109 protein-coding genes, 1 tRNA gene and 1 riboswitch (2 of these 111 cut by a window edge) are annotated in these 115,343 nt (G+C 36.6%); of the genes, 34 read left to right on the forward strand and 76 right to left on the reverse strand.

Annotated features, from left to right (window positions below; all coding sequences use genetic code 11):
• On the forward strand, positions 1-614 hold the 3' portion of the coding sequence (locus tag AC3QLY_RS15960) for a porin family protein (protein WP_288072238.1). Its footprint begins 607 nt before the window's first position; 614 of the gene's 1,221 nt are visible here — the last part of the coding sequence; its start codon lies beyond the left edge, outside the window; it ends in the stop codon at positions 612-614.
• Between the two features lie 11 nt (positions 615-625).
• Complete coding sequence (locus AC3QLY_RS15965; protein ID WP_218836664.1) at positions 626-910, forward strand: c-type cytochrome; 285 nt, start codon at positions 626-628, stop codon at positions 908-910.
• A gap of 75 nt (positions 911-985) precedes the next feature.
• Here AC3QLY_RS15965 and AC3QLY_RS15970 read toward each other — a convergent pair whose 3' ends face one another.
• From AC3QLY_RS15970 to AC3QLY_RS15980, 3 genes are all read right to left on the reverse strand, one after another.
• Positions 986-1,696: a thioredoxin domain-containing protein gene (locus AC3QLY_RS15970; RefSeq protein ID WP_492990099.1), complete on the reverse strand. Its 711-nt coding sequence runs from the start codon at positions 1,694-1,696 to the stop codon at positions 986-988.
• A 2-nt stretch (positions 1,697-1,698) separates the two neighbouring features.
• The gene (gene pepT / locus AC3QLY_RS15975; protein WP_492990101.1) at positions 1,699-2,958 is read right to left on the reverse strand and encodes a peptidase T; all 1,260 of its coding nucleotides are present in this window, start codon (positions 2,956-2,958) and stop codon (positions 1,699-1,701) included.
• 142 nt (positions 2,959-3,100) lie between these two features.
• A complete protein-coding gene (locus tag AC3QLY_RS15980; protein WP_074418992.1) occupies positions 3,101-3,556 on the reverse strand; it encodes an FKBP-type peptidyl-prolyl cis-trans isomerase in 456 nt (151 codons plus the stop codon).
• A 242-nt stretch (positions 3,557-3,798) separates the two neighbouring features.
• Between AC3QLY_RS15980 and AC3QLY_RS15985 the strand changes: the two genes are divergently transcribed.
• The gene (locus AC3QLY_RS15985) at positions 3,799-5,085 is read left to right on the forward strand and encodes an exo-beta-N-acetylmuramidase NamZ family protein (protein WP_074418991.1); all 1,287 of its coding nucleotides are present in this window, start codon (positions 3,799-3,801) and stop codon (positions 5,083-5,085) included.
• On the opposite strand, the gene AC3QLY_RS15990 is transcribed toward AC3QLY_RS15985, so the two are convergent.
• A tRNA-Gly gene (locus tag AC3QLY_RS15990) sits at positions 5,085-5,157 on the reverse strand. The genes AC3QLY_RS15985 and AC3QLY_RS15990 overlap by 1 nt on opposite strands.
• 47 nt (positions 5,158-5,204) lie before the next feature.
• Here AC3QLY_RS15990 and fmt point away from each other — a divergent pair.
• Complete coding sequence (fmt, locus tag AC3QLY_RS15995) at positions 5,205-6,158, forward strand: methionyl-tRNA formyltransferase (protein ID WP_074418990.1); 954 nt, start codon at positions 5,205-5,207, stop codon at positions 6,156-6,158.
• A 3-nt stretch (positions 6,159-6,161) separates the two neighbouring features.
• Here fmt and AC3QLY_RS16000 read toward each other — a convergent pair whose 3' ends face one another.
• From AC3QLY_RS16000 to AC3QLY_RS16035, 8 genes are all read right to left on the reverse strand, one after another.
• On the reverse strand, positions 6,162-7,127 hold the full coding sequence (locus AC3QLY_RS16000) for a LysM peptidoglycan-binding domain-containing protein (RefSeq protein ID WP_074418989.1): 966 nt from the start codon (positions 7,125-7,127) through the stop codon (positions 6,162-6,164).
• A 26-nt stretch (positions 7,128-7,153) separates the two neighbouring features.
• Positions 7,154-8,518 (reverse strand): RsmB/NOP family class I SAM-dependent RNA methyltransferase, encoded by a 1,365-nt coding sequence (locus AC3QLY_RS16005; protein ID WP_143439092.1) that lies wholly within the window; start codon positions 8,516-8,518, stop codon positions 7,154-7,156.
• Between the two features lie 109 nt (positions 8,519-8,627).
• The gene (locus AC3QLY_RS16010) at positions 8,628-10,064 is read right to left on the reverse strand and encodes an NAD(P)(+) transhydrogenase (Re/Si-specific) subunit beta (protein ID WP_074418987.1); all 1,437 of its coding nucleotides are present in this window, start codon (positions 10,062-10,064) and stop codon (positions 8,628-8,630) included.
• A 21-nt stretch (positions 10,065-10,085) separates the two neighbouring features.
• Entirely contained in the window at positions 10,086-10,394 is a 309-nt protein-coding gene (locus tag AC3QLY_RS16015) for an NAD(P) transhydrogenase subunit alpha part 2 (protein WP_074418986.1), read from the reverse strand.
• A 21-nt stretch (positions 10,395-10,415) separates the two neighbouring features.
• Positions 10,416-11,543 (reverse strand): Re/Si-specific NAD(P)(+) transhydrogenase subunit alpha, encoded by a 1,128-nt coding sequence (locus AC3QLY_RS16020; RefSeq protein ID WP_074418985.1) that lies wholly within the window; start codon positions 11,541-11,543, stop codon positions 10,416-10,418.
• 234 nt (positions 11,544-11,777) lie between these two features.
• On the reverse strand, positions 11,778-12,578 hold the full coding sequence (locus AC3QLY_RS16025; RefSeq protein ID WP_074418984.1) for an O-methyltransferase: 801 nt from the start codon (positions 12,576-12,578) through the stop codon (positions 11,778-11,780).
• A 63-nt stretch (positions 12,579-12,641) separates the two neighbouring features.
• On the reverse strand, positions 12,642-13,172 hold the full coding sequence (locus AC3QLY_RS16030) for a dihydrofolate reductase (RefSeq protein WP_228733251.1): 531 nt from the start codon (positions 13,170-13,172) through the stop codon (positions 12,642-12,644).
• Positions 13,173-13,196: 24 nt separating this feature from the next.
• Positions 13,197-13,991, reverse strand: coding sequence for a thymidylate synthase (locus AC3QLY_RS16035; protein ID WP_074419009.1), 795 nt, complete (start codon positions 13,989-13,991; stop codon positions 13,197-13,199).
• Positions 13,992-14,267: 276 nt separating this feature from the next.
• Here AC3QLY_RS16035 and AC3QLY_RS16040 point away from each other — a divergent pair, with 276 nt between their 5' ends.
• Positions 14,268-16,832 carry a PAS domain-containing sensor histidine kinase gene (locus tag AC3QLY_RS16040; RefSeq protein ID WP_287100820.1) on the forward strand — a complete coding sequence of 855 codons (2,565 nt, stop codon included), beginning with the start codon at positions 14,268-14,270 and terminating at the stop codon, positions 16,830-16,832.
• Positions 16,833-17,136: 304 nt separating this feature from the next.
• The gene (locus AC3QLY_RS16045; RefSeq protein ID WP_074418982.1) at positions 17,137-17,565 is read left to right on the forward strand and encodes a response regulator transcription factor; all 429 of its coding nucleotides are present in this window, start codon (positions 17,137-17,139) and stop codon (positions 17,563-17,565) included.
• A 19-nt stretch (positions 17,566-17,584) separates the two neighbouring features.
• Here the strand turns inward: AC3QLY_RS16045 and AC3QLY_RS16050 are convergent, their stop codons facing one another.
• The 3 genes from AC3QLY_RS16050 to rpiA all read right to left on the reverse strand — a co-directional run bounded on the left by AC3QLY_RS16050 (position 17,585) and on the right by rpiA (position 20,569).
• Positions 17,585-18,787: a proline dehydrogenase family protein gene (locus tag AC3QLY_RS16050; protein ID WP_074418981.1), complete on the reverse strand. Its 1,203-nt coding sequence runs from the start codon at positions 18,785-18,787 to the stop codon at positions 17,585-17,587.
• A gap of 119 nt (positions 18,788-18,906) precedes the next feature.
• On the reverse strand, positions 18,907-19,623 hold the full coding sequence (locus AC3QLY_RS16055; protein WP_074418980.1) for an SDR family oxidoreductase: 717 nt from the start codon (positions 19,621-19,623) through the stop codon (positions 18,907-18,909).
• Positions 19,624-19,894: 271 nt separating this feature from the next.
• Positions 19,895-20,569, reverse strand: a complete 675-nt coding sequence (rpiA, locus tag AC3QLY_RS16060; protein ID WP_245634876.1) for a ribose-5-phosphate isomerase RpiA — start codon at positions 20,567-20,569, stop codon at positions 19,895-19,897.
• Between the two features lie 199 nt (positions 20,570-20,768).
• Between rpiA and AC3QLY_RS16065 the strand changes: the two genes are divergently transcribed.
• The 4 genes from AC3QLY_RS16065 to AC3QLY_RS16080 all read left to right on the forward strand — a co-directional run bounded on the left by AC3QLY_RS16065 (position 20,769) and on the right by AC3QLY_RS16080 (position 25,873).
• Complete coding sequence (locus AC3QLY_RS16065) at positions 20,769-21,824, forward strand: mandelate racemase/muconate lactonizing enzyme family protein (protein ID WP_245634875.1); 1,056 nt, start codon at positions 20,769-20,771, stop codon at positions 21,822-21,824.
• Between the two features lie 59 nt (positions 21,825-21,883).
• Complete coding sequence (locus tag AC3QLY_RS16070) at positions 21,884-22,396, forward strand: acyl-CoA thioesterase (RefSeq protein ID WP_068242537.1); 513 nt, start codon at positions 21,884-21,886, stop codon at positions 22,394-22,396.
• Between the two features lie 897 nt (positions 22,397-23,293).
• Complete coding sequence (hxpB, locus tag AC3QLY_RS16075) at positions 23,294-23,956, forward strand: hexitol phosphatase HxpB (RefSeq protein WP_074418978.1); 663 nt, start codon at positions 23,294-23,296, stop codon at positions 23,954-23,956.
• A gap of 357 nt (positions 23,957-24,313) precedes the next feature.
• Positions 24,314-25,873, forward strand: coding sequence for a hypothetical protein (locus tag AC3QLY_RS16080; RefSeq protein ID WP_317196307.1), 1,560 nt, complete (start codon positions 24,314-24,316; stop codon positions 25,871-25,873).
• Positions 25,874-26,018: 145 nt separating this feature from the next.
• Here AC3QLY_RS16080 and rpsA read toward each other — a convergent pair whose 3' ends face one another.
• A complete protein-coding gene (gene rpsA, locus AC3QLY_RS16085; protein ID WP_287100819.1) occupies positions 26,019-27,989 on the reverse strand; it encodes a 30S ribosomal protein S1 in 1,971 nt (656 codons plus the stop codon).
• A 195-nt stretch (positions 27,990-28,184) separates the two neighbouring features.
• Between rpsA and AC3QLY_RS16090 the strand changes: the two genes are divergently transcribed.
• Entirely contained in the window at positions 28,185-28,448 is a 264-nt protein-coding gene (locus tag AC3QLY_RS16090) for a hypothetical protein (RefSeq protein ID WP_068242822.1), read from the forward strand.
• 51 nt (positions 28,449-28,499) lie between these two features.
• Here the strand turns inward: AC3QLY_RS16090 and AC3QLY_RS16095 are convergent, their stop codons facing one another.
• The 29 genes from AC3QLY_RS16095 to AC3QLY_RS16235 form a co-directional block, all read right to left on the reverse strand.
• Positions 28,500-29,744 (reverse strand): BaiN/RdsA family NAD(P)/FAD-dependent oxidoreductase, encoded by a 1,245-nt coding sequence (locus tag AC3QLY_RS16095; RefSeq protein ID WP_075051472.1) that lies wholly within the window; start codon positions 29,742-29,744, stop codon positions 28,500-28,502.
• Positions 29,745-31,283 (reverse strand): M20/M25/M40 family metallo-hydrolase, encoded by a 1,539-nt coding sequence (locus AC3QLY_RS16100; protein WP_492990112.1) that lies wholly within the window; start codon positions 31,281-31,283, stop codon positions 29,745-29,747. It lies immediately after the preceding gene.
• 127 nt (positions 31,284-31,410) lie between these two features.
• Entirely contained in the window at positions 31,411-32,217 is an 807-nt protein-coding gene (gene map / locus AC3QLY_RS16105; protein ID WP_068242554.1) for a type I methionyl aminopeptidase, read from the reverse strand.
• A 154-nt stretch (positions 32,218-32,371) separates the two neighbouring features.
• Positions 32,372-33,724: a preprotein translocase subunit SecY gene (secY, locus tag AC3QLY_RS16110; protein ID WP_068242557.1), complete on the reverse strand. Its 1,353-nt coding sequence runs from the start codon at positions 33,722-33,724 to the stop codon at positions 32,372-32,374.
• Between the two features lie 74 nt (positions 33,725-33,798).
• Positions 33,799-34,248, reverse strand: coding sequence for a 50S ribosomal protein L15 (gene rplO, locus AC3QLY_RS16115; RefSeq protein WP_074418252.1), 450 nt, complete (start codon positions 34,246-34,248; stop codon positions 33,799-33,801).
• Positions 34,249-34,360: 112 nt separating this feature from the next.
• Positions 34,361-34,543, reverse strand: coding sequence for a 50S ribosomal protein L30 (gene rpmD / locus AC3QLY_RS16120; RefSeq protein WP_074419557.1), 183 nt, complete (start codon positions 34,541-34,543; stop codon positions 34,361-34,363).
• Between the two features lie 39 nt (positions 34,544-34,582).
• Entirely contained in the window at positions 34,583-35,104 is a 522-nt protein-coding gene (rpsE, locus tag AC3QLY_RS16125; protein WP_068242564.1) for a 30S ribosomal protein S5, read from the reverse strand.
• Between the two features lie 29 nt (positions 35,105-35,133).
• Positions 35,134-35,487: a 50S ribosomal protein L18 gene (gene rplR / locus AC3QLY_RS16130; protein WP_074418247.1), complete on the reverse strand. Its 354-nt coding sequence runs from the start codon at positions 35,485-35,487 to the stop codon at positions 35,134-35,136.
• 49 nt (positions 35,488-35,536) lie between these two features.
• A complete protein-coding gene (gene rplF, locus AC3QLY_RS16135; protein ID WP_074419558.1) occupies positions 35,537-36,091 on the reverse strand; it encodes a 50S ribosomal protein L6 in 555 nt (184 codons plus the stop codon).
• 85 nt (positions 36,092-36,176) lie between these two features.
• Complete coding sequence (rpsH, locus tag AC3QLY_RS16140; RefSeq protein ID WP_068242573.1) at positions 36,177-36,575, reverse strand: 30S ribosomal protein S8; 399 nt, start codon at positions 36,573-36,575, stop codon at positions 36,177-36,179.
• Between the two features lie 51 nt (positions 36,576-36,626).
• The gene (rpsN, locus tag AC3QLY_RS16145; RefSeq protein ID WP_288095424.1) at positions 36,627-36,896 is read right to left on the reverse strand and encodes a 30S ribosomal protein S14; all 270 of its coding nucleotides are present in this window, start codon (positions 36,894-36,896) and stop codon (positions 36,627-36,629) included.
• A gap of 44 nt (positions 36,897-36,940) precedes the next feature.
• Positions 36,941-37,516 carry a 50S ribosomal protein L5 gene (rplE, locus tag AC3QLY_RS16150; protein WP_068242580.1) on the reverse strand — a complete coding sequence of 192 codons (576 nt, stop codon included), beginning with the start codon at positions 37,514-37,516 and terminating at the stop codon, positions 36,941-36,943.
• On the reverse strand, positions 37,516-37,854 hold the full coding sequence (gene rplX / locus AC3QLY_RS16155) for a 50S ribosomal protein L24 (RefSeq protein WP_074418249.1): 339 nt from the start codon (positions 37,852-37,854) through the stop codon (positions 37,516-37,518). Before rplX ends, rplE begins: the two co-directional genes overlap by 1 nt.
• Before the next feature lie 129 nt (positions 37,855-37,983).
• The gene (gene rplN, locus AC3QLY_RS16160) at positions 37,984-38,352 is read right to left on the reverse strand and encodes a 50S ribosomal protein L14 (RefSeq protein ID WP_068242586.1); all 369 of its coding nucleotides are present in this window, start codon (positions 38,350-38,352) and stop codon (positions 37,984-37,986) included.
• Positions 38,353-38,407: 55 nt separating this feature from the next.
• Positions 38,408-38,665 (reverse strand): 30S ribosomal protein S17, encoded by a 258-nt coding sequence (gene rpsQ, locus AC3QLY_RS16165; RefSeq protein WP_068242590.1) that lies wholly within the window; start codon positions 38,663-38,665, stop codon positions 38,408-38,410.
• A 20-nt stretch (positions 38,666-38,685) separates the two neighbouring features.
• Positions 38,686-38,892, reverse strand: coding sequence for a 50S ribosomal protein L29 (gene rpmC, locus AC3QLY_RS16170; RefSeq protein WP_068242592.1), 207 nt, complete (start codon positions 38,890-38,892; stop codon positions 38,686-38,688).
• Positions 38,893-38,917: 25 nt separating this feature from the next.
• Positions 38,918-39,337: a 50S ribosomal protein L16 gene (gene rplP, locus AC3QLY_RS16175; RefSeq protein WP_068242597.1), complete on the reverse strand. Its 420-nt coding sequence runs from the start codon at positions 39,335-39,337 to the stop codon at positions 38,918-38,920.
• A 72-nt stretch (positions 39,338-39,409) separates the two neighbouring features.
• Complete coding sequence (rpsC, locus tag AC3QLY_RS16180) at positions 39,410-40,201, reverse strand: 30S ribosomal protein S3 (RefSeq protein WP_074419559.1); 792 nt, start codon at positions 40,199-40,201, stop codon at positions 39,410-39,412.
• A 13-nt stretch (positions 40,202-40,214) separates the two neighbouring features.
• The gene (gene rplV / locus AC3QLY_RS16185; protein ID WP_074419560.1) at positions 40,215-40,559 is read right to left on the reverse strand and encodes a 50S ribosomal protein L22; all 345 of its coding nucleotides are present in this window, start codon (positions 40,557-40,559) and stop codon (positions 40,215-40,217) included.
• Between the two features lie 55 nt (positions 40,560-40,614).
• A complete protein-coding gene (gene rpsS / locus AC3QLY_RS16190) occupies positions 40,615-40,884 on the reverse strand; it encodes a 30S ribosomal protein S19 (protein ID WP_075051470.1) in 270 nt (89 codons plus the stop codon).
• 36 nt (positions 40,885-40,920) lie between these two features.
• Complete coding sequence (gene rplB, locus AC3QLY_RS16195; RefSeq protein WP_068242609.1) at positions 40,921-41,760, reverse strand: 50S ribosomal protein L2; 840 nt, start codon at positions 41,758-41,760, stop codon at positions 40,921-40,923.
• A gap of 45 nt (positions 41,761-41,805) precedes the next feature.
• Positions 41,806-42,105, reverse strand: coding sequence for a 50S ribosomal protein L23 (rplW, locus tag AC3QLY_RS16200; RefSeq protein WP_075051469.1), 300 nt, complete (start codon positions 42,103-42,105; stop codon positions 41,806-41,808).
• A gap of 26 nt (positions 42,106-42,131) precedes the next feature.
• Positions 42,132-42,767, reverse strand: coding sequence for a 50S ribosomal protein L4 (rplD, locus tag AC3QLY_RS16205; RefSeq protein WP_218331438.1), 636 nt, complete (start codon positions 42,765-42,767; stop codon positions 42,132-42,134).
• A gap of 22 nt (positions 42,768-42,789) precedes the next feature.
• On the reverse strand, positions 42,790-43,407 hold the full coding sequence (gene rplC / locus AC3QLY_RS16210) for a 50S ribosomal protein L3 (protein ID WP_075051467.1): 618 nt from the start codon (positions 43,405-43,407) through the stop codon (positions 42,790-42,792).
• A 263-nt stretch (positions 43,408-43,670) separates the two neighbouring features.
• Positions 43,671-43,976, reverse strand: a complete 306-nt coding sequence (rpsJ, locus tag AC3QLY_RS16215) for a 30S ribosomal protein S10 (protein WP_068242832.1) — start codon at positions 43,974-43,976, stop codon at positions 43,671-43,673.
• 193 nt (positions 43,977-44,169) lie between these two features.
• Complete coding sequence (fusA, locus tag AC3QLY_RS16220) at positions 44,170-46,320, reverse strand: elongation factor G (protein WP_075051465.1); 2,151 nt, start codon at positions 46,318-46,320, stop codon at positions 44,170-44,172.
• Positions 46,321-46,583: 263 nt separating this feature from the next.
• Positions 46,584-47,051: a 30S ribosomal protein S7 gene (gene rpsG / locus AC3QLY_RS16225; protein WP_068242621.1), complete on the reverse strand. Its 468-nt coding sequence runs from the start codon at positions 47,049-47,051 to the stop codon at positions 46,584-46,586.
• 29 nt (positions 47,052-47,080) lie between these two features.
• Positions 47,081-47,461 carry a 30S ribosomal protein S12 gene (gene rpsL / locus AC3QLY_RS16230; RefSeq protein ID WP_068242627.1) on the reverse strand — a complete coding sequence of 127 codons (381 nt, stop codon included), beginning with the start codon at positions 47,459-47,461 and terminating at the stop codon, positions 47,081-47,083.
• Between the two features lie 115 nt (positions 47,462-47,576).
• On the reverse strand, positions 47,577-48,641 hold the full coding sequence (locus AC3QLY_RS16235) for a branched-chain amino acid aminotransferase (protein WP_075051464.1): 1,065 nt from the start codon (positions 48,639-48,641) through the stop codon (positions 47,577-47,579).
• 63 nt (positions 48,642-48,704) lie between these two features.
• On the opposite strand from AC3QLY_RS16235, the gene AC3QLY_RS16240 reads away from it, so the two are divergent.
• From AC3QLY_RS16240 to AC3QLY_RS16250, 3 genes are read left to right on the forward strand one after another with little or no spacing between them, the layout of a single operon-like run.
• Positions 48,705-49,313, forward strand: coding sequence for a hypothetical protein (locus AC3QLY_RS16240; RefSeq protein ID WP_287100818.1), 609 nt, complete (start codon positions 48,705-48,707; stop codon positions 49,311-49,313).
• A 13-nt stretch (positions 49,314-49,326) separates the two neighbouring features.
• Positions 49,327-49,920: an RdgB/HAM1 family non-canonical purine NTP pyrophosphatase gene (rdgB, locus tag AC3QLY_RS16245; protein ID WP_075051462.1), complete on the forward strand. Its 594-nt coding sequence runs from the start codon at positions 49,327-49,329 to the stop codon at positions 49,918-49,920.
• Entirely contained in the window at positions 49,907-50,338 is a 432-nt protein-coding gene (locus AC3QLY_RS16250) for an acyl-CoA thioesterase (RefSeq protein WP_287100817.1), read from the forward strand. The genes rdgB and AC3QLY_RS16250 overlap by 14 nt, the downstream gene beginning before the upstream one ends.
• Here AC3QLY_RS16250 and AC3QLY_RS16255 read toward each other — a convergent pair.
• The 3 genes from AC3QLY_RS16255 to AC3QLY_RS16265 all read right to left on the reverse strand — a co-directional run bounded on the left by AC3QLY_RS16255 (position 50,335) and on the right by AC3QLY_RS16265 (position 53,368).
• The gene (locus AC3QLY_RS16255; RefSeq protein WP_218331440.1) at positions 50,335-51,072 is read right to left on the reverse strand and encodes a shikimate dehydrogenase family protein; all 738 of its coding nucleotides are present in this window, start codon (positions 51,070-51,072) and stop codon (positions 50,335-50,337) included. The genes AC3QLY_RS16250 and AC3QLY_RS16255 overlap by 4 nt on opposite strands.
• A gap of 27 nt (positions 51,073-51,099) precedes the next feature.
• Positions 51,100-51,861 (reverse strand): phosphosulfolactate synthase, encoded by a 762-nt coding sequence (locus tag AC3QLY_RS16260; protein ID WP_218331441.1) that lies wholly within the window; start codon positions 51,859-51,861, stop codon positions 51,100-51,102.
• An 82-nt stretch (positions 51,862-51,943) separates the two neighbouring features.
• A complete protein-coding gene (locus tag AC3QLY_RS16265; RefSeq protein ID WP_288072018.1) occupies positions 51,944-53,368 on the reverse strand; it encodes a tetratricopeptide repeat protein in 1,425 nt (474 codons plus the stop codon).
• A gap of 132 nt (positions 53,369-53,500) precedes the next feature.
• Between AC3QLY_RS16265 and AC3QLY_RS16270 the strand changes: the two genes are divergently transcribed.
• Positions 53,501-53,857, forward strand: coding sequence for a hypothetical protein (locus AC3QLY_RS16270; protein WP_288095420.1), 357 nt, complete (start codon positions 53,501-53,503; stop codon positions 53,855-53,857).
• On the opposite strand, the gene AC3QLY_RS16275 is transcribed toward AC3QLY_RS16270, so the two are convergent.
• The 4 genes from AC3QLY_RS16275 to pyrG form a co-directional block, all read right to left on the reverse strand.
• Complete coding sequence (locus AC3QLY_RS16275) at positions 53,854-54,483, reverse strand: hypothetical protein (protein WP_218331444.1); 630 nt, start codon at positions 54,481-54,483, stop codon at positions 53,854-53,856. The genes AC3QLY_RS16270 and AC3QLY_RS16275 overlap by 4 nt on opposite strands.
• Positions 54,484-54,730: 247 nt before the next feature.
• Entirely contained in the window at positions 54,731-56,584 is a 1,854-nt protein-coding gene (gene yidC / locus AC3QLY_RS16280) for a membrane protein insertase YidC (protein ID WP_492990126.1), read from the reverse strand.
• A gap of 143 nt (positions 56,585-56,727) precedes the next feature.
• Positions 56,728-58,911: a S9 family peptidase gene (locus tag AC3QLY_RS16285; protein WP_492990128.1), complete on the reverse strand. Its 2,184-nt coding sequence runs from the start codon at positions 58,909-58,911 to the stop codon at positions 56,728-56,730.
• 158 nt (positions 58,912-59,069) lie between these two features.
• Positions 59,070-60,725 carry a CTP synthase gene (gene pyrG, locus AC3QLY_RS16290; protein ID WP_218331447.1) on the reverse strand — a complete coding sequence of 552 codons (1,656 nt, stop codon included), beginning with the start codon at positions 60,723-60,725 and terminating at the stop codon, positions 59,070-59,072.
• A 356-nt stretch (positions 60,726-61,081) separates the two neighbouring features.
• On the opposite strand from pyrG, the gene AC3QLY_RS16295 reads away from it, so the two are divergent.
• Positions 61,082-61,957, forward strand: coding sequence for a dienelactone hydrolase family protein (locus AC3QLY_RS16295; protein WP_492990130.1), 876 nt, complete (start codon positions 61,082-61,084; stop codon positions 61,955-61,957).
• Positions 61,958-62,036: 79 nt separating this feature from the next.
• Here AC3QLY_RS16295 and AC3QLY_RS16300 read toward each other — a convergent pair whose 3' ends face one another.
• The 7 genes from AC3QLY_RS16300 to AC3QLY_RS16330 form a co-directional block, all read right to left on the reverse strand.
• Positions 62,037-63,830, reverse strand: coding sequence for a glycoside hydrolase family 13 protein (locus AC3QLY_RS16300; RefSeq protein WP_228733225.1), 1,794 nt, complete (start codon positions 63,828-63,830; stop codon positions 62,037-62,039).
• 119 nt (positions 63,831-63,949) lie between these two features.
• Positions 63,950-65,188 carry a BamA/TamA family outer membrane protein gene (locus AC3QLY_RS16305; RefSeq protein ID WP_143439236.1) on the reverse strand — a complete coding sequence of 413 codons (1,239 nt, stop codon included), beginning with the start codon at positions 65,186-65,188 and terminating at the stop codon, positions 63,950-63,952.
• 99 nt (positions 65,189-65,287) lie between these two features.
• Positions 65,288-66,094: a pyrroline-5-carboxylate reductase gene (proC, locus tag AC3QLY_RS16310; protein ID WP_075051547.1), complete on the reverse strand. Its 807-nt coding sequence runs from the start codon at positions 66,092-66,094 to the stop codon at positions 65,288-65,290.
• A gap of 59 nt (positions 66,095-66,153) precedes the next feature.
• Entirely contained in the window at positions 66,154-67,185 is a 1,032-nt protein-coding gene (gene rfaD / locus AC3QLY_RS16315; protein ID WP_288072315.1) for an ADP-glyceromanno-heptose 6-epimerase, read from the reverse strand.
• Positions 67,185-69,395 (reverse strand): phosphoribosylformylglycinamidine synthase subunit PurL, encoded by a 2,211-nt coding sequence (purL, locus tag AC3QLY_RS16320; protein WP_218331450.1) that lies wholly within the window; start codon positions 69,393-69,395, stop codon positions 67,185-67,187. The genes rfaD and purL overlap by 1 nt, the downstream gene beginning before the upstream one ends.
• A gap of 129 nt (positions 69,396-69,524) precedes the next feature.
• A complete protein-coding gene (locus AC3QLY_RS16325; RefSeq protein WP_143439235.1) occupies positions 69,525-69,863 on the reverse strand; it encodes a hypothetical protein in 339 nt (112 codons plus the stop codon).
• 178 nt (positions 69,864-70,041) lie between these two features.
• Positions 70,042-70,365, reverse strand: a complete 324-nt coding sequence (locus AC3QLY_RS16330) for a hypothetical protein (protein ID WP_075051544.1) — start codon at positions 70,363-70,365, stop codon at positions 70,042-70,044.
• A 407-nt stretch (positions 70,366-70,772) separates the two neighbouring features.
• Here AC3QLY_RS16330 and AC3QLY_RS16335 point away from each other — a divergent pair, with 407 nt between their 5' ends.
• The 3 genes from AC3QLY_RS16335 (at position 70,773) to AC3QLY_RS16345 (ending at position 73,932) form a co-directional block, all read left to right on the forward strand.
• A complete protein-coding gene (locus tag AC3QLY_RS16335) occupies positions 70,773-70,991 on the forward strand; it encodes a DUF3820 family protein (RefSeq protein ID WP_218331378.1) in 219 nt (72 codons plus the stop codon).
• Positions 70,992-71,190: 199 nt separating this feature from the next.
• Positions 71,191-73,380, forward strand: coding sequence for a glutamine synthetase III family protein (locus AC3QLY_RS16340; RefSeq protein WP_075051542.1), 2,190 nt, complete (start codon positions 71,191-71,193; stop codon positions 73,378-73,380).
• Between the two features lie 174 nt (positions 73,381-73,554).
• Complete coding sequence (locus AC3QLY_RS16345; RefSeq protein WP_075051541.1) at positions 73,555-73,932, forward strand: hypothetical protein; 378 nt, start codon at positions 73,555-73,557, stop codon at positions 73,930-73,932.
• A gap of 117 nt (positions 73,933-74,049) precedes the next feature.
• Here the strand turns inward: AC3QLY_RS16345 and accC are convergent, their stop codons facing one another.
• The 3 genes from accC to efp form a co-directional block, all read right to left on the reverse strand.
• The gene (gene accC, locus AC3QLY_RS16350) at positions 74,050-75,387 is read right to left on the reverse strand and encodes an acetyl-CoA carboxylase biotin carboxylase subunit (protein WP_075051540.1); all 1,338 of its coding nucleotides are present in this window, start codon (positions 75,385-75,387) and stop codon (positions 74,050-74,052) included.
• 171 nt (positions 75,388-75,558) lie between these two features.
• Complete coding sequence (accB, locus tag AC3QLY_RS16355; protein WP_075051539.1) at positions 75,559-76,047, reverse strand: acetyl-CoA carboxylase biotin carboxyl carrier protein; 489 nt, start codon at positions 76,045-76,047, stop codon at positions 75,559-75,561.
• Between the two features lie 177 nt (positions 76,048-76,224).
• The gene (efp, locus tag AC3QLY_RS16360) at positions 76,225-76,791 is read right to left on the reverse strand and encodes an elongation factor P (protein ID WP_068242686.1); all 567 of its coding nucleotides are present in this window, start codon (positions 76,789-76,791) and stop codon (positions 76,225-76,227) included.
• Between the two features lie 195 nt (positions 76,792-76,986).
• On the opposite strand from efp, the gene sucD reads away from it, so the two are divergent.
• From sucD to AC3QLY_RS16410, 10 genes are all read left to right on the forward strand, one after another.
• Entirely contained in the window at positions 76,987-77,859 is an 873-nt protein-coding gene (gene sucD / locus AC3QLY_RS16365) for a succinate--CoA ligase subunit alpha (RefSeq protein ID WP_287100813.1), read from the forward strand.
• A gap of 116 nt (positions 77,860-77,975) precedes the next feature.
• A complete protein-coding gene (locus tag AC3QLY_RS16370; RefSeq protein WP_492990137.1) occupies positions 77,976-80,228 on the forward strand; it encodes a hypothetical protein in 2,253 nt (750 codons plus the stop codon).
• Positions 80,134-81,189 carry an NAD(P)/FAD-dependent oxidoreductase gene (locus AC3QLY_RS16375; RefSeq protein ID WP_075051536.1) on the forward strand — a complete coding sequence of 352 codons (1,056 nt, stop codon included), beginning with the start codon at positions 80,134-80,136 and terminating at the stop codon, positions 81,187-81,189. The genes AC3QLY_RS16370 and AC3QLY_RS16375 overlap by 95 nt, the downstream gene beginning before the upstream one ends.
• Before the next feature lie 57 nt (positions 81,190-81,246).
• Entirely contained in the window at positions 81,247-81,714 is a 468-nt protein-coding gene (locus AC3QLY_RS16380; RefSeq protein ID WP_492990139.1) for a hypothetical protein, read from the forward strand.
• A 277-nt stretch (positions 81,715-81,991) separates the two neighbouring features.
• Positions 81,992-83,818 (forward strand): aspartate--tRNA ligase, encoded by a 1,827-nt coding sequence (aspS, locus tag AC3QLY_RS16385; RefSeq protein WP_218331374.1) that lies wholly within the window; start codon positions 81,992-81,994, stop codon positions 83,816-83,818.
• A gap of 57 nt (positions 83,819-83,875) precedes the next feature.
• Entirely contained in the window at positions 83,876-84,388 is a 513-nt protein-coding gene (locus AC3QLY_RS16390; RefSeq protein ID WP_075051534.1) for a hypothetical protein, read from the forward strand.
• 45 nt (positions 84,389-84,433) lie between these two features.
• Positions 84,434-85,699: a replication-associated recombination protein A gene (locus AC3QLY_RS16395; RefSeq protein ID WP_288096592.1), complete on the forward strand. Its 1,266-nt coding sequence runs from the start codon at positions 84,434-84,436 to the stop codon at positions 85,697-85,699.
• Positions 85,700-85,746: 47 nt separating this feature from the next.
• The gene (locus AC3QLY_RS16400; RefSeq protein WP_218331373.1) at positions 85,747-87,102 is read left to right on the forward strand and encodes a M20/M25/M40 family metallo-hydrolase; all 1,356 of its coding nucleotides are present in this window, start codon (positions 85,747-85,749) and stop codon (positions 87,100-87,102) included.
• Positions 87,103-87,324: 222 nt separating this feature from the next.
• On the forward strand, positions 87,325-88,143 hold the full coding sequence (locus AC3QLY_RS16405; protein WP_179853193.1) for an alpha/beta hydrolase: 819 nt from the start codon (positions 87,325-87,327) through the stop codon (positions 88,141-88,143).
• Between the two features lie 22 nt (positions 88,144-88,165).
• Positions 88,166-88,633: a GNAT family N-acetyltransferase gene (locus AC3QLY_RS16410; RefSeq protein WP_074419153.1), complete on the forward strand. Its 468-nt coding sequence runs from the start codon at positions 88,166-88,168 to the stop codon at positions 88,631-88,633.
• 350 nt (positions 88,634-88,983) lie between these two features.
• Here AC3QLY_RS16410 and AC3QLY_RS16415 read toward each other — a convergent pair whose 3' ends face one another.
• The 5 genes from AC3QLY_RS16415 to uvrA all read right to left on the reverse strand — a co-directional run bounded on the left by AC3QLY_RS16415 (position 88,984) and on the right by uvrA (position 98,287).
• On the reverse strand, positions 88,984-90,066 hold the full coding sequence (locus tag AC3QLY_RS16415; protein WP_074419152.1) for an efflux RND transporter periplasmic adaptor subunit: 1,083 nt from the start codon (positions 90,064-90,066) through the stop codon (positions 88,984-88,986).
• A 63-nt stretch (positions 90,067-90,129) separates the two neighbouring features.
• Positions 90,130-93,369: an efflux RND transporter permease subunit gene (locus tag AC3QLY_RS16420; RefSeq protein ID WP_081298643.1), complete on the reverse strand. Its 3,240-nt coding sequence runs from the start codon at positions 93,367-93,369 to the stop codon at positions 90,130-90,132.
• A gap of 5 nt (positions 93,370-93,374) precedes the next feature.
• The gene (locus AC3QLY_RS16425) at positions 93,375-94,745 is read right to left on the reverse strand and encodes a TolC family protein (protein WP_179852345.1); all 1,371 of its coding nucleotides are present in this window, start codon (positions 94,743-94,745) and stop codon (positions 93,375-93,377) included.
• Between the two features lie 79 nt (positions 94,746-94,824).
• The gene (locus tag AC3QLY_RS16430; RefSeq protein ID WP_074419149.1) at positions 94,825-95,211 is read right to left on the reverse strand and encodes a hypothetical protein; all 387 of its coding nucleotides are present in this window, start codon (positions 95,209-95,211) and stop codon (positions 94,825-94,827) included.
• Between the two features lie 157 nt (positions 95,212-95,368).
• Entirely contained in the window at positions 95,369-98,287 is a 2,919-nt protein-coding gene (gene uvrA, locus AC3QLY_RS16435; RefSeq protein ID WP_074419157.1) for an excinuclease ABC subunit UvrA, read from the reverse strand.
• Between the two features lie 156 nt (positions 98,288-98,443).
• A riboswitch (SAM riboswitch) is annotated at positions 98,444-98,551 on the forward strand.
• Between the two features lie 134 nt (positions 98,552-98,685).
• Between uvrA and AC3QLY_RS16440 the strand changes: the two genes are divergently transcribed.
• Complete coding sequence (locus AC3QLY_RS16440) at positions 98,686-99,942, forward strand: homoserine dehydrogenase (RefSeq protein ID WP_081298641.1); 1,257 nt, start codon at positions 98,686-98,688, stop codon at positions 99,940-99,942.
• A gap of 71 nt (positions 99,943-100,013) precedes the next feature.
• On the opposite strand, the gene AC3QLY_RS16445 is transcribed toward AC3QLY_RS16440, so the two are convergent.
• Both AC3QLY_RS16445 and AC3QLY_RS16450 read right to left on the reverse strand, forming a co-directional pair.
• Positions 100,014-100,841 (reverse strand): hypothetical protein, encoded by an 828-nt coding sequence (locus AC3QLY_RS16445; RefSeq protein ID WP_074419147.1) that lies wholly within the window; start codon positions 100,839-100,841, stop codon positions 100,014-100,016.
• A gap of 1 nt (position 100,842) precedes the next feature.
• Positions 100,843-101,262, reverse strand: a complete 420-nt coding sequence (locus AC3QLY_RS16450) for a hypothetical protein (protein ID WP_074419146.1) — start codon at positions 101,260-101,262, stop codon at positions 100,843-100,845.
• Positions 101,263-101,583: 321 nt separating this feature from the next.
• Between AC3QLY_RS16450 and AC3QLY_RS16455 the strand changes: the two genes are divergently transcribed.
• Together AC3QLY_RS16455 and AC3QLY_RS16460 are read left to right on the forward strand one after the other, a co-directional pair.
• Complete coding sequence (locus tag AC3QLY_RS16455) at positions 101,584-102,327, forward strand: hypothetical protein (protein ID WP_074419145.1); 744 nt, start codon at positions 101,584-101,586, stop codon at positions 102,325-102,327.
• 149 nt (positions 102,328-102,476) lie between these two features.
• Positions 102,477-103,301: a hypothetical protein gene (locus AC3QLY_RS16460; RefSeq protein WP_081298640.1), complete on the forward strand. Its 825-nt coding sequence runs from the start codon at positions 102,477-102,479 to the stop codon at positions 103,299-103,301.
• Between the two features lie 100 nt (positions 103,302-103,401).
• Here the strand turns inward: AC3QLY_RS16460 and AC3QLY_RS16465 are convergent, their stop codons facing one another.
• The 4 genes from AC3QLY_RS16465 to glyA all read right to left on the reverse strand — a co-directional run bounded on the left by AC3QLY_RS16465 (position 103,402) and on the right by glyA (position 109,482).
• Positions 103,402-105,480 (reverse strand): T9SS type B sorting domain-containing protein, encoded by a 2,079-nt coding sequence (locus AC3QLY_RS16465; RefSeq protein ID WP_179853192.1) that lies wholly within the window; start codon positions 105,478-105,480, stop codon positions 103,402-103,404.
• A 666-nt stretch (positions 105,481-106,146) separates the two neighbouring features.
• On the reverse strand, positions 106,147-107,145 hold the full coding sequence (locus AC3QLY_RS16470) for a PorP/SprF family type IX secretion system membrane protein (RefSeq protein WP_179853191.1): 999 nt from the start codon (positions 107,143-107,145) through the stop codon (positions 106,147-106,149).
• Between the two features lie 596 nt (positions 107,146-107,741).
• Positions 107,742-108,158: a DUF4293 family protein gene (locus AC3QLY_RS16475; RefSeq protein WP_068242746.1), complete on the reverse strand. Its 417-nt coding sequence runs from the start codon at positions 108,156-108,158 to the stop codon at positions 107,742-107,744.
• Positions 108,159-108,201: 43 nt separating this feature from the next.
• Positions 108,202-109,482: a serine hydroxymethyltransferase gene (gene glyA, locus AC3QLY_RS16480; protein ID WP_007743935.1), complete on the reverse strand. Its 1,281-nt coding sequence runs from the start codon at positions 109,480-109,482 to the stop codon at positions 108,202-108,204.
• Positions 109,483-109,786: 304 nt separating this feature from the next.
• Between glyA and AC3QLY_RS16485 the strand changes: the two genes are divergently transcribed.
• Positions 109,787-110,779: a sugar phosphate nucleotidyltransferase gene (locus AC3QLY_RS16485; protein ID WP_074419141.1), complete on the forward strand. Its 993-nt coding sequence runs from the start codon at positions 109,787-109,789 to the stop codon at positions 110,777-110,779.
• Between the two features lie 57 nt (positions 110,780-110,836).
• Positions 110,837-111,796, forward strand: a complete 960-nt coding sequence (locus tag AC3QLY_RS16490) for an NAD(P)H-dependent flavin oxidoreductase (RefSeq protein WP_074419140.1) — start codon at positions 110,837-110,839, stop codon at positions 111,794-111,796.
• 47 nt (positions 111,797-111,843) lie between these two features.
• Here AC3QLY_RS16490 and AC3QLY_RS16495 read toward each other — a convergent pair whose 3' ends face one another.
• The 3 genes from AC3QLY_RS16495 to AC3QLY_RS16505 form a co-directional block, all read right to left on the reverse strand.
• Positions 111,844-113,175: an ABC transporter permease gene (locus AC3QLY_RS16495; RefSeq protein ID WP_074419139.1), complete on the reverse strand. Its 1,332-nt coding sequence runs from the start codon at positions 113,173-113,175 to the stop codon at positions 111,844-111,846.
• 101 nt (positions 113,176-113,276) lie between these two features.
• On the reverse strand, positions 113,277-114,212 hold the full coding sequence (locus AC3QLY_RS16500) for an ABC transporter ATP-binding protein (protein WP_074419156.1): 936 nt from the start codon (positions 114,210-114,212) through the stop codon (positions 113,277-113,279).
• A gap of 137 nt (positions 114,213-114,349) precedes the next feature.
• A protein-coding gene (locus tag AC3QLY_RS16505) for an NAD(P)/FAD-dependent oxidoreductase (protein WP_074419138.1) crosses the window boundary here: on the reverse strand, positions 114,350-115,343 show its 3' portion. Its footprint extends 665 nt past the window's final position; only the last 994 of its 1,659 coding nucleotides appear in the window; its start codon lies off the right edge, out of view — the gene reads right to left on this strand; the stop codon is at positions 114,350-114,352.

Genomic DNA, 115,343 nt, shown 5'->3' on the forward strand with positions numbered 1-115,343 from the left:
TATTGGGTAATGGTACATTAACCAGTGGCAATATTGTAGATAATAACAATAATAAAACCATTACTGCAAGAATTGGCTGGTTACCGTTTTCTAATTCATCATTAGAAATTGGAGTATCGGGAATGTTTGGTAAAGTAGGAGATCTGGGTTCGCCCTACCAAAATGCAACGGGCAATATGTATGCATTTGATTTAAACTATGTCAAAACCTTCAGCCCCGTCTTAGTAAACATTAAGGCTCAGTATGATATACAAAATATCAGCAATGAGAATTATTTAAATCCGAATGACAGCACTCAAAGTTACTCATTCAATAACCATACCACAGCCGGGTTTGTGCAATGCTCTATCCGACCAACTGAAGCCAATAATTTTTTGAAAAATTTTGAAATTGCAGGCAGATATACCAGTTATAATTTACCGGGTAACTCTACCTTTGGTGCAGACCAACACGCTGTTACAGTAGGTTTAGATTATTGGTTAACCTGGAGAACTGTTGTAAAAGCCACTTACGAAACTTATACCGGCAACAGTACTGCCAGTAAATTATTAAGTGCATACAACGGCACCACCAATACCAATACATTTTATCTGCAATTCTCTATTCAACTTTAAAAATTAAAAAGATGAAAAATCGTAAACCACTCTATACTATCACGCTGGCACTCGTTATTGTTTTTGCAATAACAGGTATATTATCCATCAATGGTTGTGCGCCTACCAAGGCAGTTGCAGCCAAATCGGGAGCACAATTATGGGCAGAAAATTGTCAGCGTTGCCATAACACCCCATCTCCTGTATCATTTTCGGCAGAACAATGGGAAACCATAGGCATGCACATGCAAACAAGAGCATTAATTACACAGGCAGAAAGAGAAAAAATTGTAGCGTTTTTAAAAAGCAGCCGTTAATTACCCAATACCCTTGATTAAAAAAGCCGGATTGTTGCAAAACATCCCCGGCTTTTATGTTGCATAACTATTCAATTATAACAAGGATTTAATGGCAGTATCAAAATCACTTTGTGCTACTATCCCATTTTTTCTAAAAACTTCCTGTCCGTTTTTATAAATAATAAATACAGGAATAGCGGGCAAATTCATTTGTTTCATGATATTAGACTGTTTGCCGGCATCAATTTTTACAATATTGAGTTTTGAACCGTAGGTATTTTTCAAAGCCTCTAACACAGGCTGCATTTTTCTGCAGGGCGGGCACCAGTCGGCACCAAAATCAACTAAGGTAACGGTATTACCTTGCTGTATCATTTGCTTGTATTGTTCCATGTTTATTTGCGGCTCATTTGATTCACCCACTAAAGGTTTATCCGCTTGTTTCCAAGCCTGTATACCGCCGGCTAAATGATATACTGTTTTATATTGATGGGAACGCAACCAATCGGCGGCGGCAGCACTTCTAACACCAGATAAACAGTACACATACACCGGTTTATCTTTGTCTATACTCTTTACTCTTTCCTGAAACTGATCAGGTATGAGCCAGTCGGCCTGCAGTGCATGATCAATATGCCCACTTGCAAATTCTTCTGCTGTCCTAACATCCAGAATTTGTACACCGGGTTGTTGTATTTGTTGCTGAAATACATCCGGTGTTAATGCTTCATTTTTAGTGTTTTGCGCCTGACAGGACAATAAAATTCCTGTTAAAGTCACGGTTAACCATGTTTTCATTTTCATATTTATTGTGTAATTGTTTTTTCTTCCCAAATTTGTGCAAGATGTACCAAAATTTCAACAGCCAACTCCATATCTTTTATACCCACCCATTCTTTTTTACTGTGAATACCCTGCATACCGGTAAATAAATTCGGACAGGGCAAACCCATAAAACTTAAACGGCTGCCATCGGTACCACCCCTAATTGGTTCTTTTCTTACAACAAGGCCAGTACGTTGGTAAGCTTCTTCCGCATATTCAATTACTTGCGGATGATGCTGTAAAATCTCATACATATTTCTGTACTGCTCTTTAACCTGCATTTCAAAATAGGCACCGGGATGGCATCCTACCACTGTTTCAGTAAAATGTTTTAATCTTTCTTCATACTTCAACAAAGTAGCAGTATCAAAATCACGAATAATAAATTCGATAGTAGCTTTTTCTGCAATACCCTCCATACGTACGGGATGAACAAAACCCTGTTTTTTATCAGTGGTTTCGGGGCTCCATTCTTCCTTTGGTAAAACGGTTAACAGTTCACCTGCCAGTTTTAATGCATTCACCAATTTATTTTTTGCATAACCCGGATGCGCACTTACCCCATAAATGGTAATAGTTACACTATCTGCACTAAAAGTTTCTACTTCCAAATGGCCCGCTTCACCCCCATCTAAAGTATATCCGTAATCAGCCCCTAAATATTGCAGATTTACTTTCTCTGTGCCACGGCCTACTTCTTCATCCGGCGTAAACAAAATTTTTATATCGCCATGTTTTATTTCAGGATACTGCATTAAATAATTGGCAGTATCCATAATAATAGCAACGCCGGCCTTATCATCGGCACCTAATAAAGTATTTCCGGAAGCAGTAATAATATCTTTTCCGATATGTTCTTTTAAGTATGGATAATTATCGACTGTTAGTACCTGTGTATCATCATCCGGTAACACAATTGGGGCGCCGTTGTATTGCTGATGCAAAATTGGTTTAACATTTGTACCACTGCAATCGGAACTGGTATCCATATGGGCACAAAAACAAATAACAGGTATATTTTTTTGTGGGCTGTTAGAGGGAATTGTACCATAAACGTAACCATATTCATCCATTTTTGCATCGTCAATACCCATCTGCTTCAATTCAGCTGCCAACAACTGTGCTAACTGTTTTTGTTTTTCTGTGGAAGGGAAATTAGTTATAGCGGGATCACTTTGTGTATCAATTTGCACATACCGCATGAATCTTTCTACTACTGAATAGGAATAATCTTTTAACATATCCCGAAAAATTTTGAAGGCAATTTAATACAATTCTTGTGCAGTATGCCTAAATATACAGTTTAGCAAGATAATCTTAACGATTCATGCATAAAAAACCCGGAACAATATATCCGGGCTTATCAACTAATTCAATAATAGGTTATGGCATGATAATTAACGGGCTTCCGCCAGCAATGGCAACCAATTCCAAATCAAAAATCAAATCTTTTCCAGCCAAAGGATGGTTGGCATCAAGAATAACTACTGTATCTTTTACATCAACAATCACCACAGGAAAATTCTGGCCCTGGCCATTGCTCATGTTTAATTGCATTCCTACTTCCGGTGTCATATCGGCAGGAAAACGATCGCGTGGAAATTCCATAATCATTTCTTCCTGAACAGGTCCATATGCTTCATCAGCAGGAATATGTATGGTTTTTTTTTCACCTACCTGCATTCCGGTTACGCCATCATCAAAACCGGCAATTACCATACCACTGCCTACTTCAAACTCAAGTGGTTCACGGCCTTCAGATGAATCGAAGGTAGTACCATCTTCTAACTTTCCGTGATAATGTACTTTTACAGTATCACCCTTTTTAACTTGTTGCATTGTTTGCTTTTTTATTGTTTAAGAAGTCAGCTCCTATTTCACCTCTCCACTGTGGTTGCATCGCAAACTTCTACGGAAGCATTCAACATCAACTATCAGAAAGAATTGAAAACCGGCTTCGCCTGCAAAATACGCCGAACTGCTATAACAGACAATTATTTTTCGTTAACTTTCAACTCCCATATTCAAAAGAAAGAATAGACCATATGCAAAAATGTATTCTAAATAATTTAAATTTAACAATGAATCGTACAGCAGTTCAAAAAATAATTTCAATTCAATCCTACCTTTTATTGGCAGTTTACCTGCTTATTTTCAATTCAAATTTTGCACAAGCAACGGTTCCTATATTGCCGGGTGCTTATCAAACCCAGACCTATTTCAAATGGCTGCAACACAAAAATGTGGCACTATTTGCCAATCATACCGCTACGATTGATGATACGCATTTGGCAGATACATTATTAAAAGCGGGTATACATATTGTAAAAGCTTTCGGCCCCGAACATGGTTTCAGAGGAAAAGCAGATGATGGTAAAGTAATTCAAGATGATATAGACCTCCTTACAGGCATACCCATTATTTCGCTATATGGCAAGAAAAGAAAACCAACACCGGATGACTTAAAAAATGTTGATGTGATTATCATTGATATTCAGGATGTTGGAACACGATTTTATACCTTCATTTCTTCGGTACAGGAGATGCTGGAAGCGGCATTTGAAAACAATAAATCGGTTATACTTTTAGACAGACCCAATCCAAACGGCTTTTATGTTGATGGGCCTGTTTTAGATACTGCATATAAAAGTTTTGTAGGCATGCAACCTATACCAACGGTGTATGGCATGACGATAGGGGAATATGCTAACATGCTGATTGGAGAACACTGGCTTTCGAAAGAAGCAGACAGCCATTTTTATCAATACTATGCACAGCATGGCTTTTCCAGGTATCTGCCTTCGTTTTTAATTGTACGTTGTAAAAATTATGATCACAACAGCAAATACAGGCTGCCCATTCCCCCATCGCCCAATTTACCAGACATGGCCAGTGTTTACTGGTATGCAGGCAATTGTTTGTTTGAGGGTACTGTTCTGAGTGAAGGTAGAGGAACACCACACCCATTTTGTTATATCGGGCACCCGGATTTACCCAAAAACCTGTTTGCATTTACACCAACACCCGGGCCTGGTGCAGCAAATCCAAAATTAAACGGTGTAACTTGTTATGGATGGAATTTGTATCAACCCGAAAAAGAGGTATTACAAGCCATTAACAACCACTTGCCCATACAATATATTTTAAAAGCTTATGCATTATTTCCCGACAAAGCACATTTTTTTATTTTACCCAAAAAGGGGAATGAAAAATTTAATGCATTTAACCGATTGGCAGGTTCCAATCAGCTAATGAAACAAATACAAGCCGGATTAACAGAAGATGAAATAAGAGCAAGCTGGCAGCCCCAATTAGAGGTATTCAAAAAAATCAGAAAAAAATATTTGTTGTATAAAGATTTTAATTGAGCGGAAAACGGGACTCGAACCCGCCACCTTCAGTTTGGGAAACTGATGCTCTACCGGATGAGCTATTTCCGCTAATGCTTTGCAATGTACAAAAGAAATTCATCCCCTACATTTGCAGCATGCAAGTTTCTGATATCAGAATCATTTTTATGGGCACCCCCGATTTTGCGGTAGCCGCTCTCGATTCGCTGGTGCAGGCCGGCTGCAATATTGTAGCAGTAGTTACAGCACCCGATAAACCTGCAGGCAGGGGCATGCAGTTACAACAAAGTGCAGTAAAACAATATGCCGTGACGCATGGTTTATCTGTACTTCAACCAGAAAAATTGAAACATCCCGATTTTATTGCAACATTGCAATCGCTTCAACCACAGTTGCAGGTGGTGGTAGCTTTTAGAATGTTGCCCGAAGTGGTTTGGAGCCTACCCCCAATGGGTACCATTAATTTACACGGATCATTGTTACCACAATACAGAGGAGCAGCTCCCATTAACTGGGCTATTATAAATGGGGAAAAAGAAACAGGTGTTACCACTTTTAAATTGCAACATGCTATTGATACTGGCAATATATTATTGCAACAATCCATGCCCATTTTCCCGGAAGAAACAGCAGGCGAATTACACGACCGTATGAAAATAATTGGGGCCGAATTATTGGTTACAACCTTACAACAGCTGGCTGCAGGAACGCTAACAGAACAACCGCAGATAGTGTCAGCGAACGATACAACACTTAGCATAAAACACGCACCTAAAATTTTTACAGAAACTTGTCAAGTAGATTGGCATAAGCCGGCTGATAACATCCATAATTTAATCAGAGGACTTTCACCTTACCCAGGAGCATTTACATTTTTGAAAGGAAAAAAATTAAAAATTTATCGTTGCACTGTTGAACCTATGCAAACTGCTGCAATACCGGGCAGTATTTATACCGATGGGAAAACATTTTTAAAGATGGCCGCCCTGGATGGATGGGTTCTGCTATCTGACCTGCAATTAGAAGGCAAAAAGAGAATGGATACAGCAACTTTTTTGAGAGGATATCATCATCTGCTGCACATGGAATAGCCACTAATATTGCACTGTAACCGGAAATCGTTTATCAGCCATACCCAATACTGCTGCTGCAGCATTACTAATACGCAGCAACAAACCATCATCTTCTTTAATATTGGGCAGTGCACCCAATACTTTAGCATACACCACTTTTTGATTGCTTTCTATTTTTACAACGGTACCTTCAGGAATATTATTGATTAATATATAATATTTTTTATCCATCCAACCGCTGGCAGTTTTAAAAATAGAAGCATCACCTGAAATTGACTGCCCGGTCTGTTTATAAAAATCGGTGAAAAAACCGCCGGTAGGAATGTCATCTGTATTTGAATTACTGCTATTGTTAACAGGAATTACCTGATTTTTTGTTGTATTATTCTCAACAGATGTATTTGCATTTTGAACAACAGGTGCAACAGCAGATGTATTTGCAGCCGCAGGTTTTGCAGGTGTAGTGGTTGGTACATTTTCATTGTGGGTAACAGGTTCTGAAACTTTTGCAACAACAGGCTCACTTGCCTCAGTACCAATTGTTAAATGCTGACCGGTATGAATATTGCTAGAAGTTAAATGATTCCATTGCTGAATTTGTGCCACAGTTACTTTATATTTTCTGCTGATGGCATACAAGGTTTCTTTCGGTTCAACAATGTGAATGATTGTTTTACCTTCATTTTGAGAAGTTGTTGCAACTGTTTTGGTTTGTTTGAGAACGGGTGCTTCAGCGTGTGCAACCTTAGTTCCTTTAACAGGTATTTTTACTTTTTCCCCAATGCGCAGAACACTTTTACTGTTCATGCCATTCAAACGCATAATATCGCCAACAGTAGTATGATATTGGTGCGCCAATGCCGATAAAGTTTCACCCTTCTTGATAACATGTTCAATTGCAGAACCATTTGTTTGCGCATGCAGTGCGCTAAACAGAAAAATTACACAACAGCATAAAATTGCTTTTAAAATAGAAGATACATTCATTTCAATAAATTTTCAACTTCGTAAAATTAATCTTTTAAAATTCTCCATTCAGCCGGATAATAATTATTGATTCGATTGGGTAAAACTTTTATCCAACCCAATCTTAATCCACAATAGCTAATGGTACACCATCCTTTGGCCCCCTGAATAGCCGGCACCTGTTTACGTAAATAATGTAAAGCAGTTTCCAAATCTACTTCAACATTGTTCATTTGTGTTAAAGGCAGCAAACTTAGCGCTAATTCATGCGAAGGAACAAAATCTTTTCCTTTCAGGCTACCCAGTTCTATCCCGGCTTTTTTTATGTAGAGTTGTTGAGCCAGTTGTTGTAAAGGTTGCCAATAATGGTTTTGAATGGCCCTAAATTCATTCTCCTGCATAAATACCCTGTAATTTTCTGGCAATTGTATATGTTCAGAAAGTAACGCTAATTCTTTGCCTGGAGGTTGTGTTAAATTATTTTCCAATCGAAATACAGGTTGTATTCCTGCCGATTTTTTTCGAAAAGCAGCAACAAAAAAGCCTTCTCCTTTTACCTGATCAGGGAAAAAACGATAGCCCCATGCCTCCTGTTGAGTGGTTCGTACTTCTACAATACCCCAATTGGGTTGCAATTGTATACGAAGTGGTTCAAATGCATATTCCTGAACCATCCAGTCAAGTATTGCTTCATCTTCGGCAGTTGAATAAGAACAGGTGCTGTAAATAAACAAACCATCGTGTTTTAAAACACTCATTGTATCCCGAATAATCCTTTGCTGCCTTAAACTACAGGTATGTACATTTTCAAGACTCCAGCCGGCAATGGCACCTGCATCTTTTCTAAAAAGTCCGCTGCCGCTACAAGGCGCATCAAGCAAAACCACATCAAAAAATGCAGGAAGGCGGTGAAAATGTACAGGATCATTATTGGTAACGATGATATTATCTGCACCCCATTTTATCACATTCTCCGTTAAAATTGCAGCCCTTGACTTAATTACTTCATTCGCTACAACTAAACCATTTTTAAAATAACCGGATAATAAAGTTGTTTTACCGCCAGGTGCAGCACTTATATCCAATACAATTTCCTGCTCTGGTTGTGGTATTGCTTGTTGTAAAATTTGTTCAATAAACATACTGCTGGCTTCCTGAACATAGTAGGCGCCACCATGCAAAAAGGGATCAAACGTAAACGAGGGGCGCTCTTTTAAATACCATGCATCTGAAGTCCAGGGTACCTTTTCATCTAATTGATGGGCAAGGGGTAATTGTTTTAATAATTTTTTTTTGAAAGGATTAAAACGGATAGAAGTAACAGGAATATCATGCACATGCGCAGCCAGAAAAGCTTCTTTTTGAAAGCCTTTTACACCCTGCATAGATTCAATAAAAGAAATAGGTAGCACTGAACGAAGTTAAGCGAGTAATGAACGACTATTAAAAAAACGACAATATTTTAACCAAAATTACAAGGCTGTTATTCCATTCATATTGATATTAAAATACAAGAATGCCTTACAATGTTTTTATTTCATTGATTAAATCCTGCAGCACTTTTTTGCCATCACCAAACAGCATGGATGTTTTGGGCTGATAAAATAAATCATTATCAATCCCTGCATAGCCTGGCTTCATGCTGCGTTTATTAACAATAACGTTTTTAGCCTGTTCTACATCTAAAATAGGCATACCATAAATGGGAGATGCAGGATTGTTTTTTGCAGCCGGATTCACCACATCATTGGCACCTAATACCAGTACCACATCGGTTGATTTTAAAGTATTATTGGCTTGTTCCAATTCCAACAATTTATCGTAACTAACATCGGCTTCAGCCAGCAAAACATTCATGTGGCCTGGCATTCTGCCTGCTACAGGATGAATGGCATATTGCACTTCTACTCCTTTATCTTCAAGTAATTTTTCAAGCTCATGACAGGTATGTTGTGCCTGAGCAACCGCTAATCCATAGCCTGGTACAATCATCACTTTGTTGGCATAACGCATTACCATTGCCGCATCGCTAGTAGAAATTTCCTTGTAAGAACCACTGTTTGTTGTAGCTGAACCCGATGTTGTATTTTCTTTTGATCCGAATGAGCCAATTAATACATTGGTTAAACTTCTGTTCATGGCTTTACACATTAATATGGTAAGCAGTGTTCCGGCTGCACCTACTAAAATTCCACCTGTCAGCATGGCTTTGTTATTATACAAAAAACCACCACAGGCTGCAGCCACGCCAGTAAACGAATTCAATAAAGAAATTACAACCGGCATATCTGCACCACCTATGGGCAACACAAACAATACACCGTAAATTAAGGCCAACAATACAGTTGCAATAAAAAAGTAGTCGGCATATTGATTTGATGCGAAATAGGTAACAAATGCCAAAACAATTACCAGCGCAAAAACCAATAAATTTAAGCTATGTTGTGCTTTAAAAACAACATCTTTAAAACTGCCATTCAACTTACCCCAGGCTACCATACTTCCGGCAAATGAAATACTACCAATAATAGCCCCGGCAGCAATGGCTAAAAAATGTCCGGTTGCCACTGAGTCGGCAAAATGCAGAGTTTGCACTTTTTCTGCAGTCCGAAACACATAATCAAATTCAATAACTGAAATGAGTGCTGCACAGGCACCGCCCATTCCGTTAAAAAAGCTTACCATTTCGGGCATAGCAGTCATTTTTACTTTTTTTGCTGCTACTACCCCAATTATAGCCCCAATAATAAGAGCGGCAAAAATCCAGCTGTAATTGTGTAATGAATTACCATTTTCATCTTTATACAAAAAGATGGTACCGATAATGGCCACTAACATACCGGCTGCAGCCACTAAATTACCGCGCCTTGCTGTAGCAGGAGAGGATAACATTTTTAAACCCATGATAAAAGTAACGGAGGCGGCTATGTAACAAATGGTCAAAATATCCAACTGCATATACAATACTTTAATAAATAATTATTTTTTCTTCCTAAACATTTCCAGCATACGGTCGGTTACCACAAATCCGCCTACTACATTTAATGTGCCCAGTATTACAGCCAAAAATCCTAAAATGAGCGCCAGATAATTGGTTTCAGCAGCACGGCCCATTACAATAATAGCTCCGATAATAACTACACCGTGTATGGCATTAGCCCCGCTCATTAATGGTGTATGTAATACACTGGGTACTCTGCCAATAATTTCAATACCCAGAAATATCATCAAAATAACAATGTAAATCATTTGCTGATTTTCAGAAACCCATTTTAAAGCTGCTTCCATAAAATAAATTTTAATCGCGAATTATTGAATCAAAGCCAATACTCTTTCATTTACAATTTTACCATTGTGTGTAATGCAACAACCCTGCACAATATCATCTTCAAATGGTATATAAATATTCCCTTCAGATGTTACAATTAATTGAAGAAAATTCAATAAATTTTTGCCATATAATTTACTGGCATCGAATGGCATGGTAGCGGGTAAATTACTGTTTCCAATAATGGTAACACCGTTCCCTGTTACAATAGTTGCATTGTTTTGAGTGAGAGGTGTATTACCACCCGTAGCAGCAGCCAAATCAACAACAATACTACCATTGCGCATTTGTGTAATCATGGCTTCGGTTAACAATTTTGGTGCAGGTTTTCCCGGTATTTGAGCAGTAGTAACAATAATATCAGCCTTTGCAGCAGCTTCAGCGATAAGTTGTTGCTGCTTTTGTTGATAAGCCGCAGATTGTTCCACTGCGTAACCGCCTGCATTGGAAGCATCCGCAGCACCTTCAACTTCCACAAACTTTGCTCCAAGGCTCATTACTTCTTCTTTTACGGCAGGCCTTGTATCAAAAACCTCAATTACAGCACCTAGCCTTTTTGCAGTAGCAATAGCCTGCAAGCCTGCCACACCTGCGCCCAAAACCAGAACTTTAGCAGGAGGAATACTTCCGGCAGCAGTAATAAACATGGGGAAAAATCTGCCATAATTAGCGGCAGCTATTATAACGGCTTTATAACCGGCTATGTTAGCCTGACTGCTTAGTACATCCATGCTTTGTGCACGGGTAGTCCGGGGAATTGCATCTAAGCTAAATGTGGTGATGGATTTTGAAGCCCAATCCTGCATGGTTTTATATGCATACAAGGGTTGAAAAACACCCACTACAATTGTTCCGGGCTTAATCAGTTGTATATCATCATTGGTAAGGGGATGAATAGAAAACAGAACATCAGCCTGCTGCAAAATTTCCGTTCGGTCATTTATATTTGCGCCTGCTTGTGTATAAGCTGCATCAGTTGCATAAGCTGCAATGCCGGCCTGTTGCTGCACCCAAACCTGTATGTTTTTTTTAAAAAGTAACGGTAATTGTTCGGGTAAAAGTGACACCCGATTTTCTCCTGACGGTTCTTTTAATACCCCTGCTATCATGTGCATTACATTATAAAACAAATGTAGGCGATTTGAAGTTGTTCAAGAGATTTTTTACATGAAATACAATGTCAAAATTTAAGAACCAAGATTTTGCAGATTCTGAATGTATTTTTTCATGTGCTCTTTTATATTGATTTTGACCACATGGAATTCGACTATGCTCATTCCTGTTGGTATTTAACCTAATGATGGCTCATTGCATGCTAAAAAAAGGTATTACAACAGTAACAATCAAAATCGTATGGTAAAATGCTGTTTCGATTTAAACGATTTTCGAAACAATACAATGCCAATAAAAAACAAATCTATTGTGGCGGTAACGGCGGGATTATTTTGAATTTCATGCCAGGCTTGTTCCATTTCTTTACTCCAGTGAATATCATCAAATATCATAATAGTATCTTCATTGGAATGCTTTAATAACCAATGGAAATATTGTAAGGTTGGTTGTAACCGATGATTCCCGTCAATAAATACAAAATCGGTTACCTTATTAATTTGTTGCAACAATTCGGGTAATACAATATCGAAATTTCCTACATAAGAGTGAATATTCTTCAATCCCAAAATTTCAAAATTTTTATTGGCAACTGCAGCCACCACTTGTGCGCCTTCAATAGTATAAACCGTTGCGTTGGGATTGGCTGCAGCCATATAGGCAGCAGTAATTCCTAAAGAAGTACCCAATTCAATAATGGAAGCGGGTTGATAAAATGCCACCATTCTGGCCAATAAACTGCTGTATTTTCGGGGCTTTAATGAAGACCGGGCAATGGTAGCAATACTTCTTTTACTCTGCTTCACCACTCTGGATCCGGCTCCAAAATCATCTAACAGTATTTCCTGTTGGCTTATTTTTAGTTGTTGACGCATTCGCTCAATATCAGAAGCAGCTGCTATATGAATTTTAGGGACCAATACCTGCTGAACAAATTCAAATACAAACGGAGAGTGAATACCATGCCCCTTACCGTTAGAGGCTTTTATCCAGTACTGTATATATTTTGAAGCCAGTTTAGTTTTTGAATACATAATATTTTGAGGCTGTATAGCGAAAAAATTTTGTTGCTACATCTGTGGAAATCTTATCCAATTTTATACTTTTCGTTCCCAGCACTGAAAAGCGTAAGCGTACGCATGTTTCGCATCGGCATTATACTTTATTTCCGATGTTAAGCGCCATTCCGTTGTACTGAATGCAGGAAAAAATGCATCAGCATCTTCAAACACATGATGCACTCTTGTAATATACATTTTGTGCGCCAATGCTATGGTTTGCGCATAAATTTCACTCCCACCTAAAACCATCAATTCTTTATAACCCAATTGAAGTGCTTTTTGCTGGGCTTCCTCAAATTCGTGCACTACTGTAATACCCGGTGATTGAAACAATTGATTACGGGTTAATACCATATTATAACGCCCGTTTAAAGGCTGATTATTCAATGCGTTAAAAGTTTTTCGGCCATATACAACCGGCATTGCCCATGTTTTATTTTTAAAAAACTTTAAATCGTTGGGTAAGTGCCAAAGCAATGCATTGTTTTTTCCAATGGCATTATTTTCGGAAGCAGCTACTATCAAAGTAATAACCGGTTTGTTTAGATTAGTTGGTATTGATAACAAAAGCTACATTATTTAATTTGAATACTAAACAGCTACCGGCGCTTTAATGGCCGGATGGCATTGATAATTTTCTAATATAAAATCATCATAATTAAAATCAAATATATTGGTTATCTGTTTATTTAAGTGCATTTGTGGCAGCGGAAATGGTTTTCTGTTCAATTGCAAAGTTGCCTGTTCCATGTGATTGTTATATAAATGCACATCGCCAAAAGTATGAATAAACTCACCGGGCTTTAAATTACAAACCTGCGCTATCATTAAAGTTAACAAAGCATATGATGCAATATTGAAGGGCACACCTAAAAACACATCAGCACTACGCTGGTATAACTGGCAACTTAATTTGCCATTGGCAACATAAAACTGAAATAAGGCATGGCAGGGCATTAGGGCCATTTTAGGCAAATCTGCTACATTCCATGCACTGACAATCAGCCTCCTGCTATCCGGATTGGTTTTAATTTGTTGAATTACTTCTGTTATCTGGTCAATGCTTGTACCACCAGCACCCTGCCAGCTTCTCCATTGATGGCCATATACCGGGCCCAGTTCTCCATTTGCATCTGCCCATTCATCCCAAATAGTAACACCATGATCATTGAGGTATTGAATATTGGTGCTTCCCTTTAAAAACCACAGTAATTCATAAATAATACTTTTTACATGCATTTTCTTGGTAGTAACCAAAGGGAACCCTTTTTCCAGGTCAAAACGCATCTGATACCCGAAACAACTACGGGTACCGGTGCCGGTGCGGTCATGCTTTTGCTGACCATTTTCAATAACATGCTTTAATAACTGTTGGTATTGCTCCATACTGCAAAATACAAACTGGTACTTAAACCTGCCTGAAAATAAATTTAAAATGTTTAAAAGCTGTGGATATTTGGGATAATGTATTGAAGGAGTGATATTTATCACTTTTTCTACGCGGCAATTGCTTATATTTATTTTCTTATTAGCCTGAAACAATTACGAATATTTTACAAAATTATTCCTATTGAAGTAAGGTTACCGATGCACATCAAATACCGCATTCAAACGAATAATGATTGCTATATGCAAAAGCATCAAAAGCCAATTTTAACCAGTATGAAAAATAATTTCCTTAGCTGCTTTGCAACAACGCTGGTATTGGCAACCAATGCCCGGGTAGTCATCGAAAATATTTGGCCTGAGGAAACCTTGCATTTTAAAAACAACAACCAATGGTTGAAGAAAAAATTTCAAAACCTTATTGTTGCAAAAGAGCGCTCTGCTTTTAATGCAGCATTTAAAAATTTTGCTGCTGCATCATTAAAAAAAATAACAATTAAAACTTTTTTACAAAATGAAAAAGGCAAAAAATTTTCGGCTGAAATAACCATCCAAAAAATTAAAAAATTAAATGTTTTCCTGCAATATGTTTTTACCATTCAAAACATTCAACCCGTTCAAAACAAAACAAAATCATTTCCGGTTGAACTTTTGTTAAGAGAAAAAATGATAGATAATGTACATGCCATTATTGTTATTTTAGATTCAAATGGAATGGTTACTTATCTCAACAAAGCCGGCGAAAAAATTTGCGGTTACACATTAAAATCAATATTACATCAAGACTGGTTCAGCATTTTTATTCCTGAAATTGAAAGGGAAAAAGCGAGACAAATATTTAAAAAATTAAAAACAAATAAGCAGGCAATTGATTTTGAGAATAGCATACTAACCAGGAAAAATCAACTCAAAACCATACAATGGAAGAACACACCCATATTTTCCGATAATATTTTTAAAGGCTCATTAAGTATTGGAATTGATATTTCGGATTTAAAAAAAACAACCATTGCCTTACAGCAGAGTGAACATAAATTTAAATCATTAACAGAAGCCATACCCGTTGGTATTTCTTTTTGCAATACACAAGGCGATATAATTTACATCAACAAAGCATTTACAAAAATTTTTGGTCATACCGGTAAAAATTTAAAAACAATTCAGGATTGGTTTAACAAAGCTTACCCCGATAAAATGTCAGCACAACAAGCTAAAAATCGTTGGGCCAATCATGTACAACAAGTGCAACATGAAAATATGAGCACTACACATGAGTTAGTATTGTTAGCTAAAAATGGCACCAAAAAAATTATTGAAATAAAAACTGCTTATAGCAACGGAAATATATACAATATTTTTATTGATTTAACTGAAAAAAGAAGTATTGAAGCCGAGGCAAAAGAAACTGCTTCAAAGTTCAAACGTATTATCGAAAACTTTCCTGTTCCTATGGCCAGTTGCAATTTGAATTATAATTTATTGTTTACCAATAAAAAATTCAAAGAAATATTTGGTTATGAAATGGAAGAAATTAAAATGTACCCTGCCTGGTTTAAAAAAATACAATTCGATTCTCCTGAAGCAGAAGCTGAACACGATGCTGAATTTTATGGTTATTTAAAAGAAGTACAAATCAATCCCAAAAAAATAGCACCTGTATTATACAGACAGATATACAATAAAAAAAGAGAACTAAGAGATATAAATATCATTTTTAATTTATTTGACAACGAATTGTTTGCCATTTTAGAAGATGTTACCGAACAAAACAATTACATCAAATTATTACAGGAAAGTGAAGAACGGTTTAAAGCATTGGCACAAAATATGCCCATTGCCATTGGCAGTTATAATACGGATGGAACTGTAAACTTTATCAATAACTATTTTACCAAAACCATTGGGTATGTGGCAGAAGATTTACCCACCATTGAAGACTGGTATTACCGTACACAACCCGACCCGGTAAAAAGAAAACAATATTATGAACACTGGGTAGCATTGATTGATGCTTTCAGTAAAAATCCACAACAGGAAATTCCTTATTTAGAAAGCGATATTACCTGTAAAGATGGCAGCATTAAAACATTCAGCTATTTATTTAGCATTTACAAAAAAACAGTTTACATTATTTTTGTAGATGTTACAGAAAGAAAAAAAGCTGAAAAAGAGTTGATAGCTTCACATATACAATTGCAACGTTTATCGGCTCACCAACACCGAACCAAAGAGCAAGAACGCAAATTTATTGCCGAGCACATACATGATGCCATTGGACAACAGGTTACAGGTATAAAAATAGATTTAACCGTTCTTAAAAATAAAATTCAAAAAACAGATCCGGGTTTTGCTGAAAAAATTAACCATGATATTGAAATTGCCAATAGTGTTATTTTGGCTATTCGTAAAATGGCCGCTGATTTAAGACCCAGTATTTTAGATGATTTTGGATTGGCTGCTGCCATTGAATGGGAATGCAGGGAATTTGAAAAAAGAACAGGAATTCATTGTTTTTTTGAATATGATAATAGCCTCAAAAATGAATCGGCTGAGTTACAATCCAATTTATACCGAATTGTACAAGAAGCACTTTCAAACATCGATAAGCATGCAAAAGCCACTAAAATAACCATCAGCCTGCAAAAAATAGATAATGAAATTATACTATCGGTAAAAGATAACGGGAAAGGATACCACTTAGAAGAAAAAAACAAAAGCCTTATTATTATAGGGATTAAAGACAGAGCCAGAAACTTAAAAGGAACCTGTATGCTAATAAGCAACAAAGAAGGGGAAGGTGGCCATTTGTTGATTAAAATACCCGGAAAACCGAATACATAAAATAAAAAACTACATTTAAATTAACCGAAATCTATCTGAATTGTAGAAAACACACTACAAATAAATGATACGTTTGGCTACTGAATAGCCCGTATTATGAGTGTTACTTTGTTCTACCAAAATACGAATACCTATTGAGAGCCAATTTTACTCCGATCCGTCTTTAATACCCAATATCCCCTAATCTTATTCCTTTGAAAAGTAGAAACATCCATCTCCCAACAAAAGGGAGAATGGTGTTTTTCTAATACGGGGTATCAATTAAAAAATACTCGTATTTAACTCGTATTTAAAATGTAGCACTATGATCATTTATAAAAGTGAAAAATTGGCTATGGCTAAAAATTTGAAAGTATTATTAATAGATGATTCAACCATCATACTTACAGTAATGTCGGAAGTACTGGCCACTATTCCCTGTGTAGCAACTATTAAAACCAGTTCAGCACCAGTGCAGGCATTACAAACCATTGAAGAATTTAAACCGGATGTATTATTGTTAGACATTAATATGCCCGAAAAAAATGGCATAGAGGTTTTAAAAGAAGTAAAAGAACATTATCCTGCTGTAAAAGTAATTATGCTCACCAACCACTCAACTGAATATTATAGAAATACCTGCTACAACATTGGTGCTTATCATTTTATAGATAAAGCCAATGAATTTGATCAGATAGCTCCTCTGATGGAAAAAATCAGTACTGAGTCAGATGAAATTTTAAAAGCTATGTAATAAAAGGTTAACCCTGCTTTTAAGCTTTGATGGTGTCAGCCAATTTTCTACGTTTCAATTCTTTCTTAATTAAACTCAGCTCCCTATTGGTTTGTCCACTTACACTCGAGTTTTCCTGAGCCCTTCGCATTAAATAAGGAATTACATCCCGAATTGGACCAAATGGCACATACTTACTTACATTAAAACCGGCTTTGGCCAAATTAAAGGTGATATGATCGCCCATACCATACAATTGAGAAAAATGAACATGTGCATGAGCCGGTGAAACACCTGATGCATTCAAAAGTTCGGCTGCCAATAAATTACTGGCTTCATTGTGAGAGGCTATAATGGTAGAAATTTCGTGCATGTGTTGGATGCAATACCGAACTGCTGCATCAAAATCGCGGTCGGTATTTTCTTTAGTAGCCTGAATAGGACTTTCATATCCCATTTGTTGTGCTCTTGCCCGCTCTTTTTCCATATAAGCACCACGTACCAATTTCATACCCAAAATAAAATTTTGGGCTTTTGCAATTTGATGTGAAATCTGTAAAAATTTCAATCTATCGTGCCGGTATAGTTGAATGGTATTGTAAACAACTGCTTTTTCTTTATTAAAAATTTCCATCATTTCCATAGTCAGTCGATCGATTGGATCCTGAATCCAGGTTTCTTCTGCATCAATTAAAACCCCAATATTTTTTTCGGCAGCTGTTGCACAAATGGCATACATTCTATCAACCACCCTGTTCCATTCATTCATTTCTGATTCATTATCATGAATACCACTACGCAACCGGGGTGCTTCATTTAACTTTTGTAACAAATCAAACCGGGCAATTCCTGTAACCTTTACACTTATAAAAGGAATATTTTTTTGAGTTCCGGCATATTCAATGGTTTTAATGAAAGATTCTGTTGCATGATCAAAATCTGCTTCATCTTGTTTTCCCTCCACACCATAATCTAATATTACCTGAACGCCATATTTTGCAAGGGTTTCCACAACAGGTGTAGTTTCCTCTAATGTTTCTCCACCTACAAATTGTTTAAAAATGGTTTTACGAACAATTCCATGAATCGGCAAGCCCGTTTTCATTAAAAAAGGAGTGACACGTGTACCGATAGGCACGAATAAAGGATAGCCCATGGTATTAAACAAAAATCTTGATTGTTTAAGCTCCTTATCTGTTTTATAGGCAAAAGCCTGTTCTGTATTTTCAAATGAAATATCCATACTAACAATTGTTCGCGATGCGAATATCGTATGCAAACAGTAAACTAAAAAATAGGATAACGGTTTTAGAATAAAATTTGCAAAAAAGCGAAGCAGAATCGTCAATTCTTATTAGTAAATTAAATAGCCTGATGGTTAAATGGTTGTAAAACCATTTCGCTTACCACACCGCTGGCCGGTTGCTGACAAAGGAACCAGATAGCTTTTGCAGCTTCTTCTGCCACAATCATCTTATCTTTTTGTACACGCAAATCAATATTATCCCAAAATGGAGAATCAACACCTCCTAAATACAAATTAGTGAATCGAATTTCGGTTCTCTTCACTTCTTCCCGAATACTTTGCATCATGCCCACCAACCCATATTTAGAAGCACTGTAAGCAGCAGCACCTGCCATGGGTACTTTACCCAATACCCCGGGTATATTAATCAAAAGGCCTTTTCTTTGTTGTTTCATGGCGGGTAAAAATGCCTGAATTAACAAGAAGGGTGCCAATAAATTGTATTCTATACTTTTTAAAAAATCGTTGGTTGATAATTGTTCAACAGGCTTGATAATACCTATTCCTGCAGCATTGATTACAATATCTATATTTTCAAATACAGAAAAAAAAATATTTTTTAATGCAGTTACTTCTTCCTGCTGACTAATATCTGCAACAAACATTTGCTGCGCAGGCAATTTTAGCGATGCTGCCAATGCTGCTAACTTTTCCTGATTTCTCCCGGTAATAAACACACGTGCACCTGCATAATGCAACAATGGTAACAATTTACTGCCTATTCCACCGGTTGCTCCTGTTAATAATACGCATTTGTCTTTTAAAGTTTCCATAGCTGTATGATTGTGGAATACCAACAAAATGGAAATGCTTTTGTTTATCAAATGATTTAAACTATAAAATTAAAGTCATTGATTTCAATGCAAAACGTATGGGAAAACACTGAAGCACATGTTTGAATATGCTATATACAACAAGAAAAGAATAAAAATTAAATACGCTTGAAACATTAAATATTATTTTTAATAAAAATGCTTACTTTTTCAATAAATTATCAAAGTGTATACTAATATTCATCTAATATACTGAGGAACGAATTGCTTACTATAAAAAAGCTATATTTCCATCCGAATGGGCCACAACTACAATTGAAGCCATATTGATAAATAAACCATTTTCAACCACACCAACAATATCATTAATACGGTTATGCAATGAAGATGCATCTTCAATTAAACCAAAATCAGCGTCTACAATATAATTGTGATTATCGGTTATCAATATATTGTTTTTTTTTGTTATGCGTAGTGTGGCAATTGCGCCCAAAGCCTGAATTTTACGAATGGTAAATTCGTATCCAAAAGGTACCACTTCAATTGGCACTTTAAACTTACCCAATTTATCTACTACTTTATGTTCATCAACAATAATGATATAAAATTCTGTTGCAGCAGCTACAATTTTTTCACGAAGCAATGCAGCACCGCCACCCTTTATTAATTGACGATCACGGGTGGTTTCATCCGCCCCATCAATGGTAATATCAATTTTTGAGATTTCGGCAAAATTCGTCATTGGTATGCCCAATGAACGGGCCAATTCATCACTTTGTTGTGAAGTAGCAATACATTGAATAGCCAGTCCCTGCTTCACTTTTTCTCCTAAAAATTGAATAGCCCAATAAGCTGTGCTACCGGTGCCCAAACCAACAGTCATTCCACTTTTTACATAAGTAATGGCCTTTTCAGCAGCTTTTTGTTTCAGTTGAATTGTATCCATTGTACAAATATCTATTTTCTTTTTTAAAACTACAGCAACATCATTTAAAATGATGCAACTTGTATACTGCCATATATGCCTCTATAAATGCTGGTTTTTATTTTTTCAGCGAACATTGTATAAATTTAGGCCTCACAAAATACCTGAACAGATCAAGATGAAAATAAAATATATTTCAATTTACAAGTATTCAATTCCCATGGTACCTTTCACTATTGCCACCGGCACCATGCATTTTGCTCAGAATATTTTAATTAAAATATTTACGGATGAAGGCATTACAGGGCTGGGTGAATGCTCAGCATTTCCAATGATTGTTGGAGAAAATCAAAATTCCTGCTATACACTGGCGAAAGATTTTGCACTTTTATGGAAATACAAAGACCCACTTGACATTGAATGCAGGATGCAGGAATTGCATCAACACATCACCGGTAATTATACCATTAAAAGTGCATTTGACATGGCTTTATATGATATAGCTGCTCAATACCAACAGGTACCACTCTATGCATTTCTTGGAGGTAAGAATAAAACGATTGAAAGCGATTTAACGATTGGGATAGATACCCCTGAAGCTATGGCTGAAACTGCATTCAAATTTGCACAAAAGGGTGTGCGTTGTATTAAAGTAAAATTAGGAAAAACCAAAATGGACGATATTGAGCGAATAAAACAAATACGCAACGCAATTGGCAATGCAATTACCTTAAGAATTGATGCCAATCAGGGATGGAGCCCTGCTGATGCATCATCAATTTTACATGCACTTGCCCCCTACCACATTGAATTTTGCGAACAACCCATGGCCAAATACAATGATGACTTTTTGCCTGCATTATGTGCCGGTTCGCCTATTCCAATAATGGCAGATGAAAGTGTATTTACACAACATGATGCGGAAAGAATTATCAGAACAAAATCCTGCCATTCCATTAACATCAAATTTTCTAAAAGCGGGGGTATACTGGAAGCAAAAGCAATTCACCAGACAGCTGCTGCACATAGCATACCTTGTATGATGGGGGGAATGTTAGAAAGCAGGCTGGCATTAACTGCCATGGTACATTTTGCAATTGCACACAATAATATTCATTTTTATGATATAGATACATGCTTGTTAGGACATTTAGAAGATCCTGTTTTGGGTGGTGTAACCTATAATGGATTACAACTTACCGCTACTGAGGCACCCGGTATTGGTGCAACGGTAGATGAAAGCTACCTGAACGCACTGGAAAGTACCACAATTTAAAATTGCTTTTTTTACTGCAAGGGGCTATTGTACTATCTTCGCACCCAAATCAATCCATCATGCAAGGCAGAAAAGCAAGCAATAGTTTTACCATTATGAATGAATTGGTATTACCAAACGATACCAACAGCTTTGGCAATTTAATGGGTGGTCGTTTAATGTATTGGATGGATATTGCTGCTGCGCTCTCGGCCATGAAGCACAGCAATACACCCTGCATGACTGCGAGTGTAGATAATATTAGTTTTAAAAATCCCATTAAATTAGGAAATATTGTTCATATTGAGGCAAAGGTTACGAGAGCTTTCAACACATCTATGGAAATATTTTTAAAGGTATGGGGGGAAGACAGCCTGCATCAATACCAATATGAAAGCAATGAAGCTTATTTTACATTTGTTGCATTAGATCCAAACGGTAAGCCCAGACCTGTACCGGCATTAATACCAGAAACAGAAGAAGAAATTAAATTATTTGAAGGGGCATTAAGAAGAAGGCAATTAAGGTTAATATTGGCAGGTAAAATGAAACCCGATGATGCCAATGAATTAAAAGCATTGTTTGGCAAATAAAATTATTGTAGCCCTGAATGATGATGCAGACCTTTCAGCATAAATTGTCTGCTTTGTTCTATTGCATCCATTACCTGTTCTAAAATTATATCGACACCAGCATCATAATCAATTTGTAAGGGTGGTTTAAATTGTACTCATAGCAAAACACCTCTTTTTTTAAACTGCAATCCTTGTATAGTAAAAGCTCGCCAAAATCCATTAATCACAACAGGTATCACAATTTGCCGGTTATTTTTAATGATATAGGCAGTTCCTTTTCTGCCGGGTGCAAAGGGCTTTGTTGTTCTCTGAGAAAAAGTAATTACCCAGTTCTTTTCCAATGTACGATGGATCTATCTGGTATCAGAAAGATCAAGCCCTCTTCTTACTTCTGTTGCTTCATGCCGACGACAGGTACGTTTAACAGTCAAAGCGCCGCCTAAAATAAATAAACGATAATCCACTGCTACGCACGGAATCTTCAGCAGCAACAAAATAAACAGGTATAAATGGATTGAATAAGTAAAACGGCAATCTTAATCTATTATATCTGCGCCATTTTACTGCAAAAAATATGTGTATAAAAACAATAACATCTGCGAAATATGTTTGATGATTGCTTACAAATAAAACATTATTTTCAGGCAACTGTTCCAGATATTCAGTACCCAATTTTAGGTGGGTTAAAAATGGCAATTCCCGGATAAGATTTCAAACCAACAATGATATAAATACATCTGCGAACTATCTTAAAATGTTTTATTTTTTCTATGAAAGACAAGTACAAGTATTTTAAAAACAAAACTGCACAATATAAACATTGTTATTAAATTTTCTTTGTTTGATAGAAGTGAATGAGCATTGAATTTATCACTCATCATTTATTACATTAGAATACCTTTGCGCAAAAAAATAATGGCACTAAATACTGTAATATTTGATATGGATGGTTTATTAATTGATAGTGAGCCATTATGGAAAGAAGCAGCAGATGAAGTTTTTTTGCACTATAATATTCAACTAACCGAAACTGAATACCATACTACTACGGGTTTACGTACCAATGAATTTGTAGCTACTTGGTTTTCCAAATTTAAAATTCCAGATACTGAAATAAGTATTGCTGAAACAAAAATATTAGAGGTTGTTAGTTATAAAATTGCAGAAAAAGGCGAAACAATGCCCGGCGTTGGGTATATTTTTGAATTTTTCCAATCACATCATTTTAAAATTGGGCTGGCCTCCTCATCTCCACAATTTATTATAGATCAGGTAATACAACAAATAAACATTGCCCCCTACCTTATGGCCACGGCTTCGGCAGGTAATTTAAAATATGGGAAACCGCACCCGGAAGTGTATTTAAATTGCGCGTCAGCACTCAACTCAGTTCCAACTGAATGTCTGTGCTTTGAAGACTCATTTAATGGCATGATTGCAGCGAAAGCTGCCAGAATGAAATGTGTAGTAATCCCAATGTATCATCAGCAAAAAGAAGAGCGGTGGAGGTCTGCAGATTTAAAATTAAGTTCTTTGCAAAATTTTGGGGCACTGCATCTGAATGTGCTCAATCAATAATTTTTAAAAAAAATTGTGAAAAAAATTGGTGATTGTTAAATTATCTTTAACTTGCTGTGCCGAATAAAAAAAAGGGTCATCCCGTAGAAACAGAACGACCTCTAACGATTGCTTGCCATATGAAAATTCTTGAGTCTTATTCCTGAAAGGTAGGTACAAAAAGTATTACCTTAAAATTTTGCCTCTAACGATTTGCCACTCTAACGATTGCTTATTGCCTTTAACTCATCTTTCTTTAACAAAAGTAAGGTGGGTTTTTTATTGGTAGAAATCAATTTAGGCACGATTTTATTACCTTAAACCGTAATTAAAATACGAAAAAACCGCGTAGAGACTGTGTTTCATAAAAAAAAATACATGATGTCCAACAGAAATTCAGACCCATTATTTCTATTAATTCAATCCTTACAAAAGTCAGAAAAAAGGCATTTTAAACTTTATATTAAAAGAAGTTCTAATAAAGACGAACTAAAAATTGTACAATTATTCGATGCATTGGAAAAAATGCAGGATTATGATGAAAAAACTTTACTGAAGCGTTTAAATAATATTAATAAACCACAATTAGCCAATTTAAAAACACATCTGTACAAACAGGTTTTAGCCAGTTTGCGTTTACTAAAAAGTACTGACAGTATTGATTTACAATTGAATGAGCAGTTAGATTATGCCAGAATATTGTACAATAAAGGCCTTTTTTTACAAAGCCTTAAAATTTTAGAAAGAGCAAAGGAAATGGCCAAAACTGCCAATAAGTTCAATTTCATGACGCAGGTACTTTCACTGGAAAAAAAAATTGAAACCCTCCATATTACCCGAAGCATGCCTGGTAAAACCATGCAAATCACTTCCGAATCAATAAAAGTAAGTGAGCATGTTACACAGGTTGCTGCATTATCCAACCTGGCTTTACACCTGTATACCTGGTATATTAAAAACGGACATGCCAGAAATGAACAGGATGAGGCAGATGTAAAACTATTCTTTAAAGAAAACCTTCCTGCAAATGCCTATATTTTAAAAGGGTTTTATGAACGTTTGTACCTATACCAAAGCTATACCTGGTATGCATTTATTCGGCAAGATTTTTTAATGTATTATCGTTACAGTGAAAAATGGCTGGGTTTATTTGATGAGCAGCCGAATATGATTGCAGTTGAAACCGGCCATTACATTAAAGGATTGCACAACTTACTCAATGCTCATTTTGATTTAAGAAATTTTGATAAGTTTCAATTGATATTGCAACGTTTTGAAGCTTTTGCTGCAACTGATTTGGCTAACCAGCACGACAATTTCAGAATTCAAACCTTTATCTATATTCATAGCGCAAAAATTAACTGGCATTTAATGGCCGGTACCTTTTCAGAAGGGTTAACCATCGTTCCTTTTATTGAGGCTCAATTACATCAATATGGGCGATTTATTGATGCACACCGTATTCTGGTATTTAACTATAAAATAGCCTCATTATACTTTGGCAACCGGCAATTTGCCACCTGTATTGACTATTTGCAAAAAATAATTAATGATAATTTTTCTTTACGAAATGACCTGCAATGTTATGCCCGTTTAATGCATTTATTAGCACATTACGAAATGGGTAATAATGATATTATTGATTCTTTAATAAAATCGGTATACCGGTATATGGCCCGCATGCAAAATTTAACCATTGTTGAAGAAGAAATTTTTGCTTTCTTACGGAGATCCTTTTATGTAGCTGAAGAAAAATTACAACCCGAACTGGTTATTTTACTTTCTAAAATAAAACATCTTGAAAAGAACCGTTTTGAAACCCGTGCATTTGCCTACCTGGATATTATTTCATGGGTTGAATCGAAGGTATATCACAAAACCATGAGTGAAATTATTTACAATAAGTACAAGGAAAGTAAAAAAAGAAGATACCCTTAAAGAAGCCTTTTAACTGTATCCGAGCCGACCGTTTCACGAATGATACACTGCTGTATAATTGGTTAAAAATTAAATGTTCTTCAAAAAAAAACGTCCCATGTCGGGTTCAACATGAGACGTTAACTTATTCGAAAAAAGGATTTATTTATTTGCTATCTCCTTCTTTTTCGTCGCCTTCTAATTTGGCACGAATATCGGCCAATGCACCTAAATCGCCTAAAGTTGCTTTTTCAACTTTGCTCTGAATATTCTTTACGGCTTTTTTGGTTTTTTCAGCTTCGGCTTTGGCTTCTTTCTTCACTGATTCTTTTTCTTCAGCCTGCGCCTGTTCCCAAATTCTGCTATGGCTCAACACAATTCTTTTTTCATTTCTATCAAACTCAATTACTACAAATTGTGCAGTTTCATCGGCACCAACAGATTTTCCATCTTCTTTAACCAGATGACGGTTAGGAGCAAAACCTTCTAAACCATAAGACAGTTGCACTACGGCACCTTTATCATCTTTACGAATCACAGTTCCTTCATGAATAGTTCCAACGCCAAAGGTTTCTTCCAGTGCATTCCAGGGATCTTCTTCCAATTGTTTGTGGCCCAATTGTAATTTTCGGTTTTCTTTATCAATACCTAAAATGATGGTATCAATATATTCGCCCACTTTTACATATTCACTGGGATGATTGAAGCGTTTTAACCAACTTAAATCACTAATATGGATCATTCCACCAATTCCTGCTTCCAATTCAACAAACACACCATAAGGCGTAATGTTTTTCACTAATCCTTTGTGTTTGCTGCCTTCTGCAAATTTGATTTCAATGGTGCTCCATGGGTCTTCTGTCATTTGTTTGATAGAAAGACTCATTTTGCGTGCTTCTTTATCTAAAGTAACCACTTTAGCTTCATACTCATCACCTAATTTAAAGAACTCTTTTGCGTTGATGGGTGTATTTGCCCAGGTAATTTCAGAAACGTGTACCAGGCCTTCAACACCGGGTTGAATTTCTAAGAAAGCACCATAATCTTCAATATTCACCACTTTACCTTTTACAACTGCACCTTCTGCTAAATCAGCAGGTAATACATCCCATGGATGTGGCGTTAATTGTTTCAGACCCAGACTGATGCGTTTTTTGTCATCATCAAAGTCTAATACAACCACCTGTAATTTTTGATCCATTTTTACCACTTCTGATGGGTGAGAAATTCTTCCCCATGAAATATCGGTAATATATAATAAGCCATCTAATCCACCTAAATCCATAAATGCACCAAAGTCTGTAATATTTTTTACAGTACCTTCTAATACCTGACCTTTTTCTAACTTACTCATAATTTCAGCTCTTTGAGCTTCAATATCACTTTCAATCAATGCTTTGTGTGATACAACGGCATTTTTAATGGTTTCATTAATTTTAACTACTTTAAATTCCATTGTTTTTCCAACAAACTGGTCATAATCAGTAACCGGTTTCACATCAATTTGAGAGCCAGGAAGGAAGGTTTCCATACCAAAAACATCAACAATCAATCCGCCTTTGGTTTTAGAGGTAACAGTTCCGGTAACAACTTCACCGGTTTTGTGTACTTCTACAATTTTTTCCCAAGCACGGAAAATACGGGCAGATTTGCGGCTTAAATGAAGATTGCCATCTCTGTCTTCTTTTTCTACCACCATTACTTCCACTTTATCACCAATTTTCAAACCGGGTGTATCGCGGAATTCATTGAGAGAAATTAAACCATCACTTTTAAACCCGATATTAATAACAGCATCTGTTTTGGTTAAGCCAACAATATCACCCTGTAAAATTTCGCCATCTTCAATTTGCACAAAAGTGTTTTCATACACTTTGTCATATTTAGCTTTTTCATCAGGGGTGTACAGACTTACATTGCGTTTATCAATACTCCAGTCAAAATCATCATGAGCGGTTGCCACTTCTTCAACCGGCTCAGCTACAGGTACATTTGTTGTCGCTGCAGATTGTTCCTGTACTGCTTCCTGAGCAGCACCGGATACATTCTCCTGTGCATCAGCGTTTAATTGGTTGTTAATAGAAATCATAATAATACCCGATTGTTTTAATTCGGGCTGCAAAAGTATGTATTTCAAGCCAAAAAAACTGATTTTATAGCAGTTTTTTTACCAATCTGATGCCTCATAGCAACGTTAATAACCAAGACATTAATAAAATATTAAAAGAGGAATAAATGTTTATTGATTTAAAATTTTATTTAAATTTAACCGGGTTATTCAAAACAGATAAACCCTGCATTCAACTACTTTATTCACTAAAAACACAAAAAAATGAAAAGAATTTTTGCACTGGTGCTGGCTTTAGCTATTTTCTCAACAGCATCTTTTGCGCAGGCAGCTAAAACTCAGCCTAAAAAAGAGAAAAAAGAAATGACAGCGCCTAAAACAACCCATGTTAAAAAAGATGGTACTGCCGATATGCGTTACAAAGAAAATAAAGGCAAAAAAGAGGCAGCCGGCCCAATGAAAAAAGATGGCACACCGGATATGCGGTATAAAGCCAATAAGCCCGCCGACAAAAAGAAGAAAGGATAAATATTGCTATGAAATAATAAACTGTTCCTGTTGTTTCAGTGAGCAGTTTTTTTATGCACTTGCTGAACTATCTGCAGCAATGGCTTTCGCTGCCATAAATGCTGTTGTCCATGCGCTTTGAAAATTAAATCCGCCTGTTATACCATCAATATCTAACACTTCACCGGCAAAAAACAAATGAGGTATTTTTTTACTTGCTAAAGTATTGGCATCTACTTCAGATAAATCGATGCCGCCAGCCGTAACAAATTCATCCTTAAAAGTAGTTTTGCCCTGAATGGTATACTTATCCTGCTGCAATTTCAATACCAGTTGATTGATTTGATGATTACTGATATCGGCCCATTTTTTTTGAGGTGAAAGATGGATTTGTTCTAAGAAATAAAGCCACAACCTTAGAGGAAAAGAGAAATAGCATTTAGAACCAATCATTTGCCGGGATGCATTCATTCTGAAACCATTCAGGGTATTTCGCAATACCTGCTCATTCATTTCAGGAATCCAATTGATAAGTATATCAAAAATATAATTTTTTTCAGCCAAATAACGGGCACCCCATGCCGAAAGCTTTAAAATGGCAGGTCCGCTGAAACCAAAATGGGTAATTAACAGAGGGCCTGTTTGTTTCCATTTTGTTCCGTTAATTTTTATTGCAACAGCAGGAACACTAATACCTGTTAATTCATGAATAGGGTGCGAAGAAAGGTTGAATGTAAACAACGAGGCTACAGGCGGAACAATAGTATGACCTAAATTGGCCAACCAATTCCACTGCAATAATTTAGGAAAACCACCTGTTGTAATACATACATAATCTGCTACCATTTCTTTTCCATTTACAGCAGTTAATTTGAAATAATTTTTAACAGGCAAAATTTTGATAATATTTGTTTTCAACAGAAGATTAACCTCATAACGTTTTGCTTCGCCTAACAAACAATCAATAATTGTTTGAGAGGTATTGGTATCGCTAAACATCCGCCCATCTGGTTCTGCAATCAGGTTTACATGGCGCTCTTTAAACCACTCAACCGTATGTTTTGCATTAAACCAATGAAAACATTTTTTTAAAAACTGCGCACCACGTGGATAATATTGAAAAAACTGATTGAGTTCGAAACATGCATGGGTAACATTACAACGCCCACCACCACTAATTTTTACTTTTGAAAGCACTTTATCTGATTTTTCAACAATCATTACCCGCAAATCAGGGTTCATCCGCGCAGTGTTTACCGCACAAAAAAAACCGGCAGCACCTCCTCCAATTACTATTAAAGATTTTGAATTACGCATTTATTGCATTATCATAATTGAAATGATTTCTTGAATACCATTCCAAAAATTACCCATTTGGATATTTTCATTGGACGCATGTTGATTATCATCGTAATTGGCAATGGGTATAGAAATGGCTTTGGCATTGAGTTGTTGTTCAATAACATACAAAGGCAAGCTGCCACCTGTAGAAGGCATGATTACTAACCCCTTTGTTGAAGTTGCAGCAAGTGCACGAATGATTTGCTGCGAAACTGCTAAGTCCATTGGTGTTTTTTGCGCATTATACCCATCACTACAAATAATTTTGGCAATGAATGGATGAGCCATTCGTTCCACATCAGTAGGATCTCTGTTAATGATGTAATAACCTTTATCTTGAATATGCTTAATGACTCTTTCCTGCTGTACTTTGTAATCGTTTCCGGGCACCAAACGTAAATCTAAACTTACAGAAGCGGTAGCAGGAATACTATTGGTAGACAATGCACCAAACTTTCCGCTTTCGATACCATTGATATTTAAAGTGGGTAAAAGAATGGCTTCAGATAAAGCAATATTTTTCATTTCCGGCATAATAAAACCGAATTGGTGTTTCAATTCTGTATCATTTTGATCTAATTGTGCCAATACATTTTTCTCCAGATTGGATAAGGGTGTCACATCACTATAAAAATTTTTGATGGTAACATAACCACTATCGTTTTTCATGGAAGATAATAAGCGAACCAGATTCCATGCAGGATTGGGTGCCCAATTGCCATAGTGACCACTATGTAATGGGAATTTGCTTCCATACAAAGTGATGTCTATATGCGTATCGCCCCGAACACCGAATGATATCAAATTTTTTCCGGATGAGGGTTGTGGGCCATCGCAAATAATCCAAACATCAGAGCGAAGCAGATTTTTGTATTTGAATAATACCTCAGCCAAATGTGGCGAACCGGCTTCTTCTTCCCCTTCAAAAAAGAACTTTACATTTACTGCAGGCGCAATATTTTTCTTTTTTAAAGCAATGTAGGCATTGATGATTGCCATTACACCGGCTTTATCATCGGCAGCACCACGAGCATAAATTCGAAATTCATCCTGCAAATTATTAATAAATTCATCTTTCGTCAATGGCTTACCGCCAAGTTCAATTTTATTACTGTATAAAGCAGGTTGAAAGGGATGTAAACCGATATGCCAGTTAGCGCTATCAACGGGCTGTCCATCATAATGGGCATAAAATACAATAGTTTGCCTGGCTCCGGGTACTATTATTTCTCCATATACTACCGGTGGTGCTGATTCATCTTCAGGAAAAAGAAAACGGGTATGTTCAATACCGGCAGATTGCATTAGCCGCATTAAATATTCCGCATTATTCTGCAAGGCAATCTTATTTACTGCAATATTAGGGATGGCAATAAAATCAATATAATCCTGCAGAATAGTGGCTTTTTTTTGCTGTTGATAATCTTTGAACCAAGGCAATGGATGCTTTTGCTGTGCCTGCACTTGCATGAGGGCTAAAAAAAAAGCAAACGATAAAATATTCAATCTATTCATGTATTTATTTTATAGTATGTAACAATACAGTCAATGCATTATATTGCAGCCAGGTTAAAACACAATTAAATACACCATGCACTTGATTTTCTGGATTATTTAGAATAAAATCAAGTACTGAAACAGATTATGCGTAATAACTGGTATTTAGATTCGTATTGCTTTTTTCAGCAGCTTCTATAATGCTGTAATCAGATAGAATGAGCGGATGCTCCTTCTTCACACAAACATCGTGTTCAAAATGTACAGAAACTTTGCCATCCCTTGTTCTAACCGTCCAGCCATCTTGTTCTGTATACACGTCTTTGGTACCTAAATTAATCATCGGTTCAATAGCCAACACAAGATTTTCTTTCAGTTTTGGCCCATTACCGCGTTTACCATAATTAGGCACTTGTGGCTCTTCATGTAATGAACGTCCTAATCCATGACCTACTAATTCACGCACTACCCCATAACCCATTTTCTTTTCAGTATGTTCTTGAATGGCGAAAGAAATATCACCTACTCTGTTACCGGCTATTGCTTTTTCAATTCCTTTATAAAGGCTTTCTTTTGTAATTTTTACCAATTGCAATACTTCAGGTGCAACCTCTCCAACAATAAAGGTATACGCATGATCGCCATGCCATCCATTTAAAATGACACCCATATCAATTGAAACAATATCACCTTCTTTAATTAGAGTATGATTCGGAAAACCATGTACCACCACGTCGTTCACCGAAGCACATACTGAGTATGGATATCCGTGATAATTTAGAAATGAAGGAATAGCCTGATGATCTTTCACAAATTCAAAACAAAGTTTATCTATTTGTAAGGTAGTAACGCCGGGTTTTAAAAATGTAGCAACAGCCGTTAATGTTTTACTAACCAGCAAAGCGGCTTCTTTCATCAATGCAATTTCCTGTTCAGTTTTAGCATACATCATATTTACATTATTTCTTCGTGACATTTGAAAATAAAATTAATTGATTCAATTTAAATTAGTGCTATTATCTAAAGTATAAATGGAACGTCAATAAAAAGAAAACCTGCTGAGCCAAGGCCCAACAGGTTAATATTTAAAAAGCAATTCTTCAATATTATAATACAGAAGATGTTACACCTTGCCTTCCCTGTATTCTACCGCCACCAGACATTAATCCATCGTACTGACGCATTAATAAATAAGTTTCTATTTGTTGCAGCGTATCTAAAATTACCGCTACCATAATTAACAAAGAGGTACCTCCATAAAACGTACTGAATGAACTGGTTACACCTAATTTTTGAGCAAAACCTGGCATGATACCTACAATTGCAAGAAAAATGGCACCGGGTAAGGTTACTTTATCCATAATAGCGCCTATAAAGTCTGTTGTAGGTTGGCCGGGTTTAACACCGGGTATAAAACCGTTATTACGTTTTAAATCTTCAGAAATTTGTTTGGGGTTGAATATTAAAGCGGTATACAAAAAGGTAAATCCAATTACCATAACACCATAAATCAGCATGTACCAAGGGTTACTGTGATCATTGAATATTTTTATAATTCCTTTTGCAGATTCAATATTAGTGAAAGAAACCAATGTAGGTAAGAACATAATTGCCTGTGCAAAGATGATAGGCATTACACCTGCACTATTCACTTTTACCGGTAAAAATTGTCTTGCACCGCCAAACTGACGATTGCCTATAATTTGTTTGGCATAATTCACAGGTATTTTACGTACACCTTGCACCAATATAATTAAGCTCATAATGACAGCAACCAGAATGGCAATTTCAATCAGGAAAATTAATAAACCACCACCCGCTTTTTCACTTTTGGCAGAAAATTCCTGAATGGTTGCCTGTGGAAAACGTGCTAATATACCCACCATGATAATAATAGAGGTACCATTCCCCAAACCTTTATCCTGGATTCTTTCTCCTAACCACATTACAAACAAAGTTCCTGCTGAAAGTGTGATAACAGTGGTAATTGTAAATACTGTTCTGTCTAATAAGATAGCCTGTGCATAGCCGCCCTGTGGGTTAGTTAAATAAGCAACATAAGCACCTGCCTGAAAAGCGGTTACAATTACAGTTAAATAACGAGTCCATTGGTTAATTTTATTCTGACCGCTGGTACCTTCTTTTTGAATTTTTTGTAATTGAGGCACTAAAATGGTCATTAACTGCATAAAAATAGAGGCAGATATATAAGGCATAATGCCCAATGCAAAAATGGAAGCTTGTGTAAAAGCTCCACCTGCAAAAGTATCGAACAAACCTAACAAACCTTTATTTGCAGCATTTAATTTTGCCTGATCTAATAAATTCGGGTCAATTCCGGGTAATACTACATGGGTACCAAACCGGTATACTAATATTAAAGCAAGCGTTACAATAATTTTATCACGCAACTCTTCAATACCCCAAATATTCTTAATTGTTTTGATGAATTTTTTCACAAATACTGTTGTTAAGAGATTAAAACCTAAAGCATTTCAAACGCTAATGAATGCGGGAGGCAATATACAGTAAATTATTTAATTAGCTCTACTGTACCGCCAATAGATTCAATGGCAGCTTTTGCCTTATCGCTAATGGCATTTACTTTAAAATTCAATTTAGTTTTTAATTCTCCATTACCCAGAATTTTAACTTTATCAGTCCTGTTTACCAATCCGTTGATGTATAAGTTTTCCAATGAAAATTCTGAGAAAGCATATTTTTCATTCAATGTTTCTATTTGACCTAAGTTGAACACTTTGTATTCAACACGATTAATATTTTTAAAGCCACGTTTTGGTAAACGACGTTGGATAGGCATCTGACCGCCTTCAAAAGCATTTTTACGTTGGTAACCGGCACGGCTTTGTCCACCTTTGTTACCTTTTGTAGATGTACCACCTTTACCAGATGCTTCACCTCTGCCTAATCTTTTTTGTTTGTGCGTTGCGCCTTCTGCGGATTTTAAATTGTGTAATTTCATTGTATTTGATTTTGTACTTATCGGGGAATCGCCCCTCGCTTGATGAATAAATGATAAATGCGAAATGATATGCGAAATTAATTCACATATCATTTAGCATTCAATGATTGAATTACTTTACTTCTTCAACTTTCACTAAGTGGCTTACTTTATTGATCATGCCAACAATTTGAGGAGTTGCTTCTACTTCACGTGATGCATTTAACTTATTTAAACCAAGGGCTTCTAAGGTTTTTTTTTGACGTTCAGACCTGTCGATACCACTTTTTATTTGAGTAACTTTAATTTTTTTCATAATCTTCAGAATTTTAACCTCAGCAAAATATGCTAAAGTTTACCCGTTAAAAACTTTATTTAATTTTACGTTACGATTTTTGGCAACCTGAATTGGCTCACGTAATTCGGTTAAAGCTTTAATGGTAGCCTTAACAACATTATGAGGATTGGCAGAACCAAGACTTTTGGCCAATACGTCGGTAACACCTGCACTTTCCAAAACAGCACGCATGCTGCCTCCAGCAATTACACCGGCTCCGTGTGCTGCGGGTTTAATTAATACTTTGGCTGCACCGGCTTTTGACCATTGTTCGTGTGGTATGGTTCCATGCATTACAGGAACTTTTACCAAGTTCTTTTTTGCATCATCAATACCTTTTGCTATAGCTTCCTGAACTTCTTTTGCTTTTCCCAAACCCTGGCCAACAATTCCTTTTTCGTTACCAACTACTACTAAAGCAGAGAAACTAAAAGTACGTCCGCCTTTTGTAGTTTTTACAACACGGTTAATCGCAACTACTTTTTCTTTCAGTTCAATTTCACCGGTTAGCTTTACTTTATTTTCAGTTATTTTAGACATGGACCTAAATTATTAAGTATTTGTTTAGATTAGAATTGAAGACCACCTTCTCTGGCACCATCTGCTACACTTTTCACTCTGCCATGGTATAAGTTCCCGCCTCTGTCAAAAACACAGGTGGTAATACCTAATTCTTTTGCTTTATGTGCAATAGCTACACCTACCATTTTAGCTTTTTCAATTTTTGTAACTTTTTGAGCAACTAAATGTTTATCTCTTGAAGAGGCAGCAGCCAGTGTTACGCTATTGTCATCATCAATTAATTGAGCATAAATTTCTGCATTACTTCTAAAAACCGATAAACGGGGTTTAGTAGCTGTACCGGCAACTTTTTTACGGATACGGTACCGAATTTTTTGTCTTTGAACAAGTTTACTATTCATTTCTATTTATTTTGTCTTCCGATACTGCCGGAAGTGTCATTTATAATTGTTATTTACCAGCAGCTTTACCAGCTTTTCTTCTGATAATTTCATCGCTATATTTTACACCTTTTCCTTTGTATGGTTCAGGTTTACGTAATCCGCGTATCTTAGCAGCCACCTGTCCTAATAATTGTTTGTCAATACTTTCTAAAGTAATGGTTGGGTTCTTACCTTTTTCAGTAGCAGTGGCAACTTTCAACTCTTTAGGCACTTCAAAAATAATGTTGTGAGAGTAACCTAACGATAAATCCAATGTATTACCTTGATTCGCAGCTTTAAAACCCACACCCACCAATTCCAGATCTTTTCTAAATCCTTCTGTTACACCTTTTACCATGTTAGATACCAAAGAACGGTACAAACCATGCATGGCACGATGGCGAATTTGATCAGTAGGTCTTTTTAAATTCACTTCAGTGTCAGAAATTTCAATCACAATATCTCTGTCAACTGCTTGCTTTAATTCACCTTTAGGCCCTTTCACTGTAATTACGTTATCTTTTCCAAGTGTAACAGTAACGCCTTTGGGAAGTATTACGGGTTGTTTTCCAATCCTAGACATAGTCGTTTCGTTTTTTATAATTACAATTTAAGTTGTGTTCAGCCCCGACTAAAAGGCTTAATTATCTACTTAAATCAAAAAGTGATTAATAAATATAACAAAGCACTTCACCACCAACATTTTGCGCTTTTGCCTGTTTGTCGGTTAATACGCCTTTAGAGGTGCTGATGATAGCAATACCCAACCCATTAATAACACGTTTCATATCAGCGGGTTTTGCGTATTGACGTAAACCTGGTCTGCTAATTCTTTCTAAGGAACGAATAGCAGGTTGTTTACTCGTAGGATCATACTTCAGTGCAATTTTGATAATACCTTGTTTGGTATTTTCTTCAAATTTGTACTTTAAAATATAACCCTGCTCATATAAAATTTCAGTCATCCGCTTTTTTAAATTAGAGGCGGGAATTTCTACCAGTCTGTGACCGGCCATTTGAGCATTACGAATCCTTGTTAAAAAGTCTGCAATAGGATCAGTTACCATTGTATATTAATTAAATGCTGTTCTAAATTTTGTTTACTAAACGGATTAAAATTACCAGCTGGCTTTTGTTACACCAGGAATTTTACCATTTAAAGCCATGTCTCTGAATATTACCCTGGATACACCGAAATAACGCATATATCCACGAGGTCTGCCGGTTAACTGACAACGATTTTTTAATCGTACCGGTGAAGCGTTTTTGGGTAATAAATCTAAAGCAGCATAATCACCTGCAGCTTTCAGAGCAGCACGTTTTTCTGCGTACTTGGCCACCATTGCTTCTCTTTTTACTTGTCTGGCTATGATTGATTTTTTTGCCATAATTTTAATGTTGATTCTGAATGGGCAAATTGCCCATTTATATTTTAATTATTTTCTTTTTTTGCACTTTTAAAAGGCATTCCCAATTCTTTCAACAGCTCATATGCTTCTTCATTGGTTTGCGCAGTTGTAACAATGGTTATATCAAAACCGGTAATTTTATTAACTTTATCAATATCAATTTCCGGAAATATAATTTGTTCAGTTACGCCTAAAGTATAGTTACCACGCCCATCAAAAGCTTTATCACTAATTCCTTTAAAATCACGTACCCGGGGTAATGCTACAGATACCAGCCTGTCTAAAAATTCATACATTTTTTCGCCACGTAAAGTAACTCTTGCGCCAATGGGCATGCCTTTACGTAATTTAAAATTAGAAATGTCTTTTTTAGAATAAGTAGGTACGGCCTTTTGACCTGTAATTTGTTCTAATTCGTTTACGGCAACATCTACCAATTTTTTATCGGTAACAGCACCGTTCACGCCACGGTTAATACAAATTTTTTCGATTTTAGGAGCCTGCATTACACTTTTATAAGCAAACTTCTTCATCAATACGGGAATTACTTCCTGGCGATATTTTTCCGCCATTCTCGGAGTGTATTTAGTTGTACTCATTATTTAATAACCTCCCCTGATTTTTTTGATATTCTAATTAATTTACCCTCTTCTCGGCTTTTTTTAATTTTTGCAGGGCCGCCGGCTTTTGCATCCCAAAGCATTACATTACTGATATGCACAGGAGCTTCTATTTTAACAATACCACCTTTTGTATTTTGAGCATTGGGTTTGGTATGTTTTGTAACAATGTTTACCCCTTCTACAACAACTCGTGCTTCATCAATCAGAACTTCTAATACCTTTCTGGGTTTTTTCAAGTCCTTGTCTTCACCGGCAATTACTACAACAGTATCGCCTTTTTTGATGTTAAATTTGGGTTTAAATCTTTTACTCATGGTGTTTACCCTTTTATATAACCCTTTTTTAAAAGGTTAGTTATTTGTTTTGTTACCAGCTTTTAATCTATATTCAGCTTCGTTGCGTCGCACACTTGTACTTGTACAGTTGTTACGCTACGGAGCGATTTATAAAACCTCAGGTGCCAATGAAATTATTTTCATGTAGCCTTTATCTCTTAATTCACGGGCAACCGGCCCAAAAATACGAGTTCCACGTGGCTCATCAGCATTGTTTAATAACACAACAGCATTATCATCAAAACGAATATAAGAACCATCTTTTCTGCGTAATTTGTTTTTGGTTCTTACAATTACGGCTTTGGATACGGTACCTTTTTTAATACCACCGGCAGGAATGGCATCTTTAACAGTTACCACAATTTTATCGCCAATTTTGGCATAATCCTGGCCACTATTTCCAAGTACTTTAATACAAAGTACTTCTTTGGCACCGCTATTATCAGCTACATTTAGTCTGCTTTCTTGCTGGATCATTGTTTAATAATTTGATAGTTAACAGGCTGCTATAAGCAGGCTATCGATAATAATTTTATTTGGCTTTTTCAATCACCTCAACTAATCTCCAACGTTTGGTTTTGCTTAGTGGGCGGGTTTCCATTATTTTAACCATATCACCAATTGTGCACTCATCTTTTTCATCGTGTGCATGGAACTTAGTCGTTTTCTTAACGAACTTTCCATAAATAGGGTGTTTTACTTTTCTTTCTACAGCAACGGTAATGGTTTTAGCCATTTTATTACTGGTTACCACCCCAATTCTTGTTTTACGCAAATTTCTTTCAACCATTGTTAGCAATTTATTGGTTATTAAGCCATAGCTCTGTTATGTAATGCCGTTTTTAAACGGGCAATATCTTTTCTTAACTCACGAATACTCATTGGATTTTCCAACGGAGAAATTGCGTGTGCAAATTCCAATTTCTTTAACCTTAAGGTATCCTCCTCAATTCTGGCTTTAATGTCAGATTCAGTCATCTCCTTTAGGCTCTTATTAAAATCAAATTTTTTTGCCATTGCAAATAATATTAAAGTGTTTATTTTATGCTTGCAAGTCTCTCCTTACAATAAATTTGGTTGCAATTGGTAATTTTTGAGCTGCCAAATGCAATGCTTCTCTGGCAACTGTTTCACTTACACCATCACACTCAAAAATAATACGACCCGGTTCCACTACAGCAGCCCAAAATTCAGGGTTACCTTTACCTTTACCCATCCTTACCTCTAAAGGTTTACGGGTAATAATTTTATCGGGGAATACCCTAATCCAAACGTTTCCTTCACGCTTCATGGCACGTGTCATACTTTGTCTGGCAGCTTCAATCTGACGGTTGGTTAACCAAATGGGTTCTAAAGCTTTTAATGCAAACGAACCGAAAGCAATAGAGGTGCCCCTTTTAGCAACATTCCTAATGCGGCCTTTTTGTTGTTTTCTATGTTTACTTCTTTTTGGCTGTAACATTTTTTTGTTGTTTTTACACAGTATTTACTGTGTGGTATTCAAAAAAAGTATAGCAAATTGCTAGTACCTGTTTTAATGCTGTGGTTTTCTTGGTCCTCTGGAATCATTGTTCCTTCCACCGCCACGGTGATCTCCGCGATTACCGCCTCCGCGTCTGTCATCTCCACCGGTTCTCTCTCTTCTATCGCTTAGGTCATTTTTTCCGCCAACAAAATTTGGGTTCAATTCGCGTTTACCTAATACTTCACCTTTACAAATCCACACTTTGATACCGATTTTACCATATACAGTTTGTGCAAATACACTTGCATAATCAATATCCATACGTAAAGTATGCAATGGTACACGGCCTTGTTTAAATTCTTCACTACGAGCAATTTCAGCACCGCCTAAACGTCCGCTCACCCTTACTTTAATACCTTCTGCACCCATTCTGAGTGTTGAGGCAATGGCCATTTTAATGGCACGCTTAAAGTTAATACGGTTTTCAATTTGCCGTGCAATAGTATCGCCAACAATGGTTGCATCTAATTCAGGACGACGTATTTCAAGAATATTGATTTGAACATCATCCTTACCGGTTAATTTCTTCAATTCTTCTTTAATACTATCTACTTCACCACCACCTTTACCGATAATAATACCTGGTTTTGATGTATGAATGGTAACGATAAGTTTACCAAGCGTACGCTCAATAACTATTTTTGCTATACCACCTTTGTTTATACGGGCATTCAGGTAAGTACGGATTTTTTGATCCTCAATTAACTTAACGGCAAAGTCTTTTTTATTGCCATACCAGTTACTTTCCCATCCGCGGATGATACCTAACCTGTTACCAATTGGATTTGCTTTCTGACCCATAATATGGTTTCAATTAGTTTTTAGAATCTACAATGATTGTTACATGATTGCTGCGTTTTCTTACTCTGTAACCACGACCTTGTGGTGCCGGGCGCATTCTTTTTAAAATGCGGCCACCATCTACAAAAATTGTTTTTACAATAAGACTACTATCTGCAGCACTGGCTCCATTATTTTTTTGTTCCCAATTATTAATGGCACTCTTCAACAGTTTTGCTAACGGGGTAGCATTGTGTTGCGGGTGAAATTCTAATATAGCCAAAGCCTTTTCTACTTCCATTCCACGGATCACATCGGCTAATAACCGCATTTTGAGCGGACCAGTGGGATAATTTTTCAGTTTAGCTACTGCTTCCATTTTGATTTGATTTCTATCATTCGGCAAACTGTTTTACTGTTTGCCCTGAATTAATTTATTTTTTTTGTCCTGAGTGACCTTTGAAGTTTCTGGTAGGCGCAAATTCTCCTAATTTATGTCCAACCATAAATTCAGTTACATATACAGGTATAAACTTGTTACCATTGTGTACAGCAAATGTATGCCCAACAAAATCGGGTGTAATTGTACTGCGACGGCTCCAGGTTTTTATCACCCCTTTCTTTATTTTACCTTCGTTGATGGCGGTTACTTTTTCATCAAGATTTGCGTCAACATAAGGACCTTTTTTAATCGAACGACCCATTTGGATTTACGATTTAGTGCGTTTATCTAAATATTGTTACTTGGTAATTTTTTTACCATCTCTTCTTTGAATAATCAGCTTATCACTGGCTTTGCCTCTTGTTCTGGTTTTTTCACCTTTGGCATATTTACCGGTTCTGCTGCGTGGATGACCTCCGGAAGCTTTACCTTCACCACCACCCATTGGGTGATCTACGGGGTTCATGGCTACACCTCTAACTCTTGGGCGGATTCCTTTCCAACGATTTACACCTGCTTTACCGGCAGTTTGTAAATTATGATCGCTATTAGATACCACTCCAACAGTTGCGTAACAGTTAATTAAAACTTTTCTCAACTCTCCGGAAGGCATTTTTAATACGGCGTATTTTTCTTCCTTATTGGCTAATTGAGCAGATGCACCGGCACTACGTGCTAATTTTCCACCTTGTCCGGGTTGCATTTCAATATTATGAATATTGGTACCCAAAGGCATATTCTTCATTTGAAGTGCATTGCCAATTTCGGGTGCAACTGCATCGCCGGCAATAACTTTGGCACCTACTTGTAAACCCTGAGGAGCCAGAATATATCTTTTTTCACCATCTGCATATTGTAACAGCGCTATAAAAGCAGTACGGTTTGGATCGTACTCAATTGATACAACAGTTGCTTCAATATTTTGCTTATTGCGCTTAAAGTCAATAATACGGTAATGTCTTTTATGACCCCCGCCTATGTAACGCATTGACCTGCGACCCTGAGCATTACGTCCACCTGTTTTTTTAAGTGGTTCTAACAAGCTTTTTTCAGGCTCATTAGTGGTAATTTCAGCATAAGCATTGCCAATTCTCCAACGAGTGCCGGCAGTGATTGGTTTGTACTTTTTTAATGCCATTGTTTCTTAAATTTTAATGCGAAATTTTCAGCTTCGCTACTATAACTAAATGTTTGCGTATAAATCAATTGTATCACCCTCAGCAACTGTTACCAATGCTTTTTTATAAGATGATTTTTTCCCTTTGATAAAACCAGCCTTTGTGTAACGGGTTTTGTTTTTTCCTGGAACTACTACAGTGTTAACATCCACTACGGTAATGCCATAAAAGGATTCAATTGCCTGTTTTATTTGAAGTTTATTTGCTGCACGAACTACTTTAAAAGTATAACGGCGTAACTTTTCCTGTTGGACATTTGCCTTTTCAGATAAAATAGGCTTAATTAAAATATCAGTTGGTTTCATTCTATTTCTTTTGAAACGTTTGTAAATTATGCTTCTACCATTTCGTTTTCTGCAAATATCTTCGCTGCATTTTCTGTTATTACCAAAACATCTGCATTCATTACATCATAGGTATTGATATCTGCCAATAATGTACTGGTAATATTCGGGATATTTCTGGAACTTAAATACACATTATCATTATACTCAGGCAAAACAATAATTGCTTTCTTTTCAGCTACCTGCAAAGCACGCATGATATTGGTAATTTCCTTTGTTTTAGGTGCATCCATTGCAATATCTTCTACTACAATAATGGCATTTTCTTTTGCTTTATAACTAAGGGCAGAAATTTTTGCCAAATCTTTTACTTTACGGTTTAATTTGAAAGTATAAGCGTGTGGTTTAGGTCCAAAAATAGTACCACCACCTTTGTACAAAGGGTTACGGATATTACCTTTACGAGAACCACCGGTACCTTTTTGTTTGTGTAATTTACGGCTGGCACCATGTACCTCAGCACGTGTTTTTACCTTATGTGTACCCTGACGTTGAGCAGCTAAATGTTGTTTAACAGCCAAATAAATAACATGGTCATTGGGTTCAATACCAAAAATATCTTCCGGTAATTCAACCGTTCTGCCTGTTTTTTCGCCTTTTATATTTAATATTTCTAATTGCATGATTTGTGTGAATTATAGGTGACTACTTCTGGATATAAACTATAGAACCGTTATGACCCGGTACTGAACCACTGATTAACAGATAATTTTTCTCAGGGAATATTTTTACTATTTTCAATCCTTTCATTTTTACATGGTCATTACCCATTCGACCTGCCATTCTCATTCCTTTAAAAACTCTTGAAGGATAAGATGAACCACCGATTGAACCGGGGGCTCTTGAACGGTCATGTTGACCATGAGAAGCTTCACCAACACCACTAAAACCATGACGTTTCACAACACCCTGAAAACCTTTTCCTTTTGTGGTGCCAATTACTTCAACAGCATCACCTTCAGAAAAAATATCGAGTGTAATGGTTTCGCCTAATGCTTTTTCAATGGTATAGTTGCGAAATTCTTTTATAAATCTTTTGGGAGCAGTTTGAGCTTTTACGAAATGATTTAACTCAGACTTAGTGGAGTGTTTTTCTTTTTTATCGGTGAAGCCTAATTGCAAAGCTTCATAACCGTCTGTTTCTTTGGTTTTCACTTGTGTTACTACACAAGGACCTGCCTCAATAATGGTACATGCCACCTGTTTGCCATCTTGGGCAAAAATGCTGGTCATTCCAATTTTTTTTCCAATAATACCTTTCATGTTTTGCGGTTTTTGCCCCGCTAAGGTGTAGAGGACATTTTGCCATGAAGCAAAATTCAATCCTTGTTTGCTGCCGACCTTTTCCCTTTTGCCACCAAAACCCGGTGGTTTTGCCTGCTCTTTGAAATATACACTTCAAAGACGATGGAAGTACCGGAAGTAAACAAACCTCGAAGGGCCTGTTTATATGTCAAATTTTATATTCAAAAGCCAGAGCTCCTTTTTCAATAACGATTGGGAGGTAGCCTACTTAATCAACTTTATCAAGCTTTGATTTCCACTTCAACACCGGAAGGTAAATCTAATTTGCTCAAAGCATCAACCGTTCTGGATGATGATGTATAAATATCTAATAACCGCTTATGCGTACACAACTGGAATTGCTCTCTGCTTTTTTTATTCACGTGGGGTGAACGCAAAACAGTAAAAATTCTTTTATGCGTAGGCAAAGGAATAGGTCCGGTTACAACGGCACCAGTACTACGAACAGTTTTCACAATTTTCTCGGCAGATTTATCTACCAGATTGTGATCGTATGATTGTAATTTTATTCTGATTCTTTGAGACATAATCTTTACCTAATTTTCCGATTGGGTTGCAAAGGTATGGCTACAGGTTTAAATGGGCAAGAAAAAAGAAAGTTTTTTTAAAAATATTTATAAGAAAAGCGAAATATTTTTTTGTTAGGATAAATGCTGCTAAAAAAAAGAGCCACACGCTTTAAAATGTGGCTCTTTATGATGTATTTACTTGTTCTACATCCTAATCTTCTACTTTTACTTTCCCTTTATTTTTGGCCATTACTTCTTCTGCTACGTTATTTGGAGCAGGTGCATAATGAGAAAATTCCATGGTGGAAGTAGCACGACCTGAAGATAAAGAACGTAATTGGGTTACATAACCAAACATTTCACTCAATGGAACTTTGGCTTTAATTACCTGTAAATTGTTACGGTTATCCATTCCTTCCAACATTCCTCTTCTGCGGTTTAAGTCGCCGGTTACATCACCCATGTACTGATCTGGAGTTAATACTTCCACTTTCATAATGGGTTCTAATAATACCGGTTTGGCTTTTTTGGCTGCTTCACGGAATCCGGACTTAGCACATAGTTCAAACGACATAGAATCTGAATCCACGTCATGATAACTACCATCAAAAACTCTGATTTTCATGTTATTAACCGGATATCCTGCCAATACACCGGTTCCCATTGCTGTTTCAAAACCTTTTTGGATAGCAGGTACAAATTCACGGGGAATAGAACCTCCGAATATATCGTTTACAAATTGGAAATTCTTTCCTTCATTTTCTTTTAACCATTCTTCATCGGCGGGGCCAATTTCAAATTGAATATCGGCAAATTTACCGCGACCACCGGTTTGTTTTTTCAATATTTCGCGATGTTGAATGGTTGCCTGGAAGGCTTCTTTGTATGCTACCTGTGGTGCACCCTGATTTACTTCTACTTTAAATTCGCGGCGCATCCTGTCAAGAATAATTTCCAAATGCAATTCTCCCATGCCACGCAAAATGGTTTGCCCGGTATCTTCATCTGTGTTTACACGCAAAGTAGGATCTTCTTCTACCAATTTGGCAATGGCCATACCCATTTTGTCCACATCGGCTTGTGTTTTAGGCTCAATGGCAATGGCAATAACTGGCTCAGGAATAAACATATTTTCCAGTACAATTGGATGCGCTTCATCACAAAGTGTATCTCCGGTTTTAATTTCTTTGAAACCAACTGCAGCAGCAATATCGCCCGCTTCAATAAAATCGATTGGGTTTTGCTTGTTGGCAAACATCTTCATAATACGGCTGATACGCTCTTTTTTACCGCTTCTTACGTTTAATACATAGCTGCCGGCATCTAAATGGCCACTATAACAGCGGAAGAAAGCCAAACGACCTACGAATGGATCAGTCATAATTTTGAAAGCCAGGGCTGCAAAGGGCTCTTTGGCATCGGGTTTACGGCTTACCTCTAAGCCGGTATCAGGATTAATACCTGTTACCGCTTCAATATCAACAGGAGAAGGCAAATATCTACAAACGGCATCTAATGCGGTTTGTACGCCTTTGTTTTTGAAAGAAGAACCACACATCATGGGCACTATACTTAAATCGATAGTAGCTTTACGAATGGCTTCATGAACCTCATCTTCGCTAATGGTATTCGGATCATCAAAGAATTTTTCCATTAAATGATCATCGTATTCTGCAACCGCTTCAACTAAGTTTTGTCTCCAGAAATTTACTTCTTCCAACATATCTTCGGGCACCGGAATTTCATCAAAAGTCATTCCCTCTGTTTCAGCATGCCATACAATGCCTTTCATTTTAATTAAATCTACAACCCCTCTAAAATTATCTTCTGCCCCAATGGGTAATTGTAATGGTACAGCTTTGGCTCCGAGCATTTCTCTTACCTGTTTTACCACATTTAAGAAATCGGCACCGGAACGGTCCATTTTATTGACAAAACCAATACGAGGTACTTTGTAACGATTGGCCTGGCGCCATACGGTTTCTGATTGTGGCTCTACACCATCCACAGCCGAAAACAAGGCAATCAACCCATCTAATACTCGCATTGAACGTTCTACTTCTACAGTAAAGTCAACGTGTCCGGGAGTATCAATAATATTAAAATAATATTTTTTTGTTTCAGGGGTAACTTTACCTAATACGGTTGGAAAATTCCATTGACAGCTTACTGCTGCTGAGGTAATGGTAATACCCCTTTCTTTTTCTTGTTCCATCCAGTCGGTAGTGGCAGCGCCATCGTGCACCTCACCAATTTTATGTATCATACCGGTATACCGTAGGATACGCTCGGTAGTTGTGGTTTTACCGGCATCAATGTGAGCGGCAATACCAAAATTGCGTTGAAATTTCAAATCCGCCATAAAGTGATTGTTTATTTTTTTTCAGGCGGCAAAGGTAGGGATTTAGGAATTTCTACAAGATTTTAATCAAAGATTTAATGATTAGTTGCTCAAATATGCAATTGATGGGTTAACTGTAAAGCAATTCGAGGAATGAAACTATGTTTTTTATTGAGAATAATGACTATATGTCAAGAAATTAGCAACCAATATCATTTCTTATAGCTTCTACCAATAAAAAAGGCCACCTGATACAGGCAGCCTTTTTCTATGTTATTTTTTATTTACACTTTGAAATGTGAGAAAGCTTTGTTGGCTTCGGCCATTCTATGCACATCTTCTTTCTTTTTGAATGCACCTCCTTCCCCTTTGCTGGCAGCAATAATTTCATTAGCCAGTTTATCGGCCATGGTTCTACCGTTTCTTTCGCGGCTGTAGCGCACCATCCATTTAATACTTAAAGATATTTTTCTGTCGGGGCGCACTTCAGAAGGAATTTGAAAAGTAGCACCTCCAATTCTACGGCTGCGTACTTCTACAGCAGGAGTAATATTAGCTAAAGCTCTTTTCCAAACTTCATAACCATCTTCATTGGTCATTTTAGACACTTTATCGATGGCATCGTAAAATATATTAATGGCAGTACTTTTTTTGCCATCCCACATTATATTATTGATAAAACGGCTTACTAGTTTATCATTAAACCTACCGTCGGGTGCTATAGGTAATTTTTTGGCTTGTGCTTTACGCATGTTATATAAAAATTAGCTGTTTAACTGATTTATTTTTTTGCTTTTTCTTTCTTTGTACCGTATTTAGAGCGGCTCTTTTTTCTGTCTTTAACACCGGCAGTATCTAAACTACCCCTTACAATATGGTAACGAACACCGGGTAAATCTTTTACACGACCGCCTCTGATTAAAACGATAGAGTGCTCCTGTAGGTTATGACCTTCACCGGGTATATAAGCAATTACCTCAATTTTATTTGTTAACCGTACTTTGGCCACTTTACGTAAAGCTGAGTTTGGCTTTTTAGGTGTTGTAGTGTATACACGGGTACAAACACCACGACGTTGTGGACAAGCGTCTAATGCTCTTGACTTACTTTTAGCCCTGATAATTTCGCGGCCTTTTCTAACTAATTGTTGTATAGTAGGCATTCTACTTTATTTAATTTTTAGGACGGCAAAGGTAATAGCCCTTGTCGTAAATTCCAAAAAGAAAAATCTTAAAAGATAAAATTTATTTAAAAGATGGCGTTAGCAGCATAAAAAGCTAAATTTTATACAGCCAGCCATGGGTATCTGCCACTTTTCCATAGCGTAATTGATTGAGTTTTTCACGAATGGCCGGGGCAATTTTCCAATTGTCGGTATCAAAAACCATTTGCTCATTTTTATAACGTAATTCTTTTATAAGGGCTATGGTTGCTGCCGTTCCTGTTCCAAATACTTCTTGTAATGTTCCATTTTTATAGGCTACCGTTACTTCATCTATGTTTATTTTTCTTTCTTCCACCGGTATACCCATTTCTTGCAACAACACCAAAACACTGTTTCTAGTAACGCCATTTAGTATGGTACCTTCTTCTAACGAAGGTGTAATGGCAATATTATTAATAACAAAAACCACATTCATCATGCCCACTTCTTGTAGCCATTTGTGTTCAACAGCATCTGTCCAAAGTACCTGATCATACCCCATTTCATTGGCTTTTTTGGCAGCCATCATGCTACCGGCATAGTTGCCTGCATTTTTTGAAAAACCAACGCCACCGCGGGCAGCACGAGTATAGGTTTCTTCCACAAATATTTTCATGGGTTTGGCATAATAGGGGCCTGTTGGACTTAATAAAATAATGAAAGTATAGCTTTCAGATGGCTTTACGCCCAGTGTAACATCTGTAGAAAACATAACCGGCCGAATGTATAACGCATGTTCCGCCTTTGCCGGAATCCAGTCTTTATCAATAGCCAGTAACTGATGCATGCCATCTATAAAAATATATTCAGGAACTTCCGGCATACACATTCTTTCGGCCGATAAATTAAATCGTATAAAATTATCGTAAGGCCTAAAAATAAAGGCTTCTCCGGAAGCATGTTTGTAGGCTTTAATGCCTTCAAATATAGCCTGGCCATAATGCAAGGCGGCCAGGGAGGGCTCCATTTGTAATGATTGATATGGAATAATTTGCGGATCCTGCCATGCCCCATTTTTATAAGTAGCCATAAACATATGGTCAGAAAAGTATTTCCCAAATGGGATATTCTCTAAACTTAAATTGCTTAACCTACTGTGCACAACTTTTGTAACAGGAAAGCCTGATGCCTTTATCATATCTTTATATTTTTGGTGCAAAGAAACAAAAAACTAACAAGTGTTTATTTAAAATTAATTCCGATGAAATTTGAAGATATACAGTTACCTGCAGACTATATTGCTTCCATGTACAAAGATACATTGGTAATTATAGATAATCCAAATATAAATGACCAACCACAAAATGCACCCATTCAGGAGCATCTGAAAGAAAAAACTGCAACAACAACACTACAACCCAACAAAAAACAGGTAGTTCAGGCAGACAATAATTTAGACAATGCAACTGTATTGCCATTTTTAGGAGAGAATAAAAAGAAAATTGCCATTTTAGTATGGGATGAAACCGTTCCTTTTATTAGAGAAGAATGGCTGCAATTTTTAAGTAATATACTTTTAGCCTGCAAACTGAATATAGGGGATGTAGCAATCGTAAATCAGTATACAACAATACAAACTTTCAAAGCATTACAGCAAACATTACAGTCGAATTATTGCATCATGTTTTTATCAGATATGCAGACCCTTGATTTACCATTTGTTGTACCTGCCTATCGAATGCAAAAGCATAGCAATTGCAGTTTTTTACCGGCAAAGCCCCTCAGCACTTATTTACCTGATGATGCTATTACAAAAGAAGAAAAAAGAAAACTTTGGTTAAGTTTGAAGAACCTATTTAACTTAAAATAACCTGTCAATTTTTATGCAAACGCTCCTATTTGCCACCAACAACCAACATAAAGTTGAAGAAATACAAAAAGTTTTACCGGCCCCTTACCTTGTAATGAGCTTACTTGAAGCAGATATAACAATCGAAATTGAAGAACCCTACGATACATTGGAAGAAAATGCGCATAAAAAGGCCCATACCATTTTTGAGATGACACGCAAAAACTGTTTTAGTGAAGATACCGGACTAGAAGTAGATAGCTTAGAGGGTGCTCCGGGTGTAAAAAGTGCACGATATGCAGGCATTGAAAGAGACTATAAAAAAAACAATGAAAAACTGTTGCAGGAATTGGCTAACAAAAATGATCGCACTGCCAGATTTAGAACAGTAATTTGTTTAATAATGGATAATCATGTGCATTATTTTGAAGGAATTTGTGAAGGCACCATTGCACTTGCACCTAAAGGAATTCAGGGTTTTGGATATGACCCCATATTTATTCCAAAGGGGAGTAACCATAGTTTTGCGGAGATGAATATAGCAGAAAAAAATAAATTTAGTCACCGTAAAAAAGCCATCGATAAAATGGTTGCTTTTTTAGAAAGCCTTCAACATGAAAAGAGTTAAACTGCAACTGCCGGATGTATTTCCATTTTCCACAGAAATGAAAATACGAGTAACCGACATGAATTATGGTGGACATGTAGGTAATGACCGATTTTTGGCATTACTACAGGAAGCAAGAATGGAATACCTGCAATCACTAGGCTATAGTGAACTAGATATGGAAGGTGTTGGACTAATAATGCGTGATGCAGTCATTGAATTTAAAAAGGAACTGCATTATGGCGATACCATTCAGATTGATGTAGCAACTTCCAGAATTGATGCTATGGGTTTTGATTTGTTTTATAAAATTTCTATCAAAAATGCAAACGAATGGATATTGGCAGGTACTGCTAAAACCGGCATGTTGTGTTATCATTATGCGCTGAAGAAGTTAGCGCCAATTCCTTCAAAAGCATTGGAAAAACTGAGTCATTAACCATTCCATATTTTCCAGTTTTCTTCTGCCTGAATCACCAGCATATCATACCCATTTTGCGTAATGGCACCATTTTCTCTGCCTTTTTGTAAAAAAATCGTTTCTGCCGGATTATAAATTAAATCGAACAAATAATGGTGCTCATTGATACAATGATATGGTATGGGCGGAAAAAATTGAATATTCGGAAATGTGCCTAACGGTGTAGTATTGATGATGATTGTATAGTTCTGCATCATAGCATCATCTAATTCAGAATAATGAATGCTGTTATTGGCAGCAGATGGTTTTCTTGAAACATATATATACGGTATACACAGTTCATCCAATACAAATGCTACAGCAGCCGCGGCTCCACCGGTTCCCAAAATCATTGCTTTGGTATGATGTGCCGCTTTCTTTTTGAGAAAAGAATTTTTAAACCCGATAACATCTGTATTAAAGCCACTCAGCAAACCATTTTGAATATGAATACAATTGCAGGCATTCATTTTTTGAACTGCAGGACTCAATTCATGCAGATAAGGAATAATTTGTTTTTTGTAGGGAATGGTAATGGCCAACCCTTTCAAATTGGGTGTTGCTTTTAATAAATCAGTAATGCCTTCAATTTTTTCAATAGGATACAGAAAAAAATTTGCATCAGTAATATTTTCTGATGCAAATTTTTGATCAAAATATTTTTTTGAAAAAGAATGCGATAATGGATAACCAATTAAACCAAATATGCGCATAATGAATGTTGAATTTAATGCACTCAATTACTTGTTACGATATAAATCAAAAGTATCGCCTCTTAAGCCAATTCGCATGGCTTCTAATGGTATTACTTCATTGGGAGCAATGTTACCAAGGTTCACATTACAGCCTAATAATTGAAGAAAATACAACTGCTGTGCTTTTTGTGGCGCTTCCCATAATATTTTTTCCTCAGGTATTTGTGTTAATATTTCAGCAACTAAACCCTGCCTAACTTCTCCACTGTCTCTGTAAATACCTACATTACCGGCTTCTCTGGCTTCGGCAATTACATAAGAAGCGCCTGCTTCTAATTCTGCACGCATCAATTCAATCCATTTATATGGCGCCATAATATTGGTAGCATCTTTACTTCCAACTTCACTTAAAACGGTTCCATATTTGGTTAATTTTTCAATATATCCGCATTTTTCAGCGTGAGGAATGGTAATGGAGCCATCACTCACTTCCATATAAGTGATATTATATTCCTTACAAATAGCAATATAATCATCTATTTGATTGCGTATTAAAAAAGCTTCAAACAAAGTACCCCCAAAATAAATGGGCATGTTGTATTGATGGTATAAATTAATTTTTTCTTTTAAATTGGGCGTAACTGCAGAAGTACCAAAACCTAATTTTACAATATCAACATGTGGACCCGCGACGCTTAAAAAATTTTCAACTTCATTCATACTGAGGCCTTTATCCATTACCATGGTAATACCATGATTACGGGGCTTTTTCATCCTTTCAGGGATTTGCGTTAGATTATAATTCATGGGGCTGTTATTAATTGGGCGCAAAATTAAAGCAATTCGGGTAAGTGAATTGCTTTAATTATTGAAAATTGGAATAGAATAGTTAAAATCTTTTCCCTTTTTTGTATCTGGCAATAATATCAATCACCTTACTGTTTTGTAATAACGATGGGGCCAGTTCAATCAACTTTTTCAGTTGCCTGGGTGCTTTTTCCATAGCACTCTCCAAGTATAAAAGTCCCTCCTTGCCTCTGTTTAGCGCAAATGAACAAGCTGCCTGATAAAATATAAACAATGGCTTTTGTTCTGCAGCTTTCATGGCCTGTAAACATTGCCCTGCAGCTTCTTCATAATAACCGGCAATGTACAGACAACGAATTAAAGCCTCCCAACCGGCTATTTTTTTGGGTTTATGTTTTACTACATAACCAAAATAAAACAAGGCTTCTTTAAATTGCTGCTGATGCAATTTACACTCACCCATAGCCAAATTATATTCTGCCACATTGCGTTGTATGCGCAGTGCATTTTCTAAATGTTTGATGGCATTATTCCATTGCCCTTCTTGCATATAGGTGGTGGCAATTTTAAAATGCAGCTTGCTATCATCTGTATTTAGATGAACCGCTTTTTTATAGTTGAACCGGGCTTGCGCAGTATGACCCATTTTATGGTAACAATGCCCAATGGCTTCATAAATTACGTCTTCCGGGCGAGACAATTCCAATACTTTTTCCAGTGCTTCAATTGCTTCCTTGTATTTGCGTAAGCGTAAATATGCATCGCCCATATTTCTGTATGCATATTCAAACTTTTCATCAATCACCAATGCATATTGATAAGCATCAATGGCTTTTTCATACAACTTCAGCCCCTGAAATGCTGCTGCCAAATTAAACCAGGCAATTTCATTGTATGGATAATTATCGATAATTTTTTGGTGGATTTTGATACTTTCTTCATTCCTTCCGGTAAAATCTGTCCAAAAACAAATTTTATACAGTGCTTCTTCATTGTTTGGGTCTTCTTCCAAAATTAGCTGCAGACAGTCAAATACTTTATCAAACTCTTCATAATCATCATAAACATCGGCCAACTCAAACAATAAATCAATTCTTTCCTCTCCTTCAAATAAATGAAGGGCTGTTTCCAAAAGCTCTACTGCTTTAGGTTGTTGATCTAGTGCCAGATACGCGTCTGTTTTTAGAATATATAAATTGATGTCTGTACTATCAAACAATTCCGCTTTTTCCAATAATTCAAGCGATTGGGCATACTTTCTGCGGGCAATTAACAAGTCTGCTTTCTTAATCATCAGGTGGGATGAGTATGGATACAGTTCTAAGCCGGTTTCAACGGCTTTAAATGCTTCATTCAAATCATCCCTTTCGTCATAGTAATCCACAATTTTTTCAAATGCCTCCTCTTCCAGAAAAGAATGGCCCCGACCTGTTTTTAAGTTTTGATACTGCTGTAGCAGTTCTCTTAATGAATCTCTGTCTTCGTCGTGGTAGGATGGATCTCTCATAGATGTAACGTTTATCTAATGTACAGTAAAAGTTTTACAATTTTGGCATTATTTTGGAAAAGAAATTTGTTAAAAATCAATTAATAAAAAGAAAATTGTTAAAAATTGTAAAAAATGTATAATTTTGTATAAATGTTTAACAACAGATTCATATCTAAACTGGCTTTTCTAACACTATTCATTATTGTTACGAAATGTGCTGTTGCTGCTGCTATTACATTTAGTGGCACAACAGATGAATCAAAAAACAGCAGTAAGTATTCTTTAAAAAACTTAAGCCATTACAGCCATAAAACCTTCTCCCTTTCGCTTATTAAGGCTGGTTTAGAATACAATGGTACACATATTCTTAAAACTCAGAATTACGCTTCGGGTGCCGAGGTAAATTCAATCATGCAATACAAAAGTGGAAATACGACTTATGTTTTTCCTTATAAATTTAAAGTGCATGTTCCCAAGTTTAAAACACCTTCTCCAATAGCTAACTAATAATTGATAATTCTATACCCTTTGGTGGGCAATTCAAATTCTGAAAGTAACACAGGATCTAAACTGATTTTTGTTGCTATAAAATGTACTTTATTCTTTTTATTGTCTTCTGCTTGATACTCAAGTACAAATCCGGGTACATCTTTAAATTCATATTCAAAATCTTTTACTGATGGAACTATAGCGGTTGCATAGTAAAGTGTATATACAGAACTATCTTGCAGTAAAAGTTGTGCTTTTTTACAATTATATCCCAATATGGTTTTGGTATCGGGTAAAGGAACAAATTGAATGCCTGCAAACTTTTTATTGGCAGCCACCCATTGTGTTTTGGTTAATACAGTCATGTACTTGTTATTTCCAAAACTTCTTAACACCACTACTTTGCCGGTTGACTGATCAATGATAGTAGAAATTTGATAAGATGGACTTACCACATTTACCCTACTGTTATTCCCTTTTATGTATACCGTTTTATGTACCACTTCGTTTGCTGCAGAATAAGGGTTAGCAGACTGATTTACATCAATTACATTTTGAAAATAAATGGTACATTCAGCAACAGTACGTTGCTGCGAAAAAATGTAAATTGATGGAAAAAATAAAGCCACCAAAATTAGTTTCATAATTTTCAATTTAAATAAAATGTATTTGATACAGCGTTAATGAATAATGCAAAGCTAATGTACTTACAAATTACAATGATTTACTTAAAGAAGCTGTTAATTCAGCTCATAAACCAACCAGGTAAGCTGCAAGTAAAAATTGAATACAAATTTTAATAAGCCAATTTTCTTAACTTATCTCAAATTAAAAAGAGACTGTAAGGCTTATTGCAAACAGTCTCTAAAACTATCTTAACAGAATTTTTTACTATTTTTTCTTTTGAGTTCTTTCTTTTAATTCCTGCACTTTTTTCTGCGATTCCATCATTTGTTCATACCGTTCCTGCCACTTACTTTTTGTTTTGGCTTTCGGCGATTTACGTTTTTGATCAATTTTTGCTAAAATTTTATCGTGGTCAATAATCCTTTTTTGAATGATGAACTGTAATATTAAGGTAACTGTATTTGAAACGGTATAATACCATGTTAAAGCTGATGGCATGCCATTGAAGAAAAACAACATCATAAATGGAAAAATATATGGCATGTATTTTAGTGCCGGATTATCCTGCGTTGGCGTAGATGCCATATTATAAATAGAAATAAAGAAACTGGTTAATACAGCCGTAATGGTAAACAAACTGATGTGATCACCAAAATTAAAAGGTAAACTAAAAGGTAACCGGGCTATTACATCGTAAGAGGATAAATCTTTACTCCATAAAAATGGCTGTCCACGCAATGCAATGTTAGAATTAAAAAAACTATACAATGCAAAGAATATGGGCACTTGCAGCAGCGCCGGAATACATCCTCCCAATGGGTTTACGCCCGCCTCCCGATACAACTTCATTTGTTCCATTGCAAATCCCTGCTGGTCTGTTCCAAATTTTTGTTTCAATGCATCTAACTCAGGCTTTAAAACTTTCATTTTTGCACCACTTAAATAACTGCTATAGGTTAATGGAGAAGTGATTAAACGTATAAAAAGCGTTAATAAGAAAATAACCCATCCGTAATTACTAATAAACCCGGCAAAGAAGTTAAATACAGGCATAATAACATATAAGTTAATAGGTCTTACAAAAGCATATAAACTTCTACCCAGGTTAACAATTTGGTCCATGCCCTTGGCTTCTTTTTTTAATATGGCATATTCATTGGGTCCATAATACAATTGCATGGGAATTGTTACAGATGCCTCTGCAGGTATTTTCACGTGCAGGTTAGCGGTGCTGGTAAATAAAGTTTTTGAAGAGTCATCCGTTTCTCTCTTCCACTTTACTTCACCCCCGCTAAAATCGTTTTTTGCAACCCATGTTACATTAAAAAATTGTTGTACATTAGAAAACCAGCTTACCGGTTTTTCGAATTGGTGGGTTTCTTTTGAAGATAAATAATCAAAATTTCCACCTTCATAAAAGCATAAATTACTGGTTATCCGTTCATAGTGTGCAGAGCGTTCCATTTGCTGAGCATGATCAACCCACATAAAATTCATTTCATTGCCCGTTAACAAACGATTGGCTCCCTGCATAGTAATATTCCAATTCACCATGTAATTATTAGGCTGAATCACAAAACTGTGTACAATACTTTGTCCTGCACCATCACTTAAAGTGTATTGAATGGTTTGTGTGCCATCAGTATTTTTTATAATAGCAGATGGAGTAAAATATAAATCATTGGTGTTGGCTGAGCTATTGTTACCGGTATTGATATTGTAACCTAAAATGTCATTCGTTGAACCCAACATAACCTGTTGGCCGTTGTATGATTTGTAATTTTTTAATATTACAGATTCAATTCTTCCACCTTTATTGGAGAATACAATTTTCATAACATCGTTCTCAACTGTATCGAATGATGTTTTGCCAATGGCTGCGGTTGCAAAATTTCCTGCAGTTGATAATTTAATCAATGAATCCTGTTTCAATGAATCTTTTACAATGGCCTCCGGATCTTGGGTTTGCCGAAGCGCATTGACCCGTGCAATAGAATCCTGCACATGTTTTTGCTGTTTCAGCATTTCCTGCTGAGACTGATTATTCATCCAAAAAAACGCAAAAAATAAAATTGCTAACAAACCAAAACCAATAATCGTATTCTTGTCAAAATTCATATTGAAAAAATATTGAGCGGCAAAGGTAGGGATTGACAACTGAATGCGCTTAGGCTATTCCCTAAATATTCATTGATCAGGCAATTATGACCAAAATTTACAATTTTATAATATCCATTTAAAAATTGTACAATTATTGCTTTTTAGCGTGGCCCCGGAAGACAATACTGCTGCAAATAGCGGGTATACAAATGAATTAAGTGTTCTCTGGTTCCAGGCTCTTCAGAAATACTATGCGTTCTGTTGGGATAACTCATCATATCAAACTGTTTACCATATTTCACCAATTTATTTACAAGCAGTTCCATATTTTGATAATGTACATTATCATCGCCTGTACCATGAATCAATAACAAATGACCCTGTAGATTTTTTGCATAAGTAATAGGAGAACCGGCAACAAAATCGGCGCTATCTTCCTGTGGCAAACCCATATAACGTTCCTGATAAATATTATCGTAAGTAAACTGACTGGCAACGCCTGCTACTGCAATACCGGTTTTATACATATTTGGATACTGAAACATTAAATTTTGAGTAGCCGAACCGCCCCCGCTCCAACCCCATACCGCAATTCGGGAAGTATCAACATAAGGCCATTGCAAAATTTGGCTGGCAGCATCTGCCTGATCGCTGATATTTAAGCGGCCAATTTTTCTATAAATACATTTCCGCCATTCACGGCCTTTCGGCACAGGAGTACCCCTATTGTCGATGGAGATGTATATATAACCATCTTTTGACATATTTCCATTATACAAAAAATTATGGGCAATGCCATATTCATCTTTTACATTTTGACCCCAGGGTTCGGTGTACACATAAAATACAACCGGATATTTTTTGGTAGAATCAAAATGTTCTGGCATCACTTTCCAACCATCCATCTCAATCCCATCTTTATTTTTTATCTTAAAAAATTGAACATTAGAATTAGCAGGATTGGCCTGTGCAATAGCAGTATTCACCAAATTACCATCTAAACCCTGATGATTGGGTAATGAAATCCATTCGCGTACAAAAGGTGTATAATGGTTCGAAAAAATATGTTCAGCAAAAAGAGCTGTTGGTGAAACTGCATATTCATGAAAACCATTTTGGTTTTCGGGCGATAAACGCTCTGCCGTTCCAGTTCCATCTAATTTTGTTCTGTATAAATATTTTTGAGTTGCATTGAAAGGGGAAGCCAAAAAATAGACGTATCCATTTTTTTGATCAATTGCGCTAATACCCATTACATCATAATTACCATTTGTAATTTTTAGTTCTGATTTGCCATTTTTACGAATACTGTATAAATGACGCCATCCATCTTTCTCACTGGCCCACAAAAATGCATCACCGTTATTGAGCCAGTCCCATCCGCCATAAGAATAATCTTCATCCCATAGTGCCAAAATATCAATCCACGCACTATCGGTTTCATGATAAATGGTTTTTGGCTGGCCTGTTTTTATATTGCAAAGTAAAATATCAGAAACATTTTGTTTTCTGTTTAAATGTTGCAAAATCAATTCTTTATTATTGTTTGCCCATTCCATTCGAGGAACATATGATTGCAACACAGGATCTGTAGGAATCTGCATCCATTTTGTTTTAGCTGTGGCAATTTCAACCACACCAATTTTAAAAGGTGAAGGTGCCTGACCTGCAATGGGGTATTCTACGGGTTTTATGAAAGGGTAACTTGAATCGGTATTATTAATCATTAAATAATTTCTGGTATTTTTTGCATTGATTTGCCAGTAGGCAATTTTAGCACCATCCGGGCTCCAACGAAAACCATCTCTGCAAAAAAATTCTTCTTCATAAGCCCAATCGAATGTACCATTGATTAAGAAATAATTACCATCAGTTGTTAAGGCTTTAATAGCATTTGTATTTAAATCTTCCACATATATATTATGTTCACAAACATAGGCCACTTTATTGCCATCGGGTGAAAATTTTGCAAACATGAGTGAAGATGCCGGCCTTCCTTTTCCTAATTTGGTTAGTTTTTTGTTTATCAGATTCAACACCCAATAATCGCCTCTGGTATCATAGCGCCAAACTTTTTTAGAATTAGTATAAATCAACAATTTTTTTTCATCATTGCTAAAGAAAAAATTGCGAACAGCAAGTGGTTCAGTTGCACCTGTTGGAGTTAATTCGGCAGCGCTGATTAAAGTACTGCTTTCCATGGCAGGGAATTGCGTAGCCACAATATTATTATCCTGCACGGTAAAAACTGTGTTTCCTGCTTTATTCCAATGAATGCCCTGAGGAGGCTGTGCCATTAAATTGAATGAAATAAAGAAAAGAAAAAATAAAAAAAATGTTTTCATATAAAATAAATTTATCTAACCAATTTCATCCTACTCTTTTTCACACAACAATATAATGATATTCGTTGAAAGCAAATATCATTTTAAATGTTCCTCAAAAAAAACGAACAATATGATTTAACATATTGTACGTTCAAGTATTTAAAAAAATTGAATATTTATATCAATGCATCCTGTATGGCTGGAGAATTTAACTTCAATTGTTTTTTTGCTTCATGATATTTTTTTACCGCCTTTACAAAATGTACAAACAGTGGTGCCGGTTTCTCTACAGTACTTTTTAATTCGGGGTGGTATTGTACACCGATAAAGAAAGGATGTGCCGGTAACTCCACAATTTCTACAAGCCCTGATTCAGGATTAATTCCACTCGCAATCATACCATTTTGCTCAAAAATTTCTTTGTAAGCATTATTAAATTCATAACGGTGCCGATGTCTTTCACTAATTAAAGTTTGTTTATAAATATCAAAAGCCAAAGTATCTTCTTTAATAGCACAAGGATACGCACCCAGCCTCATGGTACCTCCTTTTGAGGTAATTTGTTTTTGATCTTCCATTAAATTAATAACCGGATTAAGGGTATTGGGTTCCATTTCTAACGAATGTGCATCTTTAACACCCAATACGTTTCGTGCATATTCTATCACTGCCATTTGCATTCCTAAACAAATACCAAAAAATGGCAATTTATTTTCCCGGGCATATTGCACGGCAAAAATTTTTCCATCAATACCGCGATTACCAAATCCTGGCGCAACCAACAGCCCATCCAGACCCTCCAATTTTTCGGCTACATTTTCTTTTGTAATATGTTCGCTATGCACATTTACAACCTGTACTTTTACTTCATTCGCTGCACCGGCATGTATAAAACTTTCTAGAATGGATTTGTAAGCATCTTGTAACTCAATATATTTGCCAATAAGCCCAATCGTTACTTTCCCTTTTGGATATTTTATTTTATCTATATAAGAAATCCATTCATCTAATTTAGGTTCCTGTTTAGAAGTAATTTGTAATTTATTCATACATATCACATCTAATTCCTCACTTTGCATTAACAGTGGCACTTCATAAATAGAAGCAGCATCCATGGCTTCAATTACTGCTTCTTTTTTTACATTACAGAATAAAGCAATTTTGCGTTTTATATCATCATTCAGTGCTTCTTCCGTTCTACATACAATAATATCTGGATGCACACCTGTTTCACTGAGCATTTTAACGCTATGTTGTGTTGGTTTTGTTTTCAGTTCTTTTGCAGCTTTTAAATAGGGTATTAAAGTTAAATGAACTACCACCACATCTTCTTCAGGTAGTTCCCATTGTATTTGACGTACAGTTTCAATAAAAGGCAGGCTTTCAATATCGCCCACGGTACCACCTATTTCGGTAATTACAATATCAAACTTACCATCCTTACCCAACAATAACATTCTGCGTTTTATTTCATCGGTAATATGTGGTACTACCTGTACGGTTTTTCCTAAAAAATCGCCGGCTCTTTCTTTATTAATAACGGTTTGATAAATTCTACCCGTTGTAACATTATTGGCTTGTGAGGTATAAATATTTAAAAACCGCTCATAATGGCCTAAATCCAAATCGGTTTCTGCACCATCTTCGGTAACAAAACACTCGCCGTGTTCATAAGGGTTTAAAGTTCCGGGATCTACATTGATGTATGGATCGAATTTTTGGATAGTTACGCTAAAACCACGAGCCTGCAAAAGTTTTGCAAGACTGGCTGCAATAATACCCTTTCCTAAACTGCTTGTTACCCCTCCGGTAACAAATATATATTTGGCCATAAAAAATGGATGTTGTTTTAAACTTTTACCTGCACAAAAAGCGTTTCAGCAAATAACATTACATAAAAAATGAATACAATTACACCTTTCATTAACAAAAGCCGGCTTTTGTGTAACCAACAGACCTTAAGAGAATTGAAAAAAGTTGAAATGATAACTCTTGGAGGTCGCACAAACCTACGGCAATTTTTTCTCTCTAAAAAATGGCTGTAGAAAAATTAAACACTTCATTGTATTTTGTGTTAACAAGCGAACAAAATTTAAATAAAAGAAGTTTTATTTAATTTTAAAGAATACCAATCGTGCCAATAAAAACGGAATGAATTGGTACATCGTTCACAAACCAAAAAAAATTTATGAAAAAACTTATGTTACTTGCCGGCACAGCACTTGTTGCTGCAGTTTTACTAAGTGCAACTTTTAAACAAAAAGAACCTGATCCTTTAACTCCTGAATGTTACATTAGTTGTTTTAATGCAGAAACCCGCCAATTAATTGAGTTAGATGCAGCCAAACCAGGTTTTGGCAAATTGCACCCCAACCCCATCATATTAAAAGATTTTAAAGCATTAGGCAAAACCATTCAATATACAACTACAGGCGGCAAAATGGCTTCCGGCTATTTGATTAAAGCAAAAAATCCAACCAAAAAATGGGTATTGGTTTTTCAGGAATGGTGGGGCTTAAATGATAATATTAAAAATGAAGCCGATAAACTGTATACTGAATTAGGGGATGTAAATGTATTGGCGCCGGATATGTACGATGGAAAAGTAGCCACTACACCCGATAGTGCGATGGTGTATATGCGTAATGCCAATGCAGACAGATTAGATGCAATTGTAACTGGTGCTATAGCTTATGCAGGAAAGGATGCTAAAATTTATACCATTGGCTGGTGCTTTGGTGGTGGCTGGAGTTTACAAGCCGCATTATTAGCCGGGAAGCAGGCAGCAGGATGTGTAATGTATTATGGCAGGCCCGAAAACAATATTGAGCGCTTAAAAGGTTTAAATTGTGATGTGATTGGTTTCTTTGCCAATCAGGATCAGGGTATTAATCCGGAAGTAGTTACCCGCTTTGAAGAAAACATGAAAGCTGCCGGAAAAAAAATAACTGTGTACAGATACAATGCCGGACATGGTTTTGCCAACCCATCTAACCCCATCTATAATAAGGCAGCTACAGATGATGCCAATGCAAAAGCTTTGGCTTTTTTAAAATTGCATTAATAGCTATTGAGGAAGAACAAAATAAAAATACCCGGCAGCTTTTGAAGTTACCGGATATTTTTATTGAATAGATTTGTATTTATTGTAAACCAACAATTACTGCCTGATAAGGCTCCATTGAAATGGTTTTGCCGGGCAAGAAAGAATTGTAGTTATTAATAAGCGGGGTTGGTTTTACCTGCATGCCTTCAGGAATATCCCAACCCACATGGTCTTTACTAAAATTTAAAATAACCAAAACCTTATTAGCGCCATCACCTCTTGTGTAAGCATAAATTTTTGGATTATCAGGATCTAATAATTGATATTTTCCGTACACCAAAACATCTTTATATGTTTTACGAAGTAACACCATTTTCTTAAAGTAATTCAAACATGAATTAGGCTCTTTTGCCTCATCTTCCACATTTACGGTTGCATAATTGGGGTTTACTTTAATCCATGGCGTACCGGTAGTAAAACCGGCATTGGGTGCATTACTCCATTGAAATGGTGTTCTACCATTATCCCTTGCCGATATTTTTTGTGCATTTAAAAATTCTTGCAAATTGCCGCCTTTATTTTTAATTTGCTGGTACATATTGAGTGTTTCAATATCTCGATAATCATCAATTTTATCGAATTTTATGTTACACATGCCCAACTCATCGCCAAAATAATAATAAGGAGTAGCCCGCATAGAAAGTAAAAATGTGGTGAGCATTTTAGAAGATGGCTCTCTAAATTCGGGACTATCATTGCCCCAACGCGTTACCATACGGGGTTGATCATGGTTTCCCAAATAGATGGTACCCCAGCCTTTAGTAGCAAAAACACTATCCCAACGGGTATAAATTTGTTTAAATCCGGGAAGTTTGTATCCATCCGGTTCCGGCGTTTTAAATTTACCGGGTACATAACCATAACTTACCCCATCAAAATTATATAGCATATTTAATTCATGTCTGTCGGCATCAACAAATTTGTTCGCTGTTTCTAAAGTAACGCCGGCACCTTCGGCTACCGACATATCAGTGTATTTACTCAGCACCTGTGCATTCATTTCGTGTAAATATTCATGTAAATTGGGACCACTGGCATAGTATTGTGCCCAATCGCCATTGTATTTTTCTTTTAAAATTTCAGGCGTTATTACCGGGAAACTGGTATCCTTCGATATGAATGGGATAACATCCATTCTAAAGCCATCAATACCTTTATTAAACCAGAACTTCATCATATCAAATATTTCTTCACGCACTTTTGGATTTTCCCAGTTTAAATCGGGTTGGTATTGGCTAAAATAATGCAGGTAATAAGAATTGGTTGCCGGATTAAAAGTCCATGCACTGCCGTTTATATCAAAAAAACCCTGACGGAACGGCGGTTTGCCTTTTTCTGCAGGCCACCAATGGTAATAATTATAATATGGGTTTTTACGACTTTTGCGTGCTTCAATAAACCATTTGTTTTGATTGCTGCTGTGGTTAGCCACCAAATCCAATACCAACTTTATTCCCCGCTCATGCATGCCATGTAACAGGGTATCAAAATCGGCCATGGTTCCAAAATCTTTCATAATGGCTTCATAATTACTAATATCATAGCCATTGTCTTTATTGGGCGATTCAAATATTGGATTCAGCCAAACCACATCAATTCCTAAGCTTTTAATATAATCTAATTTAGAAATAATACCTTTTAAATCGCCTACTCCATCTCCATTACTGTCTTTAAAACTTCGTGGGTAAATCTGGTATACTACTACTTCTTTCCACCAGTCTTTTTTGGAGGCCATACTATCGGTTTTAACATGTTGTTCTGTGGCAGAATTATTACAGGCAGTCAAAAAAAATACCATTCCAACCATTGTACTAAGGATGAGATACTTCATAAGGTTACAATTAAAAAATGAGCCAATCATTCAAAAACAACACTGCAAATTGCTATACAAAGCTTATAAAGCTTACAGCCTGTTTAGGAAAAATTACATTGAAGGAATAAAGGTAGGAATTAAAACACTTCGCCAATATTTACATAAAAACCACCTGAACCATTCTTACCAAAACCATAATCTACACAAAGGTTGGTGCCGGAATGTTTATTTAATTTAACGCGAATACCTAACCCATAGCCAGGTAACAGGGTATTATATTGTTGTGAGAGATCGCCGGAAAAATTTTCAACATTGGCAAAAACCACACCGCCAATTAATCCGTTTCTAGAAATACGATAGCGGTATTCACCTTCCAGATATACCATGTTTCTGCCGCGAAACCTTCCTTGTATGTACCCTCTTCCGGTATTGTACTGATCGTCCCAACCGGTACTGGGCAATAATAAATAAGGTGGTGTTCCGGAGAGTGTTAGCCAGTTATAACTCCACAATGCCAATGTATTTTTAGAATATTTATGTGGGAAAGGAAGATACTTTCTTACATCGATTAATACCGACTTAAAATTTTGATCACCATCCAAAAATGTAAAACTATTTCTTAATACAAAATTGGCATATAAGCCCTGGGTAGGATTGATTTGATTTTCCCGGTTATCATATAAAAACTTTAATACCGGACCGGATGCGATTTCATCGTAACCCAGCTCTTTAGTTATAATTGTATTAATACGCCTTGTACCTAGATTAATTGCTTTGATATTCCAAAACTGATCATAATAATATCCTACACCCGCATATATATTTTTACCAACCGACCTTAAAATACTTTCATGCAATTTTAACCCAACAAAATCAATCGTGTGTCCTTTATTGGGGTCTGTTCTACCCCCTAAACCGTAAATGCTGGAGGGATAATCAATAAACCGGTTATCAGATACAATATTATATTTATCATTTTTTGTCCATATATTTAATACCAATGGCACTATAGTTTGTTGGTATTGTGAGTAAGTTATACTGGTAGTAATACTGGATATTTTATTAGATCCGGTATTGAAGTAGCCAATATTAGCGCTTAATATTCCAGCAAAACCAGTTTGTAAAGTATACCCAACAGCAGGTACAATGGCCAAATTGTATTTATGATGTTGTTCGTTTTTTTGTGTGGTATCTGTTGAAAGTTTATTTTTTTTATGAAAAAGATGATGCGTAACATCTACCAAATCTCTTTCCAATAAGCTATCTACACCTGTATAAACAGAATGAACTGCAGCCCCCGAATTAAAAATGGTTTGTGCATTAACCTGTATACACCAAATAAAAATCAATAGAGAAGTATAATATAATTTACGCAAACAGGATTATTTTTAAATAAGACAATTAAACTGGCTATATGTTTAAGTATTTAGTTGTTAAGCCTAACCTAATAAAATACCTTTTATAGTAAAAACGCTTCACATGTCGTCTAATATTTTTTTATAACTTGTAACAATACCTTTAATAAGCGAGGAGCTAAAGCCTTGGTGTTCCATTTCATTCAATCCGGCTATCGTACAACCTTTTGGTGTAGTTACTTTATCTATTTCCTGTTCAGGATGTGTATTTTTTTGCAGTAATAATTCGGCAGCACCTTTCACTGTTTGTGCTGCTATTAATGAGGCAACTGATGCGCTAAAACCAATTTCAATCCCTCCCTGAATATTGGCACGAATGTAGCGCATGGCATAAGCTGTACCACAAGCGCCCAATACTGTAGCCGCATCCATCAATTTTTCTTCAATAAATACTGTTTTACCCAGCTTATTAAATAATTCGGTTACAAAAGCCGTTTGTGCAGCAGAAGCCTGAAAGGCACTGATACAGGTTAAACTTTGCTGAATGGCAATGGCTGTATTGGGCATAGCCCTGAAAATAGTAAACTGATTGCCAACCATTTTCTGAATATCCTTAATCCAAACGCCGGTTGCCACACTAATTAGAACATGTTTATTGGGTTGCAAAAGCGGTTGCAGTTGTTGTAATACTTCTCGTATTTGAAATGGTTTTATAGCAAAGATGATGTAGTCGGCAAAATGAATTGCATCACTATTGTTTGAAAATACATGCACGCCTTTTTCTTTGAAAGAACCAAGGGTTTCAATATTTCGTTTAGTAATACATAAGTTCTCGGGCAAAATAAAGCCACTGTTCAGCAGCCCTTCTGCAATGGCAGAACCCAGATTACCACCTCCTATAATTGCAATTTTTGCTTGTATTTGCATATTTATATGTTGAAATAAAAAATTAGTAGGATAAATACTTATGAATTATTTTAAGTTGCCTAATAAAATTTTTGTGGTTTAAGATAATGGCGCACATAATCATCCACACCCTTTTCTAAAGAATAAAAGGGTTGTTGATAACCAATATTTCTAAGTTTTTGCATATTGGCCTCGGTAAAATACTGGTATTTATCCCTAATATCTTCCGGCATATCAATAAACTTAATATCGGCTGTTTTATCCAATCCATCAAAAGTAGCAACAGCTAAATCATAAAAACTACGGGCTTGTCCAGTGCCCAGGTTGTAAAGTCCATTGTTTGTTGGCAACCATTTTTTTTGTAACATCTGCTTCATCATCCAAAAAATTACGGCAACAACATCTTTTACATATATAAAATCTCGCAGTTGTTGACCATCTTCAAAGTCGGGCCGATGGCTTTTAAATAGTTTTACAAAACTGTGTTGCGCAATTTGGTGGAAGGCATGAAAAATAACACTGGCCATTCTTCCTTTATGGTATTCATTCGGACCATATACATTAAAAAATTTCAATCCTGCCCAATAGGGTGGCTGCGAACCTAAAGTAAATGCCTGATGCAATGCCCATTTATCAAATTCATTTTTGCTAACGCCATATGGGTTTAAGGGCTTTAACTGCGCAACAACTGAGTGGTCATCATTGTAACCAAAACTACCATCCCCATAAGTAGCAGCAGATGAAGCATAAATTAAGGGCACTTTATGTGCAGTACAGTAACTCCAAACATCTTTTGAGTATTGTACATTGAGTTTTTCATGAACAGCATAATCAAACTCAGTTGTATCAGTTCTTGCACCAATATGCAGCAATGCGGCAACGTTAGGTTGATGTGTTGCCAGCCAGTCAAATAAAGAAAGTCTTTCTACAGTTGCTATAAATTTTTTATATTCCCAATTCCGGCGCTTGGTTTCCACGCCAAAATCATCTACCATTACAATGTTTTCAATACCGGTATCATTCAGTTGCTGCATCAAACAAGAACCAATAAAACCGGCAGCTCCTGTAACAATAATAATATCCTGATTATTTGCTGAAATTTTTGTTGCCATTATTGAATCAATTTTTGAATTGCAGTTTCATATATATTTTTCCATTCGTTAATCTCACCCCAGTCTTCATTGTTTACAGCAATGTTGCCTGCAGTTACCTTACCTAATTGATGTACGGGAACTTTATATTGTTGAGCCAATTGCTGTATGCCCGGCCATTGTGTTGCAGAACAAGTAATCACTGCTCTTCCCTGTGCTTCACCCAACCAAAACGCATCTGCACGAAGGTGTTCAAATCCTTCTGCACTTACCTGAAAGCCGAGTAAACGGTTAAATCCTTTTTCCAACAAAGTTGTAATCAATCCGCCTTCACTAATATCGTGCGCACTTTGAATGGAATGGTTTTTAATTAACTGCAACAAAAACTGCTGCATTAACAACTCTTCATCCAAATTAAAATAGGGAACATTCGAGAACTCGTGTTTTTTTAATTTATGCAAGTATTCAGATGAACCAATATCATTTACCTGTTTGCCAACTAAAACAATTACATCATCCGCTGATTTAAAATCTAATGTCATTCTGTTTTTAAAATCATCAATCACACCAACCATACCAATAGTAGGAGTTGGATAAACCGGACCATCAGGGTTCTGATTGTAAAAACTAACATTACCACCTGTTACAGGCGTATTAAATGCACGGCATGCATCGCCCATACCTTTAATGGCTTCTACAAACTGATAATACACTTCCGGATCATAAGGATTACCAAAATTCAGGCAGTTGGTAACCCCCAATGGTTCGCCGCCGGAACATACAATATTTCTGGCAGCCTCTGCTACAGCAATGGCACAACCTGTATAAGGGTCTGCAAATACATATTTGCTATTACAATCAACCGTCATGACCAACGCTTTCCCTGTGCCTTTTGCTAAAACTACAGCAGCATCGCTGGGTGCATTGGTACTGGCATTGGCAGTACCTACCATACTATCGTATTGCTCGGCCACCCATTTCTTACTTGCAATATTGGGTATTTGAATTAATTCAGTAACAACAGATTTTAAATTTGTTATATCTTTAATAGATTTAATGTCAAAGCTTTGTATTCTATTTAAATAAGCCGGTTTTTTGTATTCCCGTGTATATTGGGGGGCTCCGCCTCCTAAAACAAGTTCTTCTGCAGGAATTACAGCTTCCAATTTTCCATGATAATAAAATTGCAATAAGCCGTCATTGGTTACCTCACCAATGTTACTGGCACTTAAATCCCATTTATCAAAAACGGCCAATACCTCTGCTTCTCTTCCTTTTTCTACTACCAATAACATACGTTCCTGGCTTTCGCTTAAAAGTAATTCCCATGCTTTCATATTTTGTTGCCGGGTAGGTACTTTCTCTAAATCAATGCGCATACCCACTCCGCCTTTTGCACTCATTTCTGAAGTTGAGCAAATTATACCGGCTGCCCCCATATCCTGCATACCCACAATGGCTCCTGTTTCAATTACTTCTAAACAAGCTTCCAATAATTTTTTTTCCTGAAAGGGGTCACCTACCTGCACTGCCGGCAATTCTTCGGTACTATCGGCTGTGATATCTGCACTGGCAAAACTGGCACCACCAATTCCATCTTTACCGGTAGCACTACCTACAAAAAACACCGGATTACCAGTTCCTTTTGCAGTAGCACTAATCATTTTATCTGCCTTCATAATACCAACACTCATGGCATTTACCAATGGGTTGGTATGATAACAATCTTCAAAATATACTTCACCCCCAACTGTAGGAACGCCAAAACAATTACCATAATGGCCAATGCCTTTCACGACTCCTGAAAGCAAACGTTGCGTTTTTTTATCTTTTAAATTCCCAAATCGAAGGCTGTTTAAGGAAGCAATAGGTCGGGCGCCCATTGTAAAAATATCGCGCTGTATTCCACCAACACCTGTTGCAGCACCTTGAAAAGGTTCAATAGCAGAGGGGTGATTGTGGCTTTCAATTTTGAATACAACGCCGTACCCGTTTCCCATATCCATTAACCCTGCATTTTCTTCACCGGCAGCAACCAGCATCCTCCCTCCTTCTCTGGGCAGTGTTTTTAGCCATTTGATAGAGTTTTTATAACTGCAGTGTTCGCTCCACATGGCACTAAAGCAGCAGAGCTCTGTAAAATTGGGGATTCTTCCAAGTTTTTGTTGAATAAGCGCAAATTCATCTTCCGTTAAACGAAGTTGTTTTGCAGTAGTAACTGTTATTTCCATTGCTTAAATTGTAAGAATAACATTGGTGTGTTGTACCAACAATGTTGCAAAGGTAATAAAGAGCCGGTTGCCAGCAATTGAAAAACTGCTGCAAGGCACGACAAATTGAAAAATGATTCTATAAATAACCTATGCTGTATGCGAAGCAACTTGCTGATAGACTTCAATTAATTCAACATCATTTAATTCACTGCGCAGTTCATCAGACAGTAATGGAACCAATTGATGCAAATACCTGTCATTACTGCTTTTACCGGAAATGGTGTCTAACCAAAACATCTTGTTCATATACCTGCTTTTCAGCATGGTATAACTCCATACAATACTTTCTGATTCTGAAGACAGGCCATTTTTGGCAATGTCCATTTTTTGTTGAATCAATTTTTCTGAGAGTTTTACAACTAAACTCGCCAATCTAATTTTGGGAGAAAAAGGATGCTGTCTGAACCATGGTTTAATTAAATACATAGCTTTTGGTTTTTGCGGATGGATTTGGATAAAGTTATGTGCTTGAAAAAGTTTTATTTTCATTCACTTGTGCTAATATACAGATTTTGATGCAAAATACAACTAAGAAACTTTACCAGATTATTAAGAAAATTATTTACCAAAAACCAAGACAAAGTGTAAAAAGTACCTTAAGAAGCTAAAAGACTATATGTTCAACCATTTCTTCATCAGACAAGTAAGGGTTTAATTCATCGGCAATATGAACTAATTTTTTAAGATATCGTTCATTACTGCTGCAAGGAACCACATCTACCCAGTAGTCTTTGTACATGTAACGGCTTTTCAGCATACTGTAATTCCAAATAATACTATCTGAAACATCGGCAACTTTTCCAACGGGGCATTCGTATTTCTGCCAAATAATACGCTTAATACGTTCTGTAATAGCCAATATCAACTTTGCAAAACGTATTTTTTTACAAAACTGTTCTTTTTTAAACCAGGGGCGTAAGTATAACATAGTACGGCCAATTTTAATTTTTCAAAGAATTGGCATAGAAGTTGGTCATTAATTACCAAAATCAATGCCAATTCTATAAAATATTTATTTAATATTCATTTATAATAATCAGGTAAAAATTTAAACTACAACTATCACACAAACTATGCTACATCGGATTTTTCGAAGGAATTTGGGAATAAGAACAAACGAAGACAGTTCACCAAAAGCACATGCTCAAAACATTAGACCAAATATTTATTAAAAAAATATTTGTATTTCCAAATATAACGTCCATTCGTTTTATTTATTGTATCACAAGCCATATAAAGCAATGGGCCTTCAAACAATTGTCAAATAGCTGCATTTAGTACATTTTTGTAATTACTTTTAGCCTGCAATTATTTTAAATAAAATATTTTTTTCAAATGATAGCCGGCGATCCTACCATTTTACAAGATTTAGTTCGCGTAAAAATGCCTTTTGGCAAGTATAAGGACCGGCTTATTTGTGACCTGCCCATTGCTTATTTGGAATGGTTTGCCAGAAAAGGTTTTCCCAAAGGACGGCTGGGCATATTATTAGAAACCATGTATGAAATTCAGTTAAATGGACTTTCCCATTTATTAATAACTTTAAAAAAATAAAAAATCTTGCTCAATAATCAGCCGTTATCAATAAGTAATATATTTAAACAAAGTATTACAAAAGACACAAATACACATTATATTTATTGAAATGTTTTTATTTTTTGCATTTTAATGGAAAATTCATAAGCTAATTCGAAAATTTTTGCAATTTTTCTAAAAAATTACTTTTATTTTGTAGCTCAAAATCAAAAAAAATATGTCATTACGATTTCAGGCAATCAACAACCTTTCTAATCAGCCTGCCGATTTAGCGGTAGCAACCAGCAAAATTTCAGCAATTTTTGGCGAGAATGTGTTTACTTTAAAAACCGCCAGAGAATATTTGAGTGATGATGCATATAAAAGTCTTTTAGGCAGTATTAAAGGCGGCAAAAAAATAGACCGTGCTGTTGCGGCTTCTATTGCCAACGGAATGCGTGCATGGGCCGAAAGCAAAGGCGTTACGCACTTTACACACTGGTTTCAACCCTTAACCGGTACTACTGCCGAAAAGCATGATAGTTTTTTTACTTTAAAAGGAGATGGTACTGCTTTGGAACAATTTGACGGAGATGCGCTGATTCAACAGGAACCGGACGCTTCTTCTTTCCCAAGTGGCGGTTTAAGGGCTACTTTTGAAGCACGTGGATATACTGCTTGGGATCCTTCTTCTCCGGCTTTTATTATAGAAATTGGCCAGGGAAAAACTTTATGTATTCCTACCATCTTTGTCTCCTATACCGGCGAATCATTGGATTATAAAGCGCCTTTATTAAAAGCCTTAGAATCTTTAAATAAAGCCGCTGTTGATGTTTGTAATTATTTCGATAAAAATGTAACCAAAGTAACAGCTACCTTAGGTTGGGAACAGGAATATTTTGTGATTGATGAACGCCTTGCCAATGCACGTCCTGACCTGGTTCAATGCGGCCGTACCGTATTTGGAGCTGCACCGGCAAAAGGACAGCAATTAGAAGACCATTATTTTGGCTCTATTCCGGAAAGAGTATACCATTTCATGCGCGACTTTGAAAATGAGTGTTATAAATTGGGTATTCCTTTAAAAACCAGACACAATGAAGTAGCCCCCTCGCAATTTGAAGTAGCGCCTATTTTTGAAGAAGTTAGTGTAGCAGTAGATCACAATGCTTTATTGATGGATATTATGGATCGTGTTGCACGCCGCCATAAATTAAGAGTATTGATTCATGAAAAACCATTTGCAGGTATTAATGGAAACGGCAAACACAATAACTGGAGTATGGCTACCGATACCGGGGTAAACTTATTATCGCCCGGCAAAACGCCCAAAACCAATTTAATGTTCTTAACCTTTTTTGTGAATACCATTAAAGCTGTTCACGATTACTCAGATTTATTAAGGTCTTCCATTGCATCTGCTGGTAATGATCACCGTTTGGGCGCAAACGAAGCACCTCCGGCAATTATTTCTGTATTTGTTGGCCAATATTTAGCCAAAGTGTTGAATGAAATTGAAACCCGTGTAAGCGACAAATTTGACGAGCAGGATGAAGCCATTTTAAAATTAGACATTCACAGATCGATTCCTGAGTTGATGTTAGACAATACTGACAGAAACAGAACTTCACCATTTGCATTTACAGGCAATAAATTTGAATTTAGAGCAGTTGGTTCTTCTGCAAACTGTGCAAACCCCATGACTGTTTTAAATGTGATTATGGCTGAAACACTGCAACAATTTAAAAAAGATGTGGATGCATTAATTGAGAAAGGCGATAAAAAAGAAATTGCCATTATGCAAACCATCCAAAAATATATTGTTGAAAGCAAAAAAGTATTATTTGAAGGTGATGGTTACAGTGAAGCCTGGCACCATGAAGCTGAACGCCGAGGTTTACCGAATGTACCCACTACCCCATTAGCATTGGATGCTATGGTTACAGATAAAGCAAAGAAATTATTTGAAAAGAATGGCGTATTTTCTGTTGCAGAATTAGAAGCCAGACACGAAATTGAGCTGGAAAAATATATTAAAAAGGTACAGATTGAAGCCAGAATTATGGGCGATTTGGCACTCAACCATATTATACCCACAGCCATTAAATATCAAAATGAATTGATTCAGAATATTACAGGTTTAAAAGCAGCAGGTATACCGGAAAGCCAATATAAAAGCCAATTAGAAATTTTGAATAAAATCAGTGAGCATTTGCAGGTAGTATATGAAAAAGTACATGCACTGGTAGAAGCCAGAAAAGTTGCTAATAATATTGAAAATACAAGAACCAAAGCTATTGCTTATTGTACACAGGTGAAGGAAACGTATTTTGATGTAATCAGATACCATGTTGATAAATTAGAAGCTTTGGTAGATGATGAACACTGGAGCTTACCCAAATACCGTGAGTTGTTATTTTTAAGATAAAGCCTAAATTAATCCAAATTTTAACCCCAAAAGCCCTGTTCATTTTTTTGTTCAGGGCTTTTGAATTTAACCGCATTTTTATTCCTTTCGCCGAATAGAATAGTAATGTAATAAACCCTGTTGTAGCTTTAAGGTCGTAATAAACAAATATTAAAAACAAATAAACAAGATTGTATGAAAAAAATTTTTATTACACTAATTATTTTTACCGTTGGTTTTGCAGGTAAAAGTATGGCCCAGCGGATGGGCGGCAATTTTGATCCGGCACAAATGAAAGCCCGTCAGTTAGAGCAGCTGAAAGCCTCCAACTTACATTTAACCGATGTTCAGGCTGATTCGGTTGTTTCGATTAATATGGACATGATGCAGCAAACGCGTGGCATGCGTGATTTAAGTCGGGATGAAAGAATGGCCAAAATGAAAGCATTGAATGATTTACGAATGAAACGCTGGACTGCCGCTTTAAACAACGATCCGGCACTTGCACAAAAAGTAGCAGATTTTTATGAACAGGAACGCAAACAACGGATGCAAAACCGAAACCAACAATAATGCAACAGAATAAAAACTGATATTATTACCCCGCTTGTTTTAGATATGTTTCAAAAAAACCCTCTAAGAAGTTTAATCTTCCAAAGGGTTTTTATTTTTCATTCAGGCAAATCTTTTTTATTGCATTTTAAATGTTTCTAAAAACTTAGTTGTAAAGTTGCCACTCCTGAAATCTTCATTCTTCATTAATTGCAAATGAAAAGGAATGGTAGTTTTTACACCCTCAATTACATACTCACTTAAAGCCCTGTACATAGTATCAATGGCTTCTTCACGGGTTTGTGCAACGGTAATTAATTTACCAATCATAGAATCATAATAGGGGGGAATTACATATCCGGCATATACATGGCTATCCACCCGAACCCCGTGCCCACCTGGCGTATGTAAGGTAGTAATTTTTCCGGGCGATGGCCTGAAATCATTATAGGGATCTTCTGCATTGATTCTGCACTCAATAGCATGCATTTGCGGAAAATAGTTTTTTCCTGAAATACGTTCGCCCAATGCAATCTTGATTTGTTCTTTAATTAAATCGTGATTAATTACTTCTTCCGTTACACAATGCTCTACCTGAATACGGGTATTCATTTCCATGAAGTAAAAATTTCGGTGTTTGTCTACCAAAAACTCAATGGTACCAACGCTTTCATAATTAATGGCTGAAGCAGCTTTAATAGCTGCAGCACCCATCGCTTCACGCAATTCGGGAGTCATGAAGGGTGATGGGGATTCTTCTATTAACTTTTGGTGCCTTCTTTGAATGGAGCAATCTCGCTCACTTAAATGGCAAACATTTCCATACTGATCACCGGCTATCTGAATTTCAATATGGCGGGGTTCTTCTACAAATTTTTCCATATACACCCCATCATTTTTAAATGAGGCACCGGCTTCTGCTTTAGCGGTATTAAAAGCACGTTCCATTTCACTTTCTTGCCATACTTCACGCATACCTTTTCCACCACCACCTGCAGTTGCTTTTAAAATTACAGGATAGCCAATTTCTTTTGCCAATACTTTTGCTTGCTCTACACTTTCTAATAAACCTCCACTACCCGGAACTACAGGTACGCCAGCTTTAATCATAGTTTCTTTGGCAGTAATTTTATCGCCCATTGCATTAATCATTTCCGGAGTTGGCCCAATGAACTTAATGCCATGATCGGCACATATTTGAGAGAATTTTGCATTTTCTGCTAAAAACCCATATCCGGGGTGAATGGCATCTGCATTGGTAATTTCAGCAGCAGCCATTATATGAGGTATATTTAAATACGATTCAGAGCCTGCAGGTTTTCCAATACAAACAGCTTCATCGGCAAATCGAACGTGCAAACTGTCTTTATCAGCAGTTGAATAAACGGCTACAGTTTTAATACCCATTTCTCTACAGGTTCTAATAACTCTTAAAGCAATTTCACCCCTGTTTGCGATTAGTATTTTTTTAAACATTTTTTTTAAGTTGTACTGTTGAAAACAAATAAAATAATTGAACTACACTAATAGAACTGATTTTCAATGGATGAATTTCAGTAATTGATAGGATGTGCAGCTTTTGTAATTGAACAGATCAAAAACTTGGCTACATCAATACATCAACAATGATTTGGTAATAAATAATGCTTAGTTAGGTTCTACCAAAAATAATGGTTGATCATATTCTACAGGAGTACTGTCTTCCACTAACACTTTAACTATAGTACCTTTCACTTCACTTTCTATTTCATTAAATAATTTCATTGCTTCGATGATACATACCACGGTACCTACTTCAACTTCGCTTCCCACTTCTACAAAATTGGGTTTACCGGGTGCTGATTTTCGATAAAAAGTACCAATCATTGGGCTTTTGATAGTTAATAACTTACTTTCTTCAGTAGGCTTTGGAGTTGCAGGTGCAGCAGTGGGTGCAGGGGCTGGAGCTGATGCTACTACTGTGGGAGCAGCAGGCGGGGCAACATTGTATACTTGCTGTGGCGGTGCCGACATCGTAATTACCTGCTCTTCTTTTTGCTTGATGGTTACTTTACCATCTTTGTCTTCAATACTTATTTCTCCGATGTTGCTTTTATTAATAATCTTAATGAGTTCGTGAATTTGCTTTAAGTCCATAGTGCATATTTTTTGCTTAAAAAAGGGGTTTTTTAACTAAAAGTGGGGCAAAATAGCTAATTTTTGTTCAAATTAAGTCATTTTTTGGAATTTGATTTTTTTTCCTGTTCCAAACAAACCTTGTATAATAAAAAATAGCCCCGCAATTTGCGAAGCTATTTTTATTGTAACGTGAATTTATTCTTTTACGCGTTCAATATAATCGCCGGTTTTAGTATTCACTCTTATAAGTTCACCTTCTTCTACAAACAACGGTACATTCACAGTTGCACCGGTTTCAATGGTTGCAGCCTTTAGTGCACGGGTAGCGGTATCGCCTCTTAATCCGGGTTCGCAATACGTAATTTTTACAACAATTTTCTCCGGCAATTCTGCACCAATTGGTGTTTCTGTTTCGGTATTGATGTAAACAAATACTTCTGAACCATCCTTCAAAAACTGAGGTGCATCAATCATTTCTTCTGAAAGGCTAATTTGCTCAAAAGTTTCATTATTCATTAAATTATAACCACTATCATCTTTATATAAAAACTGAAAAGCTTTTTTTTCTACCCGAACAGGAAAAATATTTTCACCACTATTCCAGGTTTTTTCAATGGTGCGTTTATTATCTACACCTTTTAATTTTGCCCAAACTTTTGCAGCGGCACGTGCTGTTTTATTCTCTCCAAAATCAACAACACTGTAAAGGCTTCCGTCTAATTTAATGATTAAGCCGCGGCTGATGTCTGCTGTAGTTGCCATTATTCAATAATTTAAATAAAATTTAATTAAGGTTGCAAATGTAGGGATTGCTTGGAAAAATGCACAAAACTAATCATGAATTATCCCGGTGATTTTTTTATCTGCCAAAGTTTTCATGTAATTCATAAACCGGCATCATCTTATTGGGGCATAATTCATTATTTTTGCACATCTTTTTAATTTCAATTTTTTATTATGTCTGTATTAGTAAATAAAAGTTCCAGCGTTTTGGTACAAGGATTCACAGGAACGGAAGGCACTTTTCATGCCACGCAAATGATTGAATATGGCACCAAGGTTGTGGGTGGTGTAACACCCAATAAAGGCGGTACCAGCCATTTAGACAGGCCTGTTTTTAATACGGTAGCCGATGCTGTAAAAGCAACCCAGGCCAATGTAAGCATCATTTTTGTTCCTCCTGCCTTTGCTGCTGATGCCATCATGGAAGCAACTGAAGCAGGTATTGAACTGGTGGTTTGTATTACAGAAGGAATTCCCGTACAAGATATGGTGAAAGTAAAAAATTACTTACAAGGTACAAATACCCGCTTAATAGGACCCAATTGCCCAGGTGTGATCACAGCAGGCGAAGCAAAAATTGGCATTATGCCCGGCTTTATTTTTAAACCCGGTAAAATAGGCATCGTTTCAAAATCAGGCACTTTAACTTATGAAGCGGCTGACCAAATTGTAAAAGCAGGTTTAGGTATCAGCACTGCCATTGGTATTGGTGGTGACCCCATTATCGGCACCCCAACTGTTGAAGCAGTAAAACTTTTAATGAATGATCCTGAAACAGAAGGCATTGTAATGATCGGTGAAATTGGCGGTAGTATGGAAGCTGATGCTGCCCGTTGGATTAAAGAGAATGCAACCAAACCTGTAGTAGGCTTTATTGCCGGACAAACCGCACCTCCCGGTAGAAGAATGGGACACGCAGGTGCCATTATTGGCGGCGCAGAAGATACTGCTGCTGCAAAAATGAAAATTATGGCCGACTGTGGTATTCATGTAGTAGCCAGCCCTGCAGATATTGGCAAAACCATGGCTGCTGTTCTGAAAAAATAATACAATAGTAATCTATAGAATGAATCCTGCTTATGGCAGGATTTTTTTATTGCCCTATCATGAATGAACTCATGTATGCAAGCCCATTCTTAATTTTTTATCACTAATATTGTTACATGCACTTAAAAAAAACGGCAGTAATTATTTTTTTATTTTGTAGCCTTTTATTAGTTTTTACACAGGTAGAATCAAAAACCAATTTCAATACGCGGAATGGAATAGAAATTCATTTAAAAACACCTGCTTTTTTAAGAGAGGGCGATTTGGCATATCTAACCGTAAACATTCACAATAAAACCAATGCCGAATTAACCGGACAAATGCAATTACAACTTACAGATGCAGCAACAGGAAATCCGGTAGATGGCTGGTTTGTCAACACCTTTCCGGTACAGTATTTTACTGCATCCCAAAGAGATAGTGTTGCTATCAATTTTCCAATTCAGGTTCCATACGGATTCAATCAACCTATACTACTTTCTGTAAAAGCAGTATCCGGTAATTGTACAGATAGTGCAAAAAACACAATCCCCATTTTCCCGAACCGTGCCATCATTCATAAAAACTTTTCATGCACATTTCATACAGGCAATGGCAATTCTATTTATTTGAAAGATTTGAACAATGCCAATGAAGAAAGTATTTCCAACAAATCATTTACAGCAATTATTGCAACACAACCAATATGGCAGGCCATAGAAGCCCTGAAAAAATTGCAATTTGCAAACAAAAACAATCCAATGTCAGTTGTATCACAATTCTTTTCCCAACAACTTTTACAAAATTATCAAACATTACCTGCCTGTTTATCATTATTGCCCTCGCCTGTTTTTACGGCATCAAATAACACCCAGCCCACTTCTAAATTCAATTTCTTTCATTTAAGTAGTAATGCACCACAAAAAGAATTGCAAGATGAAAATGCTATTGAAAGTTTAAAAAAATTACAACAAACCAATGGCAGTTTTGCAACAGGTTTGAATAAAGAAGTCAATGCACTGCTTACTGCAAAAATTATTACCATCTTAAGTAAGGTATATATAAACCATCAAACTGACAGTGCTACCAAAGCAGCATTATTTCCTTTGATGCAACAGGGATTGTTGTTTGTTCAAAAATCACTATCCAACACAATAGCACCTGATTTAACAACTACAGCATTACTTTACTGCTATAGTAAAAGCCTGTTGAAAAATTGGCTGGTTACCTACCCTTCAAATACTATTCTTTTCAACAGCTTAAAAAAACATGCTACTCAATACACACTGGCTAATCAGGCATTAATGGGAGCCATATTACAACAATATAACGATACCGGATTGCTGTATAAAACTATACTGCAAACCATTCAACAGAGCGTTATTACAAGTGCAAACAATGCAACTGCAAGCTGGCCATCGGGAACAAAAGATATTTTTTCACCCAATGCGTTTGACACGCAAATTCAGATCATTCAGTTTTTACAAAATGCAGACGTGCACCAATATCCATTTATCAAAACCGTTTTACCCAAAGCCTTACACACATTGGCTTTGCAGATACAACACAATAATAATATTGCCGAAAGCTGGTTAATAGCGCAGGCAGGTGCTTTAATATTGCAGGAAAGAATATTGTTAAATCCTCCTGCTACTCTTACACTGGGGAATCATATTTTTTCAATTGAAAAGAATTGTAACGTTCATATTTCCGGCAATAGCATAGACTCAACTCTGGCCCATATTACTATTCAAACCTCACAAAACGAAACGTCAATCTTTTATGGCAATATTCAATGGCAATATTTGCAGGATGTTGCTGCAATTCCTGCTACCCATCAATCTTGGAAGCTGAGTAAAAAACTTTTTGTACAAAAAACATTCAACCACCAAACACAACTACAGCTTTTATCAGAAAATGAACCACTTGCCATTGGCGATACAATTATGATTCAACTCTCCATTCAAAATACATTACCTTCAGTTAAGGCAGTTACCATTACAGATAATTATTCTGCTTGTATGCAAATCATTGCCCATCCTCGCCAATCAACTGTTCTTGTAGCTGAACAAATCAACCTTTCTGGCAATCATTTTTTCATTGCTTCCCTGCCTAAAGGAAAAACTAATCTGCAATATTTTGCTGTCATTACACAATCCGGACGATTTTCATCGGGCATTGCAAGTATTGCAGCCGAACTTCAGGAATACAAAAGCTATGCGCCTTCAATACAAATCAATGTTTCAGAAAAAAAAATTAGCCTCATCCGGTTCATTTTATTTATATTTTTGAAAAATGGAAGTGGATTATTTAATTGTTGGGCAAGGCATTGCAGGCACTATGCTCAGTTATTATTTATTACAACAAAGCAATACCGTTACTATTATTGATAATTACAATCCGTCATCTGCTTCTAATATTGCCAGCGGTGTAATAAATCCTATTACAGGCAGAAGATTTGTAAGAACCTGGATGATTGAAACTCTTATGCCATTTGCAGTAAACGCCTATCAGGCATTAGAAAAAGAATTGAATATTTCGTTGATACAACAAACCAATTTACTCGATTTTCATTCCACGCCACAAATGCAGCTGGCATTTACCAATCGATTACCCACCGAAACTGAATATTTACGTGTTCCGGAAAATTCGCTTCAATGGAAAAAATATTTTAACTACCCATTCGGTGTTGGCGAAACCCATCCTACCTGGCTGGTGAACCTGCAACTGCTCATTCAAACCTGGCGGAAAAAATTATGTACACAGCAATTACTGATTGCAGAACATTTTAGCATAGAGGCATTACAAATCCATCCCTCTTATATTCAATATCAGGGTATTCAAGCAAAAGCTATTATTTTTTGTAATGGTACACAGGCTGCCAATTTACCTTATTTTCAAAAACTTCCTTTTGCACCCAATAAAGGAGAAGCATTGATTTTAGCAATACAACAATTACCAAGGCAACACATTTATAAACAGAGCCTTAGTCTGGTGCCCTGTCAAAACAACCTGTGGTGGGCAGGGTCTTCGTATGAATGGAATTATGAACACGCTAATCCAACAGAAGTTTTTCGTCAAAAAACCCTGCAACAATTACAGCAATGGCTACAATTGCCTTTTGAAATAAAGGCACATGTTGCTGCTGAGCGGCCTGCCACACTGGAACGAAGACCTTTTATAGGAATGCACCCCTATTTTCCGCAAATTGGCATATTCAATGGATTGGGTACCAAAGGTTGTTCATTGGCACCTTATTTTGCTAAAGTATTCAGCGAACATTTAAAGTATGGTCAGCCACTTATACCGGAGGTGGCCATCCATCGTTTCCATAAAATTTTAGCTCCCTGATTTGTTCATAAAAAATTAATATTGCAGACTATTTGCTTAATTCATCAACCCAAACGAATGAAAGTGCCTCAACCTGCAATTATTGCCAATGGTTTAGCCAATCCAATAGATATGGATATCGATACAATCACTTCCGAAAAACAATATAATATTCCATTAAAATACCGAAAAATGGAAAACCTGCACATAGTTTTCTGGCTGTTTAAAGACATTAGCTGGTGCATGTTTTGGCGCCCGTTAGGCATTGCCATGATTTTTCCAACCCTGATTATTTCTATTGTTATTGCATATCGGACCCGGCAATTCATGTCGGAGTTGTGCCACAATTTGGCCATAACCGTTTGGATTACTGCTAACTCTTATTGGATGATTAGTGAATTTCTCCATTTTGATGAACAAATGGTTTTACCGGGTATCACATTCAAACATCTGGCCATGATTCCCTTTAGCATTGGTATTCTTATTTTGGCCTTCTACTATTTGTATTGGAAACCCAAACACAAAAATGCATTGGATAGTTTGTAAAACAGCAATAGTCGTACTTACACACAACATTATCGGCAAAAGGCCATACAACTAACGGCATAATTCTGCATCCATCAAATCGCATTTCAGCTATATTTGCAGCCCATAAAGTTAGTTATGTTACCGGCTTTTGTAGTAGGTTCAGCTTCGTTGCGTCGCACACTGCAGCGCCTTCCTTACTGCCCGGCAACCTTCTAACAGGGGTTTACCCTTACAAAAAATAACCCATTTTAAAACATACTTTGGCAATATAAATACAAATATTAAAAAAAGAATCATGTATAGAACGCATACCTGTGGAGAATTAAACAGCAACGATGTACAAAAAAATGTAACCCTGGCAGGCTGGGTGCAAACCATTCGGAAATTTGGCAGCATCACTTTTGTAGATATCAGAGACCGGTATGGCATTACGCAACTGCTTTTTAATGAAAGTTTGAACGATACTTTAGAAGCCAATCCTTTAGGCCGCGAATTTGTAATTCAGGCAAAAGGCATGGTGCAGGAAAGAAGCAATAAAAACCCTCAATTAGCTACCGGCGATATTGAAGTAGTGGTGACTGAATTTAGCATTCTAAATAAATCGGCTGTACCACCTTTTACTATTCAGGATGATACCGATGGTGGTGATGATGTGCGCATGAAATACCGATTTCTCGACTTACGCAGAAATACTGTAAAGAAAAATTTAGTGCTTCGATACGAAGTGAGCCGTGCAACCCGCAACTACCTGCACGAACACGGTTTTATGGATATAGAAACGCCTTTCCTTATTAAATCTACCCCCGAAGGGGCCAGAGATTTTGTGGTACCCAGCCGCATGAATCCGGGACAATTTTATGCACTGCCGCAAAGCCCGCAAACATTTAAGCAATTGCTAATGGTAAGCGGTTACGACCGATACTACCAAATTGTAAAATGTTTTAGAGATGAAGATTTAAGAGCCGACCGCCAGCCCGAGTTTACACAAATAGATTGTGAAATGAGTTTTGTGGAACAGGAAGATATTTTAAACATGTTTGAAGGGTTGGTGAAACACATTTTTAAAGCAGTAAAAAATATTGACTATACAGCACCGGTTGAACGCATGTCGTGGGAAGAAGCGATGTGGCAATTTGGAAACGACAAACCCGATATTCGTTTTAATATGCCCCTGTGTAATATTAAATTTCCGGCACATGCATTTTCTGGTAAACAAAATCAGGCACATCTTATTAATGGTGCCGATTTTAAAGTGTTTGATGAAGCCGAAACCGTTATTGCCATTGCCATTCCGGGCTGTAGTGAATATACCCGTAAACAAACCGACGAATTAACCGAATGGATAAAAAGACCACAAATTGGCATGAAAGGCTTGGTATTTATTAAGTACAATACCGATGGAACACTCAAAAGCAGTGTAGATAAGTTTTACAGTGAGGATAAGCTAAAAGCCATTGCAGCCGCAGCCAATGCACAACCCGGCGATTTAATTGTATTATTAGCCGGAACAGAAGAAAAAACACGTAAGGCCATGAGCGAATTGAGGCTTGAAATGGCCAACCGTTTAGGCTTACGCAAAAAAGATGAATTTAAATTATTGTGGGTACTTGATTTTCCATTGTTTGAATATGATTCAGAAGACAACCGATGGGTTGCCAGGCACCATCCTTTCACCTCGCCCAAACCGGAAGACATTGAAACCATGATTCAACACTCGCCAGTTATTACTGATCCTGCAAAATATTTAGAGCACCCCTATGCCAATATAAAAGCCAATGCCTACGATATGGTATTGAATGGCAATGAAATTGGCGGTGGTTCTGTTCGTATTTATCAACGCCAACTCCAGGAAAAAATGTTTGATGCACTGGGTATGGATGAAGCAGAACAACAACACAAATTTGGATTTTTACTCGGTGCATTTGAATATGGTGCACCACCACACGGCGGATTGGCATTTGGGTTCGATCGGCTTTGCGCCATTTTAGGCGGCAGCGAAAGCATCCGCGATTTTATTGCATTCCCCAAAAACAACAGCGGCAGAGATGTGATGTTAGATGCCCCCGGCCCTATTGATGAAAAACAATTTAAAGAGTTACAAATAAAACTGAACCTACAGTAACCGATTCAAATAACAACACCTCAGCAGTCTGAAATATTGAAACAGTAAAAAATAAGTATGAAAATATTAAGTATTTATAGAATTCTTACCATCATTTTACTTCCCTTTGCTACCCTGTTTGGCTTTGAGAGTGTAATTTCCATTTTTGCCGGCATTGGCAATCCAACTGTTATGCTAAGTGCTGTGATATTGGCCTGTGTGGTAATTTATATTTTTGCCAGTGCTGTTTTTTTATACAAAGGCATCTTAAAAAACAGCCCTTGTAAAGCAACCTTGAAAGATTGGATTAAAATTAATGCTGCAATAGCTATTATCTTTTCAGTATTAGCCATTATATCTTGTGTTTCCATTTTATATTTCTTTTCCAACAAGGACATGTATGCCAAATTTTTAGCTGTATTAAACGAATCTAAACCAGCTAACTTGCCTGCCAACATCACTTCATCCGAATTAATGGCTGCCATGCACAATGCCATTTTAATTATGCTGCCTTTTTCTATTGTTTTATTTGTGCATATTTTAACCACCTACCAACTCATGAAAAAATATGCAGCTTTATTCTTAAAATAATTTTTTGTTGGCCATACCCTGAATATTTTTTTTTACTTTTCAGGCATGAACACAATGCCTCCTTTGGCGGAAAGAATGCGTCCAAAGTCTTTACAGGAATTATCCGGCCAACAGCACCTTACCGGAAAAGACAGTATTCTCAATAAAGCGCTGATACAAGGTTATATTCCTTCCATTATTTTATGGGGACCACCTGGCGTGGGTAAAACAACCTTAGCCAATATTATTGCTAATACTTTACAGGTACCTTACTTTCAACTCAGCGCCATTAGCAGCGGCGTAAAAGAAGTAAGAGAAGTCATTGAAACAGCCAGGCAAACCAAACGTGCCATTTTATTTATAGATGAAATTCATCGCTTCAACAAAGGCCAACAGGATGCATTATTAGGCGCTGTTGAACAAGGCATTATTACCTTAATTGGTGCAACAACCGAAAATCCTTCTTTCGAAGTTAATGCAGCTTTGCTGAGCCGTTGCCAGGTATATCTTTTAAAACCATTACAGGAAAATGATTTGTTGCAACTATTGCAAACCGCTATTGAGAAAGATGCAACTCTGCAAACCTACTCCATTCAATTAAAAGAAACCATTGCGCTATTGCAACTTTCCGGAGGTGATGCCCGAAAATTGCTCAATTTATTTGAACTGGTTATTCTATCCTCCAAAGAAAAAAATATTACAATTACCAACGAAATGGTAACAGCCATTGCCCAACAAAAAGTGGCGCTGTATGATAAAAATGGCGAGCAACACTATGATATTATTTCTGCCTTTATTAAAAGCATGCGGGGAAGCGATCCGAATGCTGCTGTATACTGGCTGGCACGTATGATAGAAGGCGGGGAAGATGTTAAATTTATTGCCCGGCGTATGGTTATTTTTGCCAGTGAAGATATTGGCAACGCCAATCCCAATGCGTTATTATTGGCCAATGCCACTTTTGATGCAGTGAATAAAATCGGATATCCGGAAAGCAGAATTATTTTAAGCCAGTGTGCCACGTATTTAGCAGGTTCACCAAAAAGTAATGCTGCATACGAAGCCATTAATAAAGCATTGCAAACAGCAAGAACTACCGGCGATCTTTCCGTTCCATTACACATTCGCAATGCCCCTACTACTTTAATGAAAAATTTAGATTATGGAAAAAACTACCAATATCCGCATTTGGGTGAAGGTAATTTTTTGAATCAGGAATATTTGCCCAAAGAAATATCTGGCACAACGTTTTATTCACCCGGAAACAATGCCAGAGAAAATGAAATCAGAAAATTTTTAAAAGAACGCTGGAAAAACAAATACAATTACTAATCTTCAAAACCATCTTTCTATTTATCTTTAAACAATAAACAAATGCTATGAGAAAATTTTATTGCACCCTACTGCTTTTAGCAGTTAGCTCTTCAGCTATTTATAGCCAAACCATTATTGACCGCGATCCTGAAATTGCAGCAATGGTAAAAGAAGTATCTTCCGATTCACTACACAGTTACATTAAAACTTTAGTAAACTTTGGCACACGCAATACGCTCAGCACACAAACCAATCCTAAAAGAGGTATTGGTGCAGCCAGAAAATGGGTATTACAAAAATTCAATGAATTTGCTACTGCCAGTAACGGCCGTTTAACTGCTTTTATTGACACGGTTACGTATCATCCGGATGGAAAAAGAGTAGATAGTACCATTATTTTAGGCAATGTAATAGCTACTTTAAAAGGCACTGATCCGAACGACCATCGTGTTTTTATTATCAGCGGGCATTTAGATAATATGCGCACCAATGTAATGGATCGGGTAAATGATGCACCCGGTGCCAACGACGACGGCAGCGGTTCAGCAGCTGTAATTGAATGTGCCAGAATTATGAGCCGACATGCTTTTCCTGCTACTGTAATTTTTGTAACAGTGAGTGGAGAAGAGCAGGGTTTATTAGGTGCATACTATATGGCCAAAAAAGCCAAAAAAGAAGGTTGGGATATTGAAGCTGTACTAAACAACGATATCATGGGCAGCAACAACAGCAGCGAAACCAATATTATTGACAATACAAGAATCAGAGTTTTTAGCGAAGGATTACCGGCTTATGAAACAGAAAAACAAGCCAAACGTATTCGGGCATTAGGTTTGGAAAACGACGGTAAGGCCCGTCAGTTAGCCCGTTATGTAAAAGAAATTGGCGAAAGATATGTAGACAATATTCAGGTGGTAATGATTTACAGAAACGACCGCTTTTTAAGAGGTGGCGACCACTTGCCCTATGTTGAAAATGGTTTTGCTGCAGTAAGGTTTACTGAAATGAATGAAAACTATTACCACCAACATCAGGATGTAAGAAAAGAAAATGGCATTCAATATGGCGATTTGCCTGAATTTATGGACTATGAATACCTAAGAAAAAACACAGCCATTAACTTAGCCAACCTTGCAAATTTAGCCAAAGCACCTGCCATGCCACAAAATGTAACTGTAGAAGTAAAAAAATTAAGCAATTATACCAGCCTGCATTGGGATAAACCCGCCACCGGCAACGTAAAGGGATATTATATTTTAATGCGGGAAACTACCAGCGCTTTCTGGCAAAAGAAATTATTTACCACTGCTACCAGTGCTGATCTGCCATATTCTAAGGACAATTATTTTTTTGCAGTACAATCAGTTGGTGAAGCTGGGAATGAAAGTCTGCCTGTGGTGCCTGGTATTGAAGGAAGATAAACATTGAAGCTTCTTAATTATTTTAGTATTCAGTGGCATACTTTTATAACCAGTAAAGCGTGTGAATACCAGCCAGCAATAGATAATAGAAAACTGTTTTGAAAACTGTAGCCTATTTGCAACCAAAGTTTTAATTAATTTTATTGCCATCAACATAGCTGCATGAAAATCAACAATAGTTGCTGTTATCTTTTTTTTGTTGCATTTACCTTAACAGGTTTCATGGCCTGCAACAAAAAAAATATGGTATCCAATAATGGGTCATTAACAGCTCAAACTATCAAGAATGTATCTTATGGAAATGACCCGTTACAAAAAATGGATGTTTACTTACCTGCCGGAAGAAATACCCTCCATACCAAAGCATTAATCCTCATTCATGGAGGCGCATGGACATCAGGAGATAAAGCTGATTTTGATACCGCTATACAAACCCTACAAAACAGTTTACCCAATTTTGCATTGTGCAATATCAATTACCGTTTGGCAACCATTCAGGGAGCCAATGTATGGCCTGCACAATTATCAGATATCAACAGCGCATTTCAATTCATTCAACAGCAACAAGCAAAGTATATTATCAATGCCGGCAAATCGGCTGTATTTGGCGCCAGAGCAGGTGCTCAATTAGCTTTACTATTAGGTTATACCCATCCCAATAAAATAAAAGCAGTGGTTGATTTATTTGACCTCACTGATTTAGCTGCGTTGTATTATAATGCGCCGAATCCAACATATCCGGCACTGATATCTATTTTCATGAGTGGAACACCTGCTACTAACATACCAGGCCACATCAGTTCCAACCCGTTATATTTAGTTATCACAGCCAACCTGCCATCCACCATTATCTTTCACGGAACGGCTGATGATGTGATACCCATTAGCCAAAGTGATAGTTTAAATAACCGGCTGATTCAGTACAATATAACCCATCAATATAATCAATATGCAGGTGCAGGACATGGGTGGACAGGAGTAAACTTAATTGACACATACAACAAAAGCATCCAGTTTTTACAACAAATAATGCCCGATTAAACCTACAAAAAATAATTTTAGAATGGAAGATAGCAATAAAAGTATTGATTGGCAGATAAAAGCATTTCATACATTAACACCCGATGAATTATATAACCTGCTAAGACTAAGAAGTGAAGTATTTGTAGTGGAGCAAAATTGCGTGTTTTTAGATATGGATAATAAAGACCAATTCAGCTACCATTGCATGGGATTTGTGAATAATCAGTTGGCCGCTTATACCCGTTTAATAGCACCGGGCAAGGTATACCGATTTATGAGTATAGGAAGAGTGGTTACTGCACCAAATTTTCGTAAACAGAAAATAGGGCGTGCATTAATGCTACATTCAATTGCATCTTGCTATGAATTGTTTGGAAAAGCTCCTATACAAATTGGTGCGCAATTGTATTTAAAACAGTTTTATGAATCGCTTGGTTTTGTACAAAGCAGTGATGTATATGATGAAGATGGAATAGATCACATAGAAATGATTAAACAGCCAGATTAAATGTATGGGAATTAGCCTACTAAATAAGCATAGTGATTACCAACAGTTATAGTGCATAAAAGGATATTATATGAGTAAAGCAAGAATCCCGGGTAATTTTGTATAGTTGAAAATAAAGAAAATATATGCGTAAAAACGGATTTATCATTATACTGGCATTATTGGTGATTATTGTGTTGGGTACAGTTTTTTATACATCTGCACGGACAACCGGATGCAGCTACTGTTTTATTCATGCGCTTTGCAACCAAAACTAACATAGAATCATATACCAAATAAGATAAGTATCATAAAACATAAAGCGACCGAAAATTACTTCCCGGTCGCTTTTTATATATCAGTAATGCTATTTATGCATGAATGGTACTTCCATCTTTAATATCATCACTTGGATTACTAATTATTTCTTCACCGGGTTGTATTGCACCATACACTTCAATCTGAGTGCCATCATCATTTCCGGTATGTACATCTACTTTAACTGCTTTTCCATTTCTGACAACAATTACATACTTTCTTTCAGTAGATGTAACAACTGCTGATTTAGGAACAGACATAGCGTTCGGATTACCTTTTGTAAATAATTGCACTTCTACAAACATACCCGGAGAAAGCAGGTAATTATTATTGTATACGTCAACTTCCATCCGTTGGGTTCTAAATTGAGGATTAACATTATAAGAATTTCTGCTTACAAAACCAATATTCCTTTTTCCCGGAAAAGCACTGGTATAAAAGGCAATTGTATCTTTATCTTTAAAATGAGCAGCAATATCTTCCGGTACATCAATTTGTAAACGCAGGTGTGCTATATCTTTCAGTTCTAACATACGTTGATCTTTAATGGCTGCACTTACCAGCGCACCGGGATGCACATTTCTTTCAGTTATCACTCCGGAAAAAGGTGCAAACACTTTTAAATAGCCCAGCATGGTTTCCTGGTATTTCCAGTTAGCTTTTTCGGCATTACTTAATGAACTATCGGCTTGCACTTTGGTTCGCGCTGCAGATACATCTAATGGAGAAATAGCACCGGGTGTTTTAGCTGCTTCTAACAAACGAACATAATTTTCTTTGTCAATAGACAAATCTGCCTTAGATCGTTCGTATCTTTCTTTGGCTTGTAACATGGCTTGTTCTAATTCCGGATCTTCCAATACCATTAAAAGCTGGCCTTTTGAAACCCTGGAACCAATATCCACCAAAACACTGTTTACATAGCCATTCACTTTGGGAAAGATACTTACTTCCTGATAGGCAGCAAGTTTGGCCGGTAATTTTAATGCCACACTTACGCCACCTTTCTTTACAGTTGCTATCGTATAATGTGTGGTGGTATCTACTGTAGGCGGGTCTTTTTGCTTTTCTACTTTTTTAGAAGAGCAGGATGCAAGCATCAATAAAGTACCGAAAAGAACAATATAATATTTCATTGTGGTAAATTTTATAGTTAATTATTGAATAACATGAATTGCATATAAAATAGTTATTTTATGTTATGCGGGATTGGGTGCATGATCATCTTTTACCTCATCTTCAGGCAACAGAGATACATCCCTGAATGAAGCTTTTTGCTGTACCCATCCATATACCAAAGGCACTATGAATAAGGCAGCTACTGTAGATGCAGCCAATCCGCCTATCACCGCACGACCTAATGGAGCTGATTCATCGCCTGCTTCACCCAAACCACTTGCCATAGGTATCATACCTGCTATCATGGCAAGGCTGGTCATTAAGATAGGTCTTAGCCTGATACTGGCAGCTACTACTGCTGCTTTAAACGGATCTTTATATTCTAACCGTAAAGATTCAGCATTGGTTACAATAAGAATGGCATTAGCTACCGATACACCCGTTGACATAATAATACCCATATAGGATTGCAGGTTCAGCGTTGCACCTGTGGCCAGCAACATGAGCATGGAACCCAGCAATACTGCAGGTACAGTTGCCAATACTGATACTGCTAAACCAAATGATTGATAATTTGCTGCCAATAACAACAATATTACAATAATGGCTGCTAACAATCCACTTTGCAATGAATCTAATGTTTCAACCAGCAGCGAAGACATTCCTTTTACCTGTGTAACTAATCCGGATGGCGGTGTGCCAGATTGATGAATCGCTGCCTGCACTGCAGTAGTAGCAGCTCCTAAATCTTTTTTATAAATGTTGGCACTAATTACAACAAAACGTCTGGGGCCACTTCTGTCATATTCACCCGGTAAACTATCTACTGAAAGCGTAGCTACATCTGATAGCACCGGTCTGGCCTGTCCTTTTACCAGCGGAGTAGCCTGTAATTCTTCCAATGAATTCATGGCATATTCCGGAATTTGTACCTGTGTTTGATAGGTATAAGAGTTATTGGGATCTAACCAGAAATTTTTATTGGTATAACGACTGGAAGATGTACTGGCAGTAATACTTCGCGAAACATTATCAATGGTTAAACCCATTAACGCCAATTTTTCACGATCTACTTTTATATTGATGGTAGGATATTTTAAAGGCTCTGCAATTTGCACATCGCGCAGAAAAGGAATTGCCTTCATATTTCCCATTACCCGATTGGCATAATTCTCAATATCGGTCATATTCTTACCCGCTACGCGAACCTCAATGGGTGTTGATGCACCTTGTGCCATAATTTTCTCGGTTAATTCAATGGGCTCAAAAGAAATTTTAATATCAGGATATGCTTTGGCAATGGCATACCGTAATTTTTCTTTTAAGTTTTCCATATTCACCTTATACTTTTCATTCAAATTAATTTGAATAACGGCTTCATGCGTACCACTATTAAAAATATATAAATTACTGGTACCAAAATTACTGGGTACCAAACCTACGTAAGCAGAAGATATTTCAACATTATTATCAACTGTTGAATCAATAATATTCAAAACACCTTTGGTAGCCCGCTCTGTAACTTCTAAACGGGTTCCATCGGGTTCTCTTAACCGAAGTTGCAATTCTCCGGTGTTGGTTTTAGGCAATAAATCTTTACCTATAATCACAAAACAAAATCCGGCTGCTCCAAATGCCAATATCAAATAAACAATTACAATCAGTTTACGCTTGGGTATCCACTTGGTTAAGCGGCTGGCTAATGCCACTTTAATCCGTTGAAAGAAGTTGTCTTCTTCCTGGTGTTCTTCGTCTTCTTTGGTATGCTCAATTACTTCGGCATCTTCCTGCTGGTCTAATGCCAAACCTGCATGTGCATGTTGTTTGGTATGGCTGTATTTGTTGAACATATCTTCTTTCAACAACCAGTTTGAAATAACCGGCACCAAAGTTTGAGCACCTACATAAGATACTATCATTGCAAAAGCAATGGACAATGATAAAGGAAGGAACATGGCTCTTGGTACACCCGACATTACAAATGCAGGGGCAAACACCGCCAGGATACATAATAAAATTAATAAAAGCGGGAACGATATTTCCTGACAGGCATCTAAAATGGCTTGTTTTTTCGGCTTACCCATTTCTAAGTGCTGGTGTATATTTTCAATGGTAACCGTTGCCTGGTCTACCAATATTCCTATGGCCAAAGCCAAACCACTTAGTGTCATGATATTAATGGTTTGCCCTGCGATTTTTAAGAAGAAAACAGCACTCAAAATAGCTACCGGAATGGTAATAATTACCACCACGCTACTGCGCCAATCTTGTAAAAATAGTAGTACCATTAACCCGGTAAGTATGGCGCCCAATATGCCTTCTGTCATTAAACTTTTGGCCGAGTTAATTACAAACACCGATTGGTCAAATGCATATTGAATATGTACATCGCTGGGCAACAAACTTTGCATTTCAGGTAATTTTGAACGCAGGTCTTGCACCACACCCCAGGTTGATGCACTGGCTGTTTTTACTACCGGTATATAAACCGAACGTTTGCCATTAATTAATGCATAGTCTACCGTAATATCCGCCCCATCGGTAACTTTTGCTACATCTTTTACAAAAATGGAAGTAGCATTATTACTTACAATAGGTATATTTTCAAAATCTTTTACTTTGGTTTCCAATGAGTTTACCGAAGTAACATACATGGTACTATCTATCCGTATGTTGCCTGATGGTGAAATGGCATTGTTTTTAGCAATGGCTTCTACCACCTGATCAGCAGATAGGTTAAATGAACTTAGTTTAGTAGGATCAATATTAATTAATACGGTACGTGCATTAGAACCAAAAGGTGGTGGTGCAGACAAGCCCGGTACCGTTGCAAACAAAGGGCGTATCCGCGTAACAGCCAGATCGAAGATGTCTTTTAACGGACGTGTCTTGCTGCTAAACACTAACTCACCAACCGGCAATGAAGAGGCATCAAACCGAATAACGGTAGGTGGTAAGGCACTTGGTGGAAAGAATGCCATGGTTCTATTTACCTGCAAAGCAACCTGTGCTGAGGCTTCCGCCATATTTGCATCCTCATAAAAGGTAAGTTTAATTAAAGTTAAACCCTGAATATTTTTGCTTTCAATATTCTTGACACCATCTATATACAAAAACTGGTCGGCCATACGGGTGGCAAAAAAACCTTCCATTTGTGCGGCAGACATACCGCCATATTGTTCAATTACATAAATGGTAGGAGAATTTAGTTTAGGGAATATATCAATAGGTATGGTTCGTAAAGCCATTACTGCAAACAGCAATAACCCTGCAAACAATACAATTACCGTAATGGGCCTTTTAAGGGCTGCTCGTACCATATAAATTATTTTATTGTTTGGATGAATGAATCAATTGTTCCGGCTGCGGCAGATTTATCTAAGTTAGCCTGCAACCAGTTGGTAATGGTTTGAATATAGTCTGTTTGGCTGCGGTATAATACAAAAGCAGAGTTGGTTAAATCAATCAGATTAATTAAACCGGCATTGTATTGCGCAACTTTTTGATGATAGGCATCGCGAGCCGATTGTAACTGAATGGGTATTTCCTGCAAATTTTTCTGAATGATGTCAATAGAAGCCAATGACTTTTGATAGGCATTCGATAAATATAATTTTTGCTGTTGCAAATCATAGTCGCTGGATTGTGTAGCAAACTTGTTCACAGCCATCTGATCTTTGCGATGAATACCATCAAATAAATTATAGGTAAATGCCAAACCCAGTGCGTAGTTATACCGTTGGTACCCAAATCCGGTACCGATAGCTTTGTATTGATCCTGATAATCGATGCTGGAACCGCGACCCCAAAAACCACTTGCCAGATAAATTTTAGGCTGATAGGTTTTTTGAATCAAACGTCCCTGAGAAATATACCTGTTCTTAATCTGCTGATAATAATCTATCAATGGATTACCTAAGGTATCTATCTGATTGGTAAAATTATTTTGATTAATCAAGGTATTAAAACGATCTACTGCCGTATCTATATTTAACCGTTGCATGGGTATGCCGGTTAACATAGAGAGTTGTTCGCGTAAGCGAAGCACCACATCTGACTGATTATTTAAATTAATACGCGCTTTGGCTAATTCTGCCTTAGCTAAAGAAGAATCTACACCGGGCTTTAACCCACTGGCAGTTTGTGCTCTAATTACACTAAATAAGGTTTCATAACGCCGAACATTATCTTGTTCTACACCTAACTGTTGTATATTTTTTAATAAGGCCAGATAATAATTCGCAACATTTAGTTTCAGCAGATATGATTCTTTTGCATAATCTGCTTCACTAAATTTTTCATTGGCCTTTGCATCTTCTACACGTGCTTTATTCAATCCAAAATTATACAACTCATACTGGCTGTATATCATACCCAGATTGCCTGAAGCAGCTTGTGAATTATTATCGGCGGTTATGCCACCTGCTGTTGGAATAGCAATTCCCAAAGGAAGAAATGTTCCGGTAACACCATTGGCAGTGGCCATTGTTATCTGATCATGTACCTGAAGTGATGGCAATGCAGCATGTTTGGCATCCATAATACCCGCTTTAGCACTGGCTATTAAAGCCTGCTTACTCATAATAGATGGATAATACTGCAATGCAGAATCTGTTAATTGAGGTAATGAGTAAAATGGCTGGATTGTTTGGCCGGTAACAGTTACACTACTACCTATCCATACAACAATTAGCATACAGCCAATTATTGACTTTCTGTTTAATACAAACATATAACCTGTTGGTTTTTAAAATGAAATAAAAGAAATGATTGGTTTACATACCTACGGGTGGCCCTCTCAGCGCCAGAGTATGCTGAAAGTAAGATACAAAAGATTCCCTATATTTGCAATAGGGAATGCAAATAAATAATAGCGGAATAATGGCTAATACAAAGAAAGTAGAAGCTGCTACAGTTTCGGGCTGATAACGTTTGTTTAAACGAATATTATCTCCCCGTTGAGAACTATTGTGCGTGTAAACTGCTTTTTTAAAATATTGATGCGGCTGATAAGTTTCATGTAAATGAAGCTGTGTATAAATAATTTGATCTTCAGGTACTGCATCAAAATTAAATAGCAACTGTACCCCAAAAAAAAGTATGTACAGGATAAAAAAAAGTAACTTAACAATTAAATTATATGCTTTGTAAAAGCGATGCATGGGTTACTGCTATTTTTACTGCAAAGCTAAACAGGAACAATAAAATTTTTTGTTAGAAATGCAAAGAATAGATTAGAAGTGGATTAGAATTTTTAAATTGCAGCATATTGCATCTGATTATAGATGAAAACACAGCCAATACAAACAGTTGTAAGTATTATCCGCCTACTCTTTTATTTGTTTTCTTTGAAGTAGTTTGAATAAATTGTTTTAATTCTAATGCCAGAAAATGTCCCGTATGGCTGTCTTTTACAGTACACAAACCCTCTGGCGTTCCTTCAAATAATACTTTTCCGCCACCTGCACCACCTTCCGGACCTAAATCAATAACATGATCTGCTTGTTTAATTACATCCAGATTATGTTCAATCACCAATACAGTATTACCCCGGTTCACTAATTTTTGTAATACATCCATTAACAACATAATATCTTGAAGATGGAGACCGGTAGTAGGTTCATCTAAAATATAAAAGGTTTTACCGGTATCTTTTTTTCCTAACTCGGTTGCTAATTTTACCCGTTGTGCCTCACCCCCACTCAATGTTACAGCACTTTGCCCTAAAGTAATATAACCCAGCCCTACTTCTTGTAGTATTTTTATTTTACGATAAATCCAGGGAACAGGTTGAAAAAAATCACAGGCCTCATCTACCGACATATCCAACACATCGCTAATAGATTTGCCTTTATATCTTATTTCAAGTGTTTCGCGGTTGTACCGCTTGCCATTGCATTTTTCGCAGGGCACATATACATCAGGTAAAAAATTCATTTCAATTACACGCATCCCGCCGCCCTCACATACCTCACAACGGCCTGTTTTTACATTAAAAGAAAATCGTCCGGCATTATAGCCGCGTATTTTTGCCTCCGGTACCGATGCAAACAAGGTACGTATATCTGTAAAAAATCCACAATAAGTAGCAGGGTTACTGCGTGGTGTGCGACCAATGGGCGATTGGTCAATTTCAATTACCTTGTCTATATATTCCAACCCTTTAATGGCTTTGAAGGGCATGGGTTTTATGCGCGACTGGTAAGCATGTGCCGCCAATAGCGGATAAAGCGTTTCATTAATCAGGCTAGATTTACCACTACCACTAACACCGGTAACCAATATTAAAGTACCTAAAGGAAAATGTACCGAAACATTCTTTAAATTATTACCCGATGCACCTTTCAATTCAATCAATTGGCCAGTCCCTTTTCGTCTTGCCGCCGGTATAGGAATATGAATGCTTCCATTTAAATAACCGGCTGTGGGTGTTTGTAACTGCATTACTTCTGCAGGTGTGCCTGCAGCAACCACACTACCACCCATTTTACCGGCACGCGGTCCAATATCTATTAAATAGTCGGCAGCCAGCATAATGTCTTTATCATGTTCCACTACCAGCACACTATTACCTATATCTCTTAAATTTTGCAAAGCCTGTATGAGTCTGTGATTATCCCGCTGATGTAATCCGATAGATGGTTCATCTAAAATATAGGTAATACCCTGCAGTTGTGAACCGATTTGTGTAGCAAGCCGTATCCGTTGGCTTTCTCCTCCACTCAATGATCGGGATGGTCGGTTTAAATGCAAATAAGTTAAGCCTACGTTGGTTAAAAACCCTAAACGATCATTAATTTCTTTTAAAACATCTTTGGCAATAACGCTTTGCTTTTCGCTTAATTTTTTGGGTAGTTGCTGAAACCATTGGGTTAATAAATCCAAACTCATATCACCCAATTCTGCAATATTTTTACCATCAATTTTAAACCATAAACTTTCTTTTTTTAAACGGGCACCATTGCAGGAGGGGCAGGTTTTCAGCTCCATAAATTGCTCCACCCATTCTCTGGTAGTTTCAGTACTACCAGAAGAAGTAAACCATCTCTTCAACATAGGAATTATACCTTCAAAAGATCCGGTATATCCCTGGCTTGCTATGAATGCATCGTCTGAGGCATTCAATAAAGTATCGGCATCGTCCGGCAATTCGGTACCGTATAACAATAAATTCAGTTCAGTGTTACTGAGGGTGGCAATAGGTTTATCAATATTGATTTTATGTTTTTTTGCAAATGCAGCCATTTGCTGAAACAATTGGGTGTTTCGCTCCTGACCCAGGGGGGCAATTCCACCATTTTTCACTGAAACATTTTTATCAGGAATAATTTGCGTTAAACTAACTGAATAAATGGAACCCAGGCCCTTACATACCGGGCAGGCACCATAAGGCGAATTAAAAGAAAATGCATTGGGCGATGGCTCTTCATAGCTAATACCGGTATCCATACACATAAGCCTGCTGCTGTATTGCACTAATTTATTGGTATCATTTATCAATAAAAACATCAGATCTTTACCCATTTTTAAAGCCTGCTCCACACTTTTTGTAATACGCAAGTGCATATCCGTTGAAACCGGCATACGGTCAATTACCACTTCAATATCATGCACTTTATACCGGTCAACCTGCAGTTTAGCCGTTAAATCTTTTATCTCACCATCAATTCGTACCTTTAAAAAACCTTTTTTTCTTATTTCTTCAAATAATTCGCGATAGTGCCCCTTGCGGCCTCTTACCAATGGCGCAAGAATAGAAATTTTTTGATTGGGAAATGAAGTATAAATATGATCAATGATTTCTTTTTCAGAGAATTTTACCATCTTTTTCCCGGTTTCATAACTGTAGGCATCTGCTACACGTGCATACAACAAACGTAGAAAATCATACACCTCAGTTACCGTACCTACTGTTGAGCGCGGATTTTTATTAGTAGTTTTTTGTTCTATAGAAATAACGGGCGATAAACCGGTAATTTTATCAACTTCAGGCCGCTCCATATCGCCAATAAACTGGCGGGCATAGGCGCTAAAACTCTCCATGTAACGGCGTTGGCCTTCATTATAAATGGTATCAAAAGCCAGGGATGATTTACCACTGCCACTTACACCGGTAATAACTACCAATTTATTTTTAGGAATAGAAACATCTATATTTTTTAAATTATGTTCCCTTGCACCCATTATTTCAATAGCATCGGTAACACCGGCACCATCTGTCACTATCTTATTCTTCATTTTTTTTGCCATAAAATTGTATCAAAGATAGGAACAAGCCTTTGAAGGAATTGTTGACACGTTTTGCAACAGCATAGAAAGCTAATTCCACCCGATTAAAAAAATATTTGGAGATTTGAAACCACTTATTGTACTTTTGCGCCAGTTCTTTTTTATCACTTATCAAGAAAGGCAGAGGGAATTGGCCCAATGAAGCCTTGGCAACCCATGTTTTTATAACATGAAGGTGCCAACTCCATCCCATACCAATGGGAAAGATAAGTCAGTCAATTTTTATTTACATCCCCCTAATATATAGATGTATTATATAAAGCCTGCCTGATTTATCAATGGCGGGCTTTTTTGTTACCGGTTCTTTTGTCCAGATGATTTTTAATTAATTATAACTAGAATTTATTATGCAACATCAATCATTACACATTGGTTTATTTGGCTTTGGGGTAGTAGGAGAAGGTTTATACAAAGTATTGCAGCAAACCCCCTCATTAAAGGCCGAGTTAACAAAAGTGTGTATTAAACACCTGCAGAAAAAAAGAAATGCGCCCGACCAGTTATTTACAACCGATAAAAACAGTTTATTATTTGATGAACACATCAACGTAATTGTAGAAGTAACCGATGATGCTGAAGCCGCATTTGAAATTGTTGCTACTGCATTGCGCAATGGAAAGGCAGTGGTAAGTGCCAATAAAAAAATGCTGGCAGAACATTTACCTGAGCTGCTGCAGATACAATTGGAAACCGGTTGCTCCTTATTGTATGAGAGTGCTGCCTGTGCATCGATACCTGTAATCAGAAATCTAGAGGAATACTACGATAATGATTTGTTGCATGCCATTAAAGCTATAGTCAACGGATCTACCAATTTTATTTTAACCAAAATGTTTGAAGATCAACTGAGTTTTTCGGAAGCACTTTTACTGGCGCAACAATCGGGTTTTGCAGAAAGCAATCCTGTGTTGGATGTGGAAGGATATGATGCGGTAAACAAATGGTCGCTTTTATTAAATCATGCTTACGGAATTGTAGAGCATCCTAAAAATATTCTGTTTACAGGCATTCAAAGCATACAAACTGCAGATGCACAGGTAGCCCAGGAAAAAAAATATGAAATAAAATTAGTAGCACAAGCCAAGAAATTAAAAGATGGTAACGTATCCGCATTTGTGTTACCTCAATTTACAAAAACAGACGAACCTCTTTCATTTGTTAAAAATGAATACAATGGTGTAGTCATTGAAAGCGGCTTTGCCGACAAACAGTTTTTTTATGGAAAAGGAGCAGGCAGCTTCCCAACAGCATCGGCTGTTTTGAGCGATATTGCCGCTCTGCGCTACCAGTACAAATATGAATATAAGAAACTATACCACCACCAGCCGCATACCCTTACGCATGATTTTTACCTGAAAGTATACCTTAGTTTTACCGATTGGCACTTTATTCAAAAAGATGATTTTGAGTGGATAGAAGAATGGCATGCCGGCGAAGAAAGAAAATATTTGATTGGCGTTATTCATGCCAGTCATTTATATGGCCAAACATGGTGGAAGGAAAATGAAACCTCTTTGATTGTAATGCCCGAACCCATTATTGAAAATGTAGAAATTGTAAAATTGAAAAAAAGAAGTTTAGAACTGGCAGGTGTAAACTTATAGATAAAATCAAACATTATTCTACACTTAAAAGAGGGGAAAGTTTTAAGTACTTTCCCCTCTTAATTTACTTATTATTCTAAAATTTGTTTTACCAAATTTTGTGATGACTCTTTCACAAACCGGGTAATTATTTCACGGGTAATTAATCTTTGTGCAGTAATTTTTACATCTCCCTGTTGAACATAAGGCTCACTGCAATCATCACCCAAACAACTCACCAAATAATCGCAGGGTGCATTATTACAGGGTGAATAGTTATAGGTAAAAGAACCAATATAATCGTTATCTTTTACCCTGATTAACTTAAACTCAAGTTTTAACCCATATAAATAAATGGTATGGGCACAGTTGTGTATGTTGGTATTGATAACACCATGCCGGCCTTTGGTATGGTAACTGAATGCATTAAAGGCATAAGGCACATACTGAATATTGCTTAATTCCAGTATCAAATCCGTTTCTGTTAATTCCTTTATTTTAGAATAATCACTCACACTTTTGTCGCCCAGCACTTTATCAAACAATGCCCTGTCGCGAACCGTAAAGCCCCCTTTTAGCAACTCCTTTTCAATAGTATTATATACATTTAAATCATACAAATTGTTATTCGGATCAAAGATTCCGGAAGAGCTAATGTTATTGGCATTTGTATTTTTATCCTGTTCCAGAATCTGCTGGTTGGCATGTGGAACCCTTAATACAATACTCGGACTAACACTATTTTTAATAAAGCCCACTTTGGCGGCATTTTTTACTACTTCATCCCTATCAGCTTTGTAACTAAAAATACCGTCAAAAACAACCGGGGAAGGTGCTTTCGGAGGGGTGCTGGCTATAGCCATACACAAAAATAGAGCAATGACCAGCATTGGTGCAATAAGCGAGGTAAACCTTTTCATGTTATTGTTTTTTTAGCAAGGTTGAAAAAAGCAGAAAGGCCAAAATAATGAGCAGGTAAGTCAGTATATCCAACCAATCAAACGTACCGCCAATAATGCCAAAGTATTGTAATATTTCCGTTAAAAATGGTACTACTAATATAGTTATTATTCCGGCTTTCTTCAAATAATTTAATTCTTTTAATAGCAAGGTTAGGAGGCATAGGGCAAGACACCACAACCCGTCTGCAAAGTAACCAAGCAAAAAATTCCTGATAAAAGTGGAATGAATCACAAAAACAGGATGAATGGAAAGATGCAACACATGAAACAGAAAAATATTGGGCTGCAGTAAAAAATAATTCAGAAAACCTGTAAACAAACAGATGGCGATGCAGATAATTAATACTTTATGATGGGTTGAAAAATGAAAATGAAACATTTTTTCGCTTTAATTTTTAATTCTTTCATCGAAATATGTGAAAAAAAGTACTAAAAAAACTTTTAAATTAATCTTACTGAATTTACTCTAAATACAATTTTAAATTTTAAAAATCAACACCTAAGCCATCTAATTTATAATAAAATCAGGCTCTATGCCACTATTTATTTGCATTTCCATCTAAATTTCCAAATTATTCGTATTTATCACCTGACCGGTTTGGCTGAGGAAACAGCAATATAAAAATTATTTCTGGCATAAAAATTGTCTTTGGAATAAATATTCATTCAATTCTATTTTCAAACTTTAAAAATTACAATTATGAAAACAATGATTCAATCAACCATTTTCATGACTGCCCTGTTTTTTTGTATCAGAACAGATGCACAAATTATTAATGTAGGAGGAACTATAAGAAGCACTACTGCTGCAACTGTTAATGCCGAAAGAGTAACAACTGCTGCTTCAAGAGCCGTTATCAATACTTCTAATGCAGTCAATACAGAAAGTAAAGCTGCAACAAAAGAATCAAAAAGTGCAGCCAGACGTACTTCAAAACAACTGAAAGCAGAATCAAGCAATAATGTTTCAGGAAGTACAAATTCAAATAGCTATTTGAATACTGAACATCAAGGCAGCAATACCAATATGAATGCTTCAATAGAAAGTAACACCGGGGTATCAGGGAATAGCGAATTACACAAAAATATGGCAGGCAGTGCAAATACAATCAAAAGCGATGCTACAAAAGAAGCTACCAATATTAAGGGCATTATAGAGTCTTCAGCACATGCCAATGCAAGTGCTCAAACAAATGCAAATGAAAATGCTGCCTTTAAGAGTGGTTCTGATAAAGGTTCTCTACAAAATAATTTAAATGCAGACAATTCTGCTCATGTTAATGCAGATCTTAATACTAAACCAGCAAAAAAGTATGTGAAATCTAAAGAAAACGAGGCTAATCAGACTATTCAAAAGGTAGGAGATAAATCTTCCCAAGAAAAGAAAGAAGCAAAAATTAAAGTTGCTGCTAAAGCCAACTCAGAAACTTCCATCCATAATTAAATTAATTTCAAAGAAAAGAGGCTACTTAAAAAAATGAATAGCCTCTTTTCCTTAATATAATGCGCATACAAATTTTTAGGTTTTCAACGGTTTTCAGGCAATCTGTTCTATAAAAGTGTTTTATTTTATTAATTTTAATAAATATTTATATGATTAATAAAATTGCAATAACAATGTTGGGTACTTTCAGCTTTATTTTATCAATTGTGCAACTTTATGCACAGAATGATACCACACGTTCTAATGAATTCTCTTTCGGAATAAATGGTGTTTCCAGATTCCAATATTTTGGAAGAACAGATAGTTTACAGAGCAGCGGTATGGTACCTTATATAGGTTATCAACTCAAATGTGGCTTATATGCACAGGGAAGCTTTATATTTTTAGAAAATTCTACCACCAGTTTAAACTATACAGGAGCATTGGGAGAAATTGGTTATAGATTCCAATCTACCAAAAATTTTAGTGGCAATATTTTTTTTACTAAATTATTCTACAATGAAAATAGCACTTTAGTACAATCGGCTTTACAATACCAGAGTGGATTAAACGCGGCTTATACAAACAAGATAATTAATTTTAATTTCGGTGCAGATTTAAAATTTAGTAACAAAACTGATATTGGAATTTCTCCAGGTTTAGACCATATATTTATTCTAAAAATAAGAAATAAAATTCCAATGGCACTTGCAATTGATCCAACAGCCTATGCATATTTTGGTACTCAAAATTTTTCAAGAACTTATCTTGAAAAAAGTTCAATATTATTTATCCCCATTTCTCAACAAACTGTTACAGATAATAGTGTAAAATTTAATTTACTTTCATATGAATTTTCAGTGCCGATTGTTTTTGTAGCAGGAAAATTTAATATTAATATTACTCCCTCCTATACCATACCCATGAATCTTATTCCGGGGGAATATGGTAAAAATTTGTTTTACATTACCTTTGGATTGGGTGTTAGAATTTAATAAGCGTTCGGCAGGCTGTAAATTATGTTTTAAACTACACAAATACGGAACCACTATGAGATGTTCTTAAAATCAATAAAATTTAAAACCAATAGATTTTTTATCGTAATAAAGTAGTGCTTCCTTCCCTGTAAATTCTTTGGCCTTTTTCATTAGAAGCTTCGGCTACCCAAACATAGGTATCAAGAGGCTGTAAAGTACCATTTACGGTGCCATCCCATCCATTGCCTTCATCGGCTGTTTGAAACAATAGCCTGCCTTTACGATCGTATACTCTAAAGAAATTCAAACGGTTGTAGCCAATTAAATTCACCAACAATCTATCATTTTGCCCATCGCCATTGGGTGAAAATACATTGGCCACATAAATGCCGGCATTGGCTGTGGCATTTACTGCTACTGTATCAGTAACAGTACAACCGGATGCGGCAGTTACCATAACGGTATATTGCTGACGGCCGGCAGTTACATTCAATAACGGATTAGCAGTATTGGCATTTACAAAAGCTGTAGCAGGTTGCCATTGGTACTGAACCCCTACTCTGCCGGTCTGTAAACGGATGGCAGTTTGTTCTGTTTCTATAACAGGCAATAGCTTTCCTGCATCCGGGCGTTCAATTTGAATGGTTTTAATAGCTTCAGTTGTTAATGCTATACAAACCTGAGAAGTAATTTTTAGTTGCACTTTCACTTCACCGGCTACGTTATAAGTAAATGCAGGACTGGCTTCATAACTGATATTCCCCCTATTATCTGTCCACTCAAAGTTTACAGGACCACTATTACTTACCTCTGATAAGTTTTGAAAATGTACCGGTAAATTGGTACAATAAGTTGTAAAGTTAAAAGCAGCTTTAGGTTTTGCAATGCCGGCAATGGTTACCTGCACAATAGCAGGATTACTACAACCATTAGAATCGGTTAATTGTACACCATAATTACCGGCAGTATTTACCTGTAGTATGTTTGATTTTTCTTGCAAAGGTTGTTGATTTTTAAACCATTGATAGGATTCAGCTTGTGGTGCCATTAATTGTAGCTGACTACCTTCACACAGCAAAGTTCCCTTAGGAGATATTACTTTGTTTACCGGAATATCATGCACCTGTATTTTAGCTGTGGTAGTACCGGTACAACCACTACTGTCTTTTACTGTATAGAAGACTTGAAGTATACCCGGATAATTGGCTACTAATGTACCATCAGTATTTATATTAGCAAGCAAATTATTGCTAACAGCGTCTGAAAAGGTTGGATTATTTATGCCCCAAACGCCATTAGATGGAGTGCCTTTCAACGCAATTTTTTCACCTTTACAGATACTACTTTTCGCATCAATAGTAACTTTTCCTTTCATGCCTATTACTTCTAATACAATGGGCACTTGCATGAATAATCCATCTTTATTGCTGATGGTTAATTGCAACTGTACCATCCCTACATATGCAGGAATAGCGGTAAAATGAAGCAGTTTGTTACTATTTTTTTCAATTATTTGAATAGCATTATCGGGTAAAAAAGTTTGATTTGAAGAAGTTACGCTGCAAACAATATCTGCTAATTCATTTGCATCTCCGGTAATGGGAATGGGAATATCAGAGATAGCATCCCCCAAACAAATTTTTTGTGAAAGGATGGGTTGTACCCTGATAGCGGCATGGCTCTCGGCATATTCTAAAGCCTCATCGAATACCATTATAATTAAAGAACCATCCATTAATCCGTTGTGTTCTATTGTAACATTGGTAAAAGGTTCTGATGCATGCACTTGTATACGTGCACCCGCATTTATTCCTTTACAAATTAATTGATTACCGGCAATCGTCCATTTATCAGCACAACCGGAAAGTATGCTAATTTGAACGTTCCCTCTGTTTACTGAAAAAGTAAAGGTTTCAGTAGTATCAGCAGCATTGATATTGTACACCATATCATTTACCCCTTGTGAAAATGTATTGGTAAAAGAAGCAGGCCCATAAGCACCCAGCCATATACTGCCCGGTTTGATTGCCACACCACAACTGCTCCAGGCAGCACCATAATCAACAAAAGAACCGGAACCAAAAGATGTAACTGTAATGTTGTTATAGGTAAAAGGAAAATCAGCAAACCCTTTTTCAAACTGAAAAGACTGTGCGCCTGCACTAAAAAAAACCACCATTCCCATGAAGCTCATCATATACTTCAACAGGAATGGTAGTCTTTGAAAAATTATATGGTTTTTCACGGTTTTCATGGAAATCAGACAGGGAACATCGTTCACTCTAATGAAAGTAGTTATGCATATTCAAAGACATTGTAACAAAGGGAAGTAAAGAAAAGTCGTATCTTTTGATAATATTGTGTAGTAATAATAATAGTGGAATGCAGTAAAAATTTTGGCTTCTATTATTTATTATTTCAAATTAGTTAATGGATTTTATTTGAAAGAAATTGAATTCAATCAAAAAAATGGCGTATCCATGCTTTTTTTCAAAAGAATAATAAAAGCAATACAGGTTTTGTAGTAATATTCAAATTTGGCTTCATTGAATTAACCTCACCTTGACAATCTATTACAGGCAGTAGCATCAAAGATGCTATGTTACATATGATTAGCAATCATACACAGGAGCACAAAAAAATAAAACTTAATTTATATACTATATTTTTATTTATTATTCGGAGATGAATAAAAATGACAGAAATAATAAAATTACAATCTGATCACTTTCATTAGTACCAACAAAATGCCGGTAAATACATGATGCATACCGGCATTTGTTTTGGTTTCAAGCGGTTTATAATTATGTTATACTCCCCTGTAATTTGTTTAGTTGCATATATTTGTTATTAGCAGCATTGTTTAATACTGTATAATCTTCTTAACGGGCCTTGGTTGGTGTTTGGCAGAAAAGAACTGCCAGGCAAAACTCAACTCCATACTCTGTACACTGTTGGATGCTGTTTTTACGCCTGAAGTAACCACGTCATACGTTAAACCCGCTATCCATCTTTCTGATTCTAATCCAATGTATGGATACACTGCATCGCCAAACCGATCCCATAATCCCACATTAAAACTCCTTAATGTTTTGTCCTTCACGCTAATTTTATAAACAGCTCCTAAGGAATGAATGCTGTTCTGACCCTGCATCTCCGATATTTCACTAAACAACAACTGGTTGTGGTTCGCTAAATTAAAATACACGCTTCCCTGTATACTATACCTTGCTTCAACAGTATAGGTTGAGTTTAAATACACGCCATCTTTGGGTTTGGATGCATGAAATACTGCTGCACCTACATTAAAACCCCACTTCGTATCTGTATAATTGTAGTTTAAACCGGCATTCACTTCTAAGTAATGGTTGCTTTGTATGGTTACCGGATCGTTAGAAGGAACACTTCTTTGAAAACCCATGCTACCAAACTGCGACTGAAACTCAAACTTACTGGGGTCAACCAATCGGCCTGCATAATTGGCGGTTAAACCGGCACCTAAATGATGATGGCCTGCTCCATCCAATGTTATATTATAAGCTGCACCCAAACTTAGATAAGTATCTTTCAATAAACCGTTATTCGACTCATCACTGAATACCATCATGCCAATACCTAACTGATTATCGCCGGTGCTATTCGTGGCTACCCGTTTTTCAATGGAAGCAGTATAGGTATTATAAGGTGCTACGGTTCCTCCCCACCATTGGCGCCGTAATGTGCTGGTTAAACGCCAATCTTCCACATCTTTTCCCATTAGGGATGGATTAATAGTCATGGGTGAAGTAAAGTATTGCGAAAAATGCGGATCTTGTGCATTGGCACTGTTAACGGCTCCAGCTAATATTAGTATAATCCACATTATGAAATTGTAAATACATCTATTAGGCATATTGCAGGATTAAGATATTGAATTAAGATGGCGAATTAATAACCTCATTTAATTCATGATTTAATTATTTTATATTAAATAAAATTCAATCACTAAAACTTTATTTAAATTTTCTCTGACAATTCATTTGTATTGTCAAAATAGTATTCAAATTTTTAATTAATTAAAAATAGTTAATAATAAAGCAAATAACACTAATAAGCGAACTCGGATTTATTCCATTTTATCAATTGCAGGTAAAAAATAACTAAACAAAATTAGTAATACATTAATGGAAAGATTTTAAAAGGAATTTAGTCTGATTTAAAAGAAAAACAAAATAAATTTAATATAAATATATAAATTATTGATAAATAATAATTTAAAGTTAAATTGAAGAATTTGTAGTAGTATTCTTACAATTGTTTTTAAATTAATACTATAAAATTTTAAACAGTATTGAAACTGAAATGTAACAAATTTATCAATCAAATATTTTTATTTGCAAATATAAAAAGGTTCTTTATCACCAATCCACCTTTAAATAGTCAACTAATTAGGAAATTAAATAAGTATTCTACTAACGTTTATCTCAATCTGTCTACACTTTTCACCAATTGTTCATCCTTATACATGCCACGCATGGCCAATATTAACCAAGCAGGCATAGCGATATAAACCAGTACCGAAATTTCATAAGCGCCTTGCACAAATTGTTTGGTTTGAAGGTAGAGCAGAAATAGCTGTAAAAGTGATACCAGAAACAATAGTAGCGTTAACCACAATTGTTGCTTACGGTTTTTGTATAGAAAAATAAATACCAAGGCTATTATTCCAATTGCTACCGTAATAATATTCAACAATATGGTTGTATTGCCGGTAACTGATTGATAACTGCCGGCCTGGTCAGCAATTTTATTTCCACTGTAAAATGGCAGTTTTAAAGTGGCAAAAGCACAAACAGCGGTTAACAGTAACCAAAAAGATTGAATACGTTGTATCATAAAACAGTAATTGATTCATTCAGAAATGATTATATAAACTCCTTTAACCCAATTCAGGATATAATGGGAACTGCAGCATCCAATCATTCACCTGTTTTTTCACCTTTTCAACAGTGGATGTATCATCAGCATTCATTAATACCGTATCGATGGCATTTACCACAAATTGCATGTGCTCTTCCTTGCACCCTCTGGTTGTAATAGCAGGCACGCCAAAACGAATACCGGAAGTTACAAAAGCACTTTTATCATCATAGGGTACCATATTTTTATTGGCTGTAATATCAGCCCGGCCCAGTACCTGTTCTGCTTTTTTTCCGCTGATATTTTTATTACGCAAGTCAATGAGCATTAGATGATTATCGGTTCCGCCACTTATAATCTTGTATTCTTTGTCCACAAAAGCCTTTGCCATGGCTTGTGCATTCAATTGTACTTGTTTGGCATATTGTGTAAATTCGTCTGAAAGTATTTCACCAAAAGCCACTGCTTTGGCTGCAATAACATGTTCCAACGGACCGCCTTGTGTGCCTGGAAATACCGCCATATCAATTAAATGGCTCATCATTCTAATATTTCCTTTCATATCTTTTAATCCAAACGGATTCTCAAAATCTTTTCCCATCATAATCACACCACCTCTCGGACCTCTTAAAGTTTTGTGGGTTGTTGATGTTACAAAATGGCAATGCTCAAATGGGTTTCCTAACAAACCTTTGGCAATTAATCCTGCCGGATGTGCAATATCTGCCATTACAAAAGCACCTACTTCATCGGCCACTTTTCTAATACGGGCATAATCAATATCTCTGCTATAGGCACTGGCACCACAAATAATGAGTTTAGGTTTAACGCTGCGGGCTTTTTCTTCCAGCATGGCATAATCTAATAAGCCTTCTTCTTTGGTAACTCCATAAAAATGAGGTTGGTATAACTTACCGCTAAAATTCACGGCCGCACCATGGGTTAAGTGGCCGCCCATACTTAAATCCAATCCTAAAATAGCATCGCCAGGTTGCAAAACAGCCAGCATTAATGCAGCATTGGCCTGTGCGCCGCTATGTGGTTGTACGTTTGCATACTCAATATTAAATATTTGCTTTAAACGGTCAATAGCCAATTGTTCAGTTTGGTCAACTATTTCACAACCACCATAATACCTTCTGCCTGGGTATCCTTCGGCATATTTATTTGTCATTACCCCACCCATGGCCTGCATTACCTGTAAACTGGTAAAATTTTCTGAAGCAATTAATTCAATGCCTCTGCGCTGTCTTTCTAATTCCTGCTGTATAAGGTTAAAAACCAAGGTATCTCTTTGCATAAATTGGCGTATTTAAAATAAGGGGTAAAATGATGAAACAAATAATATTTCCTGCAAAAATAGTTCTTCATATTTAGCTTGCCATAACTTGTTTATAACACTGTAAAAAAAGATGATTTGCTGATAAAAAAAAGTTTTCCCTATTTTCACACCCCAAAATATTGGTTGGAAAGGTTTGTAAAGATGCAACTACCCTGTAATTCAGCATCCCGCATTCCAAACAAATTTTTACGAAACCAATTCGAATGCATAGTTTTAATGAGCAGAATCGTTTAATCAACGAAACAAAACCGACTCTTTAGTAATGAAAGCAATCATACCTGTTGCTGGTGCTGGTACTAAATTAAGGCCCCACACCTATACACAACCCAAAGCATTAATACCCATTGCAGGTAAAACCATATTAAGTTTTATTGTTGACCAATTACATGAAGCCGGCATCAATGAATTTATTTTTATAGTAGGTTATTTAGGGGAAAAAATTCAAGAATATGTTGCCCAAACCTACCCTCATTTAATCACACACTTTGTTTACCAGAATGAAAGACAGGGAACCGGACATGCCATTGAATTAACTAAAAATATTGTAGGTGATGATGAAGTGTTTGTAACCCTGGGAGATACAATTTGCGAATTTGATGTAAAAGAAGTTTTAAACAGCCCTTATAGCATGTTGGGTGTAAAAAAAGTAGATGATCCCAGACATTTTGGTGTAGCAGCAATTGATGAAAATGGATTTATTGAGCAAGTGGTAGAAAAACCTGCTATCCCTAAAAGCAATATGGCATTGGTGGGTCTTTATAAAATTAAAGAAACCAATTTTTTGTATGAATGTCTGCATCACATTTTTACACAAAACATCCGAACCTTAGGTGAATATAATTTAACTGATGCATTGGAATGTATGATTGCAAGGGGTGCAAAATTTCAATCTTTTAAAGTAAAAAATTGGTTCGATTGTGGTAAAAAAGAAACACTTTTAGAAAGTAATGCCACATTATTAAAAAAATTTGGCGGCAAAACTGATGATACAGCTAAATTAGAAAATACCATTATTATTCCACCGGTTAGTATTGGTGCAGGTTGTACCTTAAAAAATGCCATTGTAGGCCCGCATGTAGCGATTGGTGCCAATACCCATATTCAATTTTCTATTTTGCGTGATAGCATTATTGGCTCTTATACACATTTATTTGAAGTAGTACTCGATAATTCGCTGATTGGAAGCGATGCTTCAGTAAAAGGTTTAAGCCGAAGTTTAAATATTGGCGATAATACTGAAATTGATTTCGGATAACGACAATATGATAATTAATATTTATCCGATATTTTATATAATGAATTAATGTATGCTATGTTTTCGAACAGGATTACAAAGCTTTTCTCCATTGAGTATCCCATCATTCAGGCAGGTATGGTATGGGCCAGTGGGTGGAAATTAGCAGCTGCCGTAAGCAATGCAGGTGGATTAGGAATTATTGGCGCAGGCAGCATGTATCCTGAAGTTTTAAAAGAACATATACAACAATGCAAAAAAGCAACCGGAAAACCTTTTGCAGTGAATTTGCCTTTAATGTATCCGGATATTGACCAGCATATTGCTACCATTATTGAAGCGCAGGTACCCATTGTTTTTACCAGTGCAGGAAATCCAAAAACCTTTACCCCACTTTTAAAAAGTAAAGGCATTACCGTTGTTCATGTGGTAAGCAGCAGTTTGTTTGCACAAAAAGCAGTAGCTGCAGGTGTTGATGCGGTAGTTGCAGAAGGTTTTGAAGCAGGTGGGCACAATGGAAGAGAAGAAACAACCACCTTTGTTTTAATCCCTTTGGTTCGTAGAGCAATCAACATTCCGGTAATTGCTGCAGGAGGCATTGCTACTGGAAGACAAATGCTTGCTGCCATGGTATTGGGCGCCGATGGAGTACAGATTGGAAGTAGGTTTGTATGCACACCTGAAGCCTCCTCACACATCAACTTCAAGCAAAAAATAATAGCAGCAAAAGAGGGTGATACTGTTTTAAGCCTGAAAAAACACGTACCTGTCCGACTATTAAAAAACCCGTTCTACCAACAAATTCATGAAGCAGAAATGAATGGAGCCGATGCTGCCACATTACAGCAACTACTAGGTAAAGGACGTGCTAAAAAAGGTATGTTTGAAGGCGATATGGAAGAAGGTGAATTAGAAATTGGCCAGGTAAGTGCTTTAATTGACGATATAAAACCAGCCGCTGATATTGTCCATGAAATATGGAACGAATTTAATGTTGCATTACAACAGCCACTGGTATTTTCCGATAATATTATATAAAAAACAGGCAGCCCAAAAGCTGCCTGATTCATCATTACAAAATATTTTTAATTCTTGATAAATGCCCATTTCCACATCTCTTTCCATGTAGGTTTTTTACCATACATTAAAATACCCACTCTGTAAATTTTTGCAGCCAGCCAGGTAGTGGCCAAAAAGCCTCCAATCAATAATGCCATGCTCATCAATAATTGCCAAAGTGGAACACCATCAGGCACACCATGTGCAATACGGGCCATCATAACTATGGGCGATGTAAGTGGAAACATGCTGCCAAATACCGCCAATGAACTGTTGGGCTCATTCACTGCTTTTGTCATAATAACCATTGCAAAAATAATGGGCATTGTAATCGGCAATAACAAACTTTGTGCATCCTGCGGATCTTCATTCACGGCACTACCCACAGCCGCAAATAATGAAGCATACAGTAAATAACCACCAAGAAAATAAAATATGAATGTGCCAATAATGAAAGGAAAATTAATGGTACTTAATCCGGCCATTACTTCCTGTAACCCGCCACTATTTTTCATGGAAGCAGCAGCCTGCATAGCACCCGGTTGCATAGGTAGCTCACTTGTCTGTTGACCAATCTGCGGAAAAATAAAAGGAAGTAACATGGTTAATCCGAGAATTAACACAATCCAAATAATAAATTGAACCAGACCTACGGCACCAATACCGGTTATTTTTCCCATCATTAATTTAAATGGTTTAACACTGCTTACAATTACCTCTGCAATGCGATTCATTTTTTCTTCCATTACACCACGCATAACCATTGTTCCATAAATAAACAGAATAATATATATTAAGAACCCACTAAAATAGCCTACTCCATAACTAACGCCGGCTTTGGCATCAGAGTCTTTTTTCCCTTCCAGACTTGTAAACTGTAAAGTATTTGCATTTTGTATGCTATCAATTTGTCTTTTATTCAGGTTCAATGCTATTAACCTTTTTTCTTCCAATAAATCAGAAAATTTTTTTTGAATTTTATCACGTGTCAGCAATCCAATTGATTTATCTGATTTTAATGAGAGGGTATCAAACCCCATAATATTATAATGCTCAGGTACAACAATATAGCCGGTAATCTTTTTTTGTTGTATTTGTTTATCCAAATCGTTTACCGATGCATCTTTCAAGATACTGAACTGCACATCACCACTTTGTTTGGTCGAAATATCATCCATAATATGTGCACGGTCTACAATTGCAATTTGAATATTATCGCTGGTTTTTACAGAGAAATAGATTATCAATGCATAAAAACCAAAAATAAACAACGGCAATAGAATTGTGGTTAATAAAAAAGTTTTCTTTTGCACCCGGCTTAAAAATTCGCGGCGGGCTATTAAAAAAGTTTTATTCATACTGTTAATTTAAATCGTTTTAAATGGAATAGATGAGATGATGCATAAACTTTTGAAAATACGGTTGAATCATTTTGTTGTAATGAATCAATAAAAATTAATTATTGTACTGTTTCAAAACTTCTTGCAGCACTATGTGTTGATTCAACCAACTGAATAAATATATCATTCAGTGATGGTAATATTTCATTGAAAGCAACCACATTTACATTTTGTGCAATAAAAAACTGCAATACATCATTGCTCCTAAACCCGGAATGAATAATCAGGGTAAAATCATTGCCTTTCTGATGCACAACTTCAAAAGAAGGATGTATAAGACTTGCAGGAGCAGTGTCAAAAGCAATATTAAAGGTATGCTGTTTAAACTGTTGTTTAATATCCTGTACTTTACCATCCAGAATTTTCTTACCCAGATTAACTAAAACAATATGATTACAAATTTCCTCTACCTGCTCCATACGATGCGTACTGAAAATAACGGTACTGCCTTGTTGTGCCAGCCGGTAAATTTCATCTTTTATCAAATTAGCATTCACCGGATCTAAGCCACTAAAAGGTTCATCTAATATAATTAATTTAGGTTCGTGTAAAACAGTGGTAACAAATTGTAGTTTTTGGCTCATCCCCTTACTCAGGTCTTCCACCTTTTTATTCCACCAGCTTTCCATTTCTAACTTCTTAAACCAAAAACGAATTTTGGAAAGTGCTTCTGCCCTGCTTAATCCTTTTAATTGTGCCAAGTATAAAGCCTGCTCTCCTATTTTCATTTTTTTATACAAACCCCGTTCCTCCGGCATATACCCAATTTTAACCGTATCATCTAAGGGGCTAAATGGTTTGCCATCAAATGTTATATCACCTTCATCCGGATAAATGATGCCCGTTATCATACGCAGCAAAGTGGTTTTACCGGCACCATTGGGGCCCAGCAAGCCAAATATGCTGCCAGCCTCAATTTCAAAACTAATATCATCTACCGCTTTTTGGATAGCATAATATTTTTTTAAATGGTGTAATTGTAAAATAGCATTCATAACATTGTAATAATTAATGTTGGGTTTATGATTGATTGGAATAAACAACCATTAGCAATTTTAATATATTTTATTGAAATAACGTATTAAATATTTTAAGTGTTATGAATAATTGAGCAATCGGTATACAATACCTTTTATACATACCGTTGTGCAATAGCAGCCGCAACCAACTCACCATCAATGGCGGCGCTAACAATACCTCCGGCGTATCCGGCACCTTCCCCACAAGGATATAGATATTGAATTTGCGGATGTTGCAATGTGTGGGAATTTCGGGGAATACGTACCGGTGAAGATGTACGACTTTCAGTAGCTACCACCACTGCTTCATTGGTTAAGTAACCTTTCATTTTTTTACCGAAATTTTTAAACCCTTGTTGTAATGATTGATGAATAAAATCAGGAAGAACGCCTTTTAAATCTACAGATTGCAGGCCGGGTATGTAACTACAATCGGGTAAAGAGGATGACATTTTATTATTTGTAAAATCAATTAATCGTTGAGCAGGTGCAACAAAATGACCACCACCTGCTGTAAAAGCCAATTGCTCAGCCCATTGCTGAAAATACAACAGTGCCAATGGGTGCTGTTCAGGTGGAATTACTTTAGAAGGAATAGATAATGCAACCTGTTGTTCCCGATACCAATTTTCATGTTGCAGCAACCAATGCGCTGCATCTTTTAAACCAACCTGTACTACCATACCGCTATTGGCAAATGGATTATTGCGCTTAGAAGGGCTCCACCCATTCACCACCAATTCGTTGGGTGATGTTGCTGCAGGTGCAATAATGCCGCCGGGACACATACAAAAACTAAATACCCCTCTTCCATTTACCTGTTCTACCAAACTATAAGCGGCAGGCGGCAAATGAAGATCTCGGTTACTTTCAGCCACATGCCCATTTGAAATGGGGCAATGGTATTGAATGGCGTCTATTAATGCCTGGGGGTGTTCTACTCGAACCCCCAATGCAAACGGTTTAGCTTCTATCCCTATTTTTTTTTGGAAAAACAAATGAAAAATATCTCTGGCCGAATGGCCTGTTGCCAGAATTACCGCATCTGCTTTCCAAACTGCATTGTTTGCTGTGAGAACGCCTTTTATTTGATTGTGCTCTATCAAA

The organism is Hydrotalea sp. GW822-HT8A01, from assembly GCF_058798575.1.

What these genes read in the sequence shown, in the direction of transcription:
- AC3QLY_RS15965 (WP_218836664.1), top strand. Translation starts at nt 626, where the DNA reads ATGAAAAATCGTAAACCACTCTATACTATCACGCTGGCACTCGTTATT.
- AC3QLY_RS15970 (WP_492990099.1), bottom strand. Translation starts at nt 1,696, where the DNA reads ATGAAAATGAAAACATGGTTAACCGTGACTTTAACAGGAATTTTATTG.
- pepT (WP_492990101.1), bottom strand. Translation starts at nt 2,958, where the DNA reads ATGTTAAAAGATTATTCCTATTCAGTAGTAGAAAGATTCATGCGGTAT.
- AC3QLY_RS15980 (WP_074418992.1), bottom strand. Translation starts at nt 3,556, where the DNA reads ATGCAACAAGTTAAAAAGGGTGATACTGTAAAAGTACATTATCACGGA.
- AC3QLY_RS15985 (WP_074418991.1), top strand. Translation starts at nt 3,799, where the DNA reads ATGAATCGTACAGCAGTTCAAAAAATAATTTCAATTCAATCCTACCTT.
- fmt (WP_074418990.1), top strand. Translation starts at nt 5,205, where the DNA reads ATGCAAGTTTCTGATATCAGAATCATTTTTATGGGCACCCCCGATTTT.
- AC3QLY_RS16000 (WP_074418989.1), bottom strand. Translation starts at nt 7,127, where the DNA reads ATGAATGTATCTTCTATTTTAAAAGCAATTTTATGCTGTTGTGTAATT.
- AC3QLY_RS16010 (WP_074418987.1), bottom strand. Translation starts at nt 10,064, where the DNA reads ATGCAGTTGGATATTTTGACCATTTGTTACATAGCCGCCTCCGTTACT.
- AC3QLY_RS16015 (WP_074418986.1), bottom strand. Translation starts at nt 10,394, where the DNA reads ATGGAAGCAGCTTTAAAATGGGTTTCTGAAAATCAGCAAATGATTTAC.
- AC3QLY_RS16020 (WP_074418985.1), bottom strand. Translation starts at nt 11,543, where the DNA reads ATGATAGCAGGGGTATTAAAAGAACCGTCAGGAGAAAATCGGGTGTCA.
- AC3QLY_RS16025 (WP_074418984.1), bottom strand. Translation starts at nt 12,578, where the DNA reads ATGTATTCAAAAACTAAACTGGCTTCAAAATATATACAGTACTGGATA.
- AC3QLY_RS16035 (WP_074419009.1), bottom strand. Translation starts at nt 13,991, where the DNA reads ATGGAGCAATACCAACAGTTATTAAAGCATGTTATTGAAAATGGTCAG.
- AC3QLY_RS16040 (WP_287100820.1), top strand. Translation starts at nt 14,268, where the DNA reads ATGAAAAATAATTTCCTTAGCTGCTTTGCAACAACGCTGGTATTGGCA.
- AC3QLY_RS16045 (WP_074418982.1), top strand. Translation starts at nt 17,137, where the DNA reads ATGATCATTTATAAAAGTGAAAAATTGGCTATGGCTAAAAATTTGAAA.
- AC3QLY_RS16050 (WP_074418981.1), bottom strand. Translation starts at nt 18,787, where the DNA reads ATGGATATTTCATTTGAAAATACAGAACAGGCTTTTGCCTATAAAACA.
- AC3QLY_RS16055 (WP_074418980.1), bottom strand. Translation starts at nt 19,623, where the DNA reads ATGGAAACTTTAAAAGACAAATGCGTATTATTAACAGGAGCAACCGGT.
- rpiA (WP_245634876.1), bottom strand. Translation starts at nt 20,569, where the DNA reads ATGGATACAATTCAACTGAAACAAAAAGCTGCTGAAAAGGCCATTACT.
- AC3QLY_RS16065 (WP_245634875.1), top strand. Translation starts at nt 20,769, where the DNA reads ATGGTACCTTTCACTATTGCCACCGGCACCATGCATTTTGCTCAGAAT.
- AC3QLY_RS16070 (WP_068242537.1), top strand. Translation starts at nt 21,884, where the DNA reads ATGCAAGGCAGAAAAGCAAGCAATAGTTTTACCATTATGAATGAATTG.
- hxpB (WP_074418978.1), top strand. Translation starts at nt 23,294, where the DNA reads ATGGCACTAAATACTGTAATATTTGATATGGATGGTTTATTAATTGAT.
- AC3QLY_RS16080 (WP_317196307.1), top strand. Translation starts at nt 24,314, where the DNA reads ATGATGTCCAACAGAAATTCAGACCCATTATTTCTATTAATTCAATCC.
- AC3QLY_RS16090 (WP_068242822.1), top strand. Translation starts at nt 28,185, where the DNA reads ATGAAAAGAATTTTTGCACTGGTGCTGGCTTTAGCTATTTTCTCAACA.
- AC3QLY_RS16095 (WP_075051472.1), bottom strand. Translation starts at nt 29,744, where the DNA reads ATGCGTAATTCAAAATCTTTAATAGTAATTGGAGGAGGTGCTGCCGGT.
- AC3QLY_RS16100 (WP_492990112.1), bottom strand. Translation starts at nt 31,283, where the DNA reads ATGAATAGATTGAATATTTTATCGTTTGCTTTTTTTTTAGCCCTCATG.
- map (WP_068242554.1), bottom strand. Translation starts at nt 32,217, where the DNA reads ATGATGTATGCTAAAACTGAACAGGAAATTGCATTGATGAAAGAAGCC.
- rplO (WP_074418252.1), bottom strand. Translation starts at nt 34,248, where the DNA reads ATGAAATTACACAATTTAAAATCCGCAGAAGGCGCAACGCACAAACAA.
- rpmD (WP_074419557.1), bottom strand. Translation starts at nt 34,543, where the DNA reads ATGAAAAAAATTAAAGTTACTCAAATAAAAAGTGGTATCGACAGGTCT.
- rpsE (WP_068242564.1), bottom strand. Translation starts at nt 35,104, where the DNA reads ATGTCTAAAATAACTGAAAATAAAGTAAAGCTAACCGGTGAAATTGAA.
- rplR (WP_074418247.1), bottom strand. Translation starts at nt 35,487, where the DNA reads ATGAATAGTAAACTTGTTCAAAGACAAAAAATTCGGTACCGTATCCGT.
- rplF (WP_074419558.1), bottom strand. Translation starts at nt 36,091, where the DNA reads ATGTCTAGGATTGGAAAACAACCCGTAATACTTCCCAAAGGCGTTACT.
- rpsH (WP_068242573.1), bottom strand. Translation starts at nt 36,575, where the DNA reads ATGGTAACTGATCCTATTGCAGACTTTTTAACAAGGATTCGTAATGCT.
- rpsN (WP_288095424.1), bottom strand. Translation starts at nt 36,896, where the DNA reads ATGGCAAAAAAATCAATCATAGCCAGACAAGTAAAAAGAGAAGCAATG.
- rplE (WP_068242580.1), bottom strand. Translation starts at nt 37,516, where the DNA reads ATGAGTACAACTAAATACACTCCGAGAATGGCGGAAAAATATCGCCAG.
- rplX (WP_074418249.1), bottom strand. Translation starts at nt 37,854, where the DNA reads ATGAGTAAAAGATTTAAACCCAAATTTAACATCAAAAAAGGCGATACT.
- rplN (WP_068242586.1), bottom strand. Translation starts at nt 38,352, where the DNA reads ATGATCCAGCAAGAAAGCAGACTAAATGTAGCTGATAATAGCGGTGCC.
- rpsQ (WP_068242590.1), bottom strand. Translation starts at nt 38,665, where the DNA reads ATGGTTGAAAGAAATTTGCGTAAAACAAGAATTGGGGTGGTAACCAGT.
- rpmC (WP_068242592.1), bottom strand. Translation starts at nt 38,892, where the DNA reads ATGGCAAAAAAATTTGATTTTAATAAGAGCCTAAAGGAGATGACTGAA.
- rplP (WP_068242597.1), bottom strand. Translation starts at nt 39,337, where the DNA reads ATGTTACAGCCAAAAAGAAGTAAACATAGAAAACAACAAAAAGGCCGC.
- rpsC (WP_074419559.1), bottom strand. Translation starts at nt 40,201, where the DNA reads ATGGGTCAGAAAGCAAATCCAATTGGTAACAGGTTAGGTATCATCCGC.
- rplV (WP_074419560.1), bottom strand. Translation starts at nt 40,559, where the DNA reads ATGGAAGCAGTAGCTAAACTGAAAAATTATCCCACTGGTCCGCTCAAA.
- rpsS (WP_075051470.1), bottom strand. Translation starts at nt 40,884, where the DNA reads ATGGGTCGTTCGATTAAAAAAGGTCCTTATGTTGACGCAAATCTTGAT.
- rplB (WP_068242609.1), bottom strand. Translation starts at nt 41,760, where the DNA reads ATGGCATTAAAAAAGTACAAACCAATCACTGCCGGCACTCGTTGGAGA.
- rplW (WP_075051469.1), bottom strand. Translation starts at nt 42,105, where the DNA reads ATGAAACCAACTGATATTTTAATTAAGCCTATTTTATCTGAAAAGGCA.
- rplD (WP_218331438.1), bottom strand. Translation starts at nt 42,767, where the DNA reads ATGCAATTAGAAATATTAAATATAAAAGGCGAAAAAACAGGCAGAACG.
- rplC (WP_075051467.1), bottom strand. Translation starts at nt 43,407, where the DNA reads ATGAAAGGTATTATTGGAAAAAAAATTGGAATGACCAGCATTTTTGCC.
- rpsJ (WP_068242832.1), bottom strand. Translation starts at nt 43,976, where the DNA reads ATGTCTCAAAGAATCAGAATAAAATTACAATCATACGATCACAATCTG.
- fusA (WP_075051465.1), bottom strand. Translation starts at nt 46,320, where the DNA reads ATGGCGGATTTGAAATTTCAACGCAATTTTGGTATTGCCGCTCACATT.
- rpsG (WP_068242621.1), bottom strand. Translation starts at nt 47,051, where the DNA reads ATGCGTAAAGCACAAGCCAAAAAATTACCTATAGCACCCGACGGTAGG.
- rpsL (WP_068242627.1), bottom strand. Translation starts at nt 47,461, where the DNA reads ATGCCTACTATACAACAATTAGTTAGAAAAGGCCGCGAAATTATCAGG.
- AC3QLY_RS16235 (WP_075051464.1), bottom strand. Translation starts at nt 48,641, where the DNA reads ATGATAAAGGCATCAGGCTTTCCTGTTACAAAAGTTGTGCACAGTAGG.
- AC3QLY_RS16240 (WP_287100818.1), top strand. Translation starts at nt 48,705, where the DNA reads ATGAAATTTGAAGATATACAGTTACCTGCAGACTATATTGCTTCCATG.
- rdgB (WP_075051462.1), top strand. Translation starts at nt 49,327, where the DNA reads ATGCAAACGCTCCTATTTGCCACCAACAACCAACATAAAGTTGAAGAA.
- AC3QLY_RS16250 (WP_287100817.1), top strand. Translation starts at nt 49,907, where the DNA reads ATGAAAAGAGTTAAACTGCAACTGCCGGATGTATTTCCATTTTCCACA.
- AC3QLY_RS16255 (WP_218331440.1), bottom strand. Translation starts at nt 51,072, where the DNA reads ATGCGCATATTTGGTTTAATTGGTTATCCATTATCGCATTCTTTTTCA.
- AC3QLY_RS16260 (WP_218331441.1), bottom strand. Translation starts at nt 51,861, where the DNA reads ATGAATTATAATCTAACGCAAATCCCTGAAAGGATGAAAAAGCCCCGT.
- AC3QLY_RS16265 (WP_288072018.1), bottom strand. Translation starts at nt 53,368, where the DNA reads ATGAGAGATCCATCCTACCACGACGAAGACAGAGATTCATTAAGAGAA.
- AC3QLY_RS16270 (WP_288095420.1), top strand. Translation starts at nt 53,501, where the DNA reads ATGTTTAACAACAGATTCATATCTAAACTGGCTTTTCTAACACTATTC.
- AC3QLY_RS16275 (WP_218331444.1), bottom strand. Translation starts at nt 54,483, where the DNA reads ATGAAACTAATTTTGGTGGCTTTATTTTTTCCATCAATTTACATTTTT.
- yidC (WP_492990126.1), bottom strand. Translation starts at nt 56,584, where the DNA reads ATGAATTTTGACAAGAATACGATTATTGGTTTTGGTTTGTTAGCAATT.
- AC3QLY_RS16285 (WP_492990128.1), bottom strand. Translation starts at nt 58,911, where the DNA reads ATGAAAACATTTTTTTTATTTTTTCTTTTCTTTATTTCATTCAATTTA.
- pyrG (WP_218331447.1), bottom strand. Translation starts at nt 60,725, where the DNA reads ATGGCCAAATATATATTTGTTACCGGAGGGGTAACAAGCAGTTTAGGA.
- AC3QLY_RS16295 (WP_492990130.1), top strand. Translation starts at nt 61,082, where the DNA reads ATGAAAAAACTTATGTTACTTGCCGGCACAGCACTTGTTGCTGCAGTT.
- AC3QLY_RS16300 (WP_228733225.1), bottom strand. Translation starts at nt 63,830, where the DNA reads ATGAAGTATCTCATCCTTAGTACAATGGTTGGAATGGTATTTTTTTTG.
- proC (WP_075051547.1), bottom strand. Translation starts at nt 66,094, where the DNA reads ATGCAAATACAAGCAAAAATTGCAATTATAGGAGGTGGTAATCTGGGT.
- rfaD (WP_288072315.1), bottom strand. Translation starts at nt 67,185, where the DNA reads ATGGCAACAAAAATTTCAGCAAATAATCAGGATATTATTATTGTTACA.
- purL (WP_218331450.1), bottom strand. Translation starts at nt 69,395, where the DNA reads ATGGAAATAACAGTTACTACTGCAAAACAACTTCGTTTAACGGAAGAT.
- AC3QLY_RS16325 (WP_143439235.1), bottom strand. Translation starts at nt 69,863, where the DNA reads ATGTATTTAATTAAACCATGGTTCAGACAGCATCCTTTTTCTCCCAAA.
- AC3QLY_RS16330 (WP_075051544.1), bottom strand. Translation starts at nt 70,365, where the DNA reads ATGTTATACTTACGCCCCTGGTTTAAAAAAGAACAGTTTTGTAAAAAA.
- AC3QLY_RS16335 (WP_218331378.1), top strand. Translation starts at nt 70,773, where the DNA reads ATGATAGCCGGCGATCCTACCATTTTACAAGATTTAGTTCGCGTAAAA.
- AC3QLY_RS16340 (WP_075051542.1), top strand. Translation starts at nt 71,191, where the DNA reads ATGTCATTACGATTTCAGGCAATCAACAACCTTTCTAATCAGCCTGCC.
- AC3QLY_RS16345 (WP_075051541.1), top strand. Translation starts at nt 73,555, where the DNA reads ATGAAAAAAATTTTTATTACACTAATTATTTTTACCGTTGGTTTTGCA.
- accC (WP_075051540.1), bottom strand. Translation starts at nt 75,387, where the DNA reads ATGTTTAAAAAAATACTAATCGCAAACAGGGGTGAAATTGCTTTAAGA.
- accB (WP_075051539.1), bottom strand. Translation starts at nt 76,047, where the DNA reads ATGGACTTAAAGCAAATTCACGAACTCATTAAGATTATTAATAAAAGC.
- efp (WP_068242686.1), bottom strand. Translation starts at nt 76,791, where the DNA reads ATGGCAACTACAGCAGACATCAGCCGCGGCTTAATCATTAAATTAGAC.
- sucD (WP_287100813.1), top strand. Translation starts at nt 76,987, where the DNA reads ATGTCTGTATTAGTAAATAAAAGTTCCAGCGTTTTGGTACAAGGATTC.
- AC3QLY_RS16370 (WP_492990137.1), top strand. Translation starts at nt 77,976, where the DNA reads ATGCACTTAAAAAAAACGGCAGTAATTATTTTTTTATTTTGTAGCCTT.
- AC3QLY_RS16375 (WP_075051536.1), top strand. Translation starts at nt 80,134, where the DNA reads ATGGAAGTGGATTATTTAATTGTTGGGCAAGGCATTGCAGGCACTATG.
- AC3QLY_RS16380 (WP_492990139.1), top strand. Translation starts at nt 81,247, where the DNA reads ATGAAAGTGCCTCAACCTGCAATTATTGCCAATGGTTTAGCCAATCCA.
- aspS (WP_218331374.1), top strand. Translation starts at nt 81,992, where the DNA reads ATGTATAGAACGCATACCTGTGGAGAATTAAACAGCAACGATGTACAA.
- AC3QLY_RS16390 (WP_075051534.1), top strand. Translation starts at nt 83,876, where the DNA reads ATGAAAATATTAAGTATTTATAGAATTCTTACCATCATTTTACTTCCC.
- AC3QLY_RS16395 (WP_288096592.1), top strand. Translation starts at nt 84,434, where the DNA reads ATGAACACAATGCCTCCTTTGGCGGAAAGAATGCGTCCAAAGTCTTTA.
- AC3QLY_RS16400 (WP_218331373.1), top strand. Translation starts at nt 85,747, where the DNA reads ATGAGAAAATTTTATTGCACCCTACTGCTTTTAGCAGTTAGCTCTTCA.
- AC3QLY_RS16405 (WP_179853193.1), top strand. Translation starts at nt 87,325, where the DNA reads ATGGCCTGCAACAAAAAAAATATGGTATCCAATAATGGGTCATTAACA.
- AC3QLY_RS16410 (WP_074419153.1), top strand. Translation starts at nt 88,166, where the DNA reads ATGGAAGATAGCAATAAAAGTATTGATTGGCAGATAAAAGCATTTCAT.
- AC3QLY_RS16415 (WP_074419152.1), bottom strand. Translation starts at nt 90,066, where the DNA reads ATGAAATATTATATTGTTCTTTTCGGTACTTTATTGATGCTTGCATCC.
- AC3QLY_RS16420 (WP_081298643.1), bottom strand. Translation starts at nt 93,369, where the DNA reads ATGGTACGAGCAGCCCTTAAAAGGCCCATTACGGTAATTGTATTGTTT.
- AC3QLY_RS16425 (WP_179852345.1), bottom strand. Translation starts at nt 94,745, where the DNA reads ATGCTAATTGTTGTATGGATAGGTAGTAGTGTAACTGTTACCGGCCAA.
- AC3QLY_RS16430 (WP_074419149.1), bottom strand. Translation starts at nt 95,211, where the DNA reads ATGCATCGCTTTTACAAAGCATATAATTTAATTGTTAAGTTACTTTTT.
- uvrA (WP_074419157.1), bottom strand. Translation starts at nt 98,287, where the DNA reads ATGAAGAATAAGATAGTGACAGATGGTGCCGGTGTTACCGATGCTATT.
- AC3QLY_RS16440 (WP_081298641.1), top strand. Translation starts at nt 98,686, where the DNA reads ATGCAACATCAATCATTACACATTGGTTTATTTGGCTTTGGGGTAGTA.
- AC3QLY_RS16445 (WP_074419147.1), bottom strand. Translation starts at nt 100,841, where the DNA reads ATGAAAAGGTTTACCTCGCTTATTGCACCAATGCTGGTCATTGCTCTA.
- AC3QLY_RS16450 (WP_074419146.1), bottom strand. Translation starts at nt 101,262, where the DNA reads ATGTTTCATTTTCATTTTTCAACCCATCATAAAGTATTAATTATCTGC.
- AC3QLY_RS16455 (WP_074419145.1), top strand. Translation starts at nt 101,584, where the DNA reads ATGAAAACAATGATTCAATCAACCATTTTCATGACTGCCCTGTTTTTT.
- AC3QLY_RS16460 (WP_081298640.1), top strand. Translation starts at nt 102,477, where the DNA reads ATGATTAATAAAATTGCAATAACAATGTTGGGTACTTTCAGCTTTATT.
- AC3QLY_RS16465 (WP_179853192.1), bottom strand. Translation starts at nt 105,480, where the DNA reads ATGATGAGCTTCATGGGAATGGTGGTTTTTTTTAGTGCAGGCGCACAG.
- AC3QLY_RS16470 (WP_179853191.1), bottom strand. Translation starts at nt 107,145, where the DNA reads ATGTGGATTATACTAATATTAGCTGGAGCCGTTAACAGTGCCAATGCA.
- AC3QLY_RS16475 (WP_068242746.1), bottom strand. Translation starts at nt 108,158, where the DNA reads ATGATACAACGTATTCAATCTTTTTGGTTACTGTTAACCGCTGTTTGT.
- glyA (WP_007743935.1), bottom strand. Translation starts at nt 109,482, where the DNA reads ATGCAAAGAGATACCTTGGTTTTTAACCTTATACAGCAGGAATTAGAA.
- AC3QLY_RS16485 (WP_074419141.1), top strand. Translation starts at nt 109,787, where the DNA reads ATGAAAGCAATCATACCTGTTGCTGGTGCTGGTACTAAATTAAGGCCC.
- AC3QLY_RS16490 (WP_074419140.1), top strand. Translation starts at nt 110,837, where the DNA reads ATGTTTTCGAACAGGATTACAAAGCTTTTCTCCATTGAGTATCCCATC.
- AC3QLY_RS16495 (WP_074419139.1), bottom strand. Translation starts at nt 113,175, where the DNA reads ATGAATAAAACTTTTTTAATAGCCCGCCGCGAATTTTTAAGCCGGGTG.
- AC3QLY_RS16500 (WP_074419156.1), bottom strand. Translation starts at nt 114,212, where the DNA reads ATGAATGCTATTTTACAATTACACCATTTAAAAAAATATTATGCTATC.